This is a genomic window from Shewanella sp. UCD-FRSSP16_17, from assembly GCF_001675935.1.
Taxonomy (GTDB): Bacteria; Pseudomonadota; Gammaproteobacteria; order Enterobacterales; family Shewanellaceae; genus Shewanella; species Shewanella japonica.
Genome location: NZ_LZFV01000002.1, coordinates 115,344 through 230,686, shown reverse-complemented (window position 1 = coordinate 230,686; position 115,343 = coordinate 115,344). Strand labels below are relative to the sequence as shown.

Below are 115,343 nucleotides of genomic sequence, written 5' to 3'. Positions count from 1 at the left end.
CATTTATTCTCCAGTGCTGAAAGTAGACTGAGCCTATGTAGCAATATAACGCCCTAATAATGGGCAAAAAATTGTTGGCTAAAATGTTGAGGAACGAAAACAGCCAACTGTTTTTTGTCCTTATTTATTAGCTTGTTAGGTAACGTTTACACCTTACTGAAACAGGCTTGTATGTCTAGTTCTAACTGCTTACCAGCGAAATCATTTTTAGCACGTGTTGATAATATACGAACTGACTGAATAATATTATCAATTATAAGCTGTACCCTAGAATCATCAGTGCCAGCACTAAATTCGTCATAGCTTATTCGTAAACGAAAATCCGTGGAGTTTGACTTTCGCTTAAAAAGTTTACGCTCTTTATACCAACCAGCCTCTTCCATTTCAGGTGACAACTTAGCAATTATAGGGATGATGTTTAGCTCTAAAACCTCTTCACCGTAGTTACCTTTAGCTAATAATGGAGTCAATTTCTCTTCAATATAAGTGCTGGCTAATTGAAACTTTTTATCAATTAAATCGTTTGGTCTCGTTCCATCTATTTCACCACTTAAGAAGAATTTCACACCATACCCTTTGAGTTACCTAACAGCTTATTATATAGCTGCTCGATAATGTTCCTGACAAAAATTCAACTTAGTAGCAACGATACCAAGCCAACCGACTGTTTAGTATTGATAAAATGAAAATGTAAGACCCGTTTTATTAATATCAAGCCCGCAAAAGTGAGCGCTTTGATGTAGAGGTCTCTACAACCTTTTATCAATAACTTTAGATTCAACAACTTATCAAAAAACTAGCAGTTTATCGAGCATAAATCACCCGATTTTTTGCTCACTATACTCGCGAGTCATCTGCGTACAATTATAACTGTGTTTCTATCTAGTACTTCAAAGTCAGATTTAGTGCGCAATACATTAGAAAAGATAAGGGGATATTTCCGCTCACTGCCACATGAGTTTCTCTTGCTAGCTCGTTATGGGGCATAAATGAGTTACGAACAGCAACTATGAAATTCATTTATCCCTGCTCAAGTATCGAAGACCATCACTTCAATCTAATCCATTGCCTGCCGCAGGCTTATGTGCAGATGCATCCAAGACACGCCGTAAACACATCCATGTGGGCTCTGCGAAAACATCCATGTTTTCGAAGGTCTTGAACGCATCTACACTGGGATTATTGTCTCTTCGATTTGGCATATTCGTGTCAATTAAAAACTACAAAGACCAAGAATCTAATCAGCTAAAAGACTCAATTTGGGTTGAGGACGTTGAAGAAAATAGGGTGATGCTCACATGGATGTGAGCATAGCTTTCGCGGTGCAGGGATGCACCATCGGAAGCGTTAGCATTTTCGAATAAGTCTGAAGTTAACAACAAACGAAGTTAAAAGCTGGAGCAATCCCCATCGAAAATTATGCGCTTTTTAGCATTTTTCGGCGGGGCAGCGGGGTGTTCCAAGAGGGTATTGCTGTTGATACCCTTTTGGTCTGGTGTGGGCGAAGCGTCACGACGTTAATCTAAACAGAGTTTGGAAACACAGGCTGAAACCCTGATATCAAAATCAGCAGTGGGCAGAAAACCCACGACGTTAATCCAAACGGAGTTTGGAAATACAATGGCCAAGAACACAAAAATTAGCTAACCAGCCGATAACACTTTGGTCACGCTATTCAATCTATTTCGCCCCTGAGCTTTAGCTTCATAAAGTACGGTATCAGCCTCAGAAATAATATTATCAATGAGCTTGCTCATATCATCAGGTTTGAATTGATTAAAGAGAAAATGACAAGCGCCTATTGAAACCGTTATGGGTTCAGCTGTAATACCAATGGTGGCAATATTTTCCATTACTCGTTTGCAGACAATAGAGCATTCTTCTTGAGCAGTATCAGGTAACCAGAGTAAGAATTCTTCACCACCAAATCGAGCGACAAAATCATAGTCACGCAGCGATTGAGTGATTTTCTCTGCGATCGCCACTAATGCATCATCACCCGCTTGATGACCATAGGTATCATTTAATTGTTTAAATCTATCAATATCGAGAAGGGCAATGGTTCCATGTCCCTGGCTGCGGCTTAATCTGTTCAAATCTTTGTGCAATGTCTGATGCATGCCACGTCGGTTAGGCACATTGGTCAAGCTATCAAAGTTGGCTAAATGGTGTAATTCTTTGTTTAATGCTTTTAGTTGTGCTTCTTGTTCTCGACGAATCAACTCTACTTCAACCCAAGAAGCCATTAGCTGCAAGGCATCAATATCAACATCGCGAAACATTCTCGGGTAAGGGGTAGGGCTGGAAAAATTGAGCGTGCCATAAAGTTGGCCGTTTAAGCGAATAGGGATACCTATATAGGACTCAAGGCCAAATGCTTGGTATGCAGGGTGAACTGCTAATGTATCATCTTCACCCATATGTTCAATCCCAACAGGACCTTTAGCATTGCAAGTCATGCTGCAGTAGGTTGCATTTAAATCAAAGCAGTCGTTAGGATTTAACGGCACTTCATCTGGTGTGACGCAATATTTAACCACATATTTGTTTTGATCTATTTTAGATAAAATTGCAATGTCTAAATCAAAGCGTTCAAGGCCCATTTTTAACAGTTCTAAAAGCTGGTGCTCAAAGCCTTTACTATGATCTTGGGTGACTTGGTATAACCTGCGAATGACGAGTTCACTGCTTGATTCATTGGTCATTAATTTCATCCTTGCAATTAATTGGGTCACCCAAGGTGAGTGAAAAGGGGGAACAAGTATCTTATAATTTTTGTTCTAATAGTTATTTGTAAATACCCACCCAATGCTAATATAAAACGATTTATAAAAGTACGCATTTTTAATGAGTTGAGTATCAGAATATAAATAAGTTGAGTCAGAGTAAACAACATTTTAGAAAACTAAAGTATTAGCAATATTGTCGCTAGGTTAAAGAACAATTTTCATTAATATGAGAGTAAAGTGATGGCTTCGCTAAAAGGCTGCAAACTTCTTATCCACTATTATTTTCGAGTGTGATGAGAGAGTAAAGAAAGGGGCTAATAGCCCCCAGTTCATAGATTTTATAAATACTTTTGAAACCAGCTGACTAACTCTTGGTTCATTTGTTCTCGACTATCTCTTAGATAATGATTATCGGGGTAAAGTACCAGTTTATGGGGAATACCATATTGGGTTAATGCATCTGCAAGTACAATGGATTGGTTTGCGGCAACTCGTTTATCTTCAGTTCCGTGTATTAGCAAGATTGGTACATTGGGAGAGAGGTTTTTAGTCCAATTGATTACCGAGCGCTTTGATAATTCTGCATCTTTTTTGAGTTCATAATAAGGAATTCGTTTCTTATAAACATTTTCCATTTCTGGCCGTTCTAGTAACCCTTGTTGTAAATCTGATACACCTGCAATAGTAGCAATTGCTTTGATGCCGCTTGCTTGTTTCATGGCTAAATGTGTCTGCATACCGCCGCGGCTGCCTCCGTACATGCCAATGCGCTGCGGATCTGCGCCTTTAATATTGGGGATTAAATCGAGTAGAGCAATAACGTCACTCACATCTTTTCCGCCAAATTCATCTTTAGCACTTGGCTGCTTAACATGAACTCCACGGTATTGACTCCCGATGATGACAAAGCCTTGCTCTACAATCGGAAATAATTCGTACATCATTGTGCCAAAGACAACACTGCCAAAGTTGCCGTTACCACCGCGGTTATAAATTAAAACGGGTAACTTAGCTTCAGACTCTTTGGGTTTTATGACATAGCCCATCACCTCGGTATTATTTACCGTATAACTAAATGTGCTACAAGATAAATTCGCTTTAAAGTGATTGAACTTTTCTGTGCCAAATGTGGCATCAAATTGTAATAATGCTTTATTGAATTTGTGTTCAATTTTTAATTTCTTTCGATACTTTTCTTCCATGAATTTATGCCAAGTATCGTAGTCAGTAAAAATAGAGCTAAAGCAATTCTTTTGATTACTGATGCGATCATCGTTAATTAACTTATTTGCTTGAGCGCTGAAGGAAGAGAATAAGAAGGTAAATAGTAGAATATACTTTATCACGTGAACTCCATGTCTGTGATTAAACTGCTTTTGATGTATATGTAATAGGCCAACTAACTTAAGTGATTGATAAGATTAAATCAACAGAGAGAATATGTTTAATAAATTCAAGTTTAACGGTTTTTCGAATGTTCCATTTGAATTGAGGTAAGCAAGAAAATCGCATGAGTCTGGCCACGGCCTTTTCTCGCACATCCATGTGCTTCAAGGCATTTAGTGCATCCTGTACTTAAGATGCCTGCTAGCTTTCGAGGGGAAGGGTGACTTTTTGGCATCCATCCCATCGTGACATTTGTAATTCCCTATACATCAGACACCCCAACGGAAGCGTTAGTGATTTTTGCAGCTTGCTRTAGCAGGCTGCAAAAGAAGGTTAACGCAGGATGATTCTCCGTTGGAAATTTTGCTGTTTAAATTTCGCCGGAGCGCTGAGGGATTGTTAAGGGGGACAAGCGCTTTCCCCCTTAGCTCTGGTGTGGGCGAAGCGCCACGACGTTGACCTTAATCCAAACGAAGTTTGGACAATTGGTCAAATCTCAGTCAAAAGTTGATCAACAGCTCAATATCAAACGTATGTTTGAATAGTTTCTGCTTTAGATAAAGAAAGACATCAATAAGGGGCATTAAAAAGCCCCTTAGAATCGAAACTCTAAAGGGCTAGTCAATGCTCTATGTTGCAAGTGATCTACAAGAGCTGTTTTGCGCTAACAAAACATCAAGGGTAACGTCCAATAGCGTCAGCAAGCAATTGCATACTTATTCTATCTTTCGTTGTATTGCTGCTAATGGGTGTCTAAAGCTAAGGCACAAACGAGAGCAACAATATAAAACGGTTTAGTACGCTTGGTACATTTCAACAAATACTTTTTTGTAGCTGTTGATGAAACGCTCAAATAATTTAGTCATGTGCTAAATCTCCACTCAGTAATATTAAAATTAGTAGAGTTGGGGATGCAACTTGATGTCCATTTTGTTCAAGTCCAATCGACCTTCTCTGAATACGAGGAGAATTCTATATTCTCCTTATAAAACACTCAAACGAAATAAATTAATCTTAGCTATTAGTATAACTTATCCAAAGCTCAGTATTTCTATTGGTTAAAATGTTCTTAATGTTTTTATCTTGCTGATTTTTATTGTGATTTAATGTTTGGTGATATCTGTTTAGGTGTAGATAATCTAAGCCTTAAATGTTAAATGTTTATTTTTTGCTTTAGGAGGGCTTTGATTAGTTTTAGGTGGTTTAGAGATGTTGATTTTACAAAAATGTAAACAAATCCCTAGCAGCTATTTGCGCTGGGGTCAACACCTAGTAAGTGGTACTTTGCGCCCATGCTCAAAACCCGCAAAAAACCACATTTTTATTGCTGAATATGTTGATTGGAGTCAAATTTCGGTGATATAAATTACAGGTCTACAGTATTTGATTTTTTATTTAAGTTGTTGATATTTAATGATTAATCATTATTGGTGGTTTTAGTTTTGTAGTGTTAAGTCACTTTTTACGCTTAAGTGTGATAAATGTCTCATTTACGAGGTGTTTTAACAAGATAAACTACCCACGAGATTGAGATGAAATAAAGCTTGTGTTTAACAAGTTGTTAACGTGGCAATATTGCTACTTAAAGTATTTTAAATTTTTTCCTGCAATGGCACTTGTTGTGATTGATGGGAATCATCATGGCATTTGGATGTACCGAGTAAGGAGTCGCCAATGATTATTGAAGAGGTTGTAGAGCTGTCACGATTGCAGTTCGCGCTAACAGCCATGTATCACTTTCTGTTTGTACCTTTAACCTTAGGTTTAGCCTTTATTTTGGCGATCATGGAGTCACTTTATGTGATGACTGATAATCAAATTTATAAAGATATGACTAAGTTCTGGGGTAAGTTGTTCGGGATTAACTTTGCACTCGGTGTGACAACCGGTTTAGCAATGGAATTCCAGTTTGGTACTAACTGGTCATATTTCTCACATTATGTGGGTGATATCTTTGGTGCCCCATTAGCAATTGAAGGCTTAATGGCATTCTTCTTAGAGTCTACTCTAGTGGGTATGTTCTTCTTCGGTTGGGATCGTTTCAGTAAGCGTCAACATTTAGCTGTAACTTGGTTAGTTGCTATTGGCTCTAACATGTCAGCGCTATGGATTTTGATCGCAAACGGTTGGATGCAAAACCCAGTTGGGTCAGTATTCAATTACGAAACAATGCGTATGGAAATGACTAGTTTTGCTGAAGTGGTATTTAACCCTGTAGCACAAGTTAAGTTCGTTCATACGGTTGCATCAGGTTATGTTGCCGGTGCAATGTTCGTTCTTGCAATTAGTTCATACTACATCCTTAAAGGCCGTGATTTACCATTTGCGCGTCGTTCATTTGCGATTGCAGCAAGTTTCGGTATGGCAGCGATTTTATCGGTTATCGTACTGGGCGATGAATCTGGCTATAAAGTAGGTGAAGTACAACGTGTTAAGTTAGCGGCAATTGAAGCTGAATGGCACACTGAGCCAGCTCCAGCAGCATTTACTGCGGTAGGTTTCCCGAATCAAGAAAAAATGGAAACTGACTTTGCCCTAAAAATCCCTTATGCGATGGGTATCATTGCTACGCGTTCTTTAGATGAGCAAGTCACAGGTATTATCGACTTAATTGATGAACATGAAGTGCGCATTCGTAACGGTATGATTGCTTATTCATTCCTTGAAAGACTACGTGCAGGTGACGAAAGTCCACAACTACGTGAAGACTTTGAAGCGGTAAAAGGCGACTTAGGCTATGGCTTATTGTTGAAGCGTTATACTGAAAATGTAGTTGATGCTACAGAAGAGCAAATTAAAGCTGCTGCGAAAGACTCTATCCCTAACGTTGCGCCTATGTTCTGGTCATTCCGTGTGATGGTTGGTGCTGGTGTGATTATGTTATTCGTGTTTGCTGCGGCATTCTGGCAAAGCACGCGTCACAAGATTGAAGAAAAACCTTGGGTACTTAAAGCGGCGCTATACAGCTTACCACTACCTTGGATTGCGATTGAGTGTGGTTGGTTCGTGGCTGAGTACGGACGTCAACCTTGGACGATTTCAGAAGTGTTGCCGACCTTTATGTCTGCATCAAGTCTAACAACGTCTGATCTATGGTTCAGTATCATTTCTATCACTGTGTTCTACTCGATTCTATTAGTGATTGAATTGTTCTTAATGTTTAAGTTTGCTCGTCTTGGCCCATCAAGCCTTAAGACTGGTAGATATCATTTTGAAAACCAAGATGCTTAATCTGAGGACCTGATTATGTTTGATTATGAAATGCTAAGATTTATCTGGTGGGCTCTGGTTGGCGTATTGCTAGTTGGGTTTGCTGTGACAGATGGTTTTGATATGGGTGTGGGTGCGTTATTACCTATCATTGGTAAAGATGACACTGATCGCCGTATTATGATCAACACCATTGCTCCTCACTGGGATGGTAACCAAGTTTGGTTAATCACCGCTGGTGGTGCATTATTTGCTGCTTGGCCTATGGTTTACGGTGTATCTTTCTCTGGCTTCTATGTGGCTATGATGTTGGTACTGTTTGCGTTATTCCTACGTCCTGTTGGTTTTGATTACCGCTCAAAAATTGAAGATCCAAGATGGCGTAAGTCGTGGGATTGGGCGTTATTCGTTGGCGGATTTGTTCCACCACTGATTATTGGTGTTGCGTTTGGTAACTTACTCCAAGGCGTACCGTTTAATTTTGACGAATTTTTACGTGCGACATACCACGGTGGCTTAATTGGTTTATTAAACCCATTCGGTTTACTTGCTGGTTTAATCAGTGCATTAATGGTGATGATGCAAGGTGCATCATGGCTACAAATGAAAACTGAAGGTGAGCTACGTGTTCGTGCTGCTAAAGCGGCGCAAATTTGTGGCTTACTTGTGACGGTACTATTTGCTGCTGCAGGTGTTTGGTTAGTTAATGGTATTGATGGCTATGTTATTACTTCGGTAATCGACACTGCGGGCCCTTCAAACCCAACGACTAAAACCGTTGCTGTTGAAGCTGGTGCTTGGTTAGCTAACTACGATAAATACCCGCTAACAATGTTATTCCCTGTATTGGGTCTAGTTATGCCGATTCTTGTATTACTCGCTAGTCGTTTGAATCGTAGTGGCTTTGCATTCTTATTTAGTTCACTCGCTATTGCAGGTATTATCGTGACATGTGGCGCAGCAATGTTCCCGTTCATCATGCCTTCATCGCTTGATCCAAACGTGAGCTTAACGATGTGGGATGCCACAGCAAGTGAAATGACTCTGAACGTTATGACTTGGGCTGCGATTATCTTTGTACCTATCGTATTAAGCTACACCATTTGGACGTACTTCAAGATGTATGGTCGTCTAAACCGTGAGTTTATTGAAAAGAACAAAGCGTCACTTTATTAATTAAGGAGCCATTATGTGGTATTTCTCTTGGATACTAGGTGTATTACTAGCCTGTGCTTTTGGCATCATTAATGCGCTTTGGCTTGAAAACACTGAAAACTTAGATCGTATCAGCGAAGCTGATGCAAAAGATAAGTAAGTAATTTGAGCTGATAAAAAACCCTGCCATAGTGCAGGGTTTTTTATTGCTTTATTAACTCAATGAAGGCCAGCTGTTCATGCTAACTCTTAATAGGAACACTCTAAATCGCGAATTGATTATGGGGTAATTGCTTTTATTGATATTGAGCAGCAGTAATAAATTGGCCGAAACTTTCGCACCAAATAATGACGGTATTGTAATCGCCAACATCAATATCCTTTGTAATTGGCACTAAAAAATTATCGAAGGTTTTGACGTCAGCCACTTGCACCATAGAGGACTTTAGACGATTAAAGTCGGCTTCTGTTTCAACAAACTCTTTAGCAAGGTATACCTTAAAGTCAGGCCCAGGTGATAGCTTACCGTTTAAGGTAATGTAATCATCGCCAATCATCACTGTTCCTTCTCCCCAGTGCAGTGCATCGCTGTCTTTAAGGTCTCGAGTGAACTCTGCAGTGTAGCGTTGTTGGGTATCTAACGATGCGACTTTTTCACTTGAAGGCGCATCAGGCGCAGTTAAAATCGGTAAGGCATAAATGCCACCACCAAAACCAATAGCAAGAGCCAAAGTGTGAGATGCGAGAAGGGCAGCGAGAGTTCGTTTTTTCATATTGATTCCGTTTTTAACACCATGGACTAACATCAAATACACTGTGTGTTAGGCTGTTTGTTCAAATAAAAAAGGCATGTACCTATGGGACATGCCTTTATAAAGACCTGAGTTATCAGGATATTATTTCAAAGAAACGCATTAGATTTTAAAGAAATTAATTTTAGTATTCAGTTCGCTGGCAAGAGAACTGAGTCCATCAGCCACATCGACGGTTTCGCTAGCGCGTTCTTGTCCTTCGTTTGCGAGTGTCGATATTTGATGTAGGTTAAGGGTGATTTCGTCAGCGACTGCACTTTGCTGCTCTGTTGCACTCGCAATGCTGCTAGTGAAGGTGGCAAGCTCACCAATACTTGCGGTGATTTGGCTTAACTGTTCACTGGTCTCAAAGCCTTGTTCTGCCGATTCAGTGCCGAGTCTATGGCTGTCTGACATTTGCTGACTGGTTACCTTAACTTGCGCTTGCAGTTGGCCAATGGTTTTACTGATTTCGGAAATCGAACTTTGCGTGCGCTGTGCTAATGATCTTACTTCGTCAGCGACAACCGCAAAACCTCGTCCTTGCTCGCCTGCTCGAGCAGCTTCAATAGCAGCGTTTAGTGCCAGTAAGTTAGTTTGCTCGGCAATACTATTAATCACTTCTGTGACCTGATTAATTGCTTCACTCTCTTTACTGACATTTTCAATGTTATCTTGGCTTTCATTAAGCTGGGTTTTAAGCGCATTCAACGACTCAACAACGTCAGTAAGCTGCTTATGACCACTACGAGAGGATTGATCCACTTGTTGGCTCTTGACTGCCCCTTCGTTCGAGTGACTAGCAACATCTCGAATAGAAGCTGACATCTCTTCAATTGCTGTGGCAATTTGGTTCGTTTGCATCATTAACGATGCCGATTCATCGCCATTTAACCTTGCCATCTCTTGGGCTTTTTGAGCCTGTGACTCAAGGGTCTCTACTGAGTGCTGCAGCGAGAAAATCAGCTCTTTTAAGTTGTTTGACATGTCGGCAGCACTGAGCGTAATTAAATCTATTTCGTTCTTGCTCTTAGGATCACTGACTTCAAATTGCTGGGATAAATCACCTTTACCTAAGGCTTTCAGTTGTTGCTGGAAACGCTGCAAAGGCGCTAATGCTTTTATTTGCAGAGCGGCTAATAACCCACTTATTAGCAGTATCCCTAACACGGCAACACCAGTGGTAATATACAAGAGTTGTAGGCTCTCATTATTAAGCTCAGCGGTTTGAGTTAATCCTATTAATGTCCAGTTCCACCCCGGTATGTTGATACTGTTAGCAAACATTTGCTGTTGTTGGTGGTTAACGTATTCAACGCTTTGGTGGCGGCCCAATAACTGGTTGATGTCTAGGCCATTTAATATGTCGCTATTTAATGCTTCACCCGTGGCGAAGTTGGGATGCGAAATCAGTCGTTGGTCATTGTTGCGCACCAACATGTAATGACCTGTTTCTTCAACTTTGAGGTTATTAATTGTCTTTTGCAGCTCAGAAATTGAGTCGGTGATATCAAAACCAATATACAAAATACCGATGACTTCATTGCTGGCATTTTTGATTGGTCGGTAAACGGTCATGTAGTCTTTACCAAATAGTTTGGCGTAACCTTCATATTCATGACCGTTTATCAATGTTTGGTAGCCAGGGTGGCTACTACCTAGGTAAGTTGCCAATGCCCGTTTACCATCGGCTTTTTTCAGTGAAGTCGAAATACGAAGAAAGTCATCGCCGTCTTTTACAAAAATGGTGGCTGTGCCGCCAGTTAAGTTTGAAAAACGATCTACTTTACTTTTGGTGGCGTTAATTTGCTCTTTTTCATGTACCAGCGCAGGTGTTTGAGTGCTGTAAACTCTGACGGTGCGATCTGGTTTGTGAAAGTTTCCAGGGTACATTGCACGTAGTATGTCGGCATTACGGCGGGCTAGGGCAAGTAAGCTTGTGTACTGCAGCTCAATTAGCGCTGCATTGCTCTGCATTTGCTCGTTCATCGAGTCGATGGCTTTTTCTTTTAATACGTTTGATGAGCTGAAATATGACACGGAAGAAATGATGCTGAAGACTAACACCGTCAGCGCTAAAGAAAAGTACGTTATTTGTTTTGTTAGAGACCAACTTCGATAATTCATTTGATAGTTTCCGAATTAAAGGTCACTCCAATCTAGAGCAAATAATACCAAGATGACTTGATTGAGATCATGTCTAGATTGAGTAAATTCGTGAATGTGTAATTGGCGATTCTATAATAAAAAACGACGCATTAATGCGTCGTTTTTTGTTGGTTAGTAGTTGATTATATTAAACTTGTACGGGCGACAATATTTCAGAATTCTGTTGTTTTTTCTTCATTAAAATAAGGTACATGGTGGGTACCCAAATAAGTGACAGCATAGTGGTGAGTAATGTGCCGCCCGCAATTGCAATGGCAAAGGGTGGCCAGAATCCGCCGCCAGCAATGATCAAGGGTAAAAAGCCGCCAATGGTGGTGATAGTGGTTGAGCCAATGTGTCTGCCACAGCCACTCACTAAGGCTATAATGGTGTCTTTATTGCCTAACCGGGCCTCTGGTACGTCTTCTAATTCAGCTAAAATCACAATAGCAGCGTTAATGGCTAGACCCATTAGGCCCAATAAGCCAATGATGACGGTAAAGCCGAACGGATAACCAAACAGGTAAACGGCGAGTAAGCCAAGCCCTGCAGACTGGAAGGCACTGAGTAAGATAATGGCGGTTAATCTGAATGAGTTAAACGATAACACCACAGTGGCCAATAGCAGTGTGACTACCACAACGATATTGGACAGCAAATTACCAACGGCTTCGTCCCGTTTGGCACTTTCACCACCAATTTCAAGATGATAACCAGACGGTAACTCAATTTGTTCTAACCTTGTTTTAACGTCATTAAGCACCTTACCGGGTAAAACTCCACTGACGATGTATGCTTCTATTGTGTTCACTCGCTCGCCGTTACGGCGAGGAATACCGCCACGACTCACATTAATTTGGTTTTGTGATACTGCTGAAAGCGGGATGGTGTCTCCTTGGCTAGAGACTAAGTTAAGTTCTGCTAGACGCGTTGCTTCTTCTCTAGACGTATCAGCAAGCCTAACTCGAACAGGTAATGACTCCGTTTGCTCTAAAATGCTGCCGCCAATAATACCTGTGGTCGCCATTTCTATTTGCTTAGCGATATCAGATAAACTGAGACCACTCATTAAGCTGGCATCTTCGTTTATTTGTAACCAGACTTTAGGTGATCCTGCACTCAAGGTGGCACGGGTATGAATCACATCCTCTGTGTCCATCAGTAAGCCACGCGCTTGCTCGCCTAACTGGTTTAATGTATCCAATGACGGGCCATAGATCCGCAGTTCTACTGGTGCATTAAATGGTGGGCCTTGTTCAAGCTTTCTGACCAAGATTTGTGCCTGAGGGAAGTCAGCATCAAATTCTTGTTGCAGCGATAAAATCAATCTATTGGCAGCGTTAAAATCAGTGACTTTCACCATAGCTTGAGCATAGTTTGTTGCCCCTTGCTGACGTTGGGTAAGGTTGTAATAAAACGAAGGTGTATTACCGCCAACCACCCAAGTGATCATTTCAACATCGTCAATCGACTCAAGACGTTCATCAATGCTTTTAACTTGTTTGAGGGTGTTATCTAGGCTGACATGAGGCGCTAAATAGACTTCAATTTGGAACATATCTCGGTCTGAAGGCGGAAAGAATTGCTCGGTCATTTTTGTCGAAGCATAAAAGCCCGATACCGGTAATATTCCGATGAGTATGGCTGTGACTAAGGGTTTTGATAAGCCAAAGCGTAAACTAGCTTTAAAAGCGTGTCCTAGGCGGGGAAAGGCCATGCCTTTTTGGTACCAAGCCATGGACTCGTTATCTTGACTAAAGCGTCCCGCAAGGCCTGCAATAATCGTGTGGGAAATGAGGTAAGACCCTAACAAAGCGAACATGACTGAAATAGCAATGCCACCAACAAACTCACCAGCAGCGCCAGGCATGAGTACAATTGGCGCAAAAGCTAACATCGTGGTGATAGTAGAGCCTGCTAAAGGCAACCAAAGGTGATGCAAGGTTTTACTCACAGCCTCAAGCTTGGTTAGCCCTTGCTTGCGGCGCTGGGCAATGGCATCGACAATCACAATGGCGTTATCGACCATAATCCCAAGAGCAACCACTAAGCCTGTGACTGACATTTGATGGATGGGTAAGCCGGTGTATTTCATGCAAGCAAGGGTGAAGAGCGCAGTTAGCGGTAGTGATAGCGCCACAATAACGGCGTTACGCAGCCCGAGTGTTAACATTAGTACAAAAAGAATGATCAAAAAGCCTTGGATCAGATTGATGACTAAGTCGCCAAGACGAACACTGGTATAAGCTTGTTGATCAAATAGCCATTGCACCTCAATGTTAGCAGGCAGGTTTGCACTATAGCTTTCAACTACCTGACTCACTTGCGCTTGCCATTTATCAACACGGTTATTATCAATCATACGTGCTGAGACTAGTACCCCAGGTTCGCCATTAATTAAGGCGATACTCGTCGCTGGCGTTTTAGGTTGGCGGCTAACATTGGCAACATCTCCAAGGCGAATAATTTGGCCGTTAGCATCAATTTTCAGCGGTACTTCGCTGACACGAGTAATAGAGTCTAGCTCACCTGACACCTCAATTAAGGCTTTAAACGTGGCATTATTGATTTCACCCGCTGAAATTTTACTGTCAGCGTTTGACAGAATGCTTGCAATACTGGCTGGGGTTAACTTGAGTTGGCTGATTTTATTGCCATCAAGTTCTACTAATATTTCTTCATCAGGTGTGCCTGATAATTTTACAAAATCAGTGCCGTTTAATACCCGAAGCTTGCTTTGTAACTCTTTAGCGTAGCGGTTTAGCACATCAGTACGGATGGGGGTGTCGCTGTTCCATACCAAGCCTAAAATGGCTGTGTTGGCATAACCTGTTTGATCGTCCAATAAACTATTTTGCGCCGATGTGGGCAGTTGATATTTACTGTCTGCAATGAGATCTCGGGCTCTAGACCATACGGGAGCAGTATCAAGTACCGTGTCTTTTAACTCCAATTGAATCACTGAAATGCCAGGACGAGAAGTGGATTGCACCAGCTTTAGCTCTTCTAGGCGGCGCAGCTCATTTTCTAATACTTCAGTGACTAACGCTTCGACACGTTCAGCTGAAGCGCCAGGGTACTGGGTAATAACCGAAGCAAAGCGATTGGTTATGGTGGGATCTTCTGTGCGAGGCAAACTACTAATAGCGCCTAAACCAGCCACCAATAGTAATGCAATCATAAGACTGGCGAGTCTGCCGTTTTCGACAAAGGCCTTAATCATAATGACCTCGCCACAGTCTCAGAAGTGGGATTTACACGCTGTCCTACCACCAGTTTATGCAAGCCTTGAGTAATAATTACATCGTCTTTTTGAATTGCACCATTAATGTAAGCTTGTTTTTCTGTGGTATATAAAATATCAACGTCTCGGCGTTCTATTCGGGCTTGTCCTTGTTCATTTTTCGTGACCACAAAGACATTCCATAAGCCTCTAACACCGTCGGTAAGCGATGAGATTGGCACCCAATATCCCGCATCAGCGATTTGCTGTTGATACTCAAGGTAGGCAATTTCGCCATTAATCACTTGGCTATTGTTGGGTAAGTCGATACGTAATTGAACAGTACGAGTGACAGGGTCTATTTCGGCGCTGATACCAGCGATTAAGCCTTTATGGGTTTGGTCTCCAATGCGAATATCAACGACTTGATTTGATTTAAGCGTTTGAGCGACGCTATGCGGAACACCAATATAGGCTTGCTGTTGATTTGTGCCGATTAAGGTAAATACTGGGCTACCTAACGCGATCACTTCACCTAAATTATGATGACGTTTGCTGATGGTGCCATTAAATGGAGCGACTAATGTTGATTTCTCAAGTTTAAGTTCTGTGGCGTATAGCGAGGCTTTAAGGCGTTTTTGATTGGCTAAAAGACTAGCGACTTGCTGCTGGGTTTCATCGAATTGCTGCTCAGAAACATACTGCTTTTTTTTGAGCTCAATGGAGCGTTCCAAGTTACTTTGGGCTAAATCTAAATCCGCTTGGGTTTGCTGCAGTGATGCACTTAATTGTTGCTGCTCAGCTTCAAGTAATTGGGTGTTTAAGGTGGCAAGCTTTTGCCCTTTAATCACAGTATCACCGCTGTCGACGATAATGTCACTTAGCTTGCCTGCAAGTTCAAATCCTACACCTGTGGTATCAGCTGAGCGGACAGTGCCGGTGTAACTTTGCTGATGTTGATAACTTGAATTAAACCGTAAGGGTTGGGTGATGACATTCGGCACAGCCACAGAAGGCGTTGGGATGGTTTCATCATTGCCGCAACCACTTAGCAGCAAAAATGAAATGACAATACTGAGTGCGGATAATGAACGTGTCGCTGTTTTCATGGGAACATTCCTATTGCTAATGCAACTTCCAAGGCAAATCATAGCTATTGTATTGACCTGCGAATGACATCTGTGTGATGCTCAATAATTAAAACTAGACTGTCTAGTCCATTTTAGGCTTAGTTTATGGTCAAAAAACTAGACTGTCCAGTCTAATTTGTGATTAAATGTTATCGTTGTTGTTTAGTTGTAAAGCGATAACGTGCGCCTGTTGAGACAAAAAAGAAGAGTTTATGAGCAAAATTTCTGATATTCCAGTGACATGTAATCATGACTTGCCGCGAACAAGAAGTGAGCAAAAAAAAGCAACGATACTGCAATCGGCCATTGAGCTTTTTTGTGTTCAAGGCTTTCCGAGCACCAGTATGGATATGGTGGCGAAGAAGGCAGGCGTATCAAAGCAAACGGTTTATTCTCACTATGGATCTAAAGATGAGTTGTTTATTGCTGCTATCGAATCTAAATGTGTTGTTCATCAGTTAACGGGCAACTTACTAGAAGACGCGACAAATCCTGAAAATACAATTCGTACCTTTGCGCACCAGTTTGGCGAGCTAATCATTAGTGATGAAGTCGTTGCTGTATTTAAAACCTGTTTGGCTCATGCTGAAACTCACCCGAATTTATCCAAGCTTTATTTTGATGCTGGCCCCAAACACATATTGGGCTTATTAAGTGAGTACTTGGATGAAGTCAACAAACAAGGCGTTTTTTATTTTGAAAAGCCGCATGACTGTGCTGTGAGGTTATGTTTAATGTTGTTTGGTGAGGTAAAGCTTCGACTAGAGCTAGGCTTAGATGTGAGCGATTTAATTGCAGATCGAGAGCAATATATAAACGATAGCGTTAACTTATTTTTAACGGCTCACCGTATTTAATATTTGAATGTAAATCAGTGCTTTTGTGTCATGCTAAAACTGTGTAATATCTCATAATATATTGAAATTGTGATCCAAATTGGTAGTGCCTTGGTATTACCTTTTGCTATTGAGTATTAATCATTTCGACCACAATAATAATGAGAAAGGAAGCAGTTAATGAAAGTTATTCCAAGCTTGTTCCAGGCTAATCAGCTTGACGTAAGTTCTGTTAAAAAAGTGGTTAAGTTAACAGCGCTTGCTGGACTTCTCCTTACTCCTCAAGTTATCGCGAGAGATTACTCCCCGTTTAAGTTTCATGTCTCGCGCACTTCCACAGACTCAGCCCAAGTGGGTGACACTAACGCTGAGTTACAACGTGATGTTTGGCGCTTAAAGTTATCGGGTGCGATGCCAATCAACAAAGAGTGGATGATCGGCGCTAATATTGGTTACGACAATTTAGATTATGGCTTTAAAAACATCGATAGCGGTGTGTTGAACGGCCAAGTCACGCCTTGGAATTCAATCAATAAGTACAGTGCTGGTTTGTCACTGATTTACCGTCCAAATCAAAATTGGATGTTTATGGTTGCGCCTAAGCTGCAATATTCTTATGCCAATACCGCATCATCTTCAGATGCACAAAGCTATGGTGTAGTTGGCTCGGCGATGTATCGTTTTGAGTCTGGCAACATGCTCGGCTTTGGTGTGGCATATCTTAATGATATTTCAGAAGTTAAAACCGTACCTTACATTGCCGTGCGCTGGAAAATTACTGATAAGTTAACGCTAGGTAACCCCTTTGAAGCGGGCTTTAGTGGACCTGCTGGTCTTGAGTTGACTTATAATTTGAATGAAAAGTGGGATTTTGGTTTAGGGACATCTCGACGCACAGAGCGCTTTTTGATTTCAGATGCTGAGCAAACCATTGAAGTGGAAGAGTGGGTGAGCTTTTTAAGAGCGGGCTGGAATATTAGTAATAAAGCGACAGTGAATGCTTACGGCGGATATTTCTTTAACAGCGAAATGGAGTTAAGTCAGCCTGAAGTGACTGATGAGCTAGAAAATCAAGCCGCAATTGGTTTAGCGTTCGATATTCGATTCTAAATATCAGATTCAAAGCTAAAACAGTATAAAGAGATGTGAAGCTGGTTAGGTAATTCTAATATCTACAAAAAGGATATATATGAAGAAATGGATTTTCATTTTACTGTTAGCAGCTTCGTTTAACGCCTTTGCCAAAGACAAATCATACTCAAGTTTTTGCGAACCAGTAAATGAGTACCTGACATCAAAAAGATTAGAGTTAACATGGTCAAAAAATGACTGGGACTCTATTAAAAGAGATACTCCATTTTCTATTAAAGTAATTAACTCAGTCATTCCTGTTATTGATCTGACTGATTTCACACTAATAGAGCCATTTCCTGAAAACACTTGGTTTTTTGGTTCAGAAGATAGAGGTATTGCATTTTTAATTACAGTGGATAGATTTGGAAATAAGAAACTCAATGAAATTAATAGTTCTCCATTGGGTCCTAAAATCATAGAGATATTAAATCATGAGCAACGTCAAAAGTTAGAAATGTTTTATCAAAATACAGTTCATGACATTGTTCGTAAAGGTTATGAAATTACACCATCAATACTCCAGTGCGATAAAATTTTTGACGAAGAAAGCTTTAAAAAAACCGTAGATGTTAATTGGTTTGAAAATTGGCAGACGTTGTTTATTAAGGATGTCGCATTTTACAGAGACACAGACTTTGTTTACGACATTAATGGCAAAGACTATGGTGTATTAGGGAACAATAGTTTCAGTATTATCGTCAAGGAAAGTGATTATAGTCTTACAATTTATGCAAATTTTGAAGATTCTGCGGTCGTCAGACAGCACTTTTTTAACTTCATGCAAGCTATCAAACATAAAGAATATAATTTGGTTGATTGGAATTATTTTGGAAAAGAAGAACCAAAACCTTTAACTCTTGAGCCTTAATGTCAGAGTTTCTATCTAATTTTACAAGTGGCTAAATTTTATTTGTACAAGTATGAAAATACCACATAAAAAATTTTTTTAGCTTGGTAATAAATATTCTTATCTTAAAACGAGAAAGCCTTACATCTGCATGAAAGGCTTATGATACCAATCTATCGATAGACTATTTAGCCAACATATTTTTACGTAAGCTTTTTTGAGCAGGGTCGTCACCTAACCAAATCTTCAGCAATGCTTGTCTAAATGCTTCGCCTTCAATAGTGGCTTGTTCAACGCCGTTTTTAAAACTGGTTACGCCAGCACCTTTATGAGTAACAAAGGTAAATTGATCCCCCTTGCTGACTTCTTCAGTAAATAGGCCCATAAACTGAGTGATTTCAGCTTGTATTGGACTAATGTCACCGTCAGTTGCGCTATCAAAACCCTCGTTAATGGCATCGACCATTTTATCTGAGGTGATCATGCCAGAAGTAATGTTAAGGCGAACAACTGCTATTGGTTGTCCTAATACAGACGTTAAATCGGTTGCTGGCGTTGGGATATAGAGGCTGCCAACATACAAATCCATAAAGAATTTACTGCGAACACCTGCGCCATTTAATGCAAGAGATTGCTCTGCGATTGTCAGGTTATCTTCAAGTTCGACACCTGATACGGTTTTAGCTTGTACTAGCGTCGATGAAAATAAACTTGTTGAAAGAACAGCGGTTAGAGCGATTGTTGAAAATGCTTTCATAGAGGACTCTTTTTATAATTGTATTGATAGGGCCTGTTGAACTTTGCTGGTTAAGTTTTGTTCGAAATAAAAGTGTTTTAATTAAGGCGGATGGATTGATGCCTAGTCATCTAAGCACTTCTTTATTTAAAAAGATTCATCCAACAAAGAGTAAAACACTTTTAGTTGACCCCTTTGGGCAGCGTTTGTTGTCCATTTTTACTGCGTTATCGACTTTTTATGTAGAATAACTACACCACAAAGTCTCTGCCTTGTATAAATGGATAACAATTCGCTGCAAAAATAACCTTGAAAGATCAACAGGCCCTTGCCACGCTGATAAGTTTGAGTAAACGTGGCTAATCGGTTTTTAGCTGCGCATCCCTAGCTTATATTGTCCATTTTGTTCAAACATGATTGCTTGTTTTTTCTTGGGAGCAATCAGGATTGGACCGTCATCGAAAAACAAAAATGCTTTCCAATTACGGGCAAACACCGCCCAAGTGGTTTCAATAATTTGATATTTTTCGTAGCAGAAGAACACTTGGGTATCGTCGTCCCAATCGATAAATTCAGCGATGGGCTCTAGCAATGCATTGTCATCAGAGTCCCATGCAGATTGCCAATGTTCAGTTTGTTTCCAAGCGTCTTGTTTGGCCGCCCAGTCACCTTTAGAGAATAATTCAGCACGATTACACTTATTACTTATCCATTGATTCCAGACAGTCATCGCACTCTTATCGGTAAGTGGCTTGATTAACGCTTTATCTGTATCTAACACAGGTAAATCTTTATGGTTAAAAATCCACTTGCGCTTGTATGCATCTAATGGGATGTAAGTGTGTGCCAAAAATAGCTCCTAGGTCTGAAAGAGATGGGTCTGCATTAAGACAGGGATTATAACGACTCGGTCATCATAGTGCTAGGGCTGTAGGGCAGGGTTATATTAATACAACAAGAAAGCTTGATGCGCAGCACTCACGGGGGAGTGTAGCGCGCCGCGCACCAAACTTTTAAACTCTAAATCGTCTGATCAGCGAATGAAAAATGCCGATAGTGTTTTCAAGTGATTCACTGGCTGTAAGCGATTTATTCGCTGCATTGGCAGTTTCAGATGCGCCGTCTGCGATATCGATAATCTGTTGGTTAATGTGTTCGGCCACGGCGCTTTGTTCTTCGACAGCAGAGGACATTTGAAAGGTCATATCGGTAATATTAACCACCGCATCTTTAATTTCATTCAGGGCATTACGGGTATTTTCAACGACTTCCACACCGTGTTTTGCTGCAAGCTCACCTTGGGTCGACATTTCTACAGCGCTGGTGGTTCTTTGTGAGAGCTGGTTAATGACGCTGTGAATTTGGTCGGTTGATTCACGAGTTTTCAAAGCTAGGGCGCGGACTTCATCAGCAACCACACTAAAACCGCGGCCTTGCTCACCTGCGCGAGCCGCTTCAATAGCAGCATTTAACGCTAATAGGTTGGTTTGATCTGCAATGGATGAAATGAGATTAGCGGCTTGACCGATTTCAGCGGTTGAGTCAGCTAATTCCTTAACGGTAACAGCAATACTGTCGACGGTATGACTGAGTTGATGAATTGATGACAAGGATTCATCAGCCAGCTTTGAACCTGCATCCACAAATTGAATGGCGTTTTCAGCGCTATGAGAGTTTTCCTCAATTTTTTGGGCGACTTCTTGAATCGCTTGAGACATTTCGGTGATAGCTGAAGCAATCTGTTGTGTGGCAATACCTTGTTGTTCTACGGAGGTCTGAGTGACGGCGACTTGGGTTTTACTGATATTAGAGATGTCACCTAAACCCGAAACCGACTCGTTAATGCGAGTTAACGCAGTGCGGCACCTTGCCATTTCGCTGATAAAGGCAAGCTTTGCTTGAGCACTCATGCCGACATCGTCAAAGTAGGTTTGGGCTACGGTAGCGTCTGCGAACGATTTAGGGCTGATATCCAGTAGGTGCTGCCAATAACTGGATTGCTGTTTAAGACTCCATAAGCTGCTAAGCAAAGCTGTTGCCAGCGTTGCAAATAACCCAGTGTGATTGCCTTGAAAGCCGAAGTATCCCATCAGCGCTAGGCTAGGTAGAACAATTGGCAGTATCTTTACCAGATGATGACTTAGCTGAGTCATTAATGGGGCTGCTGATTTCCCTGCGAGAATCCGTAAATAAGCCTTGGCTGCTCGCTGTTTTTCTGATGGTTCGGCGCTAACCCGTACTGACTCATAACCCACTAAGGTTTTGCCATCATATACAGGGGTAACAAACGCGCTGACCCAATAGTAATCGCCATTTTTGCGGCGGTTTTTAACTAGCCCCATCCACACTTTTCCTGCTTTTAGTGTCTTCCACATAGTGGCGAAAACGGCTGCTGGCATATCAGGGTGGCGAACTAGGTTGTGTGGTTTACCAATGAGCTCTTCGCGACTATAACCACTGGTATCGATAAAAGCTTGGTTGCAATGGGTAATAATCCCTTTGGGATCGGTACTGGAAACGAGTGGGGTATCTGATGGAAATAAATATTCTTTATTGCTTGCAGTATGAGTGTTCATAGTTCTTCTTATTATTAACTGCTGATGTCGCAAAAATGAGCTAAACGTGACGTTTATCTCAAAATGTGTCAAGAATGTAATGCAAACTTAATGAGATTTAAAGTAGCTAAAACAACTGCTTAGAGATGTTTTTTAGGAGGATATGCTAAGGAGTATAAAAACCTTAATTTAAACAAGTGTTTAAACGGGATTAATGAACAATTGAGTTAATGTTAGGTGATACAATTTGTTGCAGTTTTTGTGTGGGCTAGCGTTAAATTTAAGGTTTTCAGTTTGTTATGGGCATAAAAAAGCCCTGCAAAATAGTAAGCAGGGCTAGATAGTATCTTTATTGCTAAGTCATAATGCCGTCAGACTTACAAACCATTTTGGTATTGCAGATAAGTAGACTCTGGCACCATTTTGGCTAACGTATCACTGGCATTACGATGCCCATCGAGTAAGGCTTCAAATTGCTTAATGAGCGCCACTTTATCAGGTGACTCTCTATCGCCAGCACCAATATTGGTTAGATCAATCATAAAGCCATCAAACATATGGCTTAAATCTTCAATAATGTCAGTATTTAAAAATTGATCTTGATTATAAATACTTGGGTAACCTGCTTTTTGTTTATCAATGGCAAATGAGTCACCTTTGAGGTTTTTGATGCTAGTTGATTTGTCACAGGACAACATACAGCCATTATCAATTCTTGGCTTTTCACAGCCAACACTTTGCTGGAAGAAACACTGACGGCTAGCCATTAATAAAATTGGATGATAAATACTGTAGAGCATCTTAAAGTTATTTGGTCTGGCTATTTGCTTAATTTGTTGGCGATTGATTTCGTTTGAAATAAAGGCGCCGCTACACTCAAAGCCTTCTTGTAATGCTAATAGTGCATATGAATTAGTCGTATTTAGGAAGGGCCCAGCAATCCACTTAATGCCTAATCGATTAGCATGATAAGCGATACCAGTATTGTTCGTAACGATTAACGGCGGCTTCACTTGCTCAAGAATATTCAATGCGACATCGTAATCTTTACCAATTAGCACAGGCGGGAACCAAGGTATTAGACGAGGATTTTGCTGTAAAAAGTCGACATACTTGGTGCAACCACGTTTATAAGCATCGGGTAATTTAAAGTAAATATCCCCGTCAGTGATGTTGGCTAAATCTGCGTCGGCTTCATCACAAATCAACATTGAAAGCGCCGGCTTTTGGCCTTCAGGTTTTGGGTGGCGTGCAAGCTTTGGCAATTCCACTTCTGGGATGACTTCAATACCATCGTTTAAATAAGCTAATAACTCATTTTTCAGCGTGGTGATTTCACGATAAGGGATACTCATGCCATCAGTGAGGTCTTGGGTGTTTAGCTCGACTAAATCATAGTTGGCGTTATTAATATTTTTAAAGCGCTTTTCAATGGCTTCTTGATCAACGCTTAATTTTTCACTCGGGCGCATTAAACTAGTTGAACTCAACACAATTGTCTTCGAGTCAATATCACTTAAATCACTGCTATTTTGCTCAGTGGTTACTGTCAGTGTTAAGGGCTTTTCTTGTTCGCTGGCAAACGTTAACTTGAGTTTAATTTTTTCAATACTCAAATGCGCAATTTTGTCATCGACCGAGGCATTGATTTGTTTTTTATCCACTTGCAATTGTTGCTGTGCGTCATGGATTTGGACGACTGAAATCGATTCGCCTTTTTCGGCTTTAAGCTTATCGACCAAATGATTTTTAGAGTTATCACGTGGGTTATCAATAAACATCGATTGGTTTAAGTCACCACGTAAAAATGCATTGGTGAAATCACGGTTAAAGACTTTATAAAGTCGTTCGCCATCTTGGGTGAGTTCTCCGGTTTCTATATAGCCATCGATTTGCTTACGGAAACTGTCGATAACGGTATGGACGTAGCTTGCGCCTTTGATCCGACCTTCAACTTTAAAGGAATAAACACCCGCATCAATGAGTTTAGGTAAGTCAAAAAATGCTGAGTTATCTTTAATGTTTAACGGGAAGTTATTGCCCGACTCAGTGGTTTCGTATTCTTCACGACAAGCTTGGCTGCAGCGGCCACGGTTACCTGAGTTACCTGCACTAGCAGATGTTGAGTAACAAAGCCCTGAAAATGCCACGCACAATGAGCCATGAACAAACACTTCTAATAAGGTATCGTGCTCTTTTGCTACCGTTGCAAGTGCGGTTATTTCTCTTAAGTTTAATTCTCGAGATAAGTTAACTCGGGTTGCACCTAAGGTCTTTAAAAATGGAATTTGGCCAGCATTATGAGTGGTTAACTGAGTTGATGCATGAATATCCAGCGTAGGGAAGTGCTTACGCAATACGTACAGTAAGCCCATATCTTGAACGATAACGCCGTCTAATGTGGTGTTAACCAATTTGTTGAGTAGTTTTATGAGTGTTTTAAACTCTTGCTCTAAAATCACAATGTTCAAGGTTAAAAATATTTGGCAGTCATATTGATGAGCCAATCTAATTATGCCAACTAACTGATCGAATGAAATATTAGCAGCACGGTTACGGGCATTAAAAGTATCTAGGCCGCAATAAACAGCATCTGCTCCAGCTATAATGGCCGCTTTAATTGCATCGACATCACCACCTGGGGCTAATAATTCAATCTTAGATTTCATGCTTTATAAGGTTCTCAGTTAATTTTAATGGGGGGATGTTACCCGTATATGTTGCGAATGAATATGGTTAAAGTACATAATTAATTAGTAAACCCGTATATAAGTTGTAAGGGAAGCAAGACAACAATGAATAAAATCATGGATTTACCTGTAATCTACTCGTTAAGAAATTGTCCGTTTGCAATGCGAGCTCGTATTGCCATTTATAAGTCAAAACAGCCTGTATTACTGCGAGACTTAGTATTAAGCGACAAACCCGCTGAAATGCTATCAGTATCGCCTAAAGGCACTGTGCCAGTCGTTGTGACCCCAACGGGTACTATTATAGAAGAAAGTTTTGAAGTGATGTTATGGGCGTTGACCCAAGGCGATCCTGATGACTTGTTGTTTGCCGATGATGACACTTTAGATAGCATGCTGGCGTTAATCTACATCTTTGATAGCGAGTTTAAGCGCTGTTTAGAAAACTACAAATGCGCTAAACGTTATAGTGAATCTAATATTGTGGAATGCAGACAAGCTTGCGAAAAGTACATCGTTAAGTTGGAAGAATTACTGTCACAGCATCGCTTTTTAATGGCTGATAGAGAAAGCTTAGCAGATATTGCAATACTGCCGTTTATTCGTCAATTTGCCCGGGTTGAGCGCCAATGGTATCTACACGCTCCATATCCTCATTTACGTATTTGGCTGAACCGTTATTTGCAAAGCAAGATGTTCAGTAAAGTCATGACTAAACATCCGCTTTGGTTAGAAAATCGAGAAGATATTCTGTTTTGTGGTTAATTCCTACCTGCCATTACTCCGCCGTCAATATCCCATATGGCGCCTGTAACCCAACTGGATTGCTCACTGAGTAAAAAGTCGATTGTTGCCGCTACATCATCTGAGGTACCAATTCTGCCAATGGGGTGAAACTCATTGAAAGAGGCTAAGGTTTCATCCATTGCATCAGGTTCAATGAATGCCCCATAGATAGGGGTGTTGACCACAGCGGGGGAGACTGCATTCACTCGAATATTGTATTCAGCTAGCTCCATTGCCATATGCTGAGTTAGTGAGTGCAAACCCGCTTTTGCCATAGAGTAAGCAGATGATGGCGTTGCTTTAATCGCTTGTTTAGCCCACATTGAGCCAACATGTACAATTGCGCCAGCTTGATATTGACGCATGTTTTTAGCGATTGCTTGGGAGATAAAAAAACTCGCACGATTCAGGTTTATATAACTATCGTAATCTGATTGCTGGTGGTCTAAAAAGGCGGTTGGGATGAATTTACCTGCTGCGTTAACAAAGTATTGAATGTGATACTGTGCTTGTTCAATGATACTGATGAGTTGTGCGATATCATCACTTTGATATAAATCTGCTTGCAGGGTTTGTAGTGTGGCTGTTGAAGGTATTTCATCTAATACGGTTTTAGCTGCGATTAATTTATCTACTGAACTGCCGACAATTAAGGTGTTGATGCCTTGAGCAAGCAAACGCTTAGCACTTGCTAACCCTATGCCACTTGAACCGCCTAAGACGATGGCTGAAAACGCATCGAGTGATGGTGTTAAATTGTTCATCAGTTGACTCCAAATTGTTTGAGTTATATTGCCTATAGACTCAGTTTAATAAACGCTTTAGGCTATTGAAAAGTAGGCACAATTTAGTGTCATAGGTACTTATTGGTACATATTTATGAAAACAAAAGAAAATTTATTTTCAAAGAAGTCAGCACCCAATAAAAGTGCGCGTATGGTTGAAGCGATTTATGGATGTAAGTGGTCACTGACTGTGTATCAGTTATTGGCAAATGGTATCAATCGACCTGGGGCTATGGTGAGTCATGTTGAGGGCTTAACCACAAAAGTGCTCAATGTGTGTTTAAAGCGAAATGTTGAGTTTGGTATTTTAGAAAAAGTCACTTTCAACGAGCTTCCACCAAGAGTTGAGTACAAGGTAACTGACTTTGGCCAAAAGTTTTTACGCATCCTAGATGAGTTAGAGAAATTACAGCAAGAAATTGATACTGATTTTTCATCACTAAATTGACACAAAAAAGCCCGCAATGCTTGCGGGCTTTTGTATTAGAAATAAACTGTTTCAGCTTACTATATTGACGGATTAAAGTTCTACGTTAATCCAGACTAAACGGTGATCAGAAGAGACTGATTTTCCGCCGCCGCCCCAATTACCTACACGCTCGTCATTCATCATTAGACGACCTTCTTCAAAAGTCGCTGGCCAGAATACACCTGAATCAGTCACATTCAAGTCACTTGAAGGGATAACGTGGTCTAAGCGTAAACCAGATGTGCTGGTCACAAGATCTGGGTACTTAGTGCCCCAGTTTTCTTCTTTACATTCACCGTTAGACAAACACTCTGGTCCGCCTAAGCTACTTGGTGCGTAAATTCCGTGAGTAGCAAGTTGGTTAACTTGGTCACTGTACATTAAGTCTTTGATGGTATCTAAGTAGCCATCACCAGATTCTGGATCAGCATTCAAGTCACCTAAGATCACAAATGATGCATCGCTATCGATACCGCCTTTGTTACCTTCATCATCGTAAATATAGCTACCTTCACCAGATGTGTAATCATCCCAGAATTTGATTTCAGCACGGTTAAGTAACTTGTTGTTTTCAGTCACAGTGTCGAAAATAGGTGGTGTTGGGTGCGACATTAATAAGTGAATGACTTTATCGCCATCTGCTGTAGGAATGATAATAGGGGCATCAACATGGTTCTTAGATGACATTGGCTTTTCTGCCCATGCCTCAGCGCTGTACCATTCATCACCACATGCCTTACCTTCTGGGATCGGATTGTTTTCGTCTTCACAGTTAATGATGGTTGGGTTGGTTTCGCCTGGCATGTCTTTCCATTTGAAGTCTTGGAAAGTACGGATGTTATCTGTATCAATTGGGTATTGAGACAGTAAGCTGAATGCATATTGACCGTGGTAGAAGCCAAAGCCCCAAGCATCATCAGGAAGGGCAACTTTACCATCGTGGTTCAAGTCGTGACCACTTAATAGGCCAGTATTTGTGGCGAAGTTTTCAAAATAACCAAACTGTATTGGCTCAAGGGCTTCAAATTCTTCAGATGTTGAACCTAACGCATTTTGTGGCACAGTCAGGTAGTTTAAACGGAAACCTTGAATTGCTTGTTGGCTTTCTGCTGTCCCGTCGTTATTGAATTCACCCATCCATAAGATTGCAGGTCGTTCAGTTTGGATAATTGCTGCAACGTTGCGAATTTGAATAACCTTTTCTGCAACAGCTAGTTCTTCGTCGCTAAGTGACTCATCGAACCATTTCTCCATTAATTCATCTTGCTCTGCGACGGTTAACGCCATTTCAGCGACAAGATCTTCAAAGGTGTTTCTGTCAAATGACAAGTTATAAGCACCGATGCGTACATCTGTTGTTTCAGGTGCTGGTTCACCTGGATAGTAGTTGTTTGTTTCGTCGTTGCAACCCGTAAGCAACGCTACACCGACAGCTAAAGCTGCAGCAGTTTTAAACATTTTCATATTGAACCCCATTTATTATTTATGTATTCCCTTTACTGGGAATTGAGCGAGATTTTAGCCATGTGTAATGAGGGGCTACAAATAAAATATACCAATGTAAACGCGGGGTTAATCGCAGATCCGTTTGTGTCTTAATTGGGTCTTGAGTGTTTACTGTGAGTTGCGCTTAGGTTGGTTTTGTTGGTGTTTATTGCGAGTTGCTTAATTGAGTGGGCCGCTGTTGGATTAACTTGATTTTACCATTACGTCTTGAGCTTTTTAGCTGTACTTGTATCAATATAAAGCCCGCGAAATGCGGGCTTAGTATTGATGACAACTTATATGCAGCTAAAGGTGCATCTATAGATGCCGCTAAGTGATTATTAACGAGTTAACAGTAAGCTATTCACCTTTTTGAAAGCTTAGTTCAGTCGTTGACTCAACGGATGCGGCAATATCAGCTTCATTAAATAGAAACGGACGCAATTGCTTTTCTGTTGAATAAAACACACTTTGATCGGCAAAAGAAGGACTAAGAATATTATTCGACTCAGAATAAGTTAAGATTCCTTTAGCCACAGGGCCATCATCAGTAAAGCTCACCGCCATCATCCAGCTTGAACCATAGCGAATGTGATAGCCTTCGGCAGTTAACCCTGAAGCCAAAGGCGCCCCTGATACCGCGTCCATCACTGCGGCATATTCATGCTGAGGTATTAACGTATCATCGCCTGACAAGCTGGTAGAAAATACATTAAATCCGCCTTCTGCATTGTGGGTTCCAGGCCAAGGTAGTTTGGTGCCAGAAGCGCTGCCATCAGGTAATGATTTTTCAACAAATTGAACAGACCCCATTGGCGCATCAACTTCAAATCCTGCCGCTTCAACATTAAGAGTTGCACGAGCAAGTGCTACGAGCGCACTGCCATCTGTGGTTAAGGTATGGGGCGTAGTTGCGGCATTGTTGTAGTCAAATGGCACCGCTAACATGCTGTTTTGATCAAACTGATGTGCAAACTCACGAATTAATGCGCCGCCAACGCTGTCGTTATCTTGTTTACCGTTCCACGCCTTTAGCGCAATACAAGCGCCACTGATATCTTTAGAAATCGAATCAGTCACCATGACTGGCGTGTCAGCTTGTGCATCACACTGGCTGATTAGGTCAGTGAAAATAAGATCGTTTAAATATATCCGGTTAGACAGCAGCGCGGTCTCTAGCTCATCAATATTAAACTTACCATCATCACCTGCTGCATCTTCCATTAAAGTAAGTGCCATGCGGGTACGAAGTGACAGTTGGCCTCGCTCAGGGCCATACATTGGTGAATAATTCTCTAATGGCTCATCAAGGTTAGTTGACCAGAATGAGTTATTAGAGTTTTGCACAAAGTCAGTACGTTCAAGCTTTGGCGCTCGGTTGTACGGCATTGGGCTGTCGAAATCAAAAATAGAGGTGTTACCAGGTAAGATGGTAAAGCCTGCTTGTTCTCTAGCCGCAATAATATCTGGGTTGGTTTTTAACAATGATACGGCAAAGTCACTTAAGCCCGGCACTGTTGAGTCATCAATGTAAAAGGCATTACCTTCTTTATCCGCATACATGGTGTTATTAAAAATAACCCCGTCATAGTTCTTAAAGGCTTGTTGAAACTCATCTTTATTGGTAGCGCGATTCATTGCAAACCAATGATCGATAGGATCTTTAGTTGCCATATTGGCATCTTGAATCATAAAGGCTTGGCCATCATCCCAACCAAAAGGAGCAAGTCCGACAGGGGCTTCTACAATTGGTCCTTTAGCCGTGKTGTAGATGTCTTTTTCCGCAATGAGCATACCTGCAGGTCCGCCATTAACGAGGACTTGCACGGTTTCTTTGTTGATTGGCATGGGGTTACCTTCATAAAGGTATTGCATGCGATCGCCACTGACTAGCTCAAGGTTATACATCACAAAATGCTCGGCAGTTGAGAAGGTATGTGTCCAAGCTAGGTCTTTGTTAAAGCCAATATTGATTAACCCTGGCATGCCAACGAGTGATCCGCCCATGACATCAAGCTGGCCTGGAATCGTGATATGCGATTGCCAAAAACGCAAGTTGCCCGTATGAGGGAAATGCGGATTACCTAGCACCATTCCTTTGCCATTTTCAGTTTTATCTTTACCGAGTCCCCAGCCGTTTGAGCCTAAATCACGAGGGTTGGTATCTGGTGTCGTAATGGTATTGGCACGAGCGATTAATTTGGTTTTCACATCTTGAATAAAGGCGGTTTGCATTGCTGATGGCGCTGGGCCAACAATACGTGGCAGGTACTCTTCAGCATCACCAGGATTAGCGTAAAAGATTAAATCTAAAAAGTTAGCTGCGCCCGGTAATAAGGCGATAGAGAATAAATAGTTTGCAACATCGACCCCTTCAATGGGTTTAACCCAAGGTTGACCTGCGCAAAAAGGGGAAGCTTGCTGTTCCCCTGCATCGACGTCAGCAAGATATTGGTTGTATCCTGCGCTGAAGCCTTCCATTAATGCACGTGAGTTATAACTAAATTGTGAGTATTGGTTTTCGGCTAACTCGCGAATTTTAAGTGCTTTATAAGCAAAATCTGAAATTAAATTGCCGTTATCTTCAGCTGTTGGAAGTCCTGTGGCAAAGTCAATTGAGGCGTGAGGCCCAAAATACATTGAGCGTTCAGAATTGGCTTTGATAAATCCATCGGCAAGTATACATAAGTTATCTTGTGCTTGGGCGTACCCGCTGCCAAACGCCAAGCTTTCAAGGTTGTCAGCTTGAATATGTGGAACGCCATAAGCAGTTCGACGAATTTGTGCTTTAAGCATCCCGTCTGGTGCAAAAGCTTGCAGTGGCGGTGTGACTTCAGGTTCAGGGGTAACTTCAGGGGAGCGAGAGTAGTCTGTGTCATTGCCGCAACCAGCGATAAAAACTGAAGATGCAACGCCAATAGCTAGCATGAGTTTATTCAAATGCATTACTTTCATGGAAAATTATCCTTATTATTGTTGTCTCATTTTATTGATAAATGAGTGAGTCTTGCCTTTCCTTGGTGTCTCAACTTCAGAGCAGTTGTGCCTTTAGGGCCACAATATCGAAATACAACAAAAACACCTGATTCGATTAAAGCAATCATTCAAACGTATGTCTATATTTAACCTGTTTCAGTTTATGTCAGAAATAAAGCGCTAGATGAGAGTGGGTAAAATGGGTGTGTTGTCATGAAAATCAATAAATAAAGTACCGCTTCACAGATTTACACTTTATCCACTAATTTAGTGACATTAGATGAACTATTTTGTCATTATTTCGGTCTATTAAGCTGCCATTGTCTATGTCCTTGGTAACGCATTTTTTTATTGTCATTTTACAACCGTATTTATTGCTCGAGCAGAATGAGGGCAATATAAGGAAAGTTTGTTGAATATTGTCAAAACGATCATTTTTTCTACTTTGATGTTGATGCTGGCAAGCATCACTCCATTGGCCAATGCTGCTACGACAGGTTGGCTAGTCAATGATAATCATCCGCCAGTAAAAGTTCGCTTTATGCTGACCGGAGAGCTTGATGAAAAAACCAATACGGTTCCTGCCATTTTAGATGTGCAATTAGATGATGATTGGAAGATGTACTGGCGTACGCCGGGTGAGGGCGGCATTGCCCCGAAAATAGATTGGAGTGAGTCATCTAATCTTGGAGACGTGAATTGGCAATGGCCGACGCCTCAGCAATACACCATCATGGGTTATAAAACCCAAGGTTATCAAGGTGAGGTGGTATTCCCTATTGCGCTGAAGGTAGAAGATATTAATGCGCCAACGTCACTGATGGGCAAATTTACCTTATCATCGTGCACCACGGTTTGTGTGTTAACAGATTATCAACTAGAACTGGACTTTACTGCGAGTCAGCTTCAAGCCGATACAGAAGCAATGTTCGAGTTCAATAAAGCTATTTCGGCCGTGCCACAATTAGTGGATATTGATATGGCTAATGATCAAGTTAATGTGGGGTGGGACAAAGCGCAAAACCTACTCCAAGTGACGTTATTAGATGACAGTTGGCGTCAGCCACAGGTCATTGTTGATGGCGATAAAGAAACCAATTTCAATCCTATTAGCGTAAGTCGACAAACACGTGATGATGGCTCGAAAGTATGGACGGCTTTTTTTGAGGTATCGACTTGGAACGAAGATGCCCAATTGGATACGAAGCAACTGAATATTACGGTAAGTGATAATCAGCGAGCGTATGAATACGCAGCGAATGTTCAGTTAGCCTCAATTGATATGTCAGATAATTCATTACTGACTATGCTATTTTTTGYATTACTAGGCGGGTTGATTCTTAATGTGATGCCTTGTGTATTACCTGTATTAGGGATGAAGTTAAGTTCTGTTATTGCTGCGCCTGACTTGCAGAAAAATCAAATAAGAACCCAATTTATCGCTTCTGCATTTGGCATTATTGTGTCGTTTTGGCTGTTGGCTGCCTTTGTGATTATGCTGAAGGTTACGGGACAAGCTGTGGGATGGGGCGTGCAATTCCAAAACCCTTGGTTTATTGGGTTTATGGTGATTGTCACTTCTGTATTTTCGCTGAATATGCTTGGTGCATTCGAAATTAATCTTCCATCGAGCTTGCAGACTAAACTTGCTACCACGGGTGGCAATGATCATCGAGGTCATTTTTTACAAGGCATGTTTGCCACTTTACTCGCCACCCCTTGTAGTGCCCCGTTTTTAGGGACCGCAGTGGCTTTTGCCTTAGGGGCTGATGTACTTAGCTTAATGGTCATCTTTACTGCATTAGCAATAGGAATGGCACTACCCTGGCTATTAGTGGCTATGTTTCCGCAAATAGCCCGTTATTTCCCTAAACCAGGGCGCTGGATGAACATCGTTAAAGTGTTCTTCTCGGTGCTATTGTTGATGACAAGTTTATGGCTAATCAGCCTATTATCAAGCTTTATCAATGTCATAGCTCTATGGGTCCTTGCGGCTGTGTTAGTGCTAGGTTTTTTTGGGCTTATGGCCAAGCAATATGGCGTTCCAGCTGTTATTGCAAGTTTTAGCATGGTGGTGATGTTTGCTGCTATTGGCGCATTTGCAACGTCTGACGACTGGTCAAATCCGCTGCCAACGGATCTCGCTTGGACGCCTCTTGAGCAAACAGATATTGCAAGTAGCGTGGCTCAAGGCAAAACGGTATTTGTGGATGTAACCGCTGATTGGTGTATTACCTGTAAAGCCAACAAGGTTGGGGTGATTTTACAAGACCCTGTTTATTCAACGCTAAAACAAGACCATATGGCGTTAGTGGAAGGTGATTGGACAACAGCATCGCAACCGATTACTGATTACTTACAAAGTCATGGCCGATTTGGGGTGCCGTTTAACGTGGTTTACGGCCCTAATGCACCAGATGGGATAAAGCTCCCGGTCATTTTAACGACAGAACAAGTGCTTGCAGCAATTGAGCAAGCATCAGCTCGATAAGTTTTATCAACCAATGTGAATACAAATGTTGAGTCTGGCGGTCTAGTCAACGAGCAGTCGCAGTACTGAGTAAAAACCTGAGTCTGAATATCAGAATTGAAATCAGTCGTGAAACCTGTATTGCGATAATCGAGCCCTCTTAGACACGATAAGATATTGGAACACCAGATAACGATGAAAGAGCCCAACCAGAAAACATGGGGTAAGAAACTACTCAGTGGTTTAAAACAATTATCAATTATGTTGGTATTGTTTATTTTGGTATCGACAGTGGTTGATCTTTGGCGAGGAAAAGATTTACCAACAGAGTCATTACCAACGATGACTGCAGTCGACTTAAATGGTGACCTTGTTGATGTGTTGGCCATGAGCCATGACGATGCTGTGTTAGTCTACTTTTGGGGAACATGGTGTCCTGTATGTCAATTTGTGACTCCAGCAGTAGATATACTCAGTGCACACTATTCAGTGGTCTCGGTCGCAATGAGCTCAGGCAGTGATGAAAAAATGAAGCACTTTTTGTCTGACAAAGGGTATACATTAAGTACGATAAATGATCGACAAGGTTTCTTATCTCGTAAGTGGTCTGTGCAAGTGACGCCAACTGTCATGGTATTTAAAAACGGTGAATTGCAATATTACACCACCGGCTTTACCAGTTTACCCGGGATGTGGTGGCGATTACTCACAGCCTAGCTTATTACTGAAATAAATGTTGCCCAACTAAAAAACCAACACCAGCATAGTGTTGGTTTTTTATTATGTGGCTGTGGCTGTGGCTGTGGCTGTGGCTGTGGCTATGGCTATGGATATAGGTCATTGGTTTTCTTAGCTTGAATAAGGCGTTAGGTAGGGTTATAACTGATATTAGAATGATTTTTTATTGAACAAATCTGACGTTGCTTTTTATAACCGCTTAGGTGAACTATGAAAAAATTTAACCTGATTGAGTCAAATAATGCGGGATTTACATTGATTGAAATGGTTGTGGTTATCATTATTTTAGCCGTGCTTGCAATCATCGCTGCCCCCAAGTTTTTAAACTTGAAAACCGATGCATCCATTGCAAGTCTCGATAGCTTAGAGGCCGCCATAAAGTCCGCTAATTCAATTGTTTACTCTAAGCTGGCAATTGAAGGTAAAGAAAAACTTTCTTCGTCCTCTATTGAACTTAACGGAGAAACTATCACCACAAGCTTTGGTTTTATTTCGCCTACTGCTGACAATATTGAAAATGCGATAGAGGGAAGTTTTGAGCAAGTTAATAACCTTAATGCTGAGATCACTGCTGATTGGGGCACCTTTGAAATTGCAGGGATCTTGGTGTTGTTATTTCCAAAAGGCTATACCTTCACTGATACTTGCTACTTTTTTTACTTAGCATTTCCTGGCGCTACCGAACCGAGTTTTTTTGCAAACCAAACCGGTTGCTAAGAGTAGTTTTTATAACGTTATTTTTCGTATTCTACGATGCTAAATATTGTCTCTCGTAAGTCGGTTAAATATAGACATAATTGGCAACATATTAGTGTGTGCGCATATAACGGCAGTGACGTATAGTCGTTATGGCATACAATTACGGCATAAAATTACGGCATACAATAACTAAGATAATTGTTTAACTTAAGCGAATTTGACTAGCAACTCATTACATTGAGCGGAAAAGGAAGATTGACATGTTAAGGATTGATAAGAGTAAGACTTGGATTGCTGCAGTGATAGCTGGAACCTCTTTGTTGTGTAGTTTTTCATCTTTTGCTGCCCTTACGCCATTTCAACAAGATGTCATTGAAGTGATGAAAATGGAGCATCGTACAGATGCCGATAAGCAAAGAGATGATAATCGTGCCCCTTATTATGCGTTGGAATTTTTTGGCTTAACAAAAGAGATGAAGGTTATTGAATTCGCTCCTGGTGATGGTTGGTATAGCAAAATACTGGCCCCGCTGTTAAAAGATCAAGGTGAATTGCACTTAGCCTATAAAGCAGAATGGTTAGAAGGTTTGAATGATCTGTTAGCAAAAGATGCGATGAGTAAAGCGCAAAAGCTACCTATAGCATTGGACTGGAACCCAAAAGCAAGAAGTTACACATTAGGTAATATTGATTTTGGTATGACAGATGCCGATATGATGCTCAGTATTCGCGAGTACCATAACTTCAATGTAGAAGATAAAACTAAACTGAATAAAGCCACATTTGATGCGTTAAAACCGGGGGGGATTTATGTGATTGTTGATCATACTCGACGCCACATGATGCCTGAAACTGATGAAATGCGTCGCCGTGAAGATCCTGTCGATGTGATTTTAGAAGTGCAAGCCGCAGGATTTGTGTTAGAGAAATCATCGAATATGTTTTACCGCCCTGATGATGAATTACGTTACGAGGTTGGGCGTAAAACCGTGACTGGCAATACGGACAGATTCACTTTGGTATTTAGAAAACCAAAGTAAAGAATATCAATGGAGCTCATTGAGTGAATAAAACGGCATACGGTTTCCCTATGTCGTTTTTTATGGCTGAAATAAGGCCAAATGCCAAGCTTTCGGTGATGCTGCTCAACTATATTATTGTTAAAGATTGAATGAATGAAATTTTCTATGCTAGAAATATTAGTCAGTTGCTGTGTGCAGAGTATTCAATTTCATTAGTCAACATTTTGACAAAGGTGGCGACATGCGAAAATGTGAGCTTCAAATACCACCTTTTTAGACTCGGGTGATAAAAAAATGCCTAAGTCGATAGTTAGTTGAGCTTATAGAGTGATAGACTCAAGCTAGCGGTAGGTTTAGTTAAGTAATTAAAAGTAATGCATATTATTGTTGGTTAATTACTCAAAAAATACAGGCTTAGAAATACGCGGCTAGAAATTTTCCCAGAGTGCGTTAAGTAAGCTTATTGTGGTGTGATTTTTGCTTTTAATCATATATTGCATAAGTTTAATGGGTTTTCAGCCTACCGCATGGACATAATTACAATGATTTGGAGAGTGCATGTTTGATAATCAATCTATTCTGATAACAGGCGGTACTGGTTCGTTTGGACAGAAATATACAAAGACTATTTTAGCGCGCTATAAGCCAAAAAGGTTGATTATCCTATCAAGGGATGAACTAAAGCAGTACGAAATGCAGCAAGTCTATAATGATCCTTGCATGCGCTACTTTTTAGGTGATGTCCGTGATGCAGATAGAATGATGCAAGCATTCAAAGATGTAGATTATGTCATTCACGCAGCGGCAATTAAGCAAGTTCCGGCTGCTGAATACAATCCGATGGAATGCATCAAAACCAATATTCATGGTGCAGAAAATGTCATTAAGGCAGCGATTGCTAATAATGTAAAACGAGTCATCGCATTATCAACTGATAAAGCGGCTAACCCAATCAATTTATATGGCGCAACTAAGTTGGCTTCAGACAAGTTATTTGTTGCTGGTAACAACATTGTTGGTGATGGCAGAACACGCTTTTCAGCTGTGCGTTATGGTAATGTCGTCGGCTCTCGTGGTTCGGTTGTTCCTTTCTTCAAATCGCTTATTGCCAACGGCGCTGATTCTCTACCTATTACTCACCCTGATATGACACGGTTTTGGATCACACTTCAAGATGGTGTTGATTTTGTGCTGAAAAACTTCTCACGAATGCAAGGTGGTGAGATATTCATCCCTAAAATTCCTTCTGTACGAATTACTGATTTAGCTGAAGCATGTGGACCAGGTCTTAAGCAAGACATTGTGGGGATTAGACCTGGTGAAAAAATGCATGAAGTGATGTGCCCAGGAGATGATTCTCACCATACTTTAGAGTTTGATGATCACTTTGTGATTACCCCGAGTATTACTTTTTTTGGCAGAGATAACGATTACTCAACCAATAAACTCGGTGAGAAAGGGCAGTTAGTAGAACTCGGGTTTGAGTATGATTCCGGTAAGAACCCTGATTTTTTATCGATCGAACAAATTAAAAATCTGGATGAGGCGTAATAATGATTCCATATGGGCGCCAATCCATTTCTGATGCAGATATCGACGCAGTTGTTTCGGTACTCCATTCGGATTTTTTGACCCAAGGCCCGCAAGTGCCGTTATTTGAACAAAATATTGCTGACATCACTAAGTCATCATTCGCGGTCGCAGCCAACAGTGCAACCTCTTTATTACATGCCGCCTGTATTGCATTAGGAGTGACCGAGAAAGCATTAGTTTGGACAAGCCCTATCTCTTTCGTTGCATCTTCAAATTGTGCTCTATATTGCGGGGCTGAAATAGATTTTGTTGATATCGACCCACAAACTGCAAACATGTGTCCGATTGCATTAGCTGAAAAATTGGCCATTGCGGCGAAAAAAGGGGCTTTGCCTAAAGTCATTATTGCAGTTCATATGGCAGGCCATAGTTGCGATATGTTGCAGATTTCGGCACTCGCGCGACAGTATGGGGTTAACGTTATCGAAGATGCTGCCCATGCTATTGGTGGCCATTATCTAAACTCGCCTATTGGTAGTTGCCAATATAGTGATATTACCGTTTTTAGTTTCCATCCAGTCAAAATTATCACCACAGCTGAAGGTGGCGTTGCGACAACGAATGATCCTTTATTGGCCAAATCAATGGCGCTAACGTGTAGTCATGGTATTACCAAAAAACAAACCGAATTGCTCAACCCTGATGAAGGAGGTTGGTATTACGAACAACACGCTTTAGGGTTTAATTATCGCATGACGGATTTGCAAGCGGCACTTGGTAATAGTCAGCTTAATGTTTTGAGTACGTTTATAAGTAAGCGAAATGCACTTGCTTTGGAGTACCTGCAACAGTTTAACGATACTCAAATTAAAGTCGTTACGCCTTTAGAAGACACATTAAGTGCTTATCACTTGTTGCTTGTTAGGCTGCCAAAAGGCTGCAACAGAAAACAAATTTTTGAAAAGATGCGTGAAGCAGGCATTGGTGTGCATGTTCATTATATCCCGATTCATCTGCAGCCATACTATCAAGAGCTTGGCTTTAAGAAAGGTGATTTTCCGCAAGCTGAAGCTTACTATCAATCTTGCCTCACTTTACCTTTGTTTCCTGATTTAACCTCCGAGGAATTAGCATTCATTTGTGGCACTCTAAAGGAGTTAATCAAGTGAGAATTGCAATTATTCCTGCTCGTGGTGGCAGTAAACGTATTCCAAAGAAAAATATCCGCTCTTTTTGTGGTAAGCCAATCATTGCAAGATCGATTGAAGCGGCGATTGAATCTGAATTATTCGATCACGTTATTGTGTCTACTGATTGTCAGGAAATCGCAAAAATTGCCAAAGATTACGGCGCTGAAGTTCCCTTTGTTAGACCCGCTGAATTATCAAATGATGTGGCGACAACGCGTGTTGTGGTAAATCACACCATTAATTGGGTCAACGATAACTTAGGTGATGTAGAGCATGCTTGCTGCTTGTATGCAACAGCACCGTTTGTAACAGCTAAAGCGATAAAGCAAAGTTTTGCTCAACTTATTGAAGTGGGGACAGACTTTTGCTTTACCGTGACAAGTTTTGCCTCACCTATCCAGCGTGCATTATTTATGAATGACGCTGGCCATGTTGAAATGTTTACCCCGCATCAATTACAAACTCGCTCTCAAGATCTCGTCGAGGCCTATCACGATGCTGGACAGTTTTATTGGGGTAAAGCTGAAGCTTTTTTACGAGGAGATATAATGTACTCCAACCATGCTACGCCTTTTATTGTGCCGAGGTATCAAGTGCAAGATATTGATACTGAAGAAGATTGGGTGTTTGCTGAACGTATATTTCTAGCGGGAAGAATGTGAAACAAGTCGTAATCCGTGCAGATAGTGGCCGCCATATCGGTAGCGGTCATATTATGCGTTGTTTGACTATTGCAAAGTTACTCAAAAAACTGGGTGCAGAAGTGACATTTTGTTGTCGTAATCATTTTGGTCATCAATCTGACGTTTTGAGAGCGTTTCCGCTTGTCATGCTGCCAGAGCCTGAAAAATATACCCACGAGCATGGTGATTATCCTCATAGCCATTGGTTGGGATGCACAGAAGAAAAAGATGCTGAGCAGACGATACGTGAGTTAACACGAGCTGGTATAAAGCCTGATTGGGTCATCGTTGACCATTTCTCTTTAGGTGCAATCTGGGAGCAAAAGTTAACATCAGAAACCCACGCTCGTGCTTTGGTCATTGATGGACTCAGAGATAGGCCACATGAATGTCAGCTTCTTATTGATCCAACACTAAATAAACGTTCAGCTACACCAGGAGAAGGTCAGGTACTTTTTGGCCCTTGGCATATTCCCCTTCGTGAGGAATTTACCGAGATTAATCCGAAACGAAGAACTGAACTTAACAAAGTGTTTGTGTGTTTTGGTGGCGTTGATAAAGATGACATCACGGGACAAGTTTGTGATGTGTTAACCCAGCCGTCATTTCGAAACAAGTTAGAAAAAGTCGATGTTGTGGTTGGTTCGTCATACCCTCACATTGAGCGACTTAGTGTGTTATGTCAGCAATATTCAGGTTATTTGAATCTTGAAGTTCAATCGACACGAATATCAAAACTGATGGCTGATGCTGATTTAGCCATTGGTGCTGGTGGCGGGATTTCTTGGGAACGTTGCGCCGCAGCATTGCCAGCGCTTTGTTGGACGATTGCAGATAATCAGACCGTACCTAATGAACAACTAGCCAGCTTAAATGCCATTATTCACCTCGGAAAAGTGAGTGAAAATTTAACGCACGAACTTGAGTCAAAGATGGCTTTATTATTCGCACAACCCGAAATAATGTCAGCGATGTCTGCGAGTGCAAAAAAGGTCATGTTAGGGTGGGATAAGAAAAATACTTGGATGAAACACATACTCAACTAAGTGATTAAAATTAGGAATAAAATTGTATGGTTAAAAAGCGAATCGTTATCATTGGTGGCGCCGGAAATGGGGCAGTATTAGCGCAAATTATACTGGATATGCAGCGCGCCGGTGATGATATTGAGCTAGCCGGATTTCTTAATGATCATCACAGTACTGATGAATTACTGTTTCATTGGCCAGTGCTAGGGAAACCTTCACAATGGCGCGACTTAGACCAAGATGTACTCTTTGTATTTGCTTTGTTAAGTGTTGGGAAAATGCGAGAAAGGGCTGATTTATTAAAGTCGCTGGGCATTCCGTCTAAGCGGATGGCGACCTTAATTCACCCGAGTGCAATGATAGGTTTTGATTCGCAAATTGGTGCTGGTAGTGTGATTTGCTCGAATGTATCTATTCAACCTCAGGTTAAAATCGGCAGCAATGTGTTTGTTCGAGCTGGAGCGAATGTGGGGCATGATGTACAAATCTTTGATTATGTCGATATTGGTCCTAATGTGTGTTTGTGTGGATATGCCTGCGTGCAAGAAGGGGTACATGTTGCTGCCAATGCCGTAGTACGTGATGGTTTAAACCTTGGAGCTTTTTCTGTTATTGGAGCGGGCTCTGCGCTGTTAAAAGATGCTGGCGAAGGCACTACATGGCTTGGTAATCCAGCCCGTCGAGTCAGCTAGATAAGAGGTGGTTATATGTTTGAATTTAAAGGTAACCGAAACTACTTACACGGGACTGATTTTTATCGGTTTACGCTTGATTATGCCGCTCAACACATGCCTGAAAACACAAGGTTGAGCCAACTGAGTTTTAGAAAGCTTGCACGGTTTCAATGTGAGTTAACAACCCAAAGACCTGATACTGGCACGGTAGTGGCAACAGGTAAATTTAGCCCCAGTGATGGTGACACAGTTCCATTATGGTGGGTTGAGGGAAATACTCTTGTTGAAGGCCGTTATGAGTTTGATGAAGATGAGTTAGTTGCTAATGCGGAACTAACAATATCACCAGCAACAATAAAGATGCACAAACCGGTTGACGATTACACCTGTATTGAAGTGCTTGTAGCGTTGACCAAAAAAATGCATAACCAAATTGCTCCTCTTAGCAAAGGGAAATGGTTGTTCGGCCAGTTAAACCTGACACAAAATTTACCGACAGAATATCAAAGCGCAGAAATAAAGCTTCAATCCATGCTACATGGCAAATTTTCAGTGTCTGAAGTGTGGCTAGACGGAGTAAAGCTAGGTCAAATTAGATTTATCGTGGAGGGACAATAATGGAAATCGGTATTCAAGCTATTGCAAGCTATATCCCTACCTCCTCAATTGATAATGTAGAGCAAGGTAGTCACTTTGGCGAAACTGCTGAATTTGTTGAGTCTAAATTAGGCCCCGTTAAGTTGCCTCGTAAGGCCGAAGATCAAGAATGTTCTGATTTATGTGTCGCAGCCATTGAACAGCTCGTTAAGCAACAGCCGAGTTTTGATAAAGAAAAAATCGATGCTCTGATTGTCGTGACTCAAAATGGTGATGGTGAAAAACTGCCTCATACTGCAGCAATAGTGCAACAAAAAGCGGGGCTACCAAAAACGATTGCCGCTTTTGACGTATCGCTTGGCTGTTCAGGCTATGTGTATGGCCTTTATATTATTAAAGGGTTGTTGCAAGCTGCTGGAATGAAACAAGCTTTGTTGATAACAGCAGATCCTTATTCGAAGGTTATTGATACTTCTGACAGAGTCACTTCCATGTTATTTGGCGATGCTGCTACTGTGAGTTGGATTTCACAAAATCCTGTATTCAAATTGGGCCCTGTCCTGTTCGGCACGGACGGAGAGGGGGCAGAAAGCCTACAAGTTCAAGAAGGCATTTTGTCGATGAATGGGCGACAAGTATTCAACTTTGCTTCTATGAATGTCCCTAAGCATATCAAAGAGTTGTTGGCCGCTTGCGAATTAACAGAGGCTGAAGTGGATGCTTTTTTAATTCACCAAGGTAGTGCAGCGATTGTGGATACCATTGCACGGCGTTTTACGGACAAAAAGCGCTTTATTAAAGACTTGAAGGACACGGGTAATACGGTTTCTTCTTCTATTCCTCTTTTGATAGAAAAACATGCAATGAATAGTGAATGGAATAACATTGTACTAAGTGGATTTGGTGTAGGCTTCTCGTGGGCCAGTGCATTAATGTATAGATAATTAGGAGGCCAACATGGTCAATTTAGACGTAATAAAAAAAGCCTTAGAAGAGTCAGGTGCAGCAGTTGATACCGAAGGTCTAGTGCTTGATAAAACCTTTGAAGAAGCAGGGTTTGATAGCCTAGATATGTTTAATTTATTTGTTGAACTTGAGCAGCTTACAGGTCATCAAGTTCCTGATGAGCTGATTGACGAGTTAACTTCCCCAGCCGCTTTAATCGCTTATTTTAGTAAATTAAATGACTGATTGGTTACCTAAAAAAGCCATAGTGATTGCCGAATTGTCAGCCAATCACAATGGTAGCTTACAACGAGCTTGCGACACGGTAAGGGCGATGGCTGATTCTGGAGCGGATATTGTTAAAGTTCAAACATACCGTCCAGAATCGTTATGTCTAGATGTCGATAATGACTATTTTGGCAAACGGAAAGCGGGTTTGTGGAAAGGACGTACCTTATGGAGTCTTTATCAAGAAGCCGCATTGCCTTATGAATGGCACCAGCCATTGCAAGCGCTTACCCACGAGTTAGGTATGGCGTTTTTCTCAAGTCCGTTTGATCTTGAGGGTGTGGATTTTCTTGAAACACTTAATGTTCCTTACTATAAAATTGCTTCTTTCGAAATTAACCACATTCCGCTCATTGATAAAGCCGCACGTACAGGCAAACCTCTGATTATTTCCACAGGCGTTGCGGATGATAAGGACATTGAGTTAGCGCTTAAGACTTGTTTCGAAGCAGGCAATACTAATGTTGCTTTACTTAAATGTACCTCTCAATATCCTGCAAGCTTAAACGATGCCAATCTTCATATGATCACCGATATGCAGAAAAAGTTTAATGTGCCGATTGGGTTATCCGATCACACCATGGGCTCATTAGTCCCGATGACAGCTGTGAGCCTGGGAGCCAGAATCATTGAAAAACACTTCACATTAGACAGACATGATGGCGGCCCAGATTCTGCTTTTTCAATGGAGCCTGATGAGTTTCGTGACATGGTAAATCAGATCAGAAATGTCGAATCATGTTTAGGTAAAGTCAATTACAGTGTGTCTGAACAAGATAAACTTCGCCGCCGCTCAATTTTTTATTGCCGAGACCGCTCTGCCGGTGAGCTGATAGGCGAAGAGGATATTAAAGTATTGCGTAATGGCAGTGGTTTACATCCAAAGCATATGAAGTCTTTAATTGGGGCAACATTGATTCGCAGCGTTAATGTTGGTGAGCCAGTATTGGCTGAGGATCTTGATAAAAAAGATTTTCTGCAACAATAGTGAAACTGGTCATAACGCAATGGAGTCGTTGTGTGTGGGCTATTCGCTAAAATGTATTTTACTTACTTCCTGCTTTATTGTTTTTGTTAACTTTAACAGGACGTTAATAATAAAAAATGAAAGGGTGATGTTCCATGTGGACTGAACAAATTGAAATAATCAGTAAAGATATGAAGCAAGTTGATTCCAAATATTTGCCAACCAGCTTTTGGCAATTTGGTGCTAATGGCTTGCAGCAAGATATTGAAACTCATGGTATTGAAAATTTCCGAAGTCTTAAGAGTGCATTATCGTTTTTTGTACCAACCTATAAATTTCATGGTTGGGCGACGCGTCCTGAAAAGTATCAAGACCTGGTCGGAGTTTGCGAAACTCAGTTAGCTGGAGATCAAAAAGCAATTCTATCTATGCAGGATTTCTTGTCGGGTGAAAGCCATGCGAGAAGTGATTTTAGAGTGTATAAAGCAAGTGAGAGTAACAAACAGCCGTTTACTGATAAGTTCAGTGAAAGCTCGGTAGGTACACCAATTGAACATTTTGAGTTCGAAAACCGTAAGTTTAGTCGCTCTAGTTTGAATTATTTATTGGGTCTTAATTTCCTTAAACAGCAAATTAAAGATGTTCCAATTAATACAGTGCTTGAAATCGGTGGCGGTTTTGGCTCCCTCGGCGAGATTTTATTAAGCGATAGTCGTAACAACACATTCTATATGAATGTTGATATTGCACCGACTTGCTTATTTTCGACTTACTACCTCCAAACGCATTTTGGAAAAGATAATATTGCTGATTATCAAACGGTTAAATCGATGCAAGAACCATCTTTACCTAACCTTTCTAAACGTTATAAAGGGGCCGTTTTGTGTCCATGGCAATTGCCTCAGGTGAGCGGCGATTTAGACTTGTTCGTTAACTTTATTTCTTTTCAAGAAATGGAACCTGATATCGTTAAGAACTATCTTGAACATGTTGCCAGACTCAACTGTAAATACGTGCTTTTACGAAATCTACGTGAAGGAAAACAATTGGCAACAGATGGCAGCCATGCAGGGGTTAAAGAGCAAATTAAAGGTGATGATTACGATACCTTTTTACCTGATTATCAGTTGGTATCAACGAATGTTCATCCATTTGGGTTTGAAACGGTAGACGGATTTAATTCAGAATTGCGACTCTATAAACACAAGAGTTTGGGTTAAGTCTTTATAAGTAAAGTTCACATAAGAGTTAGAGGGGGGAGTTATTGGCATCTTAATAAGCTGATATGGTCTCCCCACAAGTGAGTTTGGTTGACTTTAACCAATGTTAACCATTCTTAACTAAATATTATTTATCAATATGTTACGATAAATTTGTCACTTTTGACATTAACCAAAATTACTGTAAATTAGTCAAAATAGTTCCCTATGGCGGCACATAGGCGGCACAATATTTGAGGCTAAGTGATTATGGATAAACAATTAACCTTCACAAAACGTTGTTTTGATCAGCTAAAAACAGCCCCGAAACGCTATAGAATTGCCGATTTAGGCCTTAGAGACTCCGTAAACGGCCTAATTTTAGAAGTTATGCCATCAGGGAAAAAGTATTTTCGCTTTAGACGCAAGCACTTAGGTAAAGACGTTACTGTTACTATAGGACTCTCCCCAGACATTACCATCGAACAAGCCCGTAAACAGGCTAGGTTAATCGCTGTTGATATTGCCCAAGGCGTTAATCCTAACGAGTCAAAACGTGAGGCAAAACAAGCTCAAGCACTAGAAGATGCATTGTCTATAACGGTTGCTCAACTGTTTGATGCCTACGTTGCAGAGTTCACCATTAAAATTAAGTCTGGTGAGCGCCGTCAAAAATCCTTAGATGATGTTCATTCGATTTGGAATAAGCATATCAAAACGCGCATTGGTCATTTAAAAGCTGAAAGTATCTCGACTGTCGATGCTGATAATTTTATCAAACTCATCATCACTAAAAGCTCTGTTGCGATTCGCAATAAATGCTTAACCTTGCTCAAGTCGATGTTTAGTGCCCAAAACCCCAATCCATTTTTTCATATCAAAAAACTCGCTGGTACTAAACGAGAACGTATTTTAAGTGAGCTTGAAGTTGGGCGATTACTACAAGCATTAGAACTTGAGTTACCTATCTATCGTGATGTGGTGATGATGCTGCTGTTAACAGGTCAGCGTAAAAGTTGTGTGTTCAGTATGGAGTGGCGAGAGATAGATCATCAGCGTGGTATTTGGCTTATACCGACTAGCAAAATGAAAGTTAAAAAGCCTCATGCTGTGCCACTCACTAAAGAAGCGATGGAAATTTTAACTAGGCGCAGTCAAGACGCTATTCAAGGCGAGCGTTTTGTATTTCCAAGCGAGCGCAGTCAATCAGGCCATGTAATCGAAAAGGCTGGTAAGGGTAGTTTCTGGCATCGCATAACCGAGCGCGCAGAGCTTCGTGGAGTCGAAAAGGGTGATAACGTTACCATACACGATTTAAGGCGCACCATAGCAAGTTGGAGCGTTATGCGTGGCGGTAACATACAAACAACCAGTAAGTTACTAGGCCATAGCGATATTGGCATCACTGCCAGCACCTACGCCCATTTGGATATTGAACATGTTCGAGAAGAGTTAGGCATTACTACGGCACATTTACTTGGGACGTTTGAGCAAGAATCGAATGTTGATAGGTTGGTGAGGGAAATAGAACAGCTCTCTGAGGAGGATAGAAGAGAGCTTAATTCAAAAATAAAATTTAACTACGTGGATTGAAATCGCGAATTATTTTTTTACATTCAGAGAAGGAAGTACTAGCTATTAAAAAAAACATAGATAAAATTAGCGAACATATACATAGGGTTACATGTATCGGAAGCGTGCTGGAGTCATTTGTAGTAATGGACTCTAAGAAAAGAAAGACACTTAAACCTCCGAAAGAAAGATATAACAAAAAGAAAATACAAAATTCAAAGTTTCTTTTTGTTTTAGATTTATATTTCCCCTTGAATATAAAACTATCTTTATTATTTGATACTTCAATATACCGATTTAAACGACCGTATTGTTCAATATATTTATATGCGTTTGGCGTTTCAATAAACCATTTAACTTCGTCAATAGTAAGATTTATTGAAGTTATACAATTTAATATTACATTGATTTCTGATAAGTTTGAACTTGGTTCCTCAACGGAGGACAACATCTTTAGGCTTTTATAAAGTTCATAATTCTTTATGTCTTTATCTAATTTTCTAGATATTAAAGTATTAAATGCTAATACTAACCCTGTGATTCCACCTAGAATTGTTAAAATTTTAATAAAGATTTCCATTTTAATCCTTACTCAAACTTAAACTAAATAAAACACTTTAAGTAAAAGTTTAATTTAAATTGTTGATATTGTTGGTTGTTTAACTATGTCACTTATGTGAAGTATAATCTTTCTTCCTCATTTTTTTGGAAGTAAGCTTCTTCTAGATGACTGCATTCCTTTAACTCTTTACGATAATTTATATCTAATATATTTATATCAGGATTATTTATATCAACCTTTGAATGCCAAACTTTGGGATAATAATGAGAAAGTATCTTTAAAAAAAATGCATAAGGACTTAGTATCCTTTTTACTGGCCACCTATTTTCAACATAAAACCCTATATGAAAATGTGCAGCGGGGTGATAATTTTTACAGTGCTGCATTAGAGATAGATCATAGCGAATTACAGGTGCATCACAGGATGAATTATCTTCAGTTATAATTTGTTCGTATTCATACAGAGTTAATTCACCACTATTAAACAGTGATAACGCTTCTTTTTTTTGATCCATATATTCAACAAACTGATATGGGTTAGGATAATATACTAACCTTAAATCTTCATCTTTCTTATTTTCAGTAAACTGAAAAAAGGAATGGTCAAATAACATGAGGCAAAAATCCTGGTGTTTGACTCCTATATCATATAAATGCTTGTAAGAAGTTGAGTTTCTTGCTTCATACTTGAACTCAACAGAAGCGTCTAAAGAGTTAGCACAGCCTGCCTGAGCTAATATTTCAAGTTCTAGAGCAAGATTGATACATTTGCTAATGCTTTTGGAAAAATCATTGTTCAACTTTATTTGTCTCCAGTGAAGAGCTTTAACTCTTGTTGGATCTGATTTTCTGAATAGCCTTTCTCTATTAATTCACCGTAAATTTGTTGTAGTTTAACCATTTCATTAGGCTTACTATTTAGATCACGCTGTATAGTTTCAATTTCCTGTGCATCAGGGACATCAAAGATTAAACTTGGAGAATTTTTAATACTTTGATCTATTTCATTAAAAAAGTATTTAGCATTTTTTCCAACGCCACTAACTCTTAGCCAAGCTTTAGTTCTAGTGAAAGCTGTAAAGATTTTGTTTCGCCCGCTTCTTGAATTTTTGTTAAAATATAATGCGTCAATTCCTGCTGTAAATACCATTGCAGCTTCATTTCCTTTAGCCCTATGAACTGTTGATAGTGTTACCATATCGTCGAGTTTAAAAGCTGGGGCGGCTGCATTTGATAAAAGCATATTATTTGAGCGAATTCCACTTTGCGCTAAGTATGTTGAAATTTTTGCAAAGTAAGATTTTGCATTCCTGTCATCTAGACATATAACAAGAATATCATGTGCTTTTAAGCCTTCATTTATAGCTTTTGAAATATTTAAAGCAATCCACTGACACTCAACTGTGGTAGTGTTTGCCTCAAAATATTGAATTATATCTTCAGCTTTCTGGTACTCATAAATAGATAGTGGACTGTTTTCAACTTCCCTTTTAATTACAGTTTTTCTGCCTACAACTAACTCTTCATTCTCTTCAATTCTATAACCAACATCTACCCAATGTTCTTTGTTTTCTAGCATTTGGACTGCTTTTTCTGAATAGATAGCAAAGCCAAGAGCATGAGCAGTTACAAGTACCTCTAGAGGATTCCTATAACATTTATATAAAACTAAGTCATTGCTTTGCCCATGTTCTAAATCTGCTTTAAATAAATCTAAGTCAATCCTTACAGAGCCATCATCATCTAAACCAAACAGCTCCTGCGGTGTTCTTTGATAAACATTAAATATTGACTGTAATTCGTCATAACCCCAGACAATATTTTTCTCTCTACCTAACTCTCCAATAGCGAGCTTATAACATATATGGAAAAAGTGATTAGGAAGGTCTTGAGCTTCATCAATTAAAATATAATGGTATTTTTGCTTTATACTTCCTGAATCGATATGTTTACATACAGCATCAAAAGGGTCTTTATAATTGATTGTTTTTGCTTCTGAAAAAGGCATGCTGGAAATGTTATTATCATTACATGCATTATAAGCAACACCATCAATAGTACGCCCTCCCCAAGAATGTAAAACGTCTATATACTCCCAATTGGGTTCTTCACCAGCAAAGTGCCTGTAAAACCTAGCAATTGACTCTTTAATTAGTCCATACAAACTTTTTGTGTAAAATGTGAATAAAATTTTCTTGTTCGGGTGTTGCAAATGTATATGCGCCGCTTTCATTGCGAGAACAACAGTTTTACCTGAACCTGCTAATCCTCTTATTCTTTGAGGTCCGTTTATTAAACTTATTGCAATTTTTCTTTGTTCGACATCAAAATTAGAAACTTCTTTTTCCAATTCGATTAATATATTAAGTTTAGTAGTAGGATCTTCTGATACCTTAGTTCTTTTCGATGCTCTTGCTAAGGCTTTTGAGCCTTCGATAATTGACCTTGCTTCATCGAAAGTTTCATCTGTAATTTCAGTATCTGTAATTAATGATTCTAATGTGTTCTTTATATCACTAATGGAGGTTAAGCATTCATTTTCAAGACTATCTTCGATTGTTTGCCCAGAGAGAAATAATAGGCACTCAAGATTTATCGCTAATTTTTTACGATTAATTCTTATTGTTTTACTTTTCTTCAATGCCGCTTCAACAAAACTATATAACTGGCTTAGATTATCATCATCAATAGACTGTTCATGTAAGGTTGTTGAGTGTAATAAAATGATTCCATGTTTTGGAGATAAGATACAAAACTTAGATTTAACTGTAGTATCTTCGTAATCTTTAAAAACAGGAAAACCATAATATAAAACTGAGTCTTTTAAACCTAAATCATCAGAGTTTTTTTCTAGAAAAGTCAGAATTTCACTGTCAGTACCTAATGGAACAATTTCTGTTGCTATAATTTTTTCCACACCAAAACTCCAGTAATCTGTGGAATTCACAGTTTTGTTAGTTACATAAATCTAACTTAAAAACAGTTACTTATCAATATATTATTTGATCGTCCTGTCACTTTTTAGGTATTATTAAGTTAATACTTAACGTTTGAACAACTACCTTAAAAAATGATTTGATATCAATTAGTAAAGAGATTGTTTAAGTCAATTGGGCAGGGTAGGATTCATGCAAAAGCTTAGTCAGTTTTAAAGATAATTTTATCAATGATATGATGGGCTCATCTACGTTATGAAGAACGTGGTTTTACATAGAATAAAAAGACTAAGCTATGAATACCTCTAACTCTGTTTAAAATCTCCAGCAAAGTATGTCTAATCAACATTTCGCTCTACCAAGCAGTTATTAACAATTTGGTATGCCAATCCACTCGAATCACAAATCACCATCGCACCTGCGAGTAATTGATTCACTGATAAGTCATCAACTACACCTACCGCTTTTAATGCTTTGACGAATTTAGAATCCATTCTTGTAGTTTTGATGCGCTCTTCCATATCGGTTCCATCAATCACACTTTTAATTTCTGCTTTGGGTAAGGAATTGAGTGTACTAGTCTCAACCGAACAGTTATTCCCACAAGTCCAAGGAGAGCGAAAATAAACATCTAAAGCAGGTTGCTTCCATGTTGGTAGCTGAATGCGCTTTGCTTTATCTAACTTAGCGTTTGATGCATTAATTAAAGCACGAGATTTTTTTAATTCAGAAAATGCTAACCTTTCTTGGTTCTCCATTGGGCGTAACTWCCAACGCTCTTCGCGAGTCACAATCACTGTGCTATCCGTAATGAGGCCTTTAATACGTTTTACGGTTTCGCCGTATTCATTGCCATATTCGGTTTCTTCATAATCGAGCGTTAATGGGGTAACACTCAACGCCTTTTCAAATTCTAGCCAATTGGATTGATCTGCGGCGGCGCGTGCTTGCTCGATATCTTGACCACCATTATTAAGACGGCGCAATTCTCGCCAAATCGACACGCTAGATGTACCAAAAAATTGAAATTGTCTTAGCTTATGGCGGGATGCCCACGCACTAGCCAGCATGGCACCATGAGACGCGCTACAATCAGCGGTAAAATCTTGCTCACTTTCCATATGTTCGGCGGCAATGTTTTTAGAAATATATTTAATGACATAACCCACAGCGCTTCCTTTGGACGGGTCGATGTTTTTAATGAGTAATCGGCTTTTAGCTGCGCCGTTTTCGTTACCATCTACCTCAAAAGCATAGTCATGCAAAATTGATTTGAATTCATCTACTTCATTCGGTGCCATAAACGCTAATAAATGCCAATGTGGTGTACCGTCTTTGTGTGGCTCAACTACCCGCAAGCCTGTCATATCAATACCTTGACGTTTTAGCTTGCTGCGAATTTTAGCCCACTGAGCCACAAGATATTTTTGTGCTGTTTTCGGGCTTTTTTCATTCCACTTACGACTAACTGCATGATACTTACTCGGTGCAGTTAAGGTGATAAACAAGCCTTCTTTGCCTGCATCTTGCGCCATTTCTTCAAGACCGCGAGCGCGAACCACTAATTCAGTAAAGCGATTTTTGGGATTGGCCACACCAGCGTTTGATGCATCAGCCAAAGGCAACATCATGCCGCTTTCAGATTCAATCATGGTTGATTCAAGCCAAGCTTGCGCACTACGCTGTTGCGTTTGCCATTCAGAAAAGCTTTCATTGGAAATATAAGGTGAATGCTTGCCAACCATGCCTGCGGCAATGAATAAGTGTTCAATGCATTGGTCACGTATAGCTGACAATTTACCTAACCACCATTTAGGGCAAATCATGCGTAATATGCCGCATTCAGCCGCCTGCTCAATACCATCATTTAATACGGCATTTTCATAAGGCGGGTTAACCTGCCAGTGTTTGCATAGTTTCGCGGCATCAGTATAAGCCGAAAAAATACTGCAGCCGCCATCAGATGCCGCTTGAATTCGTCTTAACGCCTCATTGGCATTAGTATTTGCCTGAGCAATAAGCGCATTTGTTTTTCTATAGCGAATCATTTGTGCGCCATACGGCACTAGCTTAAATGGGTATTGCTGCCAAACGCGACTTAATACACCTAATTGCTTTTCGGTTTCTGCATCGAACGCTTGAACATGCTTGAGCTTAACTACGCTTTTTAAACGCTTGTTGTAGTTATTGGTTAACTTATTTTGAATTTTCTTTGGTAGGTAATAGATATTACCAAGCGGTTTCACTCGCTCGGTAACGTTAACCTTTGGTTTAACCTTAACAAAATTTGGCGTGTAGCCATCAATGTGACCTACGACTGCATAGGCGGGTGTTCTAATTTTCATACCAAGCACACTCCCGAATCGCAAAGCCAGAACAGTTCATGTCTACATGCTGTGTCATAAGTGCATCACCGAATTTAATCACTCTCCGTTGTTCGGTTGATGTATTTGGGCTTAAAGACCTATTTACGGGAATTTCCGTGAATATTGCGGGATTTTCGGTAATCATTCCCGAACCAAATTTAGTAATTTCTGGATTCGTTTCGGCAATGTTTTCTGGAATTTTCGGTTTCAATCCTGAACTTAATTCGGCAATTCCAAGGTTGATTGCCGCAATTCCCGAATGTGGATTAAATCTAGTCCAATCAAAATTTGGTTCTAATACCGCTTCATTCCTAGGTGGTTCGCGGGTTTGACGAGAATCATCACGCCTACAAAATAATTCTACGTAATGGCACCAGTAAGAATCATGAGCAACGTCATTAATAGTTTGATGTTGCTCATCGGTACTAGGATAAGCACCGTTTAAGAAACCATTCATGTATGAAAGCCAAAGCATGAGAATGACAACCAAAGCTCGATTGATAAGTCTTAAACATGAAATGCTAAAGATGAACTTAAAGAGTGTGTTCATAAACCCTCCCTTCAACAAAGCTTTCAACATCGCTTTGACGGTACATCACACGACGACCAACTTTGATAAAGCTAAGAGGGTAGCGCCCAGTGCAGCGCCAAACAGAGAGAGTGCCAATAGTGACACCCAAGAACTCAGAAACCTGAGCAGGGGTAAGTAGTAGGTTATTCATGTTAACTCCGATTAGTTTGTGTTTGTCGGGTTAACAATAAAATTTATAAATTTATATGTATGCGTTTCTGAGGCTCAAAAAGGTGTTTCTCAGGGGGAGAAACACCTTTTAAAATTTAAGTTCTATTCTGATATTTTTGATTTATTTTAAGCATTATTTGGCTTCTTTCATAAACTTTAGATTCATATTCAGGCGCTAATTGAGGTAGTCGAATGCCACTATAGCCACCAACTTCAATAGGGCCATAATCTTCATCCCAACGCTCACCAGTATCCATATTGATCGCATAGTGATCATCCTGAGTTACATCAATTTTGTTTTCTTTAGCAAATTGAGCCCATGCGTGCTGTTCAATCGGCTCTTTAGAGTTTTCAATTAATTCAGCAATTATATCCCGATTAGGTTGCTGTAAGGCTGATAACTTTAACCATTGATTAAAGGGCTGCTTTTTGAAGTCACTATCATAGTCTTCCCCCCAATATTGATTGAGTAAGTAGAGTGTTTTCTCAGCATCTAAAAGGTAGCAGATTGATTTTTCGATTGAACTAGAATTATTTGCTTCAAAAATATCATCTACATTGGGAAAAGCTAAATCAGAAATAGTTACTTGAGAAATAAACCGTTCGAATGCTTGAGTAGGCTTTATCTGTTTCGCATAGTTATCTGCCCACTTTTTTTGGGTGTCGCCCATAGTTTGGCCTTTTAAGCTTTGCTCATACCAGTGTTGACTACTTTCACCTCCAGTAACTGAAGATAAATCATTTAGTAGCCATAAAAACTCCAAAAGCGTTGATTGTTTATCGCCTTTTATAGAACTCTGCTGTAACTCAGTAAAGAGGTTTTTAATGTCAATTTCGAATCCATTATAAGAAAACTTATTTACTGATTCATTTTCAAATCTGCTACTAGATTCACTGGAGTCCCTGCGAACAAAATCATCATAGTCGGTAAGACTGTCAACATTGGTTAAGTAATAAAGTGCTTGCTTATTGATTAGTGATGATTGCATACCAATAAGCGAAGCTAATTCATCATGTATTAAATTGGCAAGTTGAGTTGAGGATGTTTGGCTTTGGTTTAGATGGATTGCTTTGAGCTTGCACCTCTCAAAGGCTATTAAAGGTTCTTTATTTGCTAGTTCTAATAGTTCTAATAGGTTTGTAATTGAAGATGTTTTTAAGGCTGCATAAGTTTTTTTACCTAGATATGCGGCAATTAGTTCGAGGATTTGTGATCTAGAAATCGTGCATTCAGGTAGTTTTTTTGCACGTGAGGATACGTTATAGGTGTAAGTTGAAAGCATGTTCATAAATTAACTCCGCGGTTGAGTGCGAGGTGCATTAAAGCAATACCACATGCGATTACGGCGAGGCTTCTCAACCTAGTCATTTATGAAAAATTGATTTTAAATTCTGATTTTAAACTTTCGTTTTTAGTGCCTGTTTTCACTCGCATGTAAGTGTGGCGGGCGCCTAGTACAAGAATTTATATTAAAGAGAAAGTTGAATCAAGTTTATTGGAGTAAATTTGTGCAGTGGCGGTGTTTGTTATTGTTTATTTGCCGCTAAAAACCAGCGATATACTGTTTGAAACCCTTGATATTCGCTTGTGAAAGGGTGGTTCATTTTATTGGAAAAATCATTAATCGATGGGAATAAGCGCTCTGCAGCTTGCTTTGGATTTTTGTATGGTTTCGTTGCATACAAGTTCAGAGCAAATTCTTTCCGTTGGCGGTTTTTACCATGCCTAGTATTTTGCCCTTTTTCAGAATGACTTTGAGCAGTTTTAATAATCCCTTTTTCAATATTTATATCTGTTTGCAGAGATTGATAACTCTCGTTTTGGTCGATAAATTGCTGTTGAATAAAAAGCTTAAATAGGTACTGTGAGTTTTTTGTCAGTCCAGCTATTTGGCATGACATAGCCGCATGCAGGAGTTCATCAGTATCTTGAGAAATTATATCTTCAAAGTTAGAGAGCTCAGAAGTGCCTGCTTGTTTGAAAGCTTCAAAGATAGAAGATGCATTAGCAAACTCTCGGATAACATTTATGTCATCACAAGGTGCTGTATTTGAAAACTGTTCAAACATCTCAGTGAATACATTGATCAGCAGTGTTTGTTCATCTGCCAATGTTTGTTGGCTGTTATCTATTTGGGCTAGAGCTTTTGCTAGTGTTTCTTCGGTAATATCTTCAGGGAGGTGTTCTTTTAATACTGAACCTGTTGAAGATAAAGATTCGAGAGTAACGAATTTTTTCAATAAATATTGATTATCAACAGTGCTATTTTCTTTAGAGGTAAGAATTGCTAATAGTTGTTCTTTTTGTTCTGCAGGCATTTCACTGAATATTTTATAAAGTGATTCATCAGTGACTTTATTGTGATTACTACTTGATGAGGTGTCATCCATCACGTTCAATTTCCATATTCTTGTTTGATACAAAACTATTAGAAATGATGCGAAAAGTCTATAACTGAGATGAACTGAGTAAAACAGAGGTTTTTGAAAACGGCTTAAAATTTTTTTCTAAATAAGGGGTGTTCTATGGCGGCACATAGGCGGCACAATTTTCAGGGCTTTTTGTAAGTTGATGATAAATATAGGTAAAAGAGGTGTTATGGTCTCCCCACAAGGACTCGAACCCTGATCGATCGCTTAGGAGGCGACTGCTCTATCCTGTTGAGCTATAGGGAGACTGGGCAATTATACAAGCTTTTAATATGATTAAAAGGCTTCAAATTTAAATGCTTAATAGTTAAGCAGTTGAGTTAGTTGACCTTTAATCGTCAACTAACGCGTAGTTTCAACATCATAGACTTTTAAGATGCATTACCTGTTGCTAACTGATTTAGGTAGTTTCTAGCGGTGACATTATCAGGATTGATTTGCATCACATTATCGAAAGCTGATTTAGCCCCTTCGATTTGCCCAAGCCCTGCTAAAAAGACGCCGAGTTTAATCAATGTACTTTCGTCAGTAGGGTATTTGTCTAAATAATTTAAATACAAATCCAATGCTTGCTGGTTTTTACCTTGTAAGGACAATATGTGGGCATGCTGAGGGTAATATTCGTCACTGTACTGAGCCAAAGACGTTATTGTTTCTTCTGCTAAGTCAATTTTGTGTAATTTAAGCGCCAGCAATAACTGCTGCTTTAATTCGACTTCAGTTCGGCTTGTGGGTTCAATTTCCAGTAACGCAGTTAAAGCTGCATCAAAGTTATTTTCTAAAAAATGTACATAATGCAACGCGAGATGGAATAACCTATGTGCAAACTTATCATTGGCAATTAATGGCTCTATATTGTTAGTGAGTAGTGTTAAACCATCGATATTCTTATGTTGTTTCAAATCTAGAATTTTGGCTAATGTATTGTCTAAATTTTGGTTCTTTTTCTTCATCGAAAAGTATGGATGAGCAAAGCTTGTGAGTTGATCTTGATAGCTGTCACTTGCTGATTTTAGTTTGGATTTTTCATCTAGTGTCAAAGAGCTAGCGGCTGTGTTGTTGAGCATCGCTTGAAAAATATTGACTCGTCCCGGTTGGTTATGTTTTTTCCAGCCTTCGGTAATCAATTCTATTGATGGTGTGTCGCTTATTTCTTCACGTCTTAATTTGACAATATCTAGCGCGGTCTCTGTTAATTCTTGAAGCTGTTCAGTAATGATTTGATAAGCACTATAGTACAAATGAGTCATTGAATTCATTTGTTTAAAGGACCAATCCTGAGTCTTCTTTGTTGTCAGAAATTGCGTAAACTCAAAATAGCCGAATACCTTTATCGACATATTATATTTTGGAAATTTCTTATTTATTTTTTGCTCAATTTTATCGATTTCACTCGCTTTAGCTTGAAACGCTGCAGAGTGCTGTTTCAACTTTTTAGCTTCATTATTAATGTGTAAGGCTTTGATAGCCAGCTTGCTTATTGCTTTGAAAGCCTCGTTAGCAGCAAATAATTCAGTTTGAATACGTTGTAATTTTTCTTGTTTGTTTTCACTAGCAGATGGAACCATGTCGAGTAACTGACTTGGACTGCAATCAGCTGAAACAATTGAAACTTGTTCTTTTGGTATATGGGTAATACCTTGAATTTTAGCTGCATTTATAGATAGGTTAACGATTTCAACATTAGGGTAAGTCTCAGCTTCTTCTTTTAGCGCGAGTGCTGCATGTATCAGTTGAATGGGCGTTTCAGCAATGCTACCTGAGTAGGTTTCTACCCACTCATGAATAATACTATTATTACTTCCGGCACTGGCTTCAACGCTTCCTTTTGCATGAGTGACGCCTGCAGAGGAGTGACATAAATCAACGCCGCTTAAAAGCACTTGTTTAAAGCCCATTTCAATTGCCACTCTGATAGCACTATTGGTTACCGTAGGACCAATGGTAAGAATGTTGTTAGTTTCTTCCCATGGGAACCGATTGCCTAAGAACAATGATTTTCCATTCCACTGAGCAATGATTCGATGATTGACATGATGTGAGTTAATAAACAGGCTTTCATTTGCGAGGCCCATCATATCGCGGTTAACCTCAAAACTTGTATCTTGAGGATCTACTGAAACAATTATATGAGCTGGGATCCCAGCAGCAGACAACTTTGATGCGAACCTTGATACGGTAAGAATGAAAAGCTGTTCATAATTAGCTTTAATCCAATCAATATGTTCATCAAGTGATGGGCCACCACCAATCACTATTGCAGTTTTACCTGCAAATTGATTTTTCAATATCGAAGCTGGTTGGTTATTTTCGACAACATTGAAAAATTGTTCTACAAAAAATGACTTTTGAGTAAAATTTGCTTTATGTGAGGTGGTTTGTTGTTTTATTAACTTATAAATTTGGCTGTAGTAGCCTGAATATTCTTCAACCACGCCTGCAGAGGCGGCTAATGAGAGTGTAATGGCGATTTGATCTTTTATAAGGAATAAATCATCTTCGCCCGATTCTATATGTTCATTAAGTTCTTCAAGACTTAGCACTTTAAGGTAGTGTTTCTGCTCCTCTGGTATATCAATATTTAACATCGACATGACTTCTGGAAGCTCTACAAAAATGTATTTACTTCCTGCTACCTGTGGAGACTCAAGAATATAATTAACCAATAAGCCAGAATCGAGACCTAGAATGATGTGTAATGTATCTTCCTTAAAAATATCCTGTTTATACTTCTTTTTAAAAGCGGTTATAGAGTCTTCTTTTTCAAAGGTATTCCTGTTGATGCAGGGCAAGTAGTACTCATCAAATTGACTAATGGCGAACTGATTATTAAAAACTGATTGTGATGTAGCCATTGTAAGTAAAACCTTCTTGTCTATTGGTATATGTTTTATCGATTCACGTTCACTGATGTTTAAATCTTAATCACAATATCTTGGATCTGTATGTTGCCAGAGCTTTCAATACCTTCTAGTAGGGCTGTGGCGCTTTCTTCTGAAACTTGTTCTATTGTGACCGTAGCTCTATTTTTAGTTGCAACAGCTCGCATTAAATTCACTCTATCAGGAATGTTTTGTTGTAACACGATTTGGAAGTTATCACCCATTTTGACGTTATTTCGACGGCCTAAATTAATGATGATTCTATTACCTTGCTTAGCAACGATTTGACCGAGTAAAGGTCGGCAATTTAGTAAATTATCAATATCTTGAGTGCTTTGTTGTAAAAGCTGATTCATAGTTTGACCATACGTTGAGCCCCAAAACCGTTGGGTTGAAGGTGAAACGGTTTCATCTCGTTCAAAATCCCACTCAGCTTCTGCTTGATAGTCTTTGCTCCACACTTTTTCACCACTAATGCCATGGAACATGGTAAACCGTAAATTAATTTGTCTTAAAGGTGTCTCATCCCATAATCCAAATAAAGAACTCGAGTATGGCTCGGTTGAAATATCCAGGATTTCCGGTTGTAAGATATATTGGCTGTCGGTTATTTCGCCAAGCCAGCTTGGTATGCGTTGGCCTTTGAAGTTGATGAGTTGGTTGGTATGGTCAAGCTTCTCCTCGGCGTGCATACGAGCAAAACTGTAGTCAGAGCCATTATTTAATATATTGCCAAACTGCTGTGATAAAGCTTGTTCAAAGTTAGCAAGTTGTCCGTATCGAAGTTGTGAGCGGTCACGCATGATGGCTTGGGGGATCATTATTGCCGCTTTTAATTGTTGGCTGTGGCATTGCTGTGCTTGGGGTTTAGACTCAAGATTGAGCCGCAACATAACCGTGATATCTGATGCGCTGATGATTTCAGACACGAGCTCAATATCGTTAGCTTGACCCATGCGTTTTATTTGAAATGCATCTTGAGTTAAGTTGCCCTGATTAATACTTTGCTGGCTATTAAAGTTCACACCCGCTTTTAAGCTGGCATAGTTTAATGCTTGATTAATCGCATCCTCGCGGGCTTTATCTATATTGCCGTCAATAATTTTGGCTTTTCCTGACACTTCAACTCTTTGCGCTAATACAGAGTGACTGAAACAAGCTGAAAGAATAACCAGCATGATAATCGTCAAATATTTAGAGCTAACGTTTGGCATGTTCATGTTCGCTTTTCACAATATCGAAGAAAAAGGGTGCCAACTCTATGACGGTTTAGCACGACTTAAATTAATTATCATAATAAAAGCAAAAACCATGCCTGTATGAGCTTTTAGCAGTGAACAGATGGAGATAAATTCTTCATTTCAAGGTAAAGGTTTTGAATGTGTGGTCGATACACTATCTATAGTGTGTTTAATGTGTGCTCTGATTGGGCCTAAAGCCAGTTAGCGGCAACATTACTGAACCTAACATCACATCAATGCTGAGACGTCATTGTAATAAGGAATAAGCCATGAGCCGTTTAATCATTTTTCCCATTGCGTTGCTAGCGGCTGCTTGCGCTAGCGAGCCGCCTGTGTCGACAAATGAGTTAGCTTATGTAGAAAAGCCTACTGAAACTAGCTTTTGGTTTAGTGATGATGCTGAAGTGCAGCCTGCGCCTTTACAATATGACATTACTAAAGCCGGTCTAGCCCCTAAATCACATGTRAATATATTGGCTGAAAAAGTCGTAAATGAATTGGTTTTACAAAATGACAGTTTACGCTCTGACCAACCTTTACTTGTCACCACTCCGGTTAATACCAGTGATTACAGCAAAACGGATGCTTTAGGCTTACAGTTACAGCAAGGTTTTGTTGCCGCTTTTCATAGTCATGAATTTAACTTGGTCGATTTAAATGTGGCGAATGCATTACGTTCAACTGAGCATGGCGAGTTTATTTTAAGTCGAGATTGGAAGTTACTTCCGTCTGATTTGCCTGTCTCTCACGTTGTCGTTTCGACTATGGATACCACACCAATGGGCTTAGTTCTTAATGCAAGAATTGTGAATGTGACTAATAATCGGGTGGTGTCAGCAGTGCAAACTTTTGTGAATATGAATAGTCTACCTGGCTATTTATCACCTTCAAATCAAGTCATTTTTCAAGATGGATTGCTTTTCCGCCATGAAGCGTCTGGTCAAGGTAATGCCGTAGTATTGGGAGCGAAATTATGAATAAGTTAGTGGTTCTATTGGTTTCATTATTGGCAATCTCGATAAGTGGTTGTGCAAGTAATGATAAATATGTGCAATGGGAAACAGAAGCGCCAGATCAGTTCCCTAAGTTAACTGCAATTGGTTATGCGCCTTTAGCGACTCAGCCTGCGAAAGAGCAGTCACATAAAGTTCTAATGGCCATGCAAGCGTCAAAAATCGCGGCATATCGAGAATTAGCCGAGCAGGTATATGGTCAACAGATTGATGCTCATAGCCAAATGAGCGACTGGATGCTCAATAACGAAACCGTTTCTGCCAATGTGTCAGGAATGATTAAAGGGGCGAAAGTCGTAAAAAGCTATCCTGCGGGGGATATGTATGTGACCGAGTTAGAGCTGGATTTTGCTCAGGTGTGGGATCTTTATCAGCAACAAAACCGCCCCCGTCGTGTAAAAGAAGTGACATACTTTTAATGTAAATTCCGACAAACATAAAAAAACCGCCAATAAAGGCGGTTTTTTTATGTTTGTCATTAACGATGATGTTTTGCCATTGGAGAAATTGCAGTTGACCTAGGATGAACTGTCTACATGGCTTAAATTGATATTAGCTTAACTTAGGCTTTTAGGTTTTGGCCTAAAGATGAAATTGTCGACGTTCGGCCTTTGTCGTTATAAGTTAAACTGGTGGCATTTCTACTCATTTGCATGGCTTGAGAAAAGCGGTTTAAGCTCGCGATATTCAGTTCGATTAAGCTAGCATTTTGATTATTGATGTCTTTACACTCTTCGAGAATGGTTTTAGCTTCAGCGACTTTCTCAATGAGTTTAGGCTCTGAATTGAGCAAAGATTTATCAGGATGATTAGCTAATTTCTCATCATTTTGTTGAAGCGTATTCAAACACGCCACTTTTTCGCGTGCAAGTGCTAACAAGGTGTCGGCATCTTGATCTGCTAAGGCTTGCTTTTCTGCAGATACAAGTTTTTTCAGCGACGACAAAGTGCCGTGCTGAAAAGATAACAGCTGTAGTAATTCATTCATAATTTACTCTTTATAAAAACCCACATCATAACGACAAGGCGTAATGCGATGATGATTGTTTATCCAAGAGCAGGTATGACGCTACTCTTGGTCGAAATTTAGTCCGCTCATGTCAGCTTCAAAGCTTGCAATATTCGCCGCTAATTTTTCAGGGTCGACTTTATAACGTCCCTCTGAAATGGCTGACTTTATTGCATCAACTTTGCTTTGATCAATTTCAGGTAAAGATGCCATGTTAGTTTGGGCTCCTTGCAGCTGCTGTGCTTGCGAGGTAATGCTGACCGAATCACTTTTAATAGGTGCGGCCTGTTGCCCAGCTGACTCGGCAGCTTTTGGGGCAGCACCTGAGTCACGATTAGTACGCAACTGAGTGTGTGATGCTGTTTTAAGATTGTTAATATCAATTGCCATTTTAGGCTCCAGCGTAATTTATGGTTTTCCTAACAGGCTATCGACCCTGGTGGAAAAAACTTTAGGAATATTTTACATCCTAACTTCAACTTCGCCAACTCCTGTGACAATGACATCTAATCGTCTGTTTGAGTTGGCATTTCTGACTCTTATTGCATCGCCTATATTGCCATCTCTTAATGCTTCACCAGCTGTTTTTATTTCAAAGCTATTTGTTTTTGCGTAAATGGATACCGAATCCCCCTTACAGACAAAACATAGGTTATTATTCAGCAATGGGGCTTTCGCTGCGACACGTCTTTTAGAGCGGGTGCCGATTATGTTGCTTGTGTTTGAGAAAAACTGTCCTCGGATACTGTGTTGGTCAACGTAATTAATTTCGATGGCTTCAGGAGTGATGAGCTCACCTTTTTCAATGATGCCAATTGCGGTGACGACGGGATACATGACTTCGACTTTAACCGATAAGTACATTTGCCAAGGGTAATCGTAGTCTGGGCTGATGCAGCTAATTTTAACGGTATTGGTTCGGTTAATCGGTCGGTCGCTTGCCATAGCAACAGAAAGAGGAGGGTAACAAGCGGGTGGCGTTAACCTTCCTTCTAAGCTTTGGGGAATGATATTCACTTTCGCATTGGGGTTGGCATTTGGACTGGTTGCAATTTTTTTTGCAACTGTCTCTTTAGCTAGCTCGGTGATGGTCGATAAAGTATAGGTAATAGTGCTTTGTTCACTGGCAAAAACCGGTAAATGAATGCAAAGAATGAGCAATAACAGTAATGTGTTTTTCTTCATATCTTGTTTCTAGCGGTGGTGGCCAGAATACCTCTATACTTTTAAGTTAAGCTAACAACGCTTTGATTTTGGATAAATGGTTATCGGGCAAATAAAGCGTCATAAGTTTGACTTTTTTGGCTTGAAAGCACCGATACGGTTTAAATAAGCAATAAGTATGCCTATTACCTAAATGCGATAGTCATCGCGACATAAATAATTGCAGCGTATGCTACAATTTGACAAATATGGCTTATGGTCGCTTTAAGTCATAAGTAATAAAGTCCTTAGGGGCAGTATAAATAAAACAAGGCAGGGTTATGTCGAGTATTCTTGAGTCAGTTAATAAACGTACGCAGCTTGTAGGTCAAAACAGATTAGAGTTGTTACTATTTAAGTTGAATGGACGTCAGCGTTTTGGCATTAATGTATTTAAAGTAAAAGAAGTGCTGCAATGTCCTCCGTTAACGACATTACCTCGTTTGAGTCCGCTGATTAAAGGTATTGCCCATATCCGTGGTTCAACCATCTCTGTGATTGATTTGAGTGCTGCAACAGGTGGGCGTCCTCTTACATCGACAGAGAATTGTTTTATTATCATTGCAGAATACAACCGAAGTATTCAAGGGTTCCTAGTCAGTTCAGTTGAACGTATTATCAATATGAACTGGGAATCGATTATGCCACCACCACAAGGGGCTGGGCGTAACTCTTATTTAACTGCGGTAACTGAAATCGAAGGTGAATTGGTTGAGATTTTAGATGTTGAAAAAATCTTAGACGAAATATCACCTGTTAAGACTGAAATCAGTGAAGAAGCTAATGAAGCGTTAACCATTGATCGTGACCAGCATTATCACATCATGGTCATTGATGATTCTGCAGTGGCCCGTAAACAAATTATTCGTTCGCTTGAGTCGCTTAATTTGCAAATTGATACCGCCATTGATGGTAAAGATGCGCTAGAAAAGCTTAAAGCGATTGCGACTGAGATGGATAATGTTGCTGAAGAAATACCTTTGATTATTTCGGATATCGAAATGCCAGAAATGGATGGTTATACCTTAACGGCTGAAATTAGAGACGATCCTAAGTTGAAAGACATTAAAGTGGTACTTCATACATCCCTTAGTGGTGTATTTAACCAAGCAATGGTTGAGAAAGTGGGTGCCAATGACTTTATCGCCAAGTTTAATCCAGATGAATTAGCATCTGCTGTAAATAAACACCTAATTTTATAAGCAATATTGATAAGTCTGACTATGATTAAATAGATAGTCAGACAGTTATTGTGAGCAATACGTTGTGCTTGTCGATAGTCGTGATAAGTTAATAAAAGTAACCTGTTCACTCTGAAGTGACGCTAGTGTCATTTCTTATAATAGGATGTAAATGTGACGAATAAATCACTCGCTGAAGCAGAATATAATCAGTTTAAGCTCTTTTTAGAACAGCACAGCGGCATTGTATTAGGTGACAACAAGCAATATTTAGTAAGAAGCCGATTAGCTCCTTTGATGGGTAAATATGATTTGCCGTCATTATCAGAAGTGGTTAAAAGGTCGATGAAGCCAACGGAAAGGCATTTAAGGGCGGAAGTCATTGATGCAATGACAACGAATGAGACCTTGTGGTTTAGGGACAAATATCCGTTCGAGTTGCTCAATAATGCGTTATTACCTGAATACAGTCGCTTAGGAAGACCGTTAAAAATTTGGTCTGCTGCTTGTTCTTCAGGCCAAGAGCCTTATTCGCTTGCGATGACGATTTTGGAATACCAGCAACGTAAACCAGGCGCATTACCGGGTAATGCAACCATTCAAGCGACAGATTTATCTCCGTCAATGCTTGAGCGTTGTAAAAATGCTGAATACGATAGTTTAGCCCTCGCTAGAGGGTTATCACCTGAGCGTAAGCGCCAATTTTTTGATCCTTTGCCTTCCGGTAACATGAAAGTAAAAGATAATGTAAAGCGTTTGGTAAACTTTAGGGCACACAATCTTCTTGAAAGTTATAGCCTTTTAGGAAAGTTTGATATTATTTTTTGCCGTAATGTTCTGATTTATTTTGCCCCAGAGGCAAAAGCAAAAATATTGCGGCAATTTGCTGCCGCTTTAAACCCTAACGGTATTTTGTTTTTAGGGGCGTCAGAGTCTATCTCGGGATTAACGGACGAGTTCAATATGGTTAGGTGCAACCCTGGTATATATTACCAGAAGAAGAGTTAACTATAATCTATTGTAATAGTTGAATATTTTTATTTATTAATGCCAGCATTCGTTGGCATTTTCATTTTTATCATTTCATTTCTAATAATCTAATTTTTTTGGCATAAGCTTTGCTTTAATTCTGTCAGTTAGCTGGTGGAGGCAATTTTATGGCGATTAATTTTGAAAATGGTTTAGGTATACATCAATACTCTTTGGGCATACGTGCACAACGGGCTGAAGTGCTATCCAGCAACATCGCCAATGCTAATACGCCAGGTTATAAAGCTCGAGATGTCGACTTTGCTGCTGCAATGAACAGCGCACGCGCTAAGCAAAGTGGATTACAGATGAGTCAAACAACTGACAAACATTTCGACTTGAAAGCGTTAAGCCAGGAAAACGTAAAGTTTAGAGTGCCTAATCAACCAGATACAGGTGATGGCAACACCGTTGATTCTCAACAAGAACAAGCGGCCTTTATGCAGAATTCCTTGGAATATCAAATGTCACTGGGTTTTCTTGAAAGCAAGTTCTCAGGCATGCGTAAAGCTATTAGAGGTGATTAATCATGAGTCTATTTAATATTTTTAATGTGTCGGGTTCTGGTATGTCAGCACAATCAGTGCGACTTAATACTACCGCCAGTAACATTGCCAATGCTGATTCAGTTTCCAGTAGTGTTGATCAAACTTATAAGGCTCGTCACCCGATTTTTGAAGCCGAAATGGCCAAAGCAAGCCATGAGCAAAATAGTTCTCACAGTGTCAGTGTTAAGGGCATTGTTGAAAGTGATAAACCGTTATTAAAGGAGTTTTCTCCTGATCATCCTATGGCTGATGGTGACGGCTTTATTTACAAACCGAATGTCAATGTGATGGAAGAGATGGCGGATATGATTTCAGCATCTCGTTCTTATCAAATGAATGTCCAAGTGGCTGATGCGGCAAAATCTATGCTGCAACAAACACTTCGTATGGGTAAGTAATATGAATTTTGTGGGGGGTAAAAGATGAGCCTCATTAATCCTTACAGCAGTCAGTCTTTACCACAGACTCAATCTGCTAGTAGTACTGGTATTGCATCCAATACACAAGAAACAGCCAGTACGGGGAATGCATTTTTAGACAGTGTGGCCTTACAAGGAGAGCCAGAAACACCTGAACCTAATAGCCAGGAACTGACTCAATCAGATTTCTTTGCTTTATTGAGTCAACAGTTATCAATGCAAGATCCATTTAAGCCTGTTGAAAACGATCAAATGATTTCGCAAATGGCATCATTCTCAACCGTTGACGGTATTGCCAAGTTGAATGAAGAAATTCTCAACTTAAATAACTTAACGAGTTCGAGTCAGGCGCTGCAGGCTTCAAGTTTAGTAGGCCGTAAAGTGTTAATTCCGTCTGATACGGGGCACATATCGTCAGATAGTCCAGAAGTCAATGGCGTGATAAGTACACCAACTTCTATCGATACGATAACAGTCAGTATTGAAGATGAAAGTGGCCAAGTTATTAAAACCTTTGAAGTTGACGGCTCTGCTGGCGGTAACATTGATGTGTCATGGGATGGGCTAGATAAAAATGGCGACCCAGCTCCTGAAGGCAATTACGCGATAAAAGCGAACGGCAAAATTGATGGAAAATCAGAAGATTTAGCAGTATCGACCTATGCGCATGTGACGAGCGTGTCACTGGGTAACACCACAACAGGGGCAATATTAAACCTACGTGGTATTGGTGGTATTCAGTTGTCAGATGTCTTAGCTGTCACTGAAAGTTAATTAGCTTATCAAATTTAAAGCTGGCAGCTGTGGCAGTCAGTAAAACAAACAGAATGAGTAGGAAAGGGGTGAATTATGTCGTTTAACATTGCTTTGAGTGGTATTTCTGCAGCTCAAAAAGATCTCAATACCACTGCGAATAACATTGCTAACGTTAACACCGTAGGCTTTAAAGAATCTCGTGCCGAGTTTGCTGACGTATATGCTAATTCAATTTTCTCAAACAGCAAAACTGCTGTCGGTGGCGGTGCGACAACGACACAGGTTGCACAGCAATTTCAGCAAGGCAGTTTACAGTTTACTAGTAACTCTTTAGATATGGCGATAAGTGGCGGTGGTTTCTTTGTGACATCATCAGGTGTGGGAGTTCAAGATCACGCATTCACTCGTGCTGGCGCATTTAAAGTTAACTCAGAAAGTTACATGACTGATTCAGCTGGTAACTATTTACAAGGGTTCCCAGTCGATGCTGACGGTAACTCTACCTCGGTTAGTTTAACGACGACTCAACCAATTAAGATCCCTGATACGGCAGGTAGCCCAGTAAAAACTGAGAATATTGGCCTACAAATGAACCTTGATGTGGGTGAAACGCCATTAGATCCTGCTAACTTTGATCCCAACGATCCTGACACGTTTAATAAATCGACTTCAGTGACGATTTATGACTCACTTGGTGAATCGCACATTATGACCACCTATTTTGTTAAGCCGACAGAAGGGGCTTATACCGGTGAAAGTAATTGGGTTGCATTCTATGCTGTAGATGGCAAACAAGTTGATATTGACCAAGCAAATGGTGGTTCATACGGCGCTGATACGACTGGTGACGGTGTTGCTGATACGACAAGGTTTGCTGAAAATGCATCAGGTTGGAAAGGCTCGGTATTAAAGTTCAATGATGCGGGCGCATATACAGGCTCAGATCCTGCGGTGGTTGAAACTGTTGAGCTGGGTGTTAATGGTGCTAACGTATTAGGCCCTGGCGCTGATGGCAGTCAAAAAGTCACCGTTGGATTTAATAACCCAACTCAATATGCATCTCCATTTGAAGTGACTGAGTTAACTCAAGATGGTACAACCGTCGGTCGTTTGACTAACGTAGGTATTGGCGAAGATGGCTTAGTGACAGCAAGTTACAGTAACGGTTCGACTGAACCATTAGCTCGAGTTGCTTTGGTTCGTTTTGCTAACGAGCAAGGTTTAACCCAAGTGGGTAATACTTCTTGGAAAGCCAGCTTAGATTCTGGTTCAGCGCTAGCAGGTGAAGCAAATAGTGGTACCTTTGGTAGTATTCGTTCATCAGCACTTGAACAATCTAACGTTGATTTGACCACTGAGTTAGTGGATTTGATTTCTGCACAACGTAACTTCCAAGCGAACTCTCGTACACTTGAAGTGAATAACACGTTAAATCAGTCGATTCTTCAAATTCGATAAGTTTGACTTGTTTTGACAAAGAGTTGCCGCAACGGCAACTCTTTGCCTTTTCGTTTTTTGCCTCTTATTGTTTTTCTTTTCACTTCCTGCTTTTCAAATACATTTCATTTAGTTAGCCATTCTCTATTCACAATTTATATATTGGCACACTCATTGCTAGTTCTAGTTATATCTTTAGTTATGTAAAAAGTTTGACGGAGCGGCAGATGGACAAATTACTGTATGTTGCCATGAGTGGGGCAAAGCAAAATATGAATGCTTTGGCTGTTCGTGCCAATAATTTAGCCAATGCGAATACCGATGGTTTTAAAGCTGATTTGGCTCAAGCTCGCTCTATGCAAGCATTTGGGGAAGGCTTACCGACACGTGTCTTTTCTATGACTGAAAGCCCTGGGCAAAATTTTAGTTCAGGCCCAATTAAAACTACGGGTCGTGATTTAGACATTGCGATTAAAGATAAAGGTTGGATTGCAGTGCAAGGTGCTGATGGCGGCGAAGCGTATACCCGCTCCGGTAGTCTAAGTTTTGACAGTACAGGCTTATTAACTAATGGTCGAGGCAACCCTGTTATGGGAGAGGCTGGACCGATAGTTTTGCCACTACCAATCGACAAAGTTCAAATCTCGCCTGATGGCATTATTTCTGTAAGACCTCAGGGCGCAACTGCGGATGTGGTTGAAGAAGTGGCCCGAATTAAATTAGTTAATCCATCAAATGAAGAAATGATGCGTGGTGAAGATGGGTTATTTAGGCTGACTTCGGGCTTAAATGCGCCGAACGATCCTAATGTGAATATCGAAACAGGGGCTGTTGAAGGCAGTAATGTTAACGCTGTTTCAGAAATGGTGGCGTTAATTGATATCCAGCGTCAATACGAAATGCAAGTGAAGATGATGAAAAATGCCGAAGAGCTAGACCGTGCTTCATCATCCTTAATGAGAGTGAGTTAGGAGTAATAATTATGCATCCCGCTTTATGGATCAGTAAAACAGGCTTAGATGCCCAACAAACCGATATTGCAGTTATTTCTAATAACGTGGCGAATGCGAGCACCGTAGGCTACAAAAAAAGCCGTGCAGTATTCGAAGACTTGCTATATCAAACAGTCAATCAAGCTGGTGGTATAAGTGCTGATAATACTAAGCTGCCGAATGGTTTGAACATTGGTGCCGGTACTAAGGTCGTGGCAACTCAAAAAATGTTCACCCAAGGTAACATGTTAACCACTGATAACTCTTTAGATTTAATGATTGAAGGCCCTGGATTTTTTGAAGTCGAGATGCCTGATGGCACCGCTGCTTATACCCGAAATGGTCAATTTAGCTTAGATGAAAATGGCCAGATTGTGACTCCAGGTTCTGGTTATGTCGTGCAACCGTCAATCACCATACCTGATGACGCAACTTCAATTACAGTCTCTGCCGAAGGTGAAGTATCCGTAAAATTATCTGGCGCGACAGAAAGCACAGTTGTTGGACAGTTAGCCATGAGCGATTTCATTAATCCATCAGGGTTAGATCCATTAGGGCAAAACTTGTATACCGAAACTGGCGCAAGTGGAACGCCTATTCAGGGCACAGCTTCTTTAGATGGCTTAGGCGCTATTCGCCAAGGGGCATTAGAAACATCAAATGTTAATGTGACTGAAGAGCTAGTAAACCTGATTCAAAGTCAGCGTATTTACGAAATGAACTCTAAAGTGATATCAGCTGTTGATCAGATGATGTCTTACGTGACTCAGAACCTATAACTGTTATTGAAAGGAACTGGATTATGAATAAATACCTAGCGTTAGCATCCGTTATTTTCATTGCCGGTTGTAGTTCAACGCAACAAAAACCTATACCTGATGATCCATTTTATGCGCCAGTGTATCCAGAAGCACCACCAACTAAAATGGTGTCGACGGGGTCGATTTACATGGACCATCAATCGTCGAGCTTATATTCAGATATACGAGCACATAAAGTCGGTGACATTATCACAGTGTTGTTAAATGAATCGACTCAAGCTAAAAAAAGCGCCAATAACGAAATCAAAAAAGACTCTAATTTGAGTGTTGACCCTATCTATGCTGGTGGCGGCAATGTGACCATTAAAGGTGTACCACTTGATTTACGTTATTCTGATGCGATGGACACCAAGCGTGAAGCTGATGCTGACCAATCTAACAGCCTTGATGGCAGTATCTCAGCTAACGTGATGCAAGTGCTCAGTAATGGCAACTTGGTTATCCGTGGTGAAAAATGGATTTCGATTAACAATGGCGATGAATTTATTCGTGTTACAGGCATGGTAAGAAGTCAAGATATCACTCCTGAGAATACAGTTCAGTCAACTCGAGTAGCCAATGCCCGCATTCAATATAGCGGAACGGGTACATTTGCAGATGTTCAAAAAGTAGGGTGGTTAAGCTCATTCTTTATGAGCGAATGGTGGCCTTTCTAAGGAGTATGCCATGAAAATTTCATCTTTATTTATTTCCATTGCCCTTACCGCCTCAGTTGCATTAACGGTATTTTCTGCGCCAGTTCAAGCACAGCGAATTAAAGATATTGCCAACGTTCAAGGTGTACGTAGTAACCAACTGATTGGTTATGGCCTTGTGGTTGGTTTGCCCGGCACTGGTGAAAAAACCAAATACACTGAACAAACATTCAGAACCATGCTGAAAAACTTTGGCATTAATTTACCTGATAATGTGAACCCTAAAACCAAGAATGCGGCCGTGGTAGCGGTACATGCAGAGATGCCAGCATTTATTAAGCCCGGTCAAAATATTGACATTACCGTATCGAGTTTAGGTGAAGCAAAAAGCTTACGTGGTGGTACTTTACTGCAAACCTTTTTAAAAGGGGTTGATGGCAATGTTTACGCTATTGCACAGGGTAGTCTAGTGGTTAGTGGTTTCAGTGCAGAAGGTTTAGATGGTTCGCAAGTGATTCAAAATACGCCAACAGTTGGGCGTATTCCTGGTGGCGCGATTGTTGAACGCAGTGTGATGAGTCCATTTGCGACAGGGGATCATCTAACTTTTAACCTACGTCGTTCAGATTTTTCTACCGCTAAAAGTATGGCAGATGCAATTAACGACTTTTTAGGTCCAGGTATGGCAAGAGCGTTAGATGCAACCTCTATTCAAGTCAGTGCGCCTCGTGATGCATCACAGCGAGTTTCTTTTTTAGCGACATTAGAAAATGTTGAAGTCGAGATAGCTGATGAATCTGCGAAAGTGATTGTTAACTCACGCACTGGCACCATTGTCGTTGGCCAAAATGTGCGTTTAATGCCTGCAGCTGTGACGCATGGCGGATTAACGGTCACCATTGCAGAAGCAACGCAAGTTTCGCAGCCAAATGCATTTGCAAATGGTCAAACGGTTGTCACTACAGATAGCACAATTGATGTTGCTGAAGAAGACAGTCGTATGTTTTTGTTTGACCCTGGTACGACATTAGATGAGCTTGTACGTGCAGTTAACCTGGTTGGCGCAGCGCCTTCTGATGTGCTTGCAATATTAGAAGCGTTAAAGATGGCAGGCGCTTTGCATGGTGAACTTATCATCATCTAAATATTGTCGGTACGACTATGGAAAAGCTGTCAAATTCATCGCACTTTCTGGATCTAGGAGGACTAGATTCATTACGTTCTCAGGCTCAGAAAGACGAGAAAGCGGCACTTAAAGAAGTCGCTAAACAGTTTGAAGGTATCTTTATTCAAATGCTGATGAAAAGCATGCGTGATGCTAACGCAGCTTTTAAATCAGACAGTCCAATGAACAGTCAAACCACTGAGTTTTTTGAGAACATGCGTGATCAACAAATGTCAGTGGACTTGTCTGATAAAGGTATGCTGGGCATTGCTGATTTAATGGTTCAGCAATTATCACCTCAAGATACACCATTTAAGCCTGCCTCTGTCCTTCGTGGCGATATTGATGCAAACATTCAACATGGTTTATTTGATAACAAATCAGCAGATATTGCGGTCAGTCCAATAGCGTCATTTGCGCAAAAAACACCCAATAAACCAGTAGTAAATGTTAATCAGCTTGCCAGTCATCACTCGGTTATCGATGAGCAAGCAATGGCGAAAATTCTGGCAGGCGAAAAGGGTACTTCAGTTGCCGCTAATGGCAATCAATTGCCGCAATCAGTCAATAAAGCGCCGTCTGAATTTAGCAACCCTGCGCATTTTGTTAATACGCTTTATCCCCATGCTGAAAAAGCAGCTAAAGCCCTGGGAACAACACCTGAAGTGTTGCTTGCTCAGTCAGCACTTGAAACAGGCTGGGGTCAGAAAATGATCAGACGTCAAGACGGCACGGCTAGTAATAACCTGTTTAACATTAAAGCCGATACTCGCTGGCAGGGTGATAAGACATCGGTGAACACCTTGGAGTATGAGCAAGGCAAGGCTGTTAAACAAAGAGCTGACTTTAGAATGTACGACAGTATTGAACAAAGCTTTAATGATTTTGTGTCCTTTATTGCCAATGGTGAACGTTACCAAGAGGCCAAAAAAGTGGCTGCAGAACCTGCAAAATTTATTAATGAGTTACAAAAAGCTGGCTACGCCACTGATCCTCAATACGCAAAGAAAGTGCTAAAAGTGATGGAAACAGTGACTAATGGACTTAAGTCTGCATTACCAGGAGAGACTAACTAATGGCTGTTGATTTATTAAATATCGCCCGCACCGGCGTACTGGCGGCTCAATCTCAAATGGGCGTTACCAGTAATAACATTGCTAACGCCAATACGATTGGCTATCACCGTCAAGTTGCCGAGCAGTCGTCGTTAGAATCCCAAAAGATTGGTAACAGCTTTTATGGCACGGGTACTTACGTTACTGATGTAAAACGGATCTACAATGACTTTGCTGCCAGAGAGTTACGTATAGGTCAAACCTCAATGAGCGCCGCAGAAACTCGTTACACCAAAATGAATGAGATGGATCAGCTCTATTCACAAATTGGTTCAATGGTGCCAGATCGATTAAATGACTTTTTCTCAAGCATTAATAGTGTGGCGGATTTACCAACCGATATCGGTATGCGTGACAGTATGCTTGGCGCAGCGCAACAAGCTGCAAGTAGCCTAAATCAAATGCAGTCTCATCTCGACTCACAGATGAAACAGACTAATAGTCAAATCGGTGCGATGGCTGATCGCATCAATGAAATCAGCAATGAGCTGGCTAGCATTAATCTAGAGCTAATGAAAAGCGAAAGTCCAGACAGCCAGTTACTAGATAAACAAGATGCACTTATTTTGGAGTTAAGTGAGTATTCCGAAGTCAACGTTATTCCGCTTGAGAATGGTGCTAAAAGTGTCATGTTAGGCGGCTCTGTGATGCTGGTGTCTGGTGAAGTTTCAATGCAAATCGGTACCACGACTGGAGACCCTTATCCCAATGAATCTCGTTTGACCACAACCACTGGTAATCAAAGTTTAGTTATTGATGGCTCAAAACTAGGCGGTCAACTTGGGGAGCTATTTAAATTTCGCGATGAAACCTTAGTGCCTGTTGGCCAAGAATTAGGTCAATTAGCGTTAGGTATTGCTGATGCATTCAATGAAATGCAGTCAAATGGCTATGATTTAAATGGTGAAATTGGTCAAAATATATTTACTGATATAAATGATCCACTGATGTCAGCTGGGCGTGTCGGTGAATTTGACGGAAATACTGGTACTGCCAAAATCCGAGTCAACATAGATGATGTCGGTGAATTGACAGGAAGTTCATATGAACTGTCGTTTACTGCACCTTCAACCTATGAGTTAAAAGATACTAAAACAGGTGAAGTACAAGCTTTGACCTATGATGCTGTCAATAACCAGTTAACGGGCGGAGATGGATTCAGTATCCAAATTGACTCGGTGCCAGCAGGTTTTGCAGATGGTGATAAGTTTGAAATTAGACCTAATGCAGGCGCCGCAGCAGGTATTGGTGTCGAAATGACCGATCCCAAAGGTATTGCAGCTGCTGCCCCTAAAATTACTGGTGAACCCACTAACTCGGGTGACACCAGTGTTAAGTTAACTAGCATAGATAGAGCAAATGCTAATTTCCCTGTGACTGATAGTGAAATCACTATTCAAATCGATACCGTTACAAATACTTATCAAGCTTTTGACGCCAGTGGCGCAGCAATTGGTGGCCCAACGGCATTTACTCCTCCACAAATTAGTACACCTTATGGTTTTGATTTTGAAATTAGCGACACGTCAACAGCTGGCGTAACCGACAGTTATACCTTCGATTTATCATTTGCCGAAGGAGATAACAGCAATGCGATAGAAATGGCGAAACTGTCAGATGAAAAATTAATGAATGGCGGCACAACGACCTTAGCTGGCGTGTTTGAAGGTAGTAAGCTTGATATTGCTAGCAAAACCAAAGCCGCTGCCGTGTCTTTTGAATCAAATGAAGCTGTTTATCTACAAGCATATAACCGTGTACAAAGTGAGTCGGGAGTGAACTTAGATGAAGAAGCTGCCAACTTAATGCGTTATCAACAATCTTACCAAGCTTCAGCCAGGATCATGACAACAGCTCAGCAAATGTTTGATTCATTGCTTAGTTCTGTTCGTTAGGAGAATTAGTCATGCGTATTTCAACTGCTCAAATGTTTCATCAAAATACTTTAAGTCTGTCTAAAGGTCAGTCTTCAACCAATAAAATTTTGGAACAACTGGCAAGTGGCAAAAGGCTCAATACCGCGGGAGACGATCCTGTTGCAGCTATTGGTGTTGATAACTTAAAACAGAAAAACGCCTTGGTGGATCAATTCGTCAAGAATATTGACTATGCACAAAAGCACCTTGGATTAAGCGAAAGTAAGTTAGGCAGCACAGAAACAATTATGAGTAGTATGCGTGAGCAACTACAGCGCGCCGCAAACGGCAGCCTATCTCAATCGGAACGGCAAATGATTGCCGATGAAATGAAAGATAGTCTCGAAGAGTTAATGTCGATTGCCAACACAAAAGACGAATCGGGTAATTATATCTTTGCTGGCAACAATACTAATAATCCACCTTTTGCGTTTGATAATAATGGTCAAATAATTTACAGCGGTGACAGTGGCGAGCGGCAAAGTATCGTTGCCTCGGGTGTTACCATCGGAACAAATGTGCCAGGTGACACTGTGTTTATGAACGCTCCTAATCCGCTTGGTGATTATGGTGTCAATTATTTGCCATCTCAACAGGGTGATTTTGTTGTTGATAAGGCGGCCATTTTTGATTCTGCCGCACACGTAGAAGATACCTATACCTTTAAGTTTGTTGATAACGCTGGTGTCCTTGATTTACAAATTGAAGATTCGGGCGGCACCGTCGTATCAACGGTTGCAAACTTTGATCCTAGCAATCCGGTAAGTTTTAACGGCATAGAAGTTCAACTGTCAGGTCAGCCTGTCGCGGGTGACTCTTTTACCATGGAACCTCAAGAAACCGTTAGTATTCTAGATACCTTTAATGAAGCGATTGCGATGCTTGAAGATCCTACTATTCCAAATACTTCTCAAGGAAACTCAAAGTTGGCACAGCTATTGAATAATATCGATAGTGGTCAAAATCAAGTCAGTACAGCAAGAAGTATTGCTGGCAATAGCTTGAAAAGTTTAGAGAGTATCTCTACGAATCACGCTGAAGAAAAAATCGTTAATGATAGCGCATTATCCATGCTTGAAGATTTGGACTATGCCGCAGCAATAACTGAATTTGAAAAACAGCAACTGGCATTAAATGCCGTGTCGAGTGTGTTCGGCAAAGTCGGTTCTATTTCGTTGTTTGATTATATCTAGTAAGGCGTTCAGATCTTGCAAGATATATAAAGCAAGAAAGACCAACGTTAAATTGTAAAATTTAGCCAAGCTCCAAAGTCTTGGCAACAAAACTAAGAATGAGGATTTATTTATGGCTATTACAGTAAATACCAATGTTACATCAATGAAAGCACAGAAGAACTTAAATGCGTCGACGCAAAATTTAAGTACTTCGATGGAACGTTTATCAAGTGGTTTACGTATTAACAGTGCAAAAGATGATGCGGCCGGTCTAGCTATTTCTAACCGCTTGAACTCGCAGGTTCGTGGGTTAGAGGTTGGTATGCGTAATGCGAACGATGCAATTTCGATAGCGCAAATCTCAGAAGGTGCGATGCAAGAACAGACAAACATGTTGCAGCGTATGCGTGATTTGACTATTCAATCTGAAAACGGTGCAAACAGCCCTGACGATTTAGCAGCATTGAAAGCTGAGATGGATCAATTAGCGGAAGAAATCACCGCGATTGGTAATAGTACGGCTTTCGGTGACACGAAATTATTAACAGGTGACTTTTCTGCTGGTAAAACGTTCCAAGTTGGTCACCAAGATGGTGAAGATATCAGCATTACAGTTAAAACAAGTAATGCGACAAGTCTATCTGTTGCAGCATTAACAAATGCGACTTCAGCAGGACGTGCATCAGCGCTAACCAAAATTGATGCTGCAATTAAAAATATTGATACTCAACGTGCAGATTTAGGTGCAAAACAAAACCGTCTAGCACATAACATTGCAAACAGTGCAAATACGCAAGCTAACGTTGCAGATGCTAAGTCGCGTATTGTTGATGTTGATTTCGCGAAAGAAACCGCTGAAATGACTAAAAACCAAGTGTTGCAACAAACGGGTAGTTCAATGTTGGCTCAAGCTAACCAATTGCCACAAGTGGCGCTATCATTATTAGGTTAATGACACCGAGTTAACACCCTAAAGCTTTTTATAAAATCTTTCGGGCTAAAAATTAAGCCATACTTGTTTAAATAATAACAAGTATGGCTTTTTTGTTTATTTAAGTTATTGATTTTATGTGATTAAGACTTGATGTGCGAAAAATGTTCAAAAAAATTCTAAAGTAACCTAAATTGCTGCCGTTAAAGTATTTGTAACCCAATAGACCCGCCTGGCAATAGAGACAGGCAAGTTTTAAAGCCAGGTATAAAGAGGAAACAAATTATGGCTATTACAGTAAATACAAACGTAACATCAATGAAAGCGCAAAAGAACTTAAATGCTTCTACAGGTAACTTAGCAACCTCAATGGAGCGTTTATCAAGTGGTTTACGTATTAACAGCGCAAAAGATGATGCGGCTGGTTTAGCTATTTCGAACCGTTTGAACTCTCAAGTTCGTGGTTTAGAAGTGGGTATGCGTAACGCTAACGACGCAATCTCAATCGCTCAAATCTCTGAAGGCGCAATGCAAGAGCAAACAAACATGCTTCAGCGTATGCGTGATTTAACGGTACAATCTGAGAATGGTGCAAACAGTACTGAAGATTTAGCGGCTCTTAAAGCTGAAATGGACGAACTTGCACTAGAAATTACTGAAATTGGTAATAACACCGCATTTGGTGAAACTAAATTATTAGATGGTAGTTTTTCAGGTGGTAAAAACTTCCAAGTAGGTCACCAAGATGGTGAAGATATCACTATTACAGTTAAAACAAGTGACTCTACAAGCTTATCAGTTGCCGCACTAACTAACGCAACATCAGCGGGCCGTGCTTCTGCTCTGTCTAAAATCGATGCGGCAATTAAAACAATTGATAGCCAACGTGCAGATTTAGGTGCGAAACAAAACCGTCTTGCGCATAACATCGCTAACAGTGCAAATACACAAGCAAACGTTGCAGATGCTAAATCACGTATTGTAGATGTTGATTTCGCGAAAGAAACCGCTGAAATGACTAAAAACCAAGTGTTACAACAAACAGGTTCTGCGATGCTTGCACAAGCTAACCAGTTACCTCAAGTGGCATTATCTCTTCTATAATTTGATTAGTTAATTAAATTTTGATGATTAGAGAAGGGAGATCTTGTTAGGTCTCCCTTTTGTCGTTTTGATATTGATTATCGTACTAAACTAATTAAGAGGCGTAAGATGGCTATGGATATCAATTTTACTGGTACCTCAAATACCCTTACTGATAATATGGGGACTCGTCAACTGACTGAGAGTAAAGCTCAGGTCGCAGAAGAAAAAACCAAAGTTGCTGAGTTAGTAAAGTCAGATCAACAAGCTAAAGACTATGTTGATAAAGAGTCAAATAATCAAGAGTTAACCGAAGTTACTGATGACCTAAATGATATGGCGTCAATAATGCGTAAAGGGCTTGCCTTTAAAGTGGATGATGACTCTGGGAAAAATGTGATCAGTGTCATGGATATTGACTCTGGTGATGTCATTAGGCAAATACCTAATGAAGAAGCGTTAGAACTGTCGAAAAAATTAGCTGAAGTGGCAGGGATTTTGCTTAATACAGAGGCATAATTAAGGCGTTTTTTTGCTTTAATATTAATGTAAGAATTATTGAATAATAGGTGAGGAATTTATGGCATTAACAGCAACTGGTATTGGCTCAGGTCTAGATATCAACACCATTGTCGGTGTACTCGTCGATGCTGAAAAACTCCCTAAAGAAGCATTATTCGATAAAAGTGAAGCGACAATAGATGCAAAAGTGTCAGCCATTGGTTCGTTGAAAAGTAAATTATCGACATTCCAAGATGCACTAGAGAAGTTGAGTGACCCAGATGCACTTAATATTCGAAAAGTGTCGACTGGCGAAAGCATTTATTTTGGCGCTACAGCCGATAAGAATGCACAATCAGGCAGTTATCAAATTCAAGTCGAACAGCTGGCGTCTTCTCATAAAGTGGCTGGAGCTAATGTGGCCGACCCGAGTTTAGGGGTGGGAACTGGTAGCCTGGATTTATCGGTTAATGGTGAAGCTTTCTCAGTAGATATTGAAGCCACTGATTCACTTGATGATATCGCCAAAAAAATCAATGGCGCTACAGACAATTCTGGTGTAACCGCAACGATCATTAAAAGTGATGATGGTAGCCGTATCGTGTTTAGCTCTGATGAGCCAGGTACCGACAATGAAGTGACAATGACTGCGAATGATACAGCCGGCTCAGGGTTAAATGACATGTTTGGCGCTGGAAATTTGACGACACTTCAAAATGCGGAAAATGCCGTTATCTATATTGATGGTCAAAAGGTTACTTCTCAATCTAATGAAATTACCGATGCCATTGCTGGTGTCACGCTTTCGCTAACTGATGCTGATGTATCAAAAACCTCAACATTAAAAATTGAGCAAGATGACGAGCTAGTTAAAGAAAATGTGCAAGCATTTGTGGATGCATACAATACGTTAGTGACTTCAATCAGTGATATGTCTAAATATGACACTGAAAAAGAAGAAGCCGCTGCGCTGCAAGGGGATTCAATGATTCGTTCGATAGAATCCCAAATGAGAAGCATGATCAGTAATCGAGTCGATGTTGACGGACAGAGCGTTGCATTATATGACATTGGTATTGAAACTGATCGATACGGAAAAATGTCAATTAATACCGAAAAACTAGATGAATCTATCAGTGAAAACATGGATTTAGTTGAAGGATTATTTGCGACTCCTGACACAGGTATTGCAAGCCAATTAGATACCATGGTCGAAGGTTATGTTAAAACGGGTGGGTTAATTGATAGCCGTAATAATAGTTTAACCAGTGAGAAAAGCCGTTTAGACGATCAGCGTGATGCGTTTAGTTTGAAAATGGAGTTACTTGAAGCACGTTTATTTAAACAGTTTAATGCCATGGATTTGGTCGTTGCATCATTGAATCAACAAAGCTCTGGATTAACAGAGCGATTAAATTCATTACCAGGCTCTGTGCCAAGTAGCTAATTTATATGAAACAACTATCTGAAAAAAACCTGCAAATAGAAGAATTGCTAAAAAATATTGATAATACTCCTTCAGAAAATGAATCTTCTGATGAGTTGGTATCTAACTTGCTAGTACTTATAGGTGAGCGTCAAATTTTACTCGATAACCTGAAATTTGAAGATGAAGAAACTGAAAGAAAAATGTTAGAACAACAGATTTCTATTGGCAAAGTGTTTGAGCAGAAGGTCATAGCATTGCAAAAACACATTCAATCTTTACTTCAGGCTAGAAAGAAAAATCAGCGCCAAATTAATGTTTATCAATCTATAGACTCAAATAAGTAGCAAAGGTGAACCCTATGAGAGGATCAATTAAATCTTACCAAAAGGTATCAATCGACAGTGAGATAGCTGTTGCTTCTCCACATCGAATTATTCAAATGATGTTCGATGGTGCTTTATTACGATTAGCGCAAAGCCGATACGCAATTGAAAATCATGATTTACAGGCTAAAGGTGTCGCGATTAACAAAGCAATAGGTATCATAAATGGCTTGAATAATAGTCTTAATATGGACGTCAAAGACTCTGTTGCAAGCAATTTAAGTGATCTTTATGATTTCATGTTACGCCGTATTTCAGAGGCAAACGTGAATAATGATGTGATAGCCATTGATGATGTCACAAACATCCTTAGAACGATTAAAGAAGGTTGGGATGCAATCCCTGCAGAGATGCATCAAATGACGTCAGAAGCGAGTTAATTTTGATATCATTGTAAAGGGCGCCATAGGCGCCTTTTTTGTATTTCGACAGGTAAAAATGAGCGTCTCTATTCGTCCATTAATGGCATTTCCAGTCTGGCTTATCGTATTGGTTGTATATAAAAACAGCTGTTAGTGACTTAAATCAATAGCATGGTAGAATATTGGCTGATCAAGCTTGATTCTCTTGCTCTGATAATACAGTATTTATTTTTGCGTATTCGTTTAAACTTTATTGCAGTTTTGGCTATATTTAAGTAAAGATTAAAAAATATGTGTTCGCGATCTTCTATGTTAATGTTTATATTATAATTGTGTCATCTGACTCATAGAAATATAGCGTGATAAACTACATTCAAGTCAGGTGAGCGTTATTGATTTTTGATAACGAAGAATTTTGACTCTGAATTACTAATAACTAGAGCTTTGGCCTTCTTAATGATGCAAATAGAACAACGAATTTTAATTGTTGCTGAACCTTCTGAGCGCGTGTCTCGTCTTTGTTGTATTTTTGAATTTTTAGATGAAAAACATCACCTCATTTCAACTGATGATCTTGCGCCGTTAACTCGTGACTCTCGTTTTAGAGCTTTAGTTATCGACACTGAATCTGTTTCAGCTGAATTCATTAAAGATGTGCAATCCTCAATTCCTTGGCAACCCGTTCTATTAATCGGTTCGCAAGAGATTAATGGCGTGAATGTACTTGGTACAATCGAAGAGCCAATAAACTATCCTCAGCTCACTGAGCTGCTTCATTTTTGCCAAATTTACGGTCAAGCTAAGCAACCTCAAATACCAACCAGCGCTAATCAAACCAAACTGTTTAGATCACTTGTTGGTCGTAGTGAAGGGATTGCCAATGTTCGTCACCTAATAAGCCAAGTCGCAACGTCTGATGCCACAGTGTTAGTGCTGGGCCAATCTGGTACAGGTAAGGAAGTGGTTGCTCGTAATATTCATTATATGTCAGAGCGACGTGATGGACCGTTTATTCCTGTCAATTGTGGTGCTATTCCACCTGAGTTATTAGAAAGTGAGTTATTTGGCCATGAGAAAGGCTCTTTTACTGGCGCGATTTCTACCCGTAAAGGTCGTTTTGAATTAGCTGAAAACGGCACATTATTTCTAGATGAAATTGGCGATATGCCGCTGCAGATGCAAGTAAAACTATTACGTGTATTGCAAGAAAAAGTCTTTGAACGTGTCGGTGGTTCTAAAACGATTACAACAGATGTGCGCGTGGTTGCTGCGACTCATCGTGATCTTGAAACCATGATTGATAAGAATGAGTTTCGTGAAGATTTATACTATCGACTAAACGTATTTCCAATTGAAATGCCGTCGTTAAGTGAACGACGTGATGACGTACCACTGTTACTGCAAGAATTAGTTAGCCGTGTGTTTAATGAAGGTCGCGGTAAAATTCGTTTTACCCAACGTGCGATAGAGTCATTAAAAGAACATAACTGGTCTGGTAATGTACGTGAACTGTCGAATCTAGTTGAAAGACTAACCATTTTATTCCCAGGCGGGCTTGTCGATGTCAATGACTTACCACGTAAGTATCGTTATATTGATGTGCCTGAATACAGCGTGGAAATCAGTGAGGAGCAACAAGAGCGTGACGCCTTAGCTTCAATTTTCAGTGATGATGAGCCTATCGAAATCCCTGAAACACGATTCCCAAGCGAATTACCTCCTGAAGGCGTGAATTTAAAAGATTTATTAGCCGAGCTTGAAATCGATATGATCCGTCAAGCACTTGAGCAGCAAGATAACGTCGTTGCAAGAGCTGCAGAAATGCTTGGTATTCGCCGAACGACACTTGTTGAGAAAATGCGTAAATACGGTATGAGTAAAGACTAGTATCATCGCGCAAAAAATGTTCTATTAAAGCATGCCTTCTGGCATGCTTTTTTATGCCTCTTGATAAGTTTGATTAAAGTGGCATACCAAATGCATTAGCCTGTTAAAAGTAAATATTTTGACGGAGTGGCTATGTTTTCAGCGCAACTAGTTTCAGAACAATCAGTAACGGCGCAAGCATCAGCAGAGCACTATGCCTTTAATATAGATGACGATTCAGTTCAGCAAAGCACTGCTAAAATTGACTTAACTGGCTCAGTCAGTTCATCGGTGCCTTTTAATCAGCAGTTTATTGAACAAAATGAGCGAGCGGTTCCGCAAAAGGCGGCTAATATGTCAAATCAAATGGCGCATATATTACAAGCCATGCCATCTGGCGTTGTGATTATTAATGGGGATGGTGTTGTCACTCTTGCTAACCCTGTGGCCACTGAATTATTAGGCAGACCTTTACAAGGTGCCAAGTGGTTTGAAATTATTAATCGCGCTTTCTCTCCCCAAGAAGATGATGGTCATGAGGTTTCTCTTAAAAATGGTCGTCGAGTTAAGTTAGCAATTACCCCTTTAACACCGGAGCCTGGTCAGTTAATTGTACTGACGGATTTAACTGAAACCCGCTTACTTCAAAAGAATTTATCGCATTTACAGCGATTATCAGCGCTTGGGAAAATGGTCGCAACATTGGCTCATCAAGTCAGAACTCCGCTTTCTGCTGCAATGCTATATGCGTCGAATTTAGCCAGCCCTAAGTTGGCTGAAACGGCTAAAAAACGCTTTCAGTCTAAGTTAGTTGATCGCCTTAATGAACTTGAGCGACAAGTTAATGACATGCTGCTAATGGCTAAGAATAAACAAGACGATGTCTCAGAGGCTTTATTGGCTGAAGCAATTATTGAACCTGTGTTAGCTAACTGTGAACCTATTGCTGAAAACAAGTCGTGTAAATTACAGTATTTTAATCATTCTAGTGATGCGATTTTAGCTAATGGTAATGCATTAAGTTCAGCGATTAACAATTTAGTGATGAACAGCTTAGAAGCCAATGCAACTGAAGTACGTATCATAACCAGTTCAACCGATCATCGTCTGAATATTGATGTGATTGATAATGGTAAAGGGCTAGCTGTTGATATGCAGCAACAAATACTTGAGCCCTTTTTTACCACAAAAAGCCAAGGTACAGGGCTTGGGCTTGCTGTAGTGCAAACCGTTGTGAGAAACCATAACGGCACGGTGCAGGTGTCATCGCAACCCGATAAAGGTTGCCTTATCAGGCTTTCATTTCCAGTGCATAATGTTGATGAACAAGTCAACACTAAGGCAAGTTTAACTCAAACGGAGACTTCTCATGGGTGAAGCAAAATTACTACTCGTTGAGGATGATGCATCGTTAAGAGAAGCATTACTGGATACATTAATGCTAGCTCATTACGATTGTGTTGATGTTGGTTCAGCCGAAGAAGCCATCATAGCGTTAAAATCTAATGATTTTGATCTGGTTATCAGTGATGTTCAGATGGATGGCATTGGTGGCATCGGCTTATTAAATTACCTCCAGCAAAATAATAATAAGATTCCAGTATTATTAATGACAGCTTACGCCACCATTGATAATGCGGTCAGTGCCATTAAGTTAGGCGCGGTGGATTATTTGGCGAAGCCATTTGCGCCAGAGGTGCTGCTCAATCAAGTGTCACGCTACTTGCCGTTAAAACAAAACCTCGATCAACCTGTTGTGGCTGATGACAAAAGTTTGGCATTACTGTCAATTGCACAACGAGTCGCAAGTTCCGATGCATCAGTGATGATTATGGGGCCGAGCGGTTCAGGTAAAGAAGTGCTTGCACGATACATTCATCAAAACAGTGCCAGAGCAGATGAGCCTTTTATTGCCATTAACTGCGCCGCTATACCTGAGAATATGCTTGAAGCAACCCTATTTGGTTATGAAAAGGGCGCCTTTACTGGCGCTTATCAGGCGTGTCCTGGTAAATTTGAGCAGGCACAAGGCGGGACGATTTTATTAGATGAAATCTCTGAAATGGAGCTTGGTCTGCAAGCTAAACTTTTACGTGTGCTGCAAGAAAGGGAAGTAGAGCGTCTTGGCGGTCGTAAAACGATATCGCTAAACGTTCGAGTGTTAGCAACCTCCAACCGTGATTTGAAAGAAATGGCATCTTCAGGTGCCTTTAGAGAAGACTTATATTATCGCATTAATGTGTTTCCGCTTACTTGGCCAGCACTAAATCAGCGACCTGCTGATATTTTACCGCTTGCTCGTCACTTGATTGTGAAACATGCAAAGCTTGCGAATATTTCACCAGTACCCACAATCGATGATGTGGCTTGTAGAAGGCTGCTGACTTATCGCTGGCCTGGTAATGTGCGCGAGCTTGATAATGTCATTCAACGAGCGCTGATATTGCATACAGGTGAAGAGGTGACTAGCAATGATATTGTGCTTGATAGTGCCGAAGTGCCGCTGCAGCCTACTGAGCAACAAGCTAAACCGAGCACAGAAACAGATGGCTTAGGGGGTGAATTAAAAGCCCAGGAACATGTGATTATTTTGGAAACATTAAATCAGTGTAATGGCAGTCGCAAAGCGGTAGCTGAAAAGCTGGGAATTAGCGCAAGAACCTTACGATATAAAATGGCGAAAATGCGCGATATGGGCATTCAAGTGCCGGCTTAATTTTCTCCTGTTAACGTTTCTGTTGTTAACGTCAGCCAGAAAACCTAGCACTTTCGCTAGGTTTTCTTATCTACAATGACGATTACTGCGCACACATTGAGCAAACGCACTGCTTTTTACCCCCAATATCTATTGTTAATAGGCATTTTTATATTATTGGCATCCTAATTGCTAAATCTATTGTAACTGGTTTTTAGTCGTCAAATATCCGACGAATAGGAGTTTACAATGCAGGTTAGCGGAAATCCTTTTTTACAAGAAATGCAATCACTTCGTGGTGAAATTTCACCTAATCTTCGTTCTCCAATTCAACCGGATATGACTCAGAAGGTGGGTAATACATCAGGGGCTGATTTTGGAGAGTTACTTTCTCAAGCCGTTGGAAGTGTTACTGCTTTACAAAAAAATTCCGCCAACCTAGCGACACGTTTAGAAATGGGTGATTCGACAGTCACACTGTCAGATACCGTAATAGCTCGTGAAAAGTCAGGTGTGGCATTTGAAGCAACTGTGCAAGTAAGAAACAAGCTTGTTGAAGCTTATAAAGAAATTATGAGCATGCCTGTTTAGGCTCTTATCAGATTAGAAAGTAGGTAATTATTGTGAGCACAGATCTCGTATTAGATTCAGATACCGTTGATAGCACTGGGATTCAGCAAGAGAACAAATCTGGCTTAATGAGTTCATTTGGCAGTGCTGATTTCATGCGTCAAATCACCATGATATTAGCGTTGGCAGTCTGTTTGGTGCTGGCGGTTTTCATGATGATTTGGGCGCAAGAGCCTGAGTTTAGACCTCTAGGTCAGATGGAAACCAATGAAATGATCCAGGTTCTGGACGTTCTCGATAAAAATAAAATTGCCTATAAAATTTCTGGTGATGTAGTCAGTATTCCAGAAGATAAGTATCAAGATGTAAAATTACTATTAGGCCGTGCAGGTGTTGAAACCTCAAGTCAACCAACCGATTATTTGAGTAAAGATAGTGGCTTTGGTGTGAGTCAACGCATGGAGCAGGCGAGATTAAAACAAAGCCAAGAAGTCAATTTAGCTCGTGCAATTGAAGAGCTTAAAAGTGTTACTCGTGCCAAAGTGATTCTAGCGTTACCAAAAGAAAATGTATTTGCCAGAAACAAATCTAAACCTAGCGCAACCGTAGTCGTTAACGTGCGCCGTGGCAGCTTAGGTCAAGAAGAAATTGATTCCATTGTTGATATTGTCGCTTCTGCTGTTCAGGGTTTAGAGCCTACTCGAGTCACAGTGACTGACTCTAATGGCCGTTTACTTAACTCTGGAAGCCAAGATGGCGCTTCAGCAAGAGCTCGCCGTGAACAAGAGTTAGTTCAACAAAAAGAATCTGAATACCGTAATAAAGTTGATTCTATTTTAATGCCGATTTTAGGCCCTGAAAACTTTACCTCGCAAGTGGATGTCAATATGGACTTCACTGCCGTTGAGCAAACAGCAAAACGTTTTTCTCCTGATTTACCAGCAGTACGCAGCGAAATGACCATTGAGCGTAATTCATCGGGTCAGGCAATGGGTGGTATTCCAGGTGCATTATCAAACCAACCACCTATGGAGTCTGATATTCCACAAGAAGTGGGTGAATCTGAAGCCACTGCAGCTACTGGAGACAGTTTCCGTGAAGCGACTCGTAACTTTGAGCTTGATACGACTATTAGCCATACTCGTCAGCAAGTTGGTGTGGTTAGAAGATTAAGTGTATCGGTCGCCATTGACTACAAGCCTGGACCTGTTGATGAAAATGGTGTGGTAACAAGAGTACCTAGAACCGAACAAGAGCTGACTAATATCCGACGTTTATTAGAAGGGGCGATGGGATTTACCAGTCAACGTGGTGATACGTTGGAGGTGGTAACGGTTCCATTTATGGACCAACTAATTGAAGAATTACCAGCGCTTGAAATGTGGGAGCAACCATGGTTTTGGCGAGCGGTAAGGCTAATACTAGGCGCTTTATTAGTGCTAGTTCTGATATTATTTGTTATTCGTCCAATGCTAAACAGGTTATTGAAATCTAACGAAGTTGAGATGCCTGAAGAAACACGTTTAGGCCATGAGCTTGCTGAAATTGAAGATCAGTACGCTGCAGACACATTGGGCATGTTAAATACTCAGCAAGCAGATTACAGTTATGCTGATGACGGTTCGATTCAAATACCGAACCTGCATAAAGATGATGATATGATCAAGTCGATTAGGGCATTAGTGGCTAATGAACCTGAACTTTCTACCCAAGTAATTAAGAGTTGGTTACAAGAAGATGGCAAATGATGACGTAGCAGTTGCAGAGGCAACTAAAGGGTTTAACCCTGATGACTTAACGGGTATCGAGAAAACGGCTATTTTGCTGTTAAGCCTAAGTGAAGCTGATGCAGCTTCGATTTTAAAGCATCTTGAACCTAAGCAAGTCCAGAAAGTCGGTATGGCAATGGCAGCTATGGAAGAGTTTGGTCAAGAAAAAGTCATTGGCGTTCATAAGTTATTTCTTGAAGAAATCCAAAAATTCTCATCTATTGGCTTTAATAGTGAAGAATTTGTCAGAAAAGCATTAACAGCGGCACTTGGTGAAGATAAAGCGGGTAATTTGATTGAACAAATTATCATGGGCAGTGGTGCCAAAGGTTTGGATTCTTTGAAATGGATGGATGCACGTCAGGTTGCCACCATTATTCAGAACGAGCATCCGCAAATCCAAACTATTGTTTTATCTTATTTAGAGCCCGATCAAGCGGCTGAAATTTTTAGTCAGTTCCCAGAAAATACCCGCTTAGATTTAATGATGCGTATTGCTAACTTGGAAGAAGTGCAACCTGCTGCACTGCAAGAGTTAAATGACATCATGGAGAAACAGTTTGCAGGCCAAGGCGGCGCACAAGCGGCTAAAATGGGCGGCTTAAAAGCAGCTGCAAATATTATGAACTTCCTTGATACCGGAGTAGAAAGTCAGATTATGGAAACCATGCGTGAATCTGATGAGGAAATGGCGCAACAGATCCAAGACTTAATGTTTGTATTTGAGAACTTGATTGACGTTGATGACCGTGGCATTCAAGTCTTGCTCAGAGAAGTACAACAAGATGTACTTATGAAAGCCTTGAAAGGAGCCGATGACCAGTTATCTGATAAAATCGTGGGTAATATGTCTAAGCGTGCAGGTGAGTTACTACGTGACGATCTTGAGGCTATGGGACCGATTAGGATCAGTGAAGTGGAAGTGGCTCAAAAAGAAATTCTCGCAATTGCACGACGCTTGAGTGATAGTGGTGAAATTATGCTTGGCGGCGGTGGTGGAGAAGAGTTCTTATAATCACTTGTGCTAAACGAGTGAGTGACATCACCGACTTAACCAGTATTTTTGCAGTCAATTAGGCCATTAAGATGACGGACGCTAAAACCAACAAACCGCTTGAAAATGAAGAACATGATTTTAGTCACTGGCAATTACCTGATGTGACTGAATCTCAAGCTGATGCTCCGTCAAACTTATTTGGTCACTTAGGTGCCAATAATCCGCCACCGCAAGCGGATGACAAACCGTTATTACCGCCAACCATGGCTGAGATTGAGCAAATTCGAGCAGAGGCAGAGCAAGAAGGGTTTGAACAAGGCAAAGTTGATGGGTATAACCAAGGGCTTGAGCAGGGGAAATTAGCAGGGTTAGAACAAGGTCACTCAGAAGGATTTAGCCAAGGCGAGCAACAAGGCTATGAAGAGGGGTTGAATAAAGCGCATGAGATGTTAGAGCGCTTAACGGGCATTGTGCAACAGTTTGAGCAACCGTTAATGATTCTCGACGCTGAAATTGAGTCAGAAATGCTCACCCTTGCTATTAATCTGGCAAAATCCATTGTGGGCCATGAGCTAAAAACTCATCCAGAACATATTTTATCTGTGCTGCGCCAAGGTGTTGACTCACTGCCTATTAAAGAACAGCAAGTAAAACTTCGATTACATCCTGACGACGCCACCTTAGTCACCAAAATGTACAGTGATGCTCAGTTAGCAAAAAACCATTGGGAAATCGATGCCGATCCTTCTCTGAATTCCGGTGACTGTATTATTAATAGCTTACGTTCAAGCGTGGATTTGCGAGTTGAAGAGAGAATGAAGCAGGTGCTCTCTCAGCTTCAAGAGCAAGCACAAGGTATTCAACATAATGTTCAAACAGTGAAATCGGATTCTAACCTTTATCAAACTGATATTGTCGATGAACTACCAGCAAGAGATTTGGATTCAACGGCGACATCTTCACCAGTTCGACATGAGCCAGAAACAACGATTGCAGATGTGAATGAGCCTGRCGCTGCATTGTCGCCAAAACAACTGTCCCCTGAAATAGCCAATCTAGCAGCATCAGACGCGCCTGTAGAGGAAGCGAGTCAAGCTCCTGACACTTCTGTAACTGCTGAGGATATAGACGATGCAAAGCCGTCAACATCAGCTACTGAATAAACTCAAAATACAAAGCCAAAAAGTCAGTCCTTTGCGCCCTGTTGCAAGTGGGCAATTGGTGCGTGTTGTAGGGTTAACGCTAGAGGCAACGGGCTGTCGTGCACCTGTCGGTAGTTTATGTTCAATTGAAACTATGGCTGGTGAGCTAATTGCTGAAGTGGTTGGATTTGATGATGAACTCTTGTATTTGATGCCGGTAGAAGAATTAAGAGGCGTGTTACCAGGAGCAAGAGTTCAACCCTTAGGTGAGCAATCAGGGTTAAATGTCGGTTTAAGTTTATTAGGGCGCGTGCTTGATGGTAGTGGTGCACCGTTGGATGGTTTAGGCCCATTAAACACAGAACAGCAAGCGTCAAGACATGCACCACCGATTAACCCGCTTTCTCGGCGGGCTATTTCAGAACCCTTGGATGTGGGAGTCAGAGCGATTAATGCCATGCTAACCGTAGGTAAAGGTCAGCGTATGGGATTATTTGCTGGTTCTGGTGTCGGTAAAAGTGTGCTACTTGGCATGATGACTCGGGGGACAACGGCAGATATTATTGTCGTTGGCTTAGTGGGAGAGCGTGGTCGAGAAGTAAAAGAATTTATTGAAGAAATTTTGGGCCCTGAAGGTCGAGCTCGTTCGGTCGTTATCGCTGCGCCAGCTGATACTTCACCGTTAATGCGACTTCGAGCGTGTGAAACGTCTACACGAATAGCTGAATACTTTAGAGATCTCGGCTATAACGTCTTGTTATTGATGGACAGTTTAACTCGATATGCTCAAGCGCAACGTGAAGTTGCCCTTGCTGTCGGGGAGCCGCCTGCAACCAAAGGTTATCCGCCTTCAGTATTTGCCAAGCTGCCACGTTTAGTGGAACGAGCCGGTAATGGTGGACCGGGGCAAGGTTCTATTACTGCGTTTTATACGGTATTAACCGAAGGTGATGATCAACAAGATCCCATTGCAGATGCGTCTCGAGCGATTTTAGATGGTCATATTGTGTTATCAAGGACGCTTGCAGATTCAGGGCATTACCCTGCAATAGATATTGAACAATCTATTAGTCGTGTTGCGCCTATGGTTATTTCAGCAGAGCACCTTGAGTCGATGCGACTGGTTAAACAAATGTATTCCTTGTATCAGCAAAACAGAGATCTTATTTCGATTGGTGCTTATTCCCAAGGGAGTGACCCTCGAATTGATAATGCGATTCGCCTACAACCGGCTATGAATGCCTTTTTAAGGCAAGGCTTTAAAGATGTAATTACTTTTGATGATAGTCAAACTATGGTTGGGCAGATTGCTGCTCAATGTAAATAATGCGCCGAACTGATCCCTTGTTAACCGTATTAAAGTTGAACAAAGAAGCTGAAGAGCAAGCTGCGCTTCAGCTAAAGTCTGCTCAGCTTGAACAACAAAAACATCAAAGCCAACTTGATGCGCTTAATAATTATCGGCTTGAATACATGAAACAAATGGGCGAAAACCAAGGAAAAACCCTCAGCGCAAGCCAGTATCATTCTTTTCATGAATTTATAAAGCAAGTAGATCAAGCCTTATTACAACAAGTTAATGCGGTAAAAGAGGCTGAGAAACAAACGGGTTATCGTCAGGTTCACTGGCAAGAAAAACAACAAAAGCGCAAAGCTGTTGAATTGTTACTTGAAAAAAACGCCCAAAAAGCCCAGCAGCTTGCCAATAAAAAGGAACAAAAAGCATCAGATGAATTTGCTATGCAGCAGTTTATCCGCAAGAAATCTCGCTAAGGTCTTTTTATTATTTTTATCAATTCATCATTCGTTTCATTTCACTGTTTACTGTCACTACTCTTACCAATTTGCAACTTTTTACAAAGATAAAAGTTTGGCATTTAATTTGCTAGTTACTTGTATTAACTTCGCAAAGTGTCAGCTTTGTGACAATGGATAAACCCCCAGAAATGACCTTGTTAATGGTTTCGATTAGGGGAGTGATTTGGAGTTGGTTATGCAGCAGATGAGTAATATTTTATTAGGCAATAGTGGTAAAGTTGCAAGTGTTACTGGTTCAGATAAATCGCAAGGTGCTGATAATCAATCTTTTCTATCTGTTTTTAACCAAGCGTCACAAATGGATGTTGAAAAGACCAAGTTGGCAAGAAGTAGCGAGACAAATGTAGAAGAGCAGTCTGATGTCGCAATTGAAGAGGCTGATGTAGAGTTAATTTTTGCGCAAATTGGTATGTCTGAAAATTTTGATAAAGTCGGTCCTTCAGATCCAAGTGGCAAAGAATTGCCGTTAGATGAAGAGCTTTTAGCGGACGAAGGCTCAGCAATAGATTCTGACATGCTGGATTCTGAATTATTGGCAAATACTCAGACAATCAACTCTGATGAACAACTTGAGACTGATGAAACCGTCAACGCTTTTCTATCATCGTTGACGGCTGAACAGCTCACTCAGTTAAGTGAGTTTTCATCAATGGATAGCGAGAAATTAGCGAGCCTTACGCCAGCGCAGCTTAATCAATTGATTGCTGATTTCAATCGTCAGCATCAGCTAAGCGGTGAACAAGCGTTGCCTTTAATGGCTCTGACAGATAAGCAAGCTGTGCTTGCAAATGCTAATGAAGGTGCGGCTGACAGTGACTCAGTTAAAAACGTCGCTAATTTAGCATCCAATACGCAAGCTAATACCAATCAAACAAATAATGCATCATTAGTGAACCCTCAGTCAGTGGTTAATACGACACTTGAAATGCAAGCCAGTAAAAATACTGCAGAGGCGAATCTCAATGCCGAAAAAGGCACGATAATAGGCGAAGCAAGCCAAGCAGAGACGAAGTCATCCTCTAAAGAGGTGCCTCAAATCAATTTGTCCAAAGCTGAGTTAACTGTGTCAATGGATAAACAAATAGCTAAAAATGCAGCGTTGGCCAGTTCAGCTGCTAGCGCAGCAACGTCTGAGTTAACACCAGAGTCAACTGAAGTAAAAGCATTACAAAATCAAAGCAGCTTTACGGCGCAACATAAAAGTGATGTCCCACAATTCCAGCTATCTTTACGCCAAGGGGCTGAAGCTGCGGTGAACATGCAAGATATGATTCAAAAATTTGCTCCAGTGATGAAGCAGCAATTAATCACTATGGTTGGACAAGGCGTTCAACATGCTGAAATTCGACTTGATCCTGCCGAGCTCGGCCATATGGTCGTGAGAGTTCAAGTTCACGGTGAGCAAACTCAAGTACAGTTCCAAGTCGCACAATCACAAACAAGAGATCTCGTCGAACAAGCGATTCCTAAGTTACGCGAAATGTTAGCTGAAGAAGGACTTCAACTTGCTGATAGTCATGTTTCTCAAGATGGTGATAACGAGTCGAAATCTGAATATGATGAACAAAACAGCAATGGTGATGCGATGTTGGATGAAATATCAGCACAAGAACTCGACATTGCAGCAAAACATTCACTGAGTAGCAATTCTGCTATAGATTATTACGCCTAAGTCGGTAATCTATAGCCAACAAGTTAAGACTGTTGGTGCGCTATAGCGAATGTTAATAATTTTACTGGCAGCGCAATAAATAAATGGAATGAATTATGGCTGAAGAAGAGTCTTTAGAGTTAACCACAGAGAACCAACCTAAAAGTAAAAAGAAGCTCATCATTTTTATTGTAATAGGTGTGGTGTTGCTTGCGGTTATCGCAGGTGCTGCAATGTTCTTTTTAGGTGGAGATGAAGAGTCTGCTTCAACAACACCGGGCACAGCAGCAACAAGTGAAGTGGTGGAAGATGATTCAACCAAAGGTAAAGCGAACTACGTCGGTATGCCTAGGCCGTTTTTGTTTAATTTACCAGGAGTCGATAGAGCAAGGTTAGTTGAAATTAAAGTTCAACTAATGGTACGAGGCGACGATGGTCAAACAGCTAAAATGCATATTCCTTTAATTGAAGATGCGTTACTGACAACATTTAGTGCTGCTGATGTTCAAAAGCTCAGTACTCAAGCTGGAAAAGACGAGTTAAGACAAATGGCCTTACTAAACGTGCAAAATACATTGCAACCTGTAGCGGGTCGAAAAATAGTCGAAAAAGTACTATTTACTGGCTTCGTAATGCAATAACGCCAGTGAAAAAGCCAAGGTGATGACGTGAGTGATTTATTAAGCCAAGACGAAATTGATGCGCTACTCCATGGTGTTGATGATGTCGATGAAGATGACATTAATGAGAATGATGATACTCGGGTATATGACTTCTCATCTCAAGATAGAATTGTGCGTGGGCGAATGCCGACGCTGGAAATTGTAAACGAACGTTTTGCTCGTCATCTTCGCATTAGCATGTTTAATATGATGCGCCGTGCAGCCGAAGTCTCGATTAATGGCGTACAAATGCTCAAGTTTGGCGAGTACGTGCATACGTTATTTGTGCCAACAAGTTTAAATATGGTGCGTTTCAGTCCGCTAAAAGGGACTGCACTTATCACGATGGAAGCACGTCTGGTATTTATTCTCGTTGATAACTTCTTTGGTGGTGATGGACGTTTCCACGCCAAGATTGAGGGACGTGAATTTACCCCGACCGAGCGTCGCATTGTACAACTATTACTGAAAATTATTTTTGAAGACTACAAGGATGCTTGGGCGCCAGTGATGGATGTCGAGTTTGAGTACCTTGACTCTGAAGTTAACCCTGCAATGGCGAATATTGTTAGCCCAACTGAAGTTGTGGTGATTAACTCCTTCCACATTGAAGTGGATGGCGGCGGTGGTGATTTTCATATCACGATGCCGTATTCAATGATTGAACCGATTCGAGAATTATTAGATGCGGGTGTTCAAAGTGATAAACAAGATACCGACATGCGCTGGGGCCAAGCATTACGTGATGAAATCATGGACGTGCAGGTTGGAATCGATGCCAATATTATTGAACATGAAGTGACTCTTAGAGATGTCATGGAGTTTAAAGCTGGTGATGTGATACCGATTGAATTACCAGAACACATCATGATGCGAATCGAAGATTTACCGACTTATCGATGTAAATTAGGTAAGTCTAGAGATAACTTAGCGTTAAAAATCAGCGAGAAAATACCTCGACCAGAAACCGCTAAATCGGAACTACAATTAATTACGCGTAAGAAAGGTAAAGCGCGTGATATTTCAGAATTATAAGGTGAAGTAATGAGTGATGATACTGATGATTGGGCAGCAGCGATGGCAGAGCAAGCTCTTGAAGAAGCAAATGTTGCTGAACAAGTCGAGCTTGATGAGTTAGTTGATGAGTCTGCGCCTATTTCAAAAGAAGAAGCAGAAAAACTTGATAGCATCATGGACATTCCTGTCACCATCTCGATGGAGGTAGGGCGAAGCTTTATTAGTATTCGTAATTTACTGCAGCTTAACCAAGGCTCAGTTGTTGAGCTTGATAGGGTGGCGGGTGAACCATTAGATGTTATGGTTAATGGTACCTTGATTGCCCATGGTGAAGTGGTTGTGGTGAATGATAAATTTGGTATTCGCCTAACAGATGTGATCAGCCAAACTGAACGGATCAAAAAGCTTAAGTAAAATAGAGATAAAACACCCATCAATTAGTAAAGGATTTATTTGTGTTAAATGCTGTTAGTTTGTTCGCCATTGCGAGTTCTGCTGTCAATGAGGCTGCGTCACCCGTGGTGGCTACTCGGGGGGCGGAAACATCAAATATTGCAGCCTTATCCAGTATGATGGGTGGCCTGATATTAGTGATTGCGATCATTTTTGTTCTGGCATACATCGTTAAAAAGCTAAACCTCGTTCAATCTAATCAAGGTGTCATAAAAACCGTTGCAATGACGCCGTTAGGGCAAAAAGAAAAACTGGTGCTTGTTGAGCTAGAAGGCCAACAATATTTACTCGGCGTGACCGCGCAGCAAGTGAATCTGATTGAAAAATTAGACAGCGCAGTACAAGTTGAAACCACTTCATTTGCAAGCCGTTTAAAGCAAGCCAAAGAGCAAGCTAAGTCAGCTTCCAAGGAATAACGATAATGAAAAAATGGATTGTTCTGACATTATTGACGGCATTATTTTTCACCCCTTATAGTTTTGCAGAAGACGGCATTTTAAAAGCCGTCACAGTCACAACAGGGGCCGATGGTAGCACTGAATACTCAGTAACAATGCAGATTTTGTTATTGATGACGGCGATGAGCTTTATTCCAGCCATGGTCATCATGCTGACTTCATTTACCCGTATCATTGTCGTGCTTTCTATTTTGCGTCAAGCGCTTGGATTACAGCAAACCCCTTCAAACCAAGTGTTGATTGGTATGAGCATGTTCATGACATTTTTTATCATGGCGCCAGTCTTCGACAAAATCTACGACCAAGCGGTTGAGCCATATATCAATGAATCACTGACAATGCAGCAAGCGTATGAGGTAGGCAAAGAGCCACTTAGGGCATTTATGCTGTCTCAAGTCAGAACCACAGACTTAGAAACCTTTATTGAAATTTCTGGTTACACCAATATCTCATCTCCAGAGCAAGTGCCTATGAGTGTTCTGGTACCTGCTTTTATCACCAGCGAATTAAAAACGGCTTTTCAAATTGGCTTTATGTTGTTTGTGCCATTTTTGGTGCTCGATTTAGTGGTTGCGAGTATTTTGATGGCGATGGGTATGATGATGTTATCGCCGATGATTGTTTCTTTACCATTCAAGATTATGTTGTTTGTATTAGTTGATGGTTGGGGATTAGTCATGGGAACACTTGCCAACAGTTTCGGCACGTAAGGGCCAACTATGTCACCAGAGTCGTTAATTGATATATTTCGTGAAGGGCTGTCGGTTATTGTATTGATCGTTTCAGCGATTATTTTACCGGGTCTTTTTGTCGGCTTGATTGTTGCTGTGTTTCAAGCAGCCACCTCAATTAATGAACAAACCTTAAGTTTTTTACCAAGGCTGTTAATGACGCTTTTTTCATTAATGTTTTTAGGCCATTGGTTAGTGCAAACCATGATGGATTTCTTTTACACCATGGTTGATATGATCCCGCAAGTGATAGGCTAGCTTGATGGAGATTCTATTTGAGGAAATTAGCCAAACAATAGCAGCTTATGTCTGGCCGTTATTCAGAATTTCTTCAATGTTGATGGTCATGGCGGTATTTGGCGCTAATACCACTCCAGCAAGAGTCCGCTTATTATTATCAGTCGCCATTACCATTGCTGTGGCGCCAGTGTTACCTGAACCCGTTGGCAATATTGAGCTATTTTCGTTAAGTGCAGTGTTTATTACAGCGCAACAAATCCTTATCGGTACTGCAATGGGGTTTGTCACTATTTTGGTCATGCAAACTTTTGTATTAACTGGACAAATTATTGGTATGCAAACCAGTTTAGGTTTTGCGTCAATGGTTGACCCAGGCTCAGGACAGCAGACACCCGTTGTAGGTAATTTCTTTTTATTATTGGCAACATTGATTTTTCTTGCCGTGGACGGGCATTTGCTGATGTTTACTATGCTGGTGGCGAGTTTTGATACGATTCCTATTTCAAATCAGGGCTTCACAATTACAAATTATCGCAGACTTGCTGAGTTTGGTGGCTATATGTTTGGCGCTGCACTCACCATGTCAATTTCAGCGATTGTCGCCTTATTATTAATAAACCTTTCTTTTGGGGTAATGACTCGTGCATCACCTCAATTGAATATTTTCGCAATTGGTTTTCCAGTCACTATGGTGAGTGGATTGCTAATTTTGTGGTTAACTTTAGGACCCATCATGTCTCATTTCGATGAGGTTTGGCTGCAAGGCCAAGTATTGATGTGTGATATTTTGCAACTGACCTGTCAAACTGACGGCTCGATAACTCGGTAAATTACTGATGGCAGAAGATACTGGTCAAGAACGCACCGAGGAACCCACCGCCAAGCGACTGCAACAGTCGCGTGATAAAGGGCAGGTGGCACGTTCAAAAGAGTTAGGTACAGCAGCGGTATTACTCGCATCAGCAGTGGGTTTTGCTATTGTGGGACCAAACCTTGCGCGAAGTCTGCATACCATCATGACGCAAATTTTGACCATGGAACGTGACCAGATTTTTGATACCAACTCCATGTTTCTCGTTTGGGGAATTATTGGCACAGAGCTCGCGTTCCCGTTATTCAGCTTTATTGGCTTTTTAACTGTCATCGCATTTATCGGTAATATCATTCTTGGTGGTATGACGTTTTCTGTAAAAGCTTTTATGCCTAAAGGCAGTAAAATGAATCCTGCCAAAGGCTTTAAGCGGATGTTTGGTACTCAAGCATTGGTTGAGCTGACTAAGGGGATTGCCAAATTTTCTGTGGTGGCCATTTCAGCCTATTTCTTGTTAAGTTTTTACTTCTTTGACATTTTAACACTGTCGACTGACCACTTGCCTGGCAATGTATATCATGCGCTAGAGCTATTAGTGTGGATGTTTATTTTACTGTGTTCTTCGATGTTATTCATTGTAATTATTGATGTGCCATTTCAAATATGGAATCACAACAAACAATTAAAAATGACCAAACAAGAAGTAAAAGACGAATATAAAGACACTGAAGGTAAGCCGGAAGTGAAAGGGCGTATTAGGCAAATGCAGCATGAAATGGCGAATAAGCGCATGATGTCTGAAGTCCCTAATGCCGATGTTATTGTGGTAAACCCCGAGCATTACGCTGTGGCTGTAAAATACGATGTTATGCAATCATCTGCGCCATTTTTAGTCGCGAAAGGTGTGGATGATGTCGCATTTAAAATACGCGAAATTGCTCGAGAGCATGAAGTGCCGATTGTCTCTGCACCACCTTTAGCCCGCGCCATTTATCATACGACGAAAATTGAACAGCAAGTGCCAGAAGGGCTCTTTACTGCTGTTGCGCAAATTCTTGCTTATGTTTTTCAGCTTAAACAATATCAAAAAGGCAAAGGGAAGCGCCCTAAACCTATCCCTTTAAATCAACCTATCCCCGATGACTTAAAACACTAATTGAGATTTATTGTTTTTTGGTTATAACTTGGTCACTCAGCTGAGAATTTCTGTTTGAACCTTTCTTTTGGCGTAGTAATTGCTAACTAGAGACGTTAGCGTCAAGAATATTACTATAAAGGTTTCCTACTGATGGATGTAAAAGCAGCATTAGGCCAAGTTAAACAAGTTAGATTCAGTACTTTCAAAGGTGTTGGTACACCGCTATTGGTACTTGCTGCACTCGGCATGGTCGTGCTACCAATGCCCGCATTTTTACTCGACATCTTGTTTTCATTTAACATTGCACTTGCTCTGGTTGTGCTGTTAGTTGCTATTTATTCTGATCGTCCATTAGATTTTGCTGCTTTCCCTAGTGTGCTTCTTGTTGCGACCTTATTACGTCTAGCGCTCAATGTCGCTTCCACTCGGATTGTATTGTTAGAAGGCCACAACGGTGGAGATGCTGCAGGTAAAGTCATTGAGGCATTTGGCTCAGTCGTTATCGGTGGTAACTATGCTGTCGGTTTAGTGGTTTTCCTTATCTTGATCATTATTAATTTTGCCGTTGTAACTAAAGGTGCTGGACGTATTTCTGAGGTCAGTGCTCGCTTTACATTGGATGCTATGCCCGGCAAACAAATGGCGATTGATGCTGACCTTAACGCAGGTACATTGACGCAAGACCAAGCTCGAGTTAGACGTGCTGAAGTGACTAAAGAGGCAGACTTTTACGGTGCGATGGATGGTGCGTCAAAATTTGTAAAAGGTGATGCCATTGCGGGTATCATGATTTTGGTCATCAACATTCTTGGTGGCTTTGTTATTGGTATGGTGCAACATGGGCTAGATTTTTCGAGTGCCGTTGAAATTTATACTCTGCTCACTATTGGTGATGGCTTAGTTGCTCAAATTCCAGGATTGTTACTATCGATTGCTGCTGCGTTAATGGTCACTCGTCAAAATGAATCTGGTGACATGGGCGGTATGATGATTAGCCAGATGTTTGATAGTCATAAATCAATGGCGATTGCATCTGCTGTATTGTTCATCATGGGTATTGTCCCTGGAATGCCTCATTTTGCTTTCTTAACTTTTGCTGTGATTACTGGCATAGCAGCTTACATGATTTATAAACGTAATAATGACGCTAAAACTGCGGCCCTTGAAAAAGCTGTGAGCAGCCCAGCAGAAGTTAAAGATGCTGAACCCAAAGAGCTGAGCTGGGAAGATGTTCAACATGTTGACACTATTGGACTAGAAGTGGGGTATCGCTTAATTCCTCTTGTGGATAAAGGTCAAGGCGGCGAATTACTTGGCCGTATTAAAGGGGTGCGTAAAAAACTATCTCAAGAGTTAGGCTTCCTTGTTCCCGCTGTGCATATTCGCGACAACTTGGATTTATCACCAAATAGTTATCGAATCTCGCTGATGGGCGTTGTTGTTGGTGAGGCTGAAGTTAGGCATGACTGTGAACTTGCCATCAACCCTGGACAAGTTTACGGTAAACTTGATGGCATTGAGACAACTGACCCAGCCTTTGGTTTAGAAGCAGTATGGATAGCACCTGAGCAGCGTGAACATGCCCAAACATTAGGGTATACGGTCGTGGATACCGCAACGGTAGTAGCGACTCATATTAGTCAGTTATTGACGAACAATGCTGCGAAATTACTGGGCTATGAAGAAGTACAGCAATTAATGGACATGCTAGCTAAAAACTCTCCGAAGCTTATTGATGGCTTTATTCCAGACATCATGCCACTTGGCTCAGTGGTTAAAGTGATGCAAAACCTTCTTAATGAAGGTGTTTCTATACGAGATTTACGTACAATAGTGCAAACACTGTTAGAATACGGTACAAAGAGTAATGATACTGAAGTATTAACAGCCGCAGTGCGGATTGCATTGAAGAGAATGATTGTTCAAGAGATATCTGGACCAGAATTAGAAATCCCTGTCATAACATTGGCGCCAGAGTTGGAACAGATGTTGCACAAGTCTATGCAAGCGACAGGCGGTGAAGGGCCAAATATTGAACCAGGCCTTGCAGAACGCATGCAGAAGTCATTATTAGACGCTTCTCAGAAGCAAGAAATGGTCGGTCAGCCAGCCATTTTATTGACATCAGGTATGCTAAGGTCAACGCTGTCACGATTTGTTAAATATACTATCCCGAATTTACGGGTTATTTCTTATCAAGAAATTCCTGATGAAAAGCAAATACGCATAGTATCTGCAGTAGGGCAATAGCGATGACTTTCTGTTTGAAAGAGGTGTTAAGTGAAAATTAAACGATTTTTTGCCAAAGACATGCGTTCAGCATTAGCTCAAGTGAAAGACACCTTGGGGTCAGATGCTGTGATCATGTCAAATAAGAAAGTCACTGGTGGTATAGAAATTGTTGCAGCTGTTGATTACGACGAGCCAAAAGCTGATGTTGCAGTGAACTCACCTGTTCCTGGTTTTATGGACGTGAGTGATGACCAAGTTTCGTTAGGTATCAACAAGCCATCAGTTAAAGCCCAGACCAAAGTGAGCCCACCACCTGCGGCAGACTCTCTGCAAGCGTTATTAGAAAAGCAGCATAATCGTTTACAGCAACAGATGACTCAGCGAGTAGAAGAAACGGAATTACCTGATTGGGCAAAACAGCTTCAAGATACTAAAGCCGCTAAAGCTGACAGTAAACCGCAGCCGCAATTCGACCAACCAAGAAGTTCATCAAGAAATCATAGTCAATCTGAAGAAATGGAAGCCATGCGCGAAGAAATGGCGTCATTACGCGGATTGTTGACCCATCAAGTTTCATCCTTGATGAAGGATCAGAAAAAACGTACAGACCCAGTTGGGGCTATGCTTGAAAGTAAACTCATTAATGCTGAGTTTTCTCCAGCTGTCGCCGCAAAATTAGCAGGGCTTAGTCAACAATATACCCCAGCAGATTTGGTTAGAGCACTACCACAGAGTTTAGCGAATTTATTAGATAATCAAGGTGATGATATTGTGCGCACTGGTGGCGTTGTTGCTTTTGTTGGTCCAACAGGTGTTGGAAAAACGACCTCACTAGCAAAACTAGCTGCTCGATTTGCTGCACATCATGGCCCAGAGCAAGTTGCATTAATTACAACCGATCATTATCGTATTGGAGCCTTTGAGCAATTAGCAACTTATGGCAAAATAATGGGCTGTCCTGTTAAACAGGCACATGATTTAGCTGAATTAGAACAAATTCTTTATCAGTTTAAGAATCGTAAGTTAGTATTAATAGATACTGCAGGTATGGGACAACGTGATTTACGCCTATATCAGCAATTAGATGATTTAATGGCAAATACAAGAATACCGATTAGAAGTTATTTAGTGATGTCAGCAACTTCACAACGCAGAGTGTTACAAGATGCAGTTGAGCATTTTAAACGCATCCCGTTATCGGGAGTTATTTTGACAAAACTAGATGAATCCGTATCGATTGCCGGCGCATTAAGTGTATTGATTCAAAATGGGTTACCATTAAGTTATGTAACTGATGGTCAACGTGTTCCAGAAGATATGCAAGTTGCAGATACGCTAATGTTAGCGAAACAAGCGTTAGCAGCATTAAACGACACCAAACCTCAAACGTCACCTGACACTGCGTGGTCAAATGACATGGCCTACGCATTCGAGTAAAAATATGACCCGAGATCAAGCAAGTGGTTTACGTATGATGAATCAACCAAATAACGACAAAGTAAAAGTAATCGCAGTAAGTGGCGGTAAAGGCGGCGTGGGTAAAACCAGTGTGTCAATTAATACAGCTGTTGCCCTTGCTGAGAAAGGTAAACGAGTACTCGTACTTGATGCCGATTTAGGCTTAGCGAACGTCGATGTGATGCTCGGTATTCGAGCTGAACGTAACCTATCTCATGTGCTGTCTGGCGAAGCTGAACTGGATGATATTATCGTTCGTGGCCCTAAAGGGATCGGTATTGTACCGGCCACTTCAGGTACACAAGCGATGGTTGAACTGACTCAAGCTCAGCACGTTGGACTCATTCGTGCTTTCAGCGAAATGAAAACCCAGTTTGATGTACTGATTGTCGATACGGCAGCAGGTATTTCAGATATGGTGTTAAGTTTCTCTCGTGCTTCACAAGATGTATTGATTGTGGTTTGTGATGAACCGACATCAATTACCGATGCATATGCCTTGATAAAAATTCTGAGTCGTGAACATGGTGTGTTCCGGTTCAAAATTGTAGCAAATATGGTACGAAGTTTACGCGAAGGTATGGAGTTATTTGCCAAACTGAGTAAAGTAACCGATAGATTCTTAGATGTGGCTTTAGAATTGGTTGCTACGGTGCCATTCGATGAGAACTTACGTAAGTCTGTACGTAAACAAAAATTAGTTATCGAAGCCTTTCCTAAGTCTCCTGCGGCCATTGCATACCATGGTTTAGCGAATAAAATTATGAGCTGGCCGATACCGCAACAGCCTGGTGGACATCTTGAATTTTTTGTTGAACGTTTAGTTCAGCGTAAAGATCCACAAGAGGATACTACGAGTGAATAAAGCCGCCGCGTATACTCAGTTTGATAATAAAACTTCAATTGTTGAACAGTATGCTCCGTTGGTAAAAAGAATTGCACATCACATGCTAGCAAGGCTGCCAGCATCAGTGCAATTAGATGACTTATTACAAGCAGGGATGATGGGGTTGCTAGAAGCATCAACGAAGTTTGATGGAAGCAAAGGGGCAAAATTTGAAACCTTTGCAGGCATCAGAATTCGTGGCTCTATGATTGATGAAATCCGTCGCGGAGACTGGGTTCCTCGTTCTGTGCACCGTAATCAGCGCCGAGTGGCTCAGGTTATTGATGAACTAGGACAAGAACTTGGCCGTGATGCTAGAGATACCGAAATTGCTGAAAAGCTAGAAATGACATTAGAAGAATATCACCATATTCTCAATGATGTGTCAGTCGGTAAAGTCATCGGAATAGAAGATCTTGGTGTTTCTGAAGATGTGATTGTAAGTGAGGAAACAACTCACGATGAAAATTTTGATTCTTTAGCTGAAACTCAGTTTAAATCTGCGTTAGCCGAAGCAATTACAACATTACCCGAAAGAGATGCGTTAGTTTTGTCGCTATATTATGACGAAGCATTAAATTTAAAAGAAATCGGTGCCATTCTTGAGGTCAGCGAGTCGCGTGTTAGCCAGATATTAAGTCAGGCAATGCTGCGTCTTAAAGGCAAGCTTAAGCATTGGACACAGGTATAATTATTAATAAAAGCACAGTGTGAAGCTCACCGGAGGAAACCTTGGACAAGAATATGAAGATTCTTATTGTTGATGACTTTTCAACAATGAGACGCATCATCAAGAACTTGTTGCGAGACTTGGGGTTTAATAATACCCAAGAAGCAGATGATGGCTCAACCGCCTTACCAATGTTACAAAAAAGCGAATTTGATTTTGTTGTCACTGACTGGAATATGCCAGGCATGCAAGGAATTGATTTGCTAAAGGCTATTCGTGCTGATGATTCATTAAAACATTTACCTGTTTTAATGGTGACCGCAGAAGCAAAACGCGAACAAATTATCGCAGCAGCGCAAGCTGGTGTGAATGGTTATGTTGTTAAACCGTTTACCGCTGCAACGCTAAAAGAAAAACTCGATAAAATCTTTGAGCGTTTAGCATAAGCTAAGGATAAGTTATGCAGGCAGCAATATCGGGGTTAATCGACCTTGAGCAAGCCAAGCAGCTCGTAGCACTACTTGAAGATGGACAACAAGAACAAGCTGATGACGTCATTCGTGACTTATCAGCGCCGCTTCAAAGAGAGTTGTTTGATGAAGTGGGTAAATTGACACGTCAATTACACAGTTCATTAAATGAATTCCAATTAGATACGCGTTTAGCCGAACTTGCCAACAACGAAATACCTGACGCAAAAGAAAGATTGAACTTTGTCATCGATATGACAGAGCAAGCTGCAAATAAAACCATGGATGCAGTTGAAGAATGTTTACCTTTGGCCGATACAATAATAAATAACATTCAATCGGTCACGCCAATGTGGGATAAATTGATGCGTAGGGACATTGCTCTTAATGAGTTTAAGGCTCTGTGTCATGACGTCCAACATATCATGTCTCATAGCGAACATGACTCAAGTCGATTAAGAGAATTGCTCAATCAGATATTGATGGCGCAAGATTTCCAAGACTTAACCGGGCAAATGATCCGTCGTGTTATTGATTTAGTCAGAGAAGTGGAAAGCAGTTTAGTGTCAATGCTAACCATCTTTGGCGAAAATGCAGCTGACTCGGCACGGGTCGTTGATGAAAATAAAATTGAAGCAGAAGGCCCTATCTTGAATGCTGAAACACGTGAAGACGTGGTGACTGGCCAAGATGAAGTGGATGATCTGCTCTCAAGTCTGGGTTTCTAACTAGGAGTCAAATTTAATGTCTTTTGATGTTGATGAAGAGATACTCCAGGACTTTTTAATTGAAGCTGGTGAAATTTTAGAGCTTCTGCAAGAGCAACTTGTCGCTCTTGAAAATAATCCTGATGATGCTGATTTACTGAATGCTATTTTTAGAGGGTTCCACACTGTTAAAGGTGGTGCTGGATTTTTAAGTTTAGGCCCAATGGTCGATGTGTGTCATGAGGCAGAAAATACCTTTGACTTACTAAGAACGGGCAAGCGCCAAGTAAATGCAGAATTAATGGATATTATTCTGCAAGCAGTTGATGCCATCAACAGCATGTTCGAACAAACTCAACAAGGTCAGCAACAAGATGATGCTGATCCTGAGTTGTTGGAAAAACTCAAATTATTAAGTTCTGGTGAGCCTTTGCCATCAGAGCTTGCTGGTAGTGCAACTCATGCTGATCATGAAGTTGAAGTTGTCGAAGAATTTATTGAATCAATTTCTGAAGACGTTGTAGAGACTGTTGAAGAACCTGCAGTTGAAGCACAACTTGATGACGAAACCTCAGATGCGTCAGGCTCTATTGATGATATCGACGAAAGTGAATTCGAAGCTTTACTTGATGCACTTCATGGTGAAGGAAAAAGTCCAACGTCTCAAGTAGACCCTGAACCTGCAATTGCGCCAGTTGCTGAATCTGAACCTGCTGCCAACAGCGATGAAATCACCGATGATGAATTTGAAGCGCTATTAGATGAGCTTCATGGTTCAAGTGGTTTTAATGCCGCGCCAACAGCGAAAGCGACTCCTGCGCCAGTTGAACAAGAACCTGCCGTAGATGCCGATGATATTACTGATGACGAATTTGAAAAATTATTAGATGAGTTGCATGGAAAGGGGTCTGCACCAGCGGCCGTTAAACCTGCAGCATCGACATCCTCAAAGCCTGCTTCATCAGCAACAAGCTCATCGCCATCAAACGCAAGTCAGTCAGCTGCCGATAAAGCGCAAACTACCCAAGCTAAAGCTGCTGAACCAGTTGCAACTCCTGCTGCTAAAGTAGAGAAAGCTGCTCCGGTTGCAAAAGCGCCAGCAGCGCCTAAAGCAGCTGCAGTGGCTAAGAAGGCAGAGCCTGCAAAAGCGCAAATGCCTCAAGGTGAGACAACTGTTCGCGTAGATACCTCGAGACTCGACCAAATTATGAATATGGTCGGTGAGTTGGTTCTGGTTAGAAATCGATTAGTGAGTTTAGGTATTTCTCGCGATGATGAAGAGATGTCTAAAGCTTTAGCTAACCTCGATCTTGTTACTGCTGACCTTCAAGGCGCAGTGATGAAAACACGTATGCAACCGATCAAGAAAGTGTTTGGTCGCTTCCCTCGAGTTGTACGTGATTTAGCGAGAACATTAAATAAAGAAATTGATTTAGTCATGGTGGGTGAAGATACCGACCTTGATAAAAACTTGGTTGAAGCATTAGCCGATCCTTTGGTTCACTTGGTGAGAAACTCAGTGGATCATGGTATTGAAATGCCTATCACTCGTGAAGCCAATGGCAAGTCACGTGCAGGTACAATTACCCTGTCGGCAAGCCAAGAAGGTGACCATATTCTTCTCAAAATTGAAGATGATGGGGCTGGAATGGATGCTGATAAGTTAAAAGAAATTGCTATTAGTCGTGGTGTATTGGATGAAGATTCAGCCGCTAGAATGACTGATAATGAAGCTTATAACTTGATTTTCGCACCAGGCTTTTCGACCAAAGTTGAAATTTCAGACATCTCCGGCCGTGGTGTTGGTATGGATGTCGTTAAAACACGTATTACCCAGCTTAACGGAACCGTACATATTGATTCTGTGAAGGGTAAAGGCACCATTTTAGAAATTAAAGTGCCTCTGACTTTAGCAATTATGCCAACCTTGATGGTGGATGTGGCTAAACAAGTCTTTGCCTTACCGTTATCAAGTGTTAACGAAATTTTCCATCTCGATCTAACTAAAACAAATGTAGTAGATGGTCAATTAACTGTCATTGTGCGTGATAAAGCGGTACCGCTATTCTATCTAGAGCAATGGTTACATCGAAATAAGACCAACTTTACTCATGGTGATAAGCAGCAAGGCCATGTAGTGATTGTTCAGTTAGGGACAATGCAAATTGGTTTTGTCGTTGACGCCTTGATCGGCCAAGAAGAAGTTGTGATTAAGCCTCTTGGCAGTATGTTACAAGGTACGCCAGGAATGGCTGGGGCAACAATTACTTCTGATGGTGGTATTGCACTTATTTTAGATGTACCTGGATTGCTGAAATATTACGCCAAGAATAAGAAGTAAGAGTTCCAATTTTTAAGGACTTAAATGGCTACCAAAGTATTAGTTGTAGATGACTCAAGTTTCTTTAGACGACGGGTCAGTGAGATTGTTAATCAAGATCCTGACCTAGAAGTTGTTGGTGTTGCAGTTAATGGCAAAGAAGCCATTGAGATGACTGAGAAGCTTAAGCCTCAAGTGATTACTATGGATATTGAAATGCCTGTTATGGACGGTATTACTGCCGTGCGCCATATCATGGCTTCGAATCCAACACCGATCTTAATGTTTTCATCATTAACCCATGATGGTGCGCAGGCGACGCTTGATGCATTAGATGCGGGTGCGTTAGACTTTTTACCTAAACGATTTGAAGATATTGCATCTAATAAAGATGATGCGATTAAGCTACTACAACAAAGGGTAAAAGCGTTAGGTCGTAGAAGACTGTATAAACCTATAGCTCGTGCCAATGCGACTTCTCGTCCGTTGACTAGTCATTCAACAGGCAAGCCTACCAGTTCGCTGACATCACTGCGTTCAAAAACGAGTTCAGCTAGCGAACAACCAGTTAATGCCACATCTGTGTCATCCATTAGAGCAAGTGGTAAAAAATATAAAGCATTGCTAATCGGCACATCGACAGGTGGTCCAGTCGCACTGCAGAAAATTTTGACGTCATTTCCAGCTAGTTATCCTCATCCAATATTGCTAATTCAACATATGCCTGCTGCTTTTACTCCAGCATTTGCCAGTCGACTCAATAGCTTATGCAAAATTGACGTGAAAGAAGCACAAACTGGCGATACCTTGAAACCCGGTTGTGCGTATTTAGCGCCAGGTGGCATGCAATTGATGATAGAAAAAGCGGGGGCGCTAGGGCGATTAAAAGTGATTGCAGGTAATGCTGACATGAACTACAAACCCAGTGTCGATATTACCTTTGCTTCTGCTTCAAAAGCATTTGGCAGCGATGTTATGGCCGTTGTGCTAACAGGAATGGGAGCAGATGGCCGTGAAGGTGCTAGAATGTTAAAGGCCGCTGGCGCCACTATTTGGGCGCAAGATGAGGCGAGTTGTGTTGTTTATGGCATGCCTCAAGCCGTTACATCAGCGGGAATATCATCACACTCTATAGCCTTAGGTAATATGGCTGAAGCGATTTTGAAAGAGACAGCTCGTGGCTAAAGCGAGCCATTCAATGTCGACCCAGCACATGCTTGTCGTGTTTTTGTTGGTTATTGGAGTGATTGCGCTTGGCGCACTTTATTTTGATCTTGCTAAAGAAAATCGACAATTAACAAAACAAGTAGAAGAGCTTAAAGCATCGCAAGTATTATTGATGGTACCCGATGAACAGGCTGCAGATATTGCCAATTGGTTAGCAAAATACCCTGAACAAACTAAAGCTTTGGCCGCAAGAGCGGCTGATGGAGAAGGAATAACAATGACGTTTGGCCCAGGGAGCGATGCGGTTTCATCACAGTCAGCGGCAAGCACTAATGCTGAGCAGCAATTTTCAAACTCAGTCATTTCAAACGGAGTTGTAACTGAAAATGCACAAGGTGTGAAAGTGATTACCTTACCCCATGGGGGGATCAGAGTTACCACACGTGAGGCTGAGCCTAGTAATAGCAATAACAAACAATAACAATAATATAGTGCAAACACTTATGAGTAATGAGGCGTGATTTGAAAGTATGGACAATTGCTAATCAAAAGGGTGGTGTCGGCAAAACCACAACGGTGGCAAGTTTAGCGGGTGCGTTAGTAAAACGTGGCCAAAAAGTGCTTATGATTGACACGGATCCTCATGCTTCATTGGGTTACTATCTCGGTATTGATTCAGAAGAAATCCCAAGTTCACTATATGATATTTTCCTTTCACATAAGACCCTTACTCTTGAAAGTGTTGAAAAGCATATCGTCCCCACATCCATAGATGGATTGGATATTATTCCTGCTTCAATGGCCCTTGCTACCCTAGATAGAGCGCTCGGTCATCAAGAGGGGATGGGGTTAGTACTTAGAAATGTGACCTCGTTACTTGCAGATAAATACGATGTGGCTATCATCGACTGTCCACCTATTTTAGGGGTGTTGATGGTCAATGCATTGGCTGCGAGCCAGCATATTGTTATTCCTGTGCAAACAGAATTTCTGGCGATTAAAGGCTTAGAACGTATGGTTAAAACAATGGGGTTAATGGGGCGTTCTAAAAAAACGACCTATAGTTTTACCATTTTACCTACCATGTTCGATAGAAGAACCAAAGCATCACCTATTGCATTGAAGTCGTTAGAAGAAAAATATCCTGATACCTTGTGGCCAGATGTTATTCCTGTCGATACTAAGTTTAGAGATGCGAGTCTTGCGCATGTCCCTGCTTCTCACTATTCCCCGAGCAGCCGAGGTATGAAAGCTTATAATCGACTATTAGATTTTTTGCTCGCCAAGGAGTTTAAGCATGTCAAAATCGGTTGACGAAACTGTTTTTGATTTTTTTTCTGTTTTATTACAAGAAGCTCCAGAAGAGCCGGCAGGCGTAGCTGACTCCGAAACTCCCTTTTCTAATTCAACAACTGCTAAAACAGACAATGCAACTAACTCTATTGCCGCAACGAAAAAGACTATTGATACTCACGAGGCATTAATAAATGAAAAAACAGCAGCTAACCCTCGAGATATCAATTCAGTAGATTTCAAGAAAAAGCACAGCAAAGTGGTACACAAGCCTGTCGCTCCAACTGACGATGTTCCGCAGCTCAACGAGGCTAGGGTTGCTGGCACATCACAACAGAGCAAAGCGTTTGCTGAACCTCCAGTTGATAAAGCGGCTTTATCTAAATTACTTTCAGTCGTGTCGAAACATGCTGAACCAGCTGCTAGTGCAACGATTAAGAAGCAAGGTGTTGTCGAGCCTACATTAGAAAAAGCACAAGAAAATCTTGCTGCGGATATTAAACAACCTTCAAGTAGCAAGGTTCAAGATGATATTAAATTAAAAGCACAGTTATTGAGGGAAAAGCTTAGCCAAGCAAGCCCTGAAACTCAGGCAAACAGCCTAGATAAAAAAATTGACACTTCTGGCGCATCTGTCAGTAAAGTATCTGAAAAAACTGCCGATATATCATTAGAGAAAAACCATTCAAGGGAAGACACCCTTGATAGTAAACGAGAGTCATCTCCTGCTTTACAAACTGGAGCAACACCACCAAGTGTCACTCAAAACTTGCAAGAAGTGCTTGATAATGAGTTTCAGGTACTGTTTTTTAATGTTGCAGGGCTGACACTTGCTGTGCCATTGGTAAGTCTAGGTGGTATTGTTAAAATAGAGCATATTAGTCATCTAATAGGTCGCCCGGATTGGTTTTTAGGAGTACAAACACGCAGGGAGCAAAAAGTTAACGTAGTGGATAGTTGCCGCTGGGTTATGCCAGAGAAATACACTAAAGAATTGGCTGAAAGCGTAGATTATCAGTATTTAGTAATGCTAGAAGACAGTGATTGGGGCTTGGCTTGTGAGTCATTAGTTAACRCTGTAAAAATAGATAAATCACAAGTTAATTGGCGTGAAAAACCTGGTAAGCGTCCGTGGCTTGCTGGTGTGGTAAAAGAACAAATGTGTGGCATTTTAAACGTGCAAGCGCTTATTGAAATGCTAGATGCAGGATTAGGTTGTCAAGATTCGATTGACTGAGGTTATTTATGACAGACTCAAGAAATGTAGCAGCGGTTGCTACGGGTAAAGAAGATGTAGTTTTACAGTGGGTAACATTTAAGTTAGATAATGAAACCTACGGCATTAATGTGATGCAAGTACAAGAGGTGTTACGTTACACTGAAATCGCCCCTGTACCAGGTGCGCCATTATATGTACTGGGTATTATTAATCTTCGTGGTAATGTGGTTACTGTTATTGATACACGCTCGCGCTTTGGCCTTGATTCGGCTGAGGTCGATGACTCGTCTCGTATCGTGATCATTGAAGCTGAAAAACAAGTTATTGGTATTTTAGTGGATAGCGTTGCTGAAGTCGTTTACTTACGCCGCTCTGAAATTGATAATGCACCGAATGTCGGCACTGAAGAAAGTGCTAAATTTATCCAAGGTGTGAGCAACCGTGACAATGAGTTACTTATTTTAGTCGACTTAGATAAATTATTATCGGATGATGAGTGGGCTGAAATCACTCAGTTATAGTGTTAACGCTATACCAATGAAAGCCAGCATTATTTTTGCTGGCTTTTGTGTTTTAATAACTAAAAAATTTACCAAGGAAAATAAATGTCACAAGAGTTGCTGATTCTTACCGCTATTATTGTTGTTGCAGGGGCAATTTTTTGGGCTGTGTTTAGTAAAAAAACAGCTAAGCTGCAAAGCAAAGTTGATGCACTTACCTTGTTAGTGAAAGAAAATGATCGACAGCGCGAGTCGGTTAAGCGCGAGCTGCAAGAGCTAAGAAGTGGCACCATAGGGGTAGGTAAAAGAGTATTAGAACTCGAGCAAAAGATTGCTAAACAATCAGATATGATTGAAGAGGCCAGTCAGCAAGATCCCCAGTCTAAGTTATATTCTCGCGCATTAAAAATGGTGGGGTTAGGCGCTGGGGTACAAGAATTAATGGAAGAATGTGAATTACCGAAAGCCGAAGCTGAACTTATCATTCGTTTACATAAAAAATAGCGTACATTGTCATTAGGCTTTATCTAGGATCCTTTGATGAAGGTTGTTCCATTGCTCAGGAAATTTACCATCTAGCATATAGACAAATGCAATGAGCTCTGCGATTAGCGTGTAGAGCTCTTTGGGAACTTCTTCACCTAGCTCTAGCAATTGTAAAAACTCACTTAAATGCTCATCCTGATGGATATAAACCCCCGTTGCTTCTGCTAAAGCAATGATTTCTTGCGCGACTAAATCCTTGCCTGTTGCAGTTACTTTTGGCGCTTCTTTTCCATCAAAGCTCAACGCAACCGCTTTCTTAATCTTACTCATACATATCCTATTCTTTACTTTGCTTTCAATTAAAATGTGTTTTGATTCAACACTGATTTCACTTGTACTGGTTTTACTCTCCCAGCTTTATTAAGCGTTGGTTTTCACCAAGTAATGGTCGCCAGGTAATAAGGTCGCGGCAACTGGGGCTACAGTGGTTTTTATCTCTCGCGCTTGTAAGCCTGCTTGGTTTATTTTTTCAGCTAAAGCTTCTTGAAATGAATCCACTTTTGACAAAATAGCAGGATTGTCACCAGTGAAGGCTAAGTCTAGGTACTCACCTTGTTTATGGGCATTAATTAGTAATGGGCCGTGGGCAAGGTTAAACTTAAGCTGAAGACGCCATCCTTGCTGTTTTTCATCTTCATCCTTAGCTGTGGACTGTTCAAATTTGCCTTCAAACTGCTCATTTCTTTGCCCAATAGAATAAGGTAAAGCAAAATACCAAGTCTGCGTTTGACTGTTTTCATTACTGGCTTGTTGGTAAAGGTTCACACTTGATGCAAATTTAGTGAGTGATTCTAAGCTGCCCGCTTTATCTAATGCTGCTAGCATCGGATGATTGGCGGTCATTGAACTAACAACTTTCTGTTGTAATTTAGTCATATAGTTTTGCAGCTTCGGGCTCATACTGGTATTAACACTTTTGAGTTTAAATCCGAGCAATAATTGAAATAGACTTGTTATTGCTCCGCCCATTAGTGCGCTATTTGGAATAGATGCTGTTTGGCTCAGGTTAAGGTTTGCAAGCTGTGTTAGTTCAGCCTTTAGAAGCTGAGGATTAACTAACTCAGTTATTGGTGATGGATCGAGCTTAGGCAGTATTTTTAATAGTTGTGATGCTAGGCTTTGTGATTGAGCAGTATCGGCTTGCTGAGAGGGCATTGCACCAGCTTTAGATAAATTTTGGTTTAGTACTTCAAATGGTGACTTACTATGACTAACTAGGCTATTACCAGCCACAGTGCTATTCGAGACTGTATTCGCCAAAGTCTTGCCAGTTAGTTTAGTTGCTGCGCTAATATGAGCGGCATCAAGCTTAGCTTGAGGGGTTAACTTATTCACCTGCGCAGTAATCGCAGCTATTTGATCCTGCGTCACCCTCAAGCTCCCAGCATTGCTTGATTGAGCCATTTGCAAATTAAGGTTGGTGAGTTGTTTAAATTGCTCTGGAGATAACGACGCCCCTTTAGATAAAAATTGCGAAACATTGCTGTTGAGAAGGTCAATGCTTCTGTTATTGAAAGGACTCGTTAATACATCTTTAATTTTTATAAACAACGCTTGTTCTTGATGGCTTTGYTTTGCAATCAACTCTGTAGCAGGATTCTGCACTGGGTACGTGGTTGTATTAGATTTTACCGGTCTGGCATGACTATTCTCTATAGCTGCAGGCATGTGCTCAAGCTTTTTTAAAAATTGCGATAAGACCTGGACCGGCTCATTTCGAGTGATAATTCGTTGGTCTAATTGGGAGGTCAAGCTGGGCGCAGCCTTAGTACTCGCATCGGTAATATGGTCGACTTTTAGTGTCATTGGTACCGACTCTATAAGTCTTACTGGGCTTAATATGAGCTGCAGTTTGCCTGCGATCTGAGATACATAGGCAACTTGGGTACCACTAGGTAGTGTGGGTAATGTTGAAACCGTGACATTGGTGCCATTATCGAATCTCATTACATTGGTATTGATGTTTACAATTGGTAGCGGATAACCCTGTGGTCGAGATGCTAACGTCAAAAGCTGCTTGGATGAAATTCCATTTGAATAGGCAATATTTAAAATTTCATCCGGTAAGTTAAGCCTAACAGGCTGACCCACAATAACAATTTGTTGTTGCCCTAGATTAACGGCTTGTGTTGGGCTTGGCTGTGTGCTGGTTGTCAACTGAGTGCCTTGCTCGGCGCTAATCATGACTTTAGCGCCAGCCTGCAACAGTTGGTTGACTTGCAGGCTCGGTTTAAATTGTATCTGTTTACCTTTTATATCAAGTGTAACTTGACTTGGATTCGCTGCTGGTGGTTGAGGTTTGTCCACTTGCGCACGACTTGTTGAAGAATTAGCTATTGGTTTATCAGCAATTATTTTAGCAGGAACCAGCACAGCACCTTGCTCTAATTGTGACGATGCTGGCCTTGACGAGGATGAGTCTAGACTGTGGGATTTAGCTGCATTTTTTAATGCGGCACCTACCTCACTTTTGTCTATATGTGCACTTGTTTTGATAGTTGTCATAACAGGGCAATAGCACCTTATAATATGTTCTATTACAATTTAATGGTTGATATCTTGTTGGCCACACGTATCCTTAAAAGTCATTGTGTAGCCTAATCGTAAGTCACTTGGTGGTATTTGTAACATTGCTAAACTTACAAATATTGACTTATTGTTTAAATAATTTTGTTATTTATCGTTGCCGATAAGCTCAACGAACAAGTTATAACCTCAGTGCTCTTTTATCGACTTACTAAGATTAAGCTTTAACACTATCAGCAAGAATATGATGATTTCCAACTTTCTTTGTAGTCTCTATTTGATCTCATCATATGTATATAACGTACTCATTAGTATCATAAATATTGTCAATTGCTGGTAGTTACTAATTCCCTAAAGAGAGATGTATGAAGTATAAATGGATGTTACTTTCTT

General features: G+C 40.7%; 106 protein-coding genes and 1 tRNA gene (2 of these 107 cut by a window edge). 76 read left to right on the top strand and 31 right to left on the bottom strand.

All coding sequences use genetic code 11. From position 1 onward, the window contains the following. From A9267_RS05900 to A9267_RS05885, 4 genes are all read right to left on the bottom strand, one after another. Positions 1-3: the 5' portion of a hypothetical protein gene (locus tag A9267_RS05900; RefSeq protein WP_065108581.1), read on the bottom strand. It extends 435 nt beyond the left edge of the window; only the first 3 of its 438 coding nucleotides appear in the window; the start codon lies at positions 1-3; its stop codon lies off the left edge, out of view. Positions 4-146: 143 nt separating this feature from the next. Further along, entirely contained in the window at positions 147-566 is a 420-nt protein-coding gene (locus A9267_RS05895) for an Imm44 family immunity protein (RefSeq protein WP_065108580.1), read from the bottom strand. A 1,077-nt stretch (positions 567-1,643) separates the two neighbouring features. Next, positions 1,644-2,705, bottom strand: coding sequence for a sensor domain-containing diguanylate cyclase (locus A9267_RS05890; RefSeq protein ID WP_065108579.1), 1,062 nt, complete (start codon positions 2,703-2,705; stop codon positions 1,644-1,646). Positions 2,706-3,067: 362 nt separating this feature from the next. Beyond that, the gene (locus A9267_RS05885; protein WP_065108578.1) at positions 3,068-4,075 is read right to left on the bottom strand and encodes an alpha/beta hydrolase family protein; all 1,008 of its coding nucleotides are present in this window, start codon (positions 4,073-4,075) and stop codon (positions 3,068-3,070) included. A 1,714-nt stretch (positions 4,076-5,789) separates the two neighbouring features. Between A9267_RS05885 and A9267_RS05880 the strand changes: the two genes are divergently transcribed. The 3 genes from A9267_RS05880 to cydX are packed head-to-tail and all read left to right on the top strand — an operon-like array spanning position 5,790 to position 8,640. Beyond that, a complete protein-coding gene (locus tag A9267_RS05880; RefSeq protein ID WP_065108577.1) occupies positions 5,790-7,346 on the top strand; it encodes a cytochrome ubiquinol oxidase subunit I in 1,557 nt (518 codons plus the stop codon). 15 nt (positions 7,347-7,361) lie between these two features. After that, positions 7,362-8,501: a cytochrome d ubiquinol oxidase subunit II gene (cydB, locus tag A9267_RS05875; protein ID WP_055025093.1), complete on the top strand. Its 1,140-nt coding sequence runs from the start codon at positions 7,362-7,364 to the stop codon at positions 8,499-8,501. 13 nt (positions 8,502-8,514) lie between these two features. After that, complete coding sequence (gene cydX, locus A9267_RS05870) at positions 8,515-8,640, top strand: cytochrome bd-I oxidase subunit CydX (protein ID WP_063124246.1); 126 nt, start codon at positions 8,515-8,517, stop codon at positions 8,638-8,640. A gap of 136 nt (positions 8,641-8,776) precedes the next feature. On the opposite strand, the gene A9267_RS05865 is transcribed toward cydX, so the two are convergent. The 4 genes from A9267_RS05865 to A9267_RS05850 all read right to left on the bottom strand — a co-directional run bounded on the left by A9267_RS05865 (position 8,777) and on the right by A9267_RS05850 (position 15,751). Further along, positions 8,777-9,253, bottom strand: a complete 477-nt coding sequence (locus tag A9267_RS05865; RefSeq protein WP_055025092.1) for a DM13 domain-containing protein — start codon at positions 9,251-9,253, stop codon at positions 8,777-8,779. A 141-nt stretch (positions 9,254-9,394) separates the two neighbouring features. Further along, complete coding sequence (locus A9267_RS05860) at positions 9,395-11,398, bottom strand: methyl-accepting chemotaxis protein (protein WP_065108576.1); 2,004 nt, start codon at positions 11,396-11,398, stop codon at positions 9,395-9,397. Between the two features lie 169 nt (positions 11,399-11,567). Continuing rightward, positions 11,568-14,642: an efflux RND transporter permease subunit gene (locus A9267_RS05855; RefSeq protein ID WP_065108575.1), complete on the bottom strand. Its 3,075-nt coding sequence runs from the start codon at positions 14,640-14,642 to the stop codon at positions 11,568-11,570. After that, positions 14,639-15,751, bottom strand: coding sequence for an efflux RND transporter periplasmic adaptor subunit (locus tag A9267_RS05850; RefSeq protein ID WP_065108574.1), 1,113 nt, complete (start codon positions 15,749-15,751; stop codon positions 14,639-14,641). The genes A9267_RS05855 and A9267_RS05850 overlap by 4 nt, the downstream gene beginning before the upstream one ends. A 233-nt stretch (positions 15,752-15,984) precedes the next feature. On the opposite strand from A9267_RS05850, the gene A9267_RS05845 reads away from it, so the two are divergent. The 3 genes from A9267_RS05845 (at position 15,985) to A9267_RS05835 (ending at position 18,610) form a co-directional block, all read left to right on the top strand. Further along, a complete protein-coding gene (locus A9267_RS05845) occupies positions 15,985-16,629 on the top strand; it encodes a TetR/AcrR family transcriptional regulator (RefSeq protein WP_055025088.1) in 645 nt (214 codons plus the stop codon). Between the two features lie 159 nt (positions 16,630-16,788). Next, complete coding sequence (locus A9267_RS05840; RefSeq protein WP_065108573.1) at positions 16,789-17,718, top strand: DUF6268 family outer membrane beta-barrel protein; 930 nt, start codon at positions 16,789-16,791, stop codon at positions 17,716-17,718. A 79-nt stretch (positions 17,719-17,797) separates the two neighbouring features. Then, a complete protein-coding gene (locus A9267_RS05835; protein WP_065108572.1) occupies positions 17,798-18,610 on the top strand; it encodes a hypothetical protein in 813 nt (270 codons plus the stop codon). Between the two features lie 163 nt (positions 18,611-18,773). Here the strand turns inward: A9267_RS05835 and A9267_RS05830 are convergent, their stop codons facing one another. From A9267_RS05830 to A9267_RS05815, 4 genes are all read right to left on the bottom strand, one after another. Next, complete coding sequence (locus A9267_RS05830) at positions 18,774-19,346, bottom strand: chalcone isomerase family protein (RefSeq protein ID WP_065108571.1); 573 nt, start codon at positions 19,344-19,346, stop codon at positions 18,774-18,776. A 349-nt stretch (positions 19,347-19,695) separates the two neighbouring features. Next, positions 19,696-20,175 carry a DUF2947 domain-containing protein gene (locus tag A9267_RS05825; protein WP_055025085.1) on the bottom strand — a complete coding sequence of 160 codons (480 nt, stop codon included), beginning with the start codon at positions 20,173-20,175 and terminating at the stop codon, positions 19,696-19,698. A 163-nt stretch (positions 20,176-20,338) separates the two neighbouring features. Next, positions 20,339-21,901, bottom strand: coding sequence for a methyl-accepting chemotaxis protein (locus A9267_RS05820; RefSeq protein WP_065108570.1), 1,563 nt, complete (start codon positions 21,899-21,901; stop codon positions 20,339-20,341). A gap of 356 nt (positions 21,902-22,257) precedes the next feature. After that, positions 22,258-24,549, bottom strand: a complete 2,292-nt coding sequence (locus A9267_RS05815; protein ID WP_065108569.1) for a peptidase U32 family protein — start codon at positions 24,547-24,549, stop codon at positions 22,258-22,260. A 126-nt stretch (positions 24,550-24,675) separates the two neighbouring features. On the opposite strand from A9267_RS05815, the gene A9267_RS05810 reads away from it, so the two are divergent. Beyond that, on the top strand, positions 24,676-25,335 hold the full coding sequence (locus A9267_RS05810) for a glutathione S-transferase (protein WP_065108568.1): 660 nt from the start codon (positions 24,676-24,678) through the stop codon (positions 25,333-25,335). Here A9267_RS05810 and A9267_RS05805 read toward each other — a convergent pair. Beyond that, on the bottom strand, positions 25,332-26,120 hold the full coding sequence (locus tag A9267_RS05805) for an SDR family NAD(P)-dependent oxidoreductase (protein WP_065108567.1): 789 nt from the start codon (positions 26,118-26,120) through the stop codon (positions 25,332-25,334). The two genes, A9267_RS05810 and A9267_RS05805, sit on opposite strands and share 4 nt — an antisense overlap. Positions 26,121-26,235: 115 nt before the next feature. Between A9267_RS05805 and A9267_RS05800 the strand changes: the two genes are divergently transcribed. Then, positions 26,236-26,589, top strand: a complete 354-nt coding sequence (locus A9267_RS05800) for a winged helix-turn-helix transcriptional regulator (protein ID WP_065108566.1) — start codon at positions 26,236-26,238, stop codon at positions 26,587-26,589. 72 nt (positions 26,590-26,661) lie between these two features. Here the strand turns inward: A9267_RS05800 and A9267_RS05795 are convergent, their stop codons facing one another. Then, positions 26,662-28,074, bottom strand: coding sequence for an endonuclease/exonuclease/phosphatase family protein (locus A9267_RS05795; RefSeq protein ID WP_065108565.1), 1,413 nt, complete (start codon positions 28,072-28,074; stop codon positions 26,662-26,664). Between the two features lie 381 nt (positions 28,075-28,455). After that, positions 28,456-31,041 carry an acylase gene (locus tag A9267_RS05790; RefSeq protein WP_065108761.1) on the bottom strand — a complete coding sequence of 862 codons (2,586 nt, stop codon included), beginning with the start codon at positions 31,039-31,041 and terminating at the stop codon, positions 28,456-28,458. 442 nt (positions 31,042-31,483) lie between these two features. Between A9267_RS05790 and A9267_RS05785 the strand changes: the two genes are divergently transcribed. From A9267_RS05785 to A9267_RS05715, 15 genes are all read left to right on the top strand, one after another. Continuing rightward, positions 31,484-33,562, top strand: a complete 2,079-nt coding sequence (locus A9267_RS05785; protein ID WP_065108564.1) for a protein-disulfide reductase DsbD family protein — start codon at positions 31,484-31,486, stop codon at positions 33,560-33,562. Positions 33,563-33,736: 174 nt separating this feature from the next. Continuing rightward, a complete protein-coding gene (locus A9267_RS05780; protein ID WP_055025077.1) occupies positions 33,737-34,258 on the top strand; it encodes a protein disulfide oxidoreductase in 522 nt (173 codons plus the stop codon). A 231-nt stretch (positions 34,259-34,489) separates the two neighbouring features. Then, positions 34,490-34,996 (top strand): prepilin-type N-terminal cleavage/methylation domain-containing protein, encoded by a 507-nt coding sequence (locus A9267_RS05775; protein ID WP_055025076.1) that lies wholly within the window; start codon positions 34,490-34,492, stop codon positions 34,994-34,996. A 242-nt stretch (positions 34,997-35,238) separates the two neighbouring features. Then, positions 35,239-36,018, top strand: a complete 780-nt coding sequence (locus A9267_RS05770; protein WP_065108563.1) for a class I SAM-dependent methyltransferase — start codon at positions 35,239-35,241, stop codon at positions 36,016-36,018. 540 nt (positions 36,019-36,558) lie between these two features. Beyond that, on the top strand, positions 36,559-37,551 hold the full coding sequence (pseB, locus tag A9267_RS05765; RefSeq protein WP_055025074.1) for a UDP-N-acetylglucosamine 4,6-dehydratase (inverting): 993 nt from the start codon (positions 36,559-36,561) through the stop codon (positions 37,549-37,551). A gap of 2 nt (positions 37,552-37,553) precedes the next feature. Continuing rightward, positions 37,554-38,702: a UDP-4-amino-4,6-dideoxy-N-acetyl-beta-L-altrosamine transaminase gene (pseC, locus tag A9267_RS05760; RefSeq protein ID WP_065108562.1), complete on the top strand. Its 1,149-nt coding sequence runs from the start codon at positions 37,554-37,556 to the stop codon at positions 38,700-38,702. After that, positions 38,699-39,385, top strand: coding sequence for a pseudaminic acid cytidylyltransferase (gene pseF, locus A9267_RS05755; RefSeq protein WP_055025072.1), 687 nt, complete (start codon positions 38,699-38,701; stop codon positions 39,383-39,385). Before pseC ends, pseF begins: the two co-directional genes overlap by 4 nt. Continuing rightward, positions 39,382-40,452 carry a UDP-2,4-diacetamido-2,4,6-trideoxy-beta-L-altropyranose hydrolase gene (pseG, locus tag A9267_RS05750; protein ID WP_065108561.1) on the top strand — a complete coding sequence of 357 codons (1,071 nt, stop codon included), beginning with the start codon at positions 39,382-39,384 and terminating at the stop codon, positions 40,450-40,452. Before pseF ends, pseG begins: the two co-directional genes overlap by 4 nt. Positions 40,453-40,478: 26 nt before the next feature. Next, entirely contained in the window at positions 40,479-41,126 is a 648-nt protein-coding gene (locus A9267_RS05745; RefSeq protein ID WP_065108560.1) for a NeuD/PglB/VioB family sugar acetyltransferase, read from the top strand. 15 nt (positions 41,127-41,141) lie between these two features. Beyond that, a complete protein-coding gene (locus A9267_RS05740) occupies positions 41,142-41,726 on the top strand; it encodes a hypothetical protein (RefSeq protein WP_065108559.1) in 585 nt (194 codons plus the stop codon). Beyond that, positions 41,726-42,649, top strand: a complete 924-nt coding sequence (locus tag A9267_RS05735; protein ID WP_065108558.1) for a ketoacyl-ACP synthase III — start codon at positions 41,726-41,728, stop codon at positions 42,647-42,649. Before A9267_RS05740 ends, A9267_RS05735 begins: the two co-directional genes overlap by 1 nt. Positions 42,650-42,662: 13 nt before the next feature. After that, positions 42,663-42,896 carry an acyl carrier protein gene (locus A9267_RS05730; RefSeq protein ID WP_055025067.1) on the top strand — a complete coding sequence of 78 codons (234 nt, stop codon included), beginning with the start codon at positions 42,663-42,665 and terminating at the stop codon, positions 42,894-42,896. Beyond that, on the top strand, positions 42,889-43,926 hold the full coding sequence (gene pseI / locus A9267_RS05725) for a pseudaminic acid synthase (protein WP_065108557.1): 1,038 nt from the start codon (positions 42,889-42,891) through the stop codon (positions 43,924-43,926). Before A9267_RS05730 ends, pseI begins: the two co-directional genes overlap by 8 nt. Before the next feature lie 134 nt (positions 43,927-44,060). Continuing rightward, the gene (locus tag A9267_RS05720) at positions 44,061-45,125 is read left to right on the top strand and encodes a putative sugar O-methyltransferase (RefSeq protein ID WP_065108556.1); all 1,065 of its coding nucleotides are present in this window, start codon (positions 44,061-44,063) and stop codon (positions 45,123-45,125) included. 249 nt (positions 45,126-45,374) lie between these two features. Beyond that, on the top strand, positions 45,375-46,697 hold the full coding sequence (locus tag A9267_RS05715; RefSeq protein WP_065108555.1) for a tyrosine-type recombinase/integrase: 1,323 nt from the start codon (positions 45,375-45,377) through the stop codon (positions 46,695-46,697). Here the strand turns inward: A9267_RS05715 and A9267_RS05710 are convergent. The 11 genes from A9267_RS05710 to A9267_RS05660 all read right to left on the bottom strand — a co-directional run bounded on the left by A9267_RS05710 (position 46,681) and on the right by A9267_RS05660 (position 59,808). Continuing rightward, complete coding sequence (locus A9267_RS05710) at positions 46,681-47,256, bottom strand: hypothetical protein (protein ID WP_065108554.1); 576 nt, start codon at positions 47,254-47,256, stop codon at positions 46,681-46,683. The genes A9267_RS05715 and A9267_RS05710 overlap by 17 nt on opposite strands. 92 nt (positions 47,257-47,348) lie before the next feature. Continuing rightward, positions 47,349-48,038 carry a DUF2290 domain-containing protein gene (locus tag A9267_RS05705; protein WP_065108553.1) on the bottom strand — a complete coding sequence of 230 codons (690 nt, stop codon included), beginning with the start codon at positions 48,036-48,038 and terminating at the stop codon, positions 47,349-47,351. 2 nt (positions 48,039-48,040) lie between these two features. Continuing rightward, positions 48,041-50,155 carry a DEAD/DEAH box helicase gene (locus tag A9267_RS05700; protein WP_065108552.1) on the bottom strand — a complete coding sequence of 705 codons (2,115 nt, stop codon included), beginning with the start codon at positions 50,153-50,155 and terminating at the stop codon, positions 48,041-48,043. Between the two features lie 357 nt (positions 50,156-50,512). Continuing rightward, positions 50,513-52,519 (bottom strand): replication endonuclease, encoded by a 2,007-nt coding sequence (locus A9267_RS05695; protein WP_065108551.1) that lies wholly within the window; start codon positions 52,517-52,519, stop codon positions 50,513-50,515. Continuing rightward, positions 52,509-53,090 (bottom strand): hypothetical protein, encoded by a 582-nt coding sequence (locus tag A9267_RS05690; protein ID WP_065108550.1) that lies wholly within the window; start codon positions 53,088-53,090, stop codon positions 52,509-52,511. Before A9267_RS05690 ends, A9267_RS05695 begins: the two co-directional genes overlap by 11 nt. Further along, entirely contained in the window at positions 53,074-53,262 is a 189-nt protein-coding gene (locus A9267_RS05685; protein ID WP_065108549.1) for a helix-turn-helix domain-containing protein, read from the bottom strand. Before A9267_RS05685 ends, A9267_RS05690 begins: the two co-directional genes overlap by 17 nt. 115 nt (positions 53,263-53,377) lie before the next feature. Further along, positions 53,378-54,571 carry a hypothetical protein gene (locus A9267_RS05680; RefSeq protein ID WP_065108548.1) on the bottom strand — a complete coding sequence of 398 codons (1,194 nt, stop codon included), beginning with the start codon at positions 54,569-54,571 and terminating at the stop codon, positions 53,378-53,380. A gap of 238 nt (positions 54,572-54,809) precedes the next feature. Beyond that, positions 54,810-55,673 (bottom strand): hypothetical protein, encoded by an 864-nt coding sequence (locus tag A9267_RS05675; RefSeq protein ID WP_065108547.1) that lies wholly within the window; start codon positions 55,671-55,673, stop codon positions 54,810-54,812. A gap of 209 nt (positions 55,674-55,882) precedes the next feature. Further along, a tRNA-Arg gene (locus A9267_RS05670) sits at positions 55,883-55,958 on the bottom strand. A 125-nt stretch (positions 55,959-56,083) separates the two neighbouring features. Further along, a complete protein-coding gene (locus tag A9267_RS05665) occupies positions 56,084-58,567 on the bottom strand; it encodes a motility associated factor glycosyltransferase family protein (RefSeq protein WP_065108546.1) in 2,484 nt (827 codons plus the stop codon). Between the two features lie 59 nt (positions 58,568-58,626). Further along, on the bottom strand, positions 58,627-59,808 hold the full coding sequence (locus A9267_RS05660) for a flagellar assembly protein T N-terminal domain-containing protein (protein ID WP_443018785.1): 1,182 nt from the start codon (positions 59,806-59,808) through the stop codon (positions 58,627-58,629). 296 nt (positions 59,809-60,104) lie between these two features. On the opposite strand from A9267_RS05660, the gene A9267_RS05655 reads away from it, so the two are divergent. After that, positions 60,105-60,812 (top strand): FlgO family outer membrane protein, encoded by a 708-nt coding sequence (locus tag A9267_RS05655; protein ID WP_065108544.1) that lies wholly within the window; start codon positions 60,105-60,107, stop codon positions 60,810-60,812. Next, positions 60,809-61,267 carry an LPP20 family lipoprotein gene (locus tag A9267_RS05650; RefSeq protein WP_065108543.1) on the top strand — a complete coding sequence of 153 codons (459 nt, stop codon included), beginning with the start codon at positions 60,809-60,811 and terminating at the stop codon, positions 61,265-61,267. The genes A9267_RS05655 and A9267_RS05650 overlap by 4 nt, the downstream gene beginning before the upstream one ends. A 143-nt stretch (positions 61,268-61,410) precedes the next feature. On the opposite strand, the gene A9267_RS05645 is transcribed toward A9267_RS05650, so the two are convergent. The 3 genes from A9267_RS05645 to flgA all read right to left on the bottom strand — a co-directional run bounded on the left by A9267_RS05645 (position 61,411) and on the right by flgA (position 63,042). Beyond that, a complete protein-coding gene (locus A9267_RS05645; protein WP_065108542.1) occupies positions 61,411-61,836 on the bottom strand; it encodes a flagella synthesis protein FlgN in 426 nt (141 codons plus the stop codon). A gap of 81 nt (positions 61,837-61,917) precedes the next feature. Beyond that, positions 61,918-62,247, bottom strand: coding sequence for a flagellar biosynthesis anti-sigma factor FlgM (flgM, locus tag A9267_RS05640; RefSeq protein WP_055025053.1), 330 nt, complete (start codon positions 62,245-62,247; stop codon positions 61,918-61,920). A gap of 72 nt (positions 62,248-62,319) precedes the next feature. Beyond that, on the bottom strand, positions 62,320-63,042 hold the full coding sequence (flgA, locus tag A9267_RS05635) for a flagellar basal body P-ring formation chaperone FlgA (RefSeq protein ID WP_065108541.1): 723 nt from the start codon (positions 63,040-63,042) through the stop codon (positions 62,320-62,322). Positions 63,043-63,341: 299 nt separating this feature from the next. Here flgA and A9267_RS05630 point away from each other — a divergent pair, with 299 nt between their 5' ends. The 50 genes from A9267_RS05630 to A9267_RS05385 all read left to right on the top strand — a co-directional run bounded on the left by A9267_RS05630 (position 63,342) and on the right by A9267_RS05385 (position 112,382). Beyond that, positions 63,342-64,262, top strand: coding sequence for a chemotaxis protein CheV (locus A9267_RS05630; protein ID WP_065108540.1), 921 nt, complete (start codon positions 63,342-63,344; stop codon positions 64,260-64,262). Positions 64,263-64,415: 153 nt separating this feature from the next. Next, positions 64,416-65,249 (top strand): CheR family methyltransferase, encoded by an 834-nt coding sequence (locus A9267_RS05625; RefSeq protein ID WP_055025050.1) that lies wholly within the window; start codon positions 64,416-64,418, stop codon positions 65,247-65,249. A gap of 149 nt (positions 65,250-65,398) precedes the next feature. Beyond that, entirely contained in the window at positions 65,399-65,797 is a 399-nt protein-coding gene (gene flgB / locus A9267_RS05620) for a flagellar basal body rod protein FlgB (RefSeq protein WP_065108539.1), read from the top strand. Positions 65,798-65,799: 2 nt separating this feature from the next. After that, positions 65,800-66,216, top strand: coding sequence for a flagellar basal body rod protein FlgC (gene flgC / locus A9267_RS05615; RefSeq protein WP_055025048.1), 417 nt, complete (start codon positions 65,800-65,802; stop codon positions 66,214-66,216). Between the two features lie 24 nt (positions 66,217-66,240). Beyond that, positions 66,241-67,011: a flagellar hook assembly protein FlgD gene (gene flgD, locus A9267_RS05610; protein ID WP_055025047.1), complete on the top strand. Its 771-nt coding sequence runs from the start codon at positions 66,241-66,243 to the stop codon at positions 67,009-67,011. Positions 67,012-67,086: 75 nt separating this feature from the next. Then, positions 67,087-68,451, top strand: a complete 1,365-nt coding sequence (flgE, locus tag A9267_RS05605; RefSeq protein ID WP_065108538.1) for a flagellar hook protein FlgE — start codon at positions 67,087-67,089, stop codon at positions 68,449-68,451. 206 nt (positions 68,452-68,657) lie between these two features. Next, a complete protein-coding gene (flgF, locus tag A9267_RS05600; protein WP_065108537.1) occupies positions 68,658-69,401 on the top strand; it encodes a flagellar basal-body rod protein FlgF in 744 nt (247 codons plus the stop codon). A gap of 11 nt (positions 69,402-69,412) precedes the next feature. Beyond that, a complete protein-coding gene (gene flgG, locus A9267_RS05595) occupies positions 69,413-70,201 on the top strand; it encodes a flagellar basal-body rod protein FlgG (RefSeq protein ID WP_055025044.1) in 789 nt (262 codons plus the stop codon). Positions 70,202-70,224: 23 nt separating this feature from the next. Continuing rightward, positions 70,225-70,899 (top strand): flagellar basal body L-ring protein FlgH, encoded by a 675-nt coding sequence (gene flgH / locus A9267_RS05590; RefSeq protein WP_055025043.1) that lies wholly within the window; start codon positions 70,225-70,227, stop codon positions 70,897-70,899. 10 nt (positions 70,900-70,909) lie between these two features. Continuing rightward, entirely contained in the window at positions 70,910-72,022 is a 1,113-nt protein-coding gene (locus A9267_RS05585) for a flagellar basal body P-ring protein FlgI (protein ID WP_082420009.1), read from the top strand. A 17-nt stretch (positions 72,023-72,039) separates the two neighbouring features. Continuing rightward, the gene (gene flgJ / locus A9267_RS05580) at positions 72,040-73,119 is read left to right on the top strand and encodes a flagellar assembly peptidoglycan hydrolase FlgJ (RefSeq protein ID WP_065108536.1); all 1,080 of its coding nucleotides are present in this window, start codon (positions 72,040-72,042) and stop codon (positions 73,117-73,119) included. Continuing rightward, positions 73,119-75,053 carry a flagellar hook-associated protein FlgK gene (gene flgK / locus A9267_RS05575; protein WP_065108535.1) on the top strand — a complete coding sequence of 645 codons (1,935 nt, stop codon included), beginning with the start codon at positions 73,119-73,121 and terminating at the stop codon, positions 75,051-75,053. The genes flgJ and flgK overlap by 1 nt, the downstream gene beginning before the upstream one ends. Positions 75,054-75,064: 11 nt before the next feature. Then, the gene (flgL, locus tag A9267_RS05570) at positions 75,065-76,267 is read left to right on the top strand and encodes a flagellar hook-associated protein FlgL (protein ID WP_055025040.1); all 1,203 of its coding nucleotides are present in this window, start codon (positions 75,065-75,067) and stop codon (positions 76,265-76,267) included. Positions 76,268-76,379: 112 nt separating this feature from the next. Further along, on the top strand, positions 76,380-77,201 hold the full coding sequence (locus A9267_RS05565; RefSeq protein WP_065108534.1) for a flagellin N-terminal helical domain-containing protein: 822 nt from the start codon (positions 76,380-76,382) through the stop codon (positions 77,199-77,201). Positions 77,202-77,465: 264 nt separating this feature from the next. Next, positions 77,466-78,284 carry a flagellin N-terminal helical domain-containing protein gene (locus A9267_RS05560; RefSeq protein WP_065108533.1) on the top strand — a complete coding sequence of 273 codons (819 nt, stop codon included), beginning with the start codon at positions 77,466-77,468 and terminating at the stop codon, positions 78,282-78,284. Positions 78,285-78,392: 108 nt separating this feature from the next. Then, positions 78,393-78,782 (top strand): flagellar protein FlaG, encoded by a 390-nt coding sequence (locus A9267_RS05555; RefSeq protein ID WP_082972216.1) that lies wholly within the window; start codon positions 78,393-78,395, stop codon positions 78,780-78,782. Positions 78,783-78,843: 61 nt separating this feature from the next. Continuing rightward, positions 78,844-80,211, top strand: a complete 1,368-nt coding sequence (gene fliD, locus A9267_RS05550; protein WP_065108532.1) for a flagellar filament capping protein FliD — start codon at positions 78,844-78,846, stop codon at positions 80,209-80,211. Positions 80,212-80,216: 5 nt separating this feature from the next. Beyond that, complete coding sequence (locus tag A9267_RS05545; protein WP_055025035.1) at positions 80,217-80,537, top strand: hypothetical protein; 321 nt, start codon at positions 80,217-80,219, stop codon at positions 80,535-80,537. A gap of 14 nt (positions 80,538-80,551) precedes the next feature. Continuing rightward, a complete protein-coding gene (gene fliS, locus A9267_RS05540) occupies positions 80,552-80,956 on the top strand; it encodes a flagellar export chaperone FliS (protein ID WP_055025034.1) in 405 nt (134 codons plus the stop codon). A gap of 438 nt (positions 80,957-81,394) precedes the next feature. Continuing rightward, positions 81,395-82,825, top strand: coding sequence for a sigma-54 dependent transcriptional regulator (locus A9267_RS05535; RefSeq protein ID WP_055025033.1), 1,431 nt, complete (start codon positions 81,395-81,397; stop codon positions 82,823-82,825). A 132-nt stretch (positions 82,826-82,957) separates the two neighbouring features. Then, positions 82,958-84,181 (top strand): sensor histidine kinase, encoded by a 1,224-nt coding sequence (locus tag A9267_RS05530; RefSeq protein WP_082972214.1) that lies wholly within the window; start codon positions 82,958-82,960, stop codon positions 84,179-84,181. Next, a complete protein-coding gene (locus A9267_RS05525) occupies positions 84,174-85,520 on the top strand; it encodes a sigma-54-dependent transcriptional regulator (RefSeq protein WP_065108531.1) in 1,347 nt (448 codons plus the stop codon). The genes A9267_RS05530 and A9267_RS05525 overlap by 8 nt, the downstream gene beginning before the upstream one ends. Positions 85,521-85,748: 228 nt before the next feature. After that, positions 85,749-86,090, top strand: a complete 342-nt coding sequence (fliE, locus tag A9267_RS05520) for a flagellar hook-basal body complex protein FliE (protein WP_055025031.1) — start codon at positions 85,749-85,751, stop codon at positions 86,088-86,090. 107 nt (positions 86,091-86,197) lie between these two features. Then, on the top strand, positions 86,198-87,817 hold the full coding sequence (gene fliF / locus A9267_RS05515) for a flagellar basal-body MS-ring/collar protein FliF (RefSeq protein WP_218919256.1): 1,620 nt from the start codon (positions 86,198-86,200) through the stop codon (positions 87,815-87,817). Then, positions 87,807-88,853, top strand: coding sequence for a flagellar motor switch protein FliG (fliG, locus tag A9267_RS05510; protein ID WP_055025029.1), 1,047 nt, complete (start codon positions 87,807-87,809; stop codon positions 88,851-88,853). Before fliF ends, fliG begins: the two co-directional genes overlap by 11 nt. A 71-nt stretch (positions 88,854-88,924) precedes the next feature. Continuing rightward, the gene (gene fliH / locus A9267_RS05505; protein WP_065108530.1) at positions 88,925-89,998 is read left to right on the top strand and encodes a flagellar assembly protein FliH; all 1,074 of its coding nucleotides are present in this window, start codon (positions 88,925-88,927) and stop codon (positions 89,996-89,998) included. Then, entirely contained in the window at positions 89,967-91,304 is a 1,338-nt protein-coding gene (fliI, locus tag A9267_RS05500; RefSeq protein WP_055025027.1) for a flagellar protein export ATPase FliI, read from the top strand. The genes fliH and fliI overlap by 32 nt, the downstream gene beginning before the upstream one ends. After that, on the top strand, positions 91,304-91,750 hold the full coding sequence (fliJ, locus tag A9267_RS05495; protein WP_055025026.1) for a flagellar export protein FliJ: 447 nt from the start codon (positions 91,304-91,306) through the stop codon (positions 91,748-91,750). Before fliI ends, fliJ begins: the two co-directional genes overlap by 1 nt. Positions 91,751-91,970: 220 nt before the next feature. Beyond that, positions 91,971-93,467, top strand: a complete 1,497-nt coding sequence (locus A9267_RS05490; protein WP_065108529.1) for a flagellar hook-length control protein FliK — start codon at positions 91,971-91,973, stop codon at positions 93,465-93,467. 95 nt (positions 93,468-93,562) lie between these two features. Further along, positions 93,563-94,087, top strand: coding sequence for a flagellar basal body-associated protein FliL (gene fliL / locus A9267_RS05485; protein WP_055025024.1), 525 nt, complete (start codon positions 93,563-93,565; stop codon positions 94,085-94,087). A 27-nt stretch (positions 94,088-94,114) separates the two neighbouring features. Further along, positions 94,115-95,143, top strand: coding sequence for a flagellar motor switch protein FliM (fliM, locus tag A9267_RS05480; protein WP_055025023.1), 1,029 nt, complete (start codon positions 94,115-94,117; stop codon positions 95,141-95,143). Between the two features lie 9 nt (positions 95,144-95,152). Next, positions 95,153-95,539 carry a flagellar motor switch protein FliN gene (fliN, locus tag A9267_RS05475; RefSeq protein ID WP_055025022.1) on the top strand — a complete coding sequence of 129 codons (387 nt, stop codon included), beginning with the start codon at positions 95,153-95,155 and terminating at the stop codon, positions 95,537-95,539. A 41-nt stretch (positions 95,540-95,580) separates the two neighbouring features. Then, positions 95,581-95,994, top strand: a complete 414-nt coding sequence (fliO, locus tag A9267_RS05470; protein ID WP_065108528.1) for a flagellar biosynthetic protein FliO — start codon at positions 95,581-95,583, stop codon at positions 95,992-95,994. 5 nt (positions 95,995-95,999) lie between these two features. Continuing rightward, on the top strand, positions 96,000-96,746 hold the full coding sequence (gene fliP / locus A9267_RS05465) for a flagellar type III secretion system pore protein FliP (RefSeq protein ID WP_055025020.1): 747 nt from the start codon (positions 96,000-96,002) through the stop codon (positions 96,744-96,746). A gap of 9 nt (positions 96,747-96,755) precedes the next feature. Beyond that, positions 96,756-97,025, top strand: a complete 270-nt coding sequence (gene fliQ / locus A9267_RS05460) for a flagellar biosynthesis protein FliQ (RefSeq protein ID WP_055025019.1) — start codon at positions 96,756-96,758, stop codon at positions 97,023-97,025. 4 nt (positions 97,026-97,029) lie between these two features. Beyond that, positions 97,030-97,836 (top strand): flagellar biosynthetic protein FliR, encoded by an 807-nt coding sequence (fliR, locus tag A9267_RS05455; RefSeq protein WP_055025018.1) that lies wholly within the window; start codon positions 97,030-97,032, stop codon positions 97,834-97,836. A gap of 7 nt (positions 97,837-97,843) precedes the next feature. Next, complete coding sequence (gene flhB / locus A9267_RS05450; RefSeq protein WP_055025017.1) at positions 97,844-98,974, top strand: flagellar biosynthesis protein FlhB; 1,131 nt, start codon at positions 97,844-97,846, stop codon at positions 98,972-98,974. A gap of 132 nt (positions 98,975-99,106) precedes the next feature. Beyond that, positions 99,107-101,206, top strand: coding sequence for a flagellar biosynthesis protein FlhA (gene flhA / locus A9267_RS05445; protein WP_055025016.1), 2,100 nt, complete (start codon positions 99,107-99,109; stop codon positions 101,204-101,206). A 30-nt stretch (positions 101,207-101,236) separates the two neighbouring features. Continuing rightward, on the top strand, positions 101,237-102,625 hold the full coding sequence (gene flhF, locus A9267_RS05440; RefSeq protein ID WP_065108527.1) for a flagellar biosynthesis protein FlhF: 1,389 nt from the start codon (positions 101,237-101,239) through the stop codon (positions 102,623-102,625). Positions 102,626-102,629: 4 nt separating this feature from the next. Beyond that, entirely contained in the window at positions 102,630-103,511 is an 882-nt protein-coding gene (locus A9267_RS05435; RefSeq protein WP_055025014.1) for a MinD/ParA family protein, read from the top strand. After that, positions 103,504-104,223, top strand: coding sequence for an RNA polymerase sigma factor FliA (locus A9267_RS05430; RefSeq protein ID WP_055025013.1), 720 nt, complete (start codon positions 103,504-103,506; stop codon positions 104,221-104,223). The genes A9267_RS05435 and A9267_RS05430 overlap by 8 nt, the downstream gene beginning before the upstream one ends. A gap of 41 nt (positions 104,224-104,264) precedes the next feature. Continuing rightward, positions 104,265-104,648 carry a chemotaxis response regulator CheY gene (gene cheY, locus A9267_RS05425; RefSeq protein ID WP_080916243.1) on the top strand — a complete coding sequence of 128 codons (384 nt, stop codon included), beginning with the start codon at positions 104,265-104,267 and terminating at the stop codon, positions 104,646-104,648. Between the two features lie 14 nt (positions 104,649-104,662). Then, positions 104,663-105,400 (top strand): protein phosphatase CheZ, encoded by a 738-nt coding sequence (locus A9267_RS05420; RefSeq protein WP_055025011.1) that lies wholly within the window; start codon positions 104,663-104,665, stop codon positions 105,398-105,400. Positions 105,401-105,416: 16 nt separating this feature from the next. Beyond that, positions 105,417-107,720 (top strand): chemotaxis protein CheA, encoded by a 2,304-nt coding sequence (locus A9267_RS05415; protein WP_065108526.1) that lies wholly within the window; start codon positions 105,417-105,419, stop codon positions 107,718-107,720. 24 nt (positions 107,721-107,744) lie between these two features. After that, positions 107,745-108,884, top strand: a complete 1,140-nt coding sequence (locus tag A9267_RS05410; protein WP_065108525.1) for a protein-glutamate methylesterase/protein-glutamine glutaminase — start codon at positions 107,745-107,747, stop codon at positions 108,882-108,884. Further along, the gene (locus A9267_RS05405; protein WP_231919054.1) at positions 108,877-109,347 is read left to right on the top strand and encodes a membrane anchored protein in chemotaxis locus; all 471 of its coding nucleotides are present in this window, start codon (positions 108,877-108,879) and stop codon (positions 109,345-109,347) included. Before A9267_RS05410 ends, A9267_RS05405 begins: the two co-directional genes overlap by 8 nt. Positions 109,348-109,388: 41 nt before the next feature. Continuing rightward, positions 109,389-110,180: a ParA family protein gene (locus A9267_RS05400; RefSeq protein ID WP_065108524.1), complete on the top strand. Its 792-nt coding sequence runs from the start codon at positions 109,389-109,391 to the stop codon at positions 110,178-110,180. Then, a complete protein-coding gene (locus A9267_RS05395) occupies positions 110,164-111,396 on the top strand; it encodes a chemotaxis protein CheW (RefSeq protein ID WP_082972212.1) in 1,233 nt (410 codons plus the stop codon). Before A9267_RS05400 ends, A9267_RS05395 begins: the two co-directional genes overlap by 17 nt. Before the next feature lie 8 nt (positions 111,397-111,404). Then, positions 111,405-111,899: a chemotaxis protein CheW gene (locus A9267_RS05390; protein ID WP_055025005.1), complete on the top strand. Its 495-nt coding sequence runs from the start codon at positions 111,405-111,407 to the stop codon at positions 111,897-111,899. Positions 111,900-111,983: 84 nt separating this feature from the next. Then, positions 111,984-112,382, top strand: a complete 399-nt coding sequence (locus tag A9267_RS05385) for a DUF2802 domain-containing protein (RefSeq protein ID WP_055025004.1) — start codon at positions 111,984-111,986, stop codon at positions 112,380-112,382. Between the two features lie 12 nt (positions 112,383-112,394). Here A9267_RS05385 and A9267_RS05380 read toward each other — a convergent pair whose 3' ends face one another. Further along, positions 112,395-112,694, bottom strand: coding sequence for an EscU/YscU/HrcU family type III secretion system export apparatus switch protein (locus A9267_RS05380; protein WP_055025003.1), 300 nt, complete (start codon positions 112,692-112,694; stop codon positions 112,395-112,397). A gap of 90 nt (positions 112,695-112,784) precedes the next feature. Then, positions 112,785-114,929: a hypothetical protein gene (locus A9267_RS05375; RefSeq protein WP_065108523.1), complete on the bottom strand. Its 2,145-nt coding sequence runs from the start codon at positions 114,927-114,929 to the stop codon at positions 112,785-112,787. 386 nt (positions 114,930-115,315) lie between these two features. Between A9267_RS05375 and A9267_RS05370 the strand changes: the two genes are divergently transcribed. Then, on the top strand, positions 115,316-115,343 hold the 5' portion of the coding sequence (locus tag A9267_RS05370; protein WP_055025001.1) for an MlaA family lipoprotein. Its footprint extends 758 nt past the window's final position; only the first 28 of its 786 coding nucleotides appear in the window; the start codon lies at positions 115,316-115,318; the stop codon falls past the right edge of the window.

Bases quoted from the DNA above. Each gene is read 5' to 3' on its own strand.
- A9267_RS05890 (WP_065108579.1), bottom strand. From the start codon at position 2,705: ATGACCAATGAATCAAGCAGTGAACTCGTCATTCGCAGGTTATACCAA.
- A9267_RS05880 (WP_065108577.1), top strand. From the start codon at position 5,790: ATGATTATTGAAGAGGTTGTAGAGCTGTCACGATTGCAGTTCGCGCTA.
- cydB (WP_055025093.1), top strand. From the start codon at position 7,362: ATGTTTGATTATGAAATGCTAAGATTTATCTGGTGGGCTCTGGTTGGC.
- cydX (WP_063124246.1), top strand. From the start codon at position 8,515: ATGTGGTATTTCTCTTGGATACTAGGTGTATTACTAGCCTGTGCTTTT.
- A9267_RS05865 (WP_055025092.1), bottom strand. From the start codon at position 9,253: ATGAAAAAACGAACTCTCGCTGCCCTTCTCGCATCTCACACTTTGGCT.
- A9267_RS05860 (WP_065108576.1), bottom strand. From the start codon at position 11,398: ATGAATTATCGAAGTTGGTCTCTAACAAAACAAATAACGTACTTTTCT.
- A9267_RS05855 (WP_065108575.1), bottom strand. From the start codon at position 14,642: ATGATTAAGGCCTTTGTCGAAAACGGCAGACTCGCCAGTCTTATGATT.
- A9267_RS05850 (WP_065108574.1), bottom strand. From the start codon at position 15,751: ATGAAAACAGCGACACGTTCATTATCCGCACTCAGTATTGTCATTTCA.
- A9267_RS05845 (WP_055025088.1), top strand. From the start codon at position 15,985: ATGAGCAAAATTTCTGATATTCCAGTGACATGTAATCATGACTTGCCG.
- A9267_RS05840 (WP_065108573.1), top strand. From the start codon at position 16,789: ATGAAAGTTATTCCAAGCTTGTTCCAGGCTAATCAGCTTGACGTAAGT.
- A9267_RS05835 (WP_065108572.1), top strand. From the start codon at position 17,798: ATGAAGAAATGGATTTTCATTTTACTGTTAGCAGCTTCGTTTAACGCC.
- A9267_RS05830 (WP_065108571.1), bottom strand. From the start codon at position 19,346: ATGAAAGCATTTTCAACAATCGCTCTAACCGCTGTTCTTTCAACAAGT.
- A9267_RS05820 (WP_065108570.1), bottom strand. From the start codon at position 21,901: ATGAACACTCATACTGCAAGCAATAAAGAATATTTATTTCCATCAGAT.
- A9267_RS05815 (WP_065108569.1), bottom strand. From the start codon at position 24,549: ATGAAATCTAAGATTGAATTATTAGCCCCAGGTGGTGATGTCGATGCA.
- A9267_RS05810 (WP_065108568.1), top strand. From the start codon at position 24,676: ATGAATAAAATCATGGATTTACCTGTAATCTACTCGTTAAGAAATTGT.
- A9267_RS05805 (WP_065108567.1), bottom strand. From the start codon at position 26,120: ATGAACAATTTAACACCATCACTCGATGCGTTTTCAGCCATCGTCTTA.
- A9267_RS05800 (WP_065108566.1), top strand. From the start codon at position 26,236: ATGAAAACAAAAGAAAATTTATTTTCAAAGAAGTCAGCACCCAATAAA.
- A9267_RS05795 (WP_065108565.1), bottom strand. From the start codon at position 28,074: ATGAAAATGTTTAAAACTGCTGCAGCTTTAGCTGTCGGTGTAGCGTTG.
- A9267_RS05780 (WP_055025077.1), top strand. From the start codon at position 33,737: ATGAAAGAGCCCAACCAGAAAACATGGGGTAAGAAACTACTCAGTGGT.
- A9267_RS05775 (WP_055025076.1), top strand. From the start codon at position 34,490: ATGAAAAAATTTAACCTGATTGAGTCAAATAATGCGGGATTTACATTG.
- A9267_RS05770 (WP_065108563.1), top strand. From the start codon at position 35,239: ATGTTAAGGATTGATAAGAGTAAGACTTGGATTGCTGCAGTGATAGCT.
- pseB (WP_055025074.1), top strand. From the start codon at position 36,559: ATGTTTGATAATCAATCTATTCTGATAACAGGCGGTACTGGTTCGTTT.
- pseC (WP_065108562.1), top strand. From the start codon at position 37,554: ATGATTCCATATGGGCGCCAATCCATTTCTGATGCAGATATCGACGCA.
- A9267_RS05745 (WP_065108560.1), top strand. From the start codon at position 40,479: ATGGTTAAAAAGCGAATCGTTATCATTGGTGGCGCCGGAAATGGGGCA.
- A9267_RS05740 (WP_065108559.1), top strand. From the start codon at position 41,142: ATGTTTGAATTTAAAGGTAACCGAAACTACTTACACGGGACTGATTTT.
- A9267_RS05735 (WP_065108558.1), top strand. From the start codon at position 41,726: ATGGAAATCGGTATTCAAGCTATTGCAAGCTATATCCCTACCTCCTCA.
- A9267_RS05730 (WP_055025067.1), top strand. From the start codon at position 42,663: ATGGTCAATTTAGACGTAATAAAAAAAGCCTTAGAAGAGTCAGGTGCA.
- pseI (WP_065108557.1), top strand. From the start codon at position 42,889: ATGACTGATTGGTTACCTAAAAAAGCCATAGTGATTGCCGAATTGTCA.
- A9267_RS05720 (WP_065108556.1), top strand. From the start codon at position 44,061: ATGTGGACTGAACAAATTGAAATAATCAGTAAAGATATGAAGCAAGTT.
- A9267_RS05715 (WP_065108555.1), top strand. From the start codon at position 45,375: ATGGATAAACAATTAACCTTCACAAAACGTTGTTTTGATCAGCTAAAA.
- A9267_RS05710 (WP_065108554.1), bottom strand. From the start codon at position 47,256: ATGGAAATCTTTATTAAAATTTTAACAATTCTAGGTGGAATCACAGGG.
- A9267_RS05690 (WP_065108550.1), bottom strand. From the start codon at position 53,090: ATGAACACACTCTTTAAGTTCATCTTTAGCATTTCATGTTTAAGACTT.
- A9267_RS05685 (WP_065108549.1), bottom strand. From the start codon at position 53,262: ATGAATAACCTACTACTTACCCCTGCTCAGGTTTCTGAGTTCTTGGGT.
- A9267_RS05680 (WP_065108548.1), bottom strand. From the start codon at position 54,571: ATGAACATGCTTTCAACTTACACCTATAACGTATCCTCACGTGCAAAA.
- A9267_RS05675 (WP_065108547.1), bottom strand. From the start codon at position 55,673: ATGGATGACACCTCATCAAGTAGTAATCACAATAAAGTCACTGATGAA.
- A9267_RS05665 (WP_065108546.1), bottom strand. From the start codon at position 58,567: ATGGCTACATCACAATCAGTTTTTAATAATCAGTTCGCCATTAGTCAA.
- A9267_RS05660 (WP_443018785.1), bottom strand. From the start codon at position 59,808: ATGCCAAACGTTAGCTCTAAATATTTGACGATTATCATGCTGGTTATT.
- A9267_RS05650 (WP_065108543.1), top strand. From the start codon at position 60,809: ATGAATAAGTTAGTGGTTCTATTGGTTTCATTATTGGCAATCTCGATA.
- A9267_RS05645 (WP_065108542.1), bottom strand. From the start codon at position 61,836: ATGAATGAATTACTACAGCTGTTATCTTTTCAGCACGGCACTTTGTCG.
- flgM (WP_055025053.1), bottom strand. From the start codon at position 62,247: ATGGCAATTGATATTAACAATCTTAAAACAGCATCACACACTCAGTTG.
- flgA (WP_065108541.1), bottom strand. From the start codon at position 63,042: ATGAAGAAAAACACATTACTGTTATTGCTCATTCTTTGCATTCATTTA.
- A9267_RS05630 (WP_065108540.1), top strand. From the start codon at position 63,342: ATGTCGAGTATTCTTGAGTCAGTTAATAAACGTACGCAGCTTGTAGGT.
- flgB (WP_065108539.1), top strand. From the start codon at position 65,399: ATGGCGATTAATTTTGAAAATGGTTTAGGTATACATCAATACTCTTTG.
- flgC (WP_055025048.1), top strand. From the start codon at position 65,800: ATGAGTCTATTTAATATTTTTAATGTGTCGGGTTCTGGTATGTCAGCA.
- flgD (WP_055025047.1), top strand. From the start codon at position 66,241: ATGAGCCTCATTAATCCTTACAGCAGTCAGTCTTTACCACAGACTCAA.
- flgE (WP_065108538.1), top strand. From the start codon at position 67,087: ATGTCGTTTAACATTGCTTTGAGTGGTATTTCTGCAGCTCAAAAAGAT.
- flgF (WP_065108537.1), top strand. From the start codon at position 68,658: ATGGACAAATTACTGTATGTTGCCATGAGTGGGGCAAAGCAAAATATG.
- flgG (WP_055025044.1), top strand. From the start codon at position 69,413: ATGCATCCCGCTTTATGGATCAGTAAAACAGGCTTAGATGCCCAACAA.
- flgH (WP_055025043.1), top strand. From the start codon at position 70,225: ATGAATAAATACCTAGCGTTAGCATCCGTTATTTTCATTGCCGGTTGT.
- A9267_RS05585 (WP_082420009.1), top strand. From the start codon at position 70,910: ATGAAAATTTCATCTTTATTTATTTCCATTGCCCTTACCGCCTCAGTT.
- flgJ (WP_065108536.1), top strand. From the start codon at position 72,040: ATGGAAAAGCTGTCAAATTCATCGCACTTTCTGGATCTAGGAGGACTA.
- flgK (WP_065108535.1), top strand. From the start codon at position 73,119: ATGGCTGTTGATTTATTAAATATCGCCCGCACCGGCGTACTGGCGGCT.
- flgL (WP_055025040.1), top strand. From the start codon at position 75,065: ATGCGTATTTCAACTGCTCAAATGTTTCATCAAAATACTTTAAGTCTG.
- A9267_RS05565 (WP_065108534.1), top strand. From the start codon at position 76,380: ATGGCTATTACAGTAAATACCAATGTTACATCAATGAAAGCACAGAAG.
- A9267_RS05560 (WP_065108533.1), top strand. From the start codon at position 77,466: ATGGCTATTACAGTAAATACAAACGTAACATCAATGAAAGCGCAAAAG.
- A9267_RS05555 (WP_082972216.1), top strand. From the start codon at position 78,393: ATGGCTATGGATATCAATTTTACTGGTACCTCAAATACCCTTACTGAT.
- fliD (WP_065108532.1), top strand. From the start codon at position 78,844: ATGGCATTAACAGCAACTGGTATTGGCTCAGGTCTAGATATCAACACC.
- A9267_RS05545 (WP_055025035.1), top strand. From the start codon at position 80,217: ATGAAACAACTATCTGAAAAAAACCTGCAAATAGAAGAATTGCTAAAA.
- fliS (WP_055025034.1), top strand. From the start codon at position 80,552: ATGAGAGGATCAATTAAATCTTACCAAAAGGTATCAATCGACAGTGAG.
- A9267_RS05535 (WP_055025033.1), top strand. From the start codon at position 81,395: ATGATGCAAATAGAACAACGAATTTTAATTGTTGCTGAACCTTCTGAG.
- A9267_RS05530 (WP_082972214.1), top strand. From the start codon at position 82,958: ATGTTTTCAGCGCAACTAGTTTCAGAACAATCAGTAACGGCGCAAGCA.
- A9267_RS05525 (WP_065108531.1), top strand. From the start codon at position 84,174: ATGGGTGAAGCAAAATTACTACTCGTTGAGGATGATGCATCGTTAAGA.
- fliE (WP_055025031.1), top strand. From the start codon at position 85,749: ATGCAGGTTAGCGGAAATCCTTTTTTACAAGAAATGCAATCACTTCGT.
- fliF (WP_218919256.1), top strand. From the start codon at position 86,198: ATGAGTTCATTTGGCAGTGCTGATTTCATGCGTCAAATCACCATGATA.
- fliG (WP_055025029.1), top strand. From the start codon at position 87,807: ATGGCAAATGATGACGTAGCAGTTGCAGAGGCAACTAAAGGGTTTAAC.
- fliI (WP_055025027.1), top strand. From the start codon at position 89,967: ATGCAAAGCCGTCAACATCAGCTACTGAATAAACTCAAAATACAAAGC.
- fliJ (WP_055025026.1), top strand. From the start codon at position 91,304: ATGCGCCGAACTGATCCCTTGTTAACCGTATTAAAGTTGAACAAAGAA.
- A9267_RS05490 (WP_065108529.1), top strand. From the start codon at position 91,971: ATGCAGCAGATGAGTAATATTTTATTAGGCAATAGTGGTAAAGTTGCA.
- fliL (WP_055025024.1), top strand. From the start codon at position 93,563: ATGGCTGAAGAAGAGTCTTTAGAGTTAACCACAGAGAACCAACCTAAA.
- fliN (WP_055025022.1), top strand. From the start codon at position 95,153: ATGAGTGATGATACTGATGATTGGGCAGCAGCGATGGCAGAGCAAGCT.
- fliP (WP_055025020.1), top strand. From the start codon at position 96,000: ATGAAAAAATGGATTGTTCTGACATTATTGACGGCATTATTTTTCACC.
- fliQ (WP_055025019.1), top strand. From the start codon at position 96,756: ATGTCACCAGAGTCGTTAATTGATATATTTCGTGAAGGGCTGTCGGTT.
- fliR (WP_055025018.1), top strand. From the start codon at position 97,030: ATGGAGATTCTATTTGAGGAAATTAGCCAAACAATAGCAGCTTATGTC.
- flhB (WP_055025017.1), top strand. From the start codon at position 97,844: ATGGCAGAAGATACTGGTCAAGAACGCACCGAGGAACCCACCGCCAAG.
- flhA (WP_055025016.1), top strand. From the start codon at position 99,107: ATGGATGTAAAAGCAGCATTAGGCCAAGTTAAACAAGTTAGATTCAGT.
- A9267_RS05435 (WP_055025014.1), top strand. From the start codon at position 102,630: ATGACCCGAGATCAAGCAAGTGGTTTACGTATGATGAATCAACCAAAT.
- A9267_RS05420 (WP_055025011.1), top strand. From the start codon at position 104,663: ATGCAGGCAGCAATATCGGGGTTAATCGACCTTGAGCAAGCCAAGCAG.
- A9267_RS05415 (WP_065108526.1), top strand. From the start codon at position 105,417: ATGTCTTTTGATGTTGATGAAGAGATACTCCAGGACTTTTTAATTGAA.
- A9267_RS05410 (WP_065108525.1), top strand. From the start codon at position 107,745: ATGGCTACCAAAGTATTAGTTGTAGATGACTCAAGTTTCTTTAGACGA.
- A9267_RS05390 (WP_055025005.1), top strand. From the start codon at position 111,405: ATGACAGACTCAAGAAATGTAGCAGCGGTTGCTACGGGTAAAGAAGAT.
- A9267_RS05385 (WP_055025004.1), top strand. From the start codon at position 111,984: ATGTCACAAGAGTTGCTGATTCTTACCGCTATTATTGTTGTTGCAGGG.
- A9267_RS05380 (WP_055025003.1), bottom strand. From the start codon at position 112,694: ATGAGTAAGATTAAGAAAGCGGTTGCGTTGAGCTTTGATGGAAAAGAA.